Below are 100,949 nucleotides of genomic sequence, written 5' to 3' on the forward strand. Positions count from 1 at the left end.
GCTCCTTCGGCAGTTGGTTTTGTTTGGCGACTTACCATCCTACCGTCAGCGGGGCCATGTCCCTGTCGCGGGACTGGGTCTATTCGGTTCTCAACATTTGCGAAAGAAACTGTACGTCATCCCGGGCGCCGCTACAGGTAGCGCAGGAAGTCCGCGCAGGCCCTGGAGAGGAGCGGCTCGGCGCGGTGGACGACGTAGATCGTGCGGTACTTGCGCTCCGTGAGGTGCTTGGGGACGATGCGGTAGGGGTTGCGCCTGAGGATGAGGGAGGGCAGCACCGCGAGGCCGAGGCCGCTCTCCACCATGGACATGATCACGTAGTCGTCCCAGGTCTCGAAGCGGACATCCGGCGTCAAGCCGGTGCCCTCGAAGACCATGCCCGTCTCGTCGTCCTCGCCGCGCTTGAGCAGGAGGAACGGCTCCGTGCAGAGGTCGGCCACGTCTATCGACGCCTTGCTCGCGAGGGGGTGGTCCTTGGGGACGATGGCGAAGTACTCGTCGCGCTTGAGCGCCTCGTACGAGAGGCTCGCGTCCTTGGGGACGCGCGAGACGAACCCGCAGTCGACCCTCCCCGAGGCGGCCCAGCCCTCGATCTCCGTGTAGTCCCCCATGAGCAGCTCGTAGTCCACGCCGGGATGGGCCTCCTCGTAGCGCTTGATGATGCCCGGAAGCCAGTGCGTCGCCACGCTCGAGAAGGTCCCGATCCGGATCCTGCCCGAGGCGATGCCGCGGATGTCTGCCACCTCGGACTCGAGCCGGTCGTAGTCGGCGCAGACCATCTCCACGAATGGGAGGACGCGCGCGCCGTCGCCCGAGAGGCGCACGCCGCTGCGCCCTCGCTCGAGGAGGGTGATGCCCCAGTCGCGCTCGAGGTCGGCCACCATGCGGCTGATGCCGCTCTGCGAGTAGCTGAGGGTGGCGGCGGCCTTGGTGAAGCTGCCTTGGCGCACGGTCTCGACGAGCGCCCGGTACTTCTGGATATTCGCGTCCGTCTCTGTCGTCACCTGCCCCTATGCGGGGAGCGTGCCCCACTTGCATCTGGTTTCCTCATGATACCCATCTAATATATTCGCTTTTATAATTTGTCGGATGATGGGATATTTACAGAAAGGTTAATTCCATCTCGGAGTGGAGTACCCCATGAGCAACGCCAGGCGTTCTGACCTCGTCAAGTACCTCCTCGCGCTCGTCCTGTGCGGCTCCAACGGGATCGTGGCCGCCTACATCGACCTCCCCTCCGACCAGGTGCCGCTGCTCCGCGCCCTCATCGGGTTCGTGACCCTGGCGGCGGTCCTGCTCGTCAGGAACCGCGGCACCCAGGGCCTCGCCGCGCGGAGCCACCCGCGCGAGGTGCCCTACCTGCTCGCCTCCGGCGCCGCCCTCGGCACCGGCTGGATCCTGCTCTTCCGCTCCTACCAGATGATCGGCGTCGGCGTCACCACGCTCATCTACTACCTCGGCCCGGTGCTGGTCATGGCCCTCTCGCCCGTGCTGTTCGGGAACCGCCTCAACAGGCACAAGGTCCTCGGTTTCGCCGTCGTGGCCGCCGGCGCCTTCCTCATCGGCTCCGACAGCCTCGCCTCCAACCCGTCCGTCCCCGGCCTCCTCCTGGCGTCGCTCACCACGCTGTGCTACGCGCTGATGGTGGTCTGCGCCAAGCGGGTGAGCCACATCCACGGGCTCGAGAACGCGACCATCCAGCTCGGCGGCAGCCTCGCCGCGGTGGCCGTCCTCTTCGTGGCGAGCGGCGACGCCCTCGTGGCCATCCCCGCCTCCTCCGTGGTCCCCGTCCTCGTGATCGGCCTGGTCAACACCGCCGTCGAGCTCTACGCCTACTACACCGCCATCGACGCGCTGCCGGTGCAGAGCGTCGCGGTCCTCGGCTACCTCGAGCCCCTCTCCGCAGTGGTCCTCTCCGCCCTTGTCCTGGGCGAGCCCTTCGGCCTCGCCCGCGTCGTCGGCACCGCATGCATCCTGGGCGGCGCCGTGTGGTGCGAGCTTGTCGGCAACCGCCATGACGCCGCCTCTGCGGGCGAGAAGGACGCGGAGCTCGCGCGCGCCGGCCGCATCCACGCGCGTCGCGCCCGCACCGGCCGCCCCGACGCCCGCAGGCGTCCGGCGGTGTCGGCGACGCAGGTCCGCGGCGCCTAGCCCCTGGGGGCGCAGGCCGCGCACACCGCGCGTCCTTCTCGCCCTGGCGCGCCCCTCTCGCCCTGCGCCCTCCCGGCGAGCCGAAGGGCTACACTTACCCGCGTCCGTAGGGTTCCGCGTAGGGTCCGACCCACGCCCGCACCAGGGAGGGGATATATGTCCAAGCAGCAGACCCGGGGGGACGTACGCCCGTCGCCGGCCCCCGAGGGCTTCTCGCCCGTCGTCACCTGCACCGAGCACGTGCGCTCCAACCTCCTCGTGGGAATCGAGGTCGAGGTCGCAGGCGCCCTGGTTGCCGCCTTCTGCCTCTCGCCCATCTGGGGCCCGGGTTGGGTCCTCGCGCTCGTCCGGATCCTGCTCCTCGCCATCGTCGCCGCAAGCATGGTCATGGGCGTCATCCAGATTCTCGGCTACTTCAACAAGCGGGTCGAGATGGACGAGGGGGGTCTCGTCTACACGAGCAGCACCCGCCGCTCGGAGCACCACCCATGGTCAGACGTCGTCGCCTACGACACGCGCGAGGACATGAACTCCCTCGAGCTCGTATTCTGCGGCCGAAAGCGGCGCACCTTCCACAAGTCGAGCGAGAACTACGAGCAGATGGTCGACTACGTGATCGACCACACCGAGCTGGTCAGCGTCAAGTAGGCCGCGCCGACAGGCGCCGGCAGGGCATGCGAGGCGGCGGGGTGTCCCGCCGCCGGAGCCTTGGGGCGCACGTCCTTCTCGGCTACTCGCCCTCCTTGCGGAACTCGTCGACCTCCTTGAGAAGCCCCAGGCCGCGCTCGCTCAGCATGAGGCCCTTGCTGTGCTCGAGGAACTTGTGGGAGCCGTGCGCCGTGACGAAGGCCATGAACTGCTCGTCGCACGCGAGGCGCGAGACGAACAGCAGCATCTCCTCCCCGTCCCCGAAGGCGTCGTCCAGGAAGTCGAGGACGTGGTCGAGCTCGTCGCCCGTCTGCTCGACCTTGGCCGAAAGGCTGCGCACGTAGTCGTTGAAGCAGCTCGTCGCGCCCTTCCACGCGGCGTCGCCGGCCTCGGTGCCGTGCAGCGCCGCGGCGCTGCGTAGCGCCTCCGCGGCGACCTTCCCGAGGATCGCCTTGTGGCTCGCGGCCGCGTCCAGGCGCGCCTTGGAGGCGCCCGCCCTGGAGAGGCGCCTGAGCTCCTCCTCCGCACCCCTCACCGGCTCGGCGAAGGCGGAGCGCACGCTCGCGCCGTCGAGCTTGGGCTTCAGGGTGGCGAGGTCGTTGTGCACGTCCTTCAGGGCGGCCTCCTCGCTGACGTCGGCGTGCACCTCGCGCAGCAGCGCCTCGAGGGTCAGGTTGAGGAAGGCGAGCCGCTCGTCGAAGCGCGCGGCCTTGAGGCGGGCCTTGCCCTCGGGCGGGACGCCTCCGGCCAGGACGTCCTTGATGTGGTACTTGTCCTGGTACTTCTGGAAGAGCTCGTAGTACAGGGAGAAGTCCTCGGCGATGTCGGGGTCCTGCAGGTACTGGCTCACGAGGGAGAGGCTCACGTCCATCCCCTCGCGCTCGTAGACCTGGACCATGCGCGAGAGGTCCTCCCAGCCGCGGGCGGTGACGATGCGGGTCCCCTTGACGTCGGAGCGCACGTGGAAGAAGTTGTCGGGCTTGGCCTGCAGGTAGGAGGTGATCGCGGAGTGCACCCCGTGCGCAACCGCGTAGTCGAGCCAGACGTCGAGGTCGGGCTCGATGTCGATGCGCTTCATGCGGTCGAGCATGGCCGGGTCGAACTCGCGCGCCGAGCGGTTGTACTCGGGCGGGTTGCCGGCGGTCACGATGACCCAGCCCTCCGGGAGGCGGTGCTGACCGAACTGCTTGAACTGCAGGAACTGAAGCATGGCCGGGGCGAGCGTCTCGCTGACGCAGTTGACCTCGTCGAGGAAGAGGACGCCCTCGTTGACGCCGGTCTCCTCCATGGCGTCGTAGGCGGCGGCGATGATCTCGCTCATGGTGTAGCGGCTCACCTTGTAGGCGTGGCCGCCGAAGGTCGCGTCGTCGATGTAGGGCAGGCCCAGGGCGCTCTGCCTCGTGTGGTGCGTGATGGAGTAGGAGACGAAGTTGATGCCCAGGTGCTGCGCGACCTGGGAGACGACGGCCGTCTTGCCCACGCCCGGCGGGCCCATGAGGATGATCGGGCGCTGCATCTGGGTGGGGATCAGGTAGAGGCCGTTCTCGTCCGTGGCGAGATAGGCCCTGACGGCGCACTCGACCTGCTCGGTCGCCTGCTTGATGTTCATCGTGCAACCTCCTTGAGCTCCCTGGGCGAGAGCACGAACTGCACCGCCCACGGGGGAACGACCTCCTTGCGATAGTTCTCGTCCAAGAAGACGAACGCGCACTTGTAGGACGGGACGCGCGTGGGGTAGACGCCCCAGCCGTCGGTGAAGTAGATGAGCCCGTCGACCCTGGCGAGCTTGCCCTCGGCCACGAGGGAGTCGACGTAGCGGAAGGCCGGTCGGAAGTCCGTGCCCCCGAAGCCCTTGAGCTCGACGCCCGCGGCCCACCTCCTGAGGTCTTCCGCGGAGCCGATGACCACGTCGCTCCTGACGGCGGCGTCGCACTGGACGACGTGAACGTTCGTGCGGCCCCCCGACGAGGCCCCCTGGGCGATCACATCGTAGGCGGCCTCGACGAACTCGCGCACGGCCTCCCCCTCGACCGAGGCCGAAGTGTCGATCACAATCACGAAGTCGTGGACCGCCCTCTCCTCGCGGTACTCCAGGTTCTCGATGAGGGGCATGTTGCCATACAGCTCGAGGCCGTAGGCGTAGAACACGTAGTCGAACTCGTCGGGCGAGACGCGCATCGCCTCCTGGACCCTCGAGAACTGGCGGAGAAACTCGCGTAGGTCGCGCTTGCGCGAACCCGCGACCTCGAGCTCGTGCCTGAGGTCGCCCAGCGACTGTCCGCGCCCGCGCGAGATGGTCTCCAGGTCGAGGCGAACGCTCTTGCCGGCGTGCTTCCAGCGGGCCTCGAGCTCCGCGCGGTCGGGCTCCTGGGAGCCCCCCGGCGCCTCGAAGCTCGCCTCGCTGAAGCCGACGCGCTCCTCGCCCCCGCGCGCGCCCTCGCCCGCGCCCTCCCTGGCGCCGGACGAGGCGCCTCCCCCCTCGTCGCCCGTGCGGCCCCGGGCGTCTGCGGCGGAGGAGACCGGCGAGGAGCCCTCGCCGCCGCCCGCGTGCACCCTCGCCTCGGCGGCGTCGTCCTCGGAGGCCTCGCCCGTGCCGCGGGTGCGGCCGTGCGCCTCGGGGAACCAGCGCTTCGGGTCGTCGACCCTGAAGGCGCCCGCCCACCGCTCGCGCACGCCGGAAAAGCGCCCCTCCTCGAGGGCGTGGTAGACCTTCTCCGTGGTCGGACGCTCGCCGAGCTCGGCCTCGAGCTGGGAGAGGACGATGTCGAGGGCCTGCCCGCGCGCGCCGGGACGCTTGCCGCAGAGCTCGGCGGTCAAGCGCTCCGCGATGACGTCCGAGGCTACCGCCCAGGAGTCCGGGTCGATGGCGGGGGTCGTGAAGGGGTGGAGCAGCAGGCAGTGGACGACCACGTGCGTGAGGTCGTGCACCGGGGGCTGGCGCGTGTCGGCGAACTCCTCGAGCACGCGGTCGGGATCGAAGAGGAGGCGCCTGCCGTCCGTGGCGAAGGCGGCGCCGAGGCCCTCCTGGGCGACCGGCTTCAGGAGCTCGACCGCGGGGGTCAGGAAGTGGTTCTCAGAGAGCATCGTGAAGCGCGCCAGCTCGACCACGCGCTGTGCGAGCTCGGCCTTGCGCCCGGGTGCCGCACCCCCCTGCTCCGGGGCGCCCGGCAGACCGGCGGCCACGTCCCTCGACATCTTGTCCTCCGTCTCGGCCACCCCCTCGAAAGCCCCGACGCGCGCCCCAGGGTGCGTCCCCACGCTCAGAATAGCAGGTCGCTCAGGCTGTCCCGTCCGTCCTCGTCGCCCTCGTCCGCCTGCTCGTGCAGGGAGAGCAGCCAGGTGGAGATCTCGGCGTGCCCGGCCGCCGAGGCGGCGTCTATGCCCCGCTTGAGCACGGCGGGCGTGAAGGCGTCCCTCCAGGCCGGCAGCTCGCCCATCCGCTTGAGGGCGTTGAGCTTGCCCTCCTTGGCGAACAGCTCCACGATGCAGGCGTTCTCCTCCTCGGTCCCCGCGGAGAGGTAGGGCACCATGCGCTCGACGAGGCGCGGGCGGGCCCTGAGCCAGGGATAGGACTCCAGGGCCTCGAGGAAGGTCGACGGCGACTGCTTGCAGACGAACATCATGATGCGAGGGTCCTCGTCCGAGCGGATGAAGTTGCTGAGGATGAGGTCGATGTACTCCGAGCCGAAGCCCTTCTCGTCCTTGAGGCGTCCCATCCTGGACGCGAGGTTGAGGCAGGCCCTCGCCGTGTCGGGGTCGTGCTTGTCGGGGGCCTTGTACGCCTCGTCCGCCTTCACCACCGCGGCACGGAAGAGGTCGTCGAAGACGACGGAGTCGAACCTCCCCTCCTCAGCGAGGGTGCCGACCAGCGACGCGGTTGCCCTCAGGCTGGTCTTTGTGCCGAAGGAGCCGCCCACGAGCTGCTCGCGACCCGTGAAGGGAGCGAAGACCTCCGATCCCACCGTCCGCTCGCCTGGGCTCAGGAAGAGGTTGGGGCTGTTGCGCGTGAGGTCGAAGCGCGACAGCGACGCCTCGTGGGCGGCGATCGCCCGGTAGAACTCGAGCCTCTCCACGTCCTGGAGCAGGTCCACACCGCGGTCGAGCAGGTCGCGCGCGACGTCCTCCCTGGCCACGCGCAGCGCCAGCGCGAGTGCCCATCCCTCGTACGCGAAGGGCGCCAGCACGTCGTACATGAAGTCCACGAGCAGCTTGGGGCCGTAGACGCACGAGCGCTCGAGAAGGTCGACGAGCTCGGCGGCGGTGGCCTGGTCGCGCAGCTCAGAGACGGCCATCGTGAGAGTGACGGCCTCCGTCACCTGCCCGGCGGCGATTGCGTCGCGATCGCGGGCGAGAAGGGCCTGCAGCTGCGCCCTGTCCTTGTCGTCCCTCATGCTCCACCCCAACCTTCCGCCGCGGCGCGCGACGGTCGCGGCCTCGTCCCGACCCGCTCCTCGGGACCCATTCCAAAGGAGTTATTCTAGCGCCCCGCACGGGCTGCGGGGTGACCCCTCCCTCACGAGCGGTGCCCACAACAGACGAGCGGGACGGTCTGGGGGGCAGGCGGGGTGCTCCGGGGGCCGCCCGCCGCCGGCCGGGCGCCTCCCGGGAGCACGGACCACCTCCCCATATAATGGCCCTACCGCACGCCTGCCGCGGGGCCTCCCGAGCGCGCGGGACGAGGGGGCAGAATGGACCGACGACCCGAGCTTCTCGACTTCACCTTCGCTTCCGCCGACGGCGCGAGCACCCTGCACGGGCGCGCCGCGTGGCCGGCCGGCATGGGGCCCGCCGCCGATGCGGGCACGCCCGCCTCGGCGCTGCCGCGGCCGCGGGGCGTGGTGCAGGTCGTCCACGGGATGGCGGAGCACGTCGAGCGCTACGACGAGCTCGCGCTGTGGCTCGCCGAGCGCGGCTGGCTCGTCTGCGCACACGACCAGATCGGTCACGGCCGCTCTGCCGACCCCTCCCGCTGGGGCTCCATCCCCTCGCGCGGGGGCAAGGAGGCCCTGCTCGAAGACGTCGACCGCCTGCGCGCGGCCACCGCCGCCCGCATCGCGCCGAACACCCCCTACTTCCTCCTCGGCCACTCCTTCGGCAGCTTCGTCGTGCGCGCCTACGCGGCGAGGCGGGGCGCGGGGCTCGCCGGCGTCGTCGTCTCGGGCACCGGCTACGTGCCGCCCGTGGCCTCTGCCGCCGGACGCGCGCTCGCCCTCGCCGTCTGCCGTCTGCGTGGAGACGAGTGCCGCAGCGAGCTTCTGCACTCCATGGCCGACGGCGCCTACGCCAAGGCGGTCGAGGGGGCCGAGAGCGGCTTCGAGTGGCTCTCGTACGACAAGGGGAACGTGGCCTCCTACATCGCCGACCCGGCGTGCGGCTTCATGTTCTCCGCCGGCGGCTACGCCACGCTGTGCGACCTCACGCTCGAGACCTGCGGCCAGGCCTGCGCGGACAGGGTCCCCAAGTCGCTGCCGCTGCTGTTCGTCTCGGGCGCGGACGACCCGGTGGGAGGCTGCGGCAAGGGGGTCGCCAAGGCCTGCCAGCTGGCGAGGCGCGCCGGCTCGACGGACGTCTCGCTCAGGCTCTACCCGGGGATGCGCCACGAGATTCTCAAGGAGGACGGCAGGAGGCTCGTCTACCACGAGCTCCTCGACTGGCTGGAGGCACGCTCGTGAACGGCAAGAGGTACGTCATCGCGCTCGACCAGGGGACCACCTCCTCGCGCTCCGTCCTGATAGACCGCACGGGGAGGATGGTGGACTTCGTCCAGAGGCCGTTCCAGCAGATCTTCCCCGAGCCCGGCTGGGTGGAGCACAACCCGCAGGACATCCTCTTCACGCAGCTCGGCTCCCTGACCGAGCTCCTGCACCGCCACAACCTCACCGAGCGGGACATCTGCGCCATCGGCATAGACAACCAGCGCGAGACGACCATCGTGTGGGACCCCACGACCGGCGCTCCGATCGCCAACGCCATCGTCTGGCAGTGCCGGCGCACCACCCCGCTCGTCGAGGAGCTCTGCGGCACCCCCGAGGTGCGCGCCATGGTCCGGGCAAAGACGGGCCTCCTGCCCGACGCGTACTTCTCCGCCAGCAAGATCCGCTGGCTGCTCGACAACGTCGAGGGGGCCAGGGAGCGCGCCGAGGCGGGTGAGCTGCTCTTCGGGACCGTCGACACCTACCTCGTCTGGGTGCTCACGGGCGGCCTTGTGCACGCGACCGACCCCACCAACGCGAGCCGCACGATGCTCTACGACATCCACGAGGGGCGCTGGGACCCCGAGCTCCTCGAGCTGTTCGACATCCCTGCCTGCATGCTGCCCGAGGTCAGGCCGAGCGCGGGGAGCTTCGGCGAGACGAGCTACCCCGGCATCCCGGCGGGCATCCCCATCTGCGGCGTCGCCGGCGACCAGCAGGCTGCGCTCTTCGGCCAGTGCTGCTTCCGGGCGGGCCAGGCCAAGAACACCTACGGCACGGGGTGCTTCCTGCTCATGCACACCGGCGGGACCGCCCCCACCTCCACCCACCAGCTCGTCACGACCATAGCCGCCTCTGCACCGGGCTGCGACCACACCGAGTACGCCCTCGAGGGGTCGGTCTTCGTGGGCGGGGCGCTCCTGCAGTGGCTGAGGGACGAGCTGGGGCTCCTGCGCTCCTCGAGCGAGTCCGAGATGATCGCGGAGCGCGTGAGCGACACGGGGGGCGTCTACGTCGTCCCCGCCTTCACGGGCCTCGGCGCTCCCTGGTGGGCGCCGGAGGCGCGCGGGCTCATCTGCGGCCTCACGCGCGGCACCACCCAGGCGCACGTCGTGAGAGCCGCCCTCGAGTCCATGGCGTACCAGGTCCACGACCTCGCGCGGGCCATGGAGGCCGACGCCGGCCGCAGGATCGAGACGCTCAACGTCGACGGCGGCGCCTCGCAGAACAAGTTCCTCCTGCAGTTCCAGAGCGACGTCCTGCGCTGCCAGATCAGGCGCCCCCTCAACACGGAGACGACCTCCCTCGGGGCCGCCTTCCTCGCGGGCCTCGCCTCCGGCTTCTGGGAGGACCCCTCAGAGCTCGAGGAGCTGCGCCAGAGGGACCTCGTCTTCGAGCCCGAGATGGACGAGGCGCGCGCGGACGCCCTCGTGGCGGGGTGGCGCAAGGCGGTCGAGCGCACGCTGCTGTAGCGTGACCACCGGGGCCGCACGTCACGCGCGCGACCACCGCTGGTAACCGTCCCGTTACCCGCGGCCGGCGAGGGCTTACAATCGGGACGTGCGTCCTATGGTCACCCGTCGGATCGAGAGCAGGCCGAGACGCCCCTCCGGGGCGGCGCGCCCGCGCCTCGTACGCCGGGCCCCAAGGTCAGGAGATGTGCCATGAACGCTATCGACGAGCCCTTACTCTACGCCTGGCTCAGGATGTCGACGACCCTGGAGGACATCCAGCCCTACACCCGGCTCACGAGGAACGAGTCGCTCATCTGCCACGTGCTCTTCCGCCAGGAGAAGACCCACCCGGGCGTACCCCTCACCCCCACCGACATCTCCCGCCGCACGAAGATCAGGAAGTCCCAGGTGAACCGGAGCCTCAACCAGCTCGAGCGAAGGGGCATAATCACACGCGAGCATTCGACCGCCGACCGGCGGAAGGTCTACGTCCACTTCATGACCGAGAACGCGAGCGCCTTCTTCGAGATGTACGCCAAGTCCATCGAGATGACCGACAGGTTCGTGAGCGCGGTCGGTGCCGATGAGGCGGAGCGCCTCATCGCGGTCATGGACAAGGTGACCGAGATCGCCGAGTCGGTCTACCTAGGAGAGGACGAGCAGCGTGGCACAGGGTACCTACAAGTCTAAGCAGATGATCGTCGTCCGTCGGGACCTCAAGATGCGCAAGGGGAAGATCGCAGCGCAGGCCGGGCACGCGTGCGTGGAGGCGACGCTCATGGCGCTCGCGCGCGAGCGGCGCCTGGACGAGGTGCGGCTCTCGGACGACGAGGGCTGGGTGTACCTGGACGACGAGGGCACCGAGCCCACGCCCCTCTCCGAGTGGTTCGACGCGGGGGTGGCGAAGGTCTGCGTGTACGTGGACTGCGAGGAGGACCTTCTCGACCTCGCGCGGCGTGGGCGCGAGCAGGGCTTCCTCGTCGCGCTCGTCCGCGACGCCGGCCTCACGGAGTTCCACGGCGAGCCGACCTTCACCTGCCTCGCATTCGAGCCGCTGGCCGCCGAGCAGATCGACCCGCTGACGGGCGACCTCCCGCTCTTCTAGACAGACCCTCGGTCCCGAGGTACTTCTCGCCCGACCTGGGACCTTAGGGGCCATCGCAGGCGCCGCCAGCGCAACGTCATGACCACCCCCGGACGACGGCTGGATCAGGCTCCCGAGCGTCGGCGAGGATGGGCCCCGGTCGTTGGCTGATTTAACTTTTTGTATCTTCCCATCCCCCGTGCCGAGCTGATGGTAGCTTTATGCGGAGTTGTCAATGAAGCCTCCCTTGGAATGGCAGGCCGCTGGGACAGGGGCCGCAACCGGCTCCACGCCGCGGCTACCCCTCGCGGGGCTTCCCTAGGAGGAGACATGAAGGCAGCAAGGCTCGGCAGCGGGGAGAGGCCACAGCCTCCGCGGCAGGCACGAGGCAGGTCGTGGCGACCGGATCCCCCACGGGGGCGGTCGCTGACGCCACCGTCCATGCGCAGGGCGAGGTTCCCGAGGGCCGCGAGGCGGAGGACGAGGGCCCCAAGGACCCCTCGGAGGACAAGGACGCGGAGCAGCCCGAGCTCCCGCCGATCGCCGACGAGGCCGTCTTCGACATCTCGCCCGAGCTCACCGGATCCTCCAGGAGGGTCGCCACCCAGGGCGACCATGGGACCGAGGGGACCAACGTCGAGAGCGACGCCTCTGCGAACGTACTCGGGCAGTACTGGCGCACGGTGAGCCTCGGCGGCAGCGAGTACCGCTTCGTGAGCCTCAAGGGCGGCGCCCTCGGCTACGACGCCGCGACCGAGAGGGCCAACGTCCGGATCGTCGGCAAGGACAGCGATGACGCGCGCTGGACGCTCGTCAAGAACGACGACGGCTCCTACTCCCTCGCCCCCGCGGCGGACAGGAGCCTGCGGCTCGACGTCTCCGGCGCGGGGAGCGACAACGGCACGAACCTGCAGGTCTGGGATGACAACGGCACCAAGGCGCAGAGGTTCTCGCTCCAGCAGGCGCAGCTCGTGGAGAACGGCACCTACGCCATCGAGTCCGGGCTCTCCTACCCGCTCGTGCTCGACGTATCCTGCGGCTCCTCGGACGACGGCGCCAACGTCCAGCTCTGGTCGACCAACGGGAGCGCCGCGCAGCACTTCCGGGTCACCCTCAACCAGGACGGGACCTACTCCATCGTGAATGCCGCGACGGGCAAGTCGCTCGACATCACCGGCGCGAGCAGACGCAGCGGCGCGAACCTGCAGATGTACGAGGTCAACGGCACCGACGCCCAGAAGTGGACCATCCTGCCCGGCGAGGGCGGCCTCAAGATCCGCTCCATCGCGAGCGGGCTCGACCTCGACGCAGCGGGCGGGGTCGCCGCCAAGGGCACCAACGTGCAGCAGTACTACGGCAACGATACGAAGGCGCAGCTCTGGAGCTTCAAGGACGGCAGCTGGGAATACTTCCGGGGCTTCGGTGCCGTGCGCGAGAGGGTCATCCAGGCGGCACGCGAGCAGGAGGGCGTGCGCTACTGGTCGATGCACAGCGGCCCGAGGGGCTCGGAGGACGAGGGCTTCGGCTGCGCCATGCTCGTCTGCTACGCCTACAACAAGGTCCTCGGCACGGACTGGTACGGGCACTGCTGGTACCTCTGGGGCTCCGCGAACGGCACCGGCGGGTTCGACTACCCTCTCGAGGTCGTGTCCGACCCCGAACCGGGTGACATCGTCATGTACCTCGACTACGACAGCGGCTGGTGCGAGGCGGCGTCGCACGCCGCTCTCTACGTCGGCAACGGTCGCGTCATCGGCGCCAACGGGGAGGGCTCCCCGTACAGGAGGCCCTGGTGGGGCAGGGTCGAGGAGACGAGCGTCGGCGCGCAGGCATACGGCCGCCTCGTCAGCTACATCCGCTACCGCTGGTTCTAGCTCCTCGCCGGCACCGGCTCGTTGCTCATGGCGCGTGTGCCGGAGGGCGCGATTCGCCGACGTTCACCGCCCGTTCACGGATGTGTCAGTGCTATGTAAAGCCATTTTCGCAGTAACCGGGCCACGGGCACCGAGTAAGCTGGAACCAATCACAGGTACCTGTGTTTGTTTTCGCGCGATGCGCGACACAAGAGAGGAATCTCATGGCAGAGGATTTTGAGAACGAGCCCGCAAACGACGAGGAGCTCGCAGCCCAGGCGGAGGAATCCGCGGCTTCCGACGAGAAGAGCAACGACAACGCACACGACACCATCGAGGAGATGCCCCTCGTGGACAAGGTGGGCCGCCTCGGTGGCCTGCTGCACCGGTACACCAAGCACCAGGCCGAGGCCCATGGGCGCTTCGGCGACCCCCTTCGCGGCCAGGGTCGCCTGCTCACGCTGCTGAAGGCAAAGCCCGTCACCACGCAGAAGGAGCTCTCCTTCCTTCTCGACATGCGCCAGCAGTCCCTCTCCGAGCTTCTCTCCAAGCTCGAGGAGAAGGGCTTCATCACCCGTGAGAAGTCCGACGAGGACGCGCGCGTGATGATGATCAAGCTCACCGACGCCGGCAGGCAGGCCGCTCCCGACCTCACCGACATCGACCCCAACGAGGACGTCTTCGACTGCCTCACCGACGAGGAGAAGGACCAGTTCGGCGAGTACATCGTCAAGGTCACCAAGTCCCTCGAGCAGAAGCTCGTCGCCATGGGCGACGACCCCAACGCCCCGCGTCCCAGCCGCGACAGGGATCGCGGCGGCTACCGCGGCGGGCGCGATGACCGTGGCGGGCGCGGCGGCTACCGTGGCGGTCGCGACGACCGTGGCGGGCGCGGCGGCTACCGTGGCGGTCGCGACGACCGTGGCGGACGCGGCGGCTACCGCGACGACCGCGGCGGCTACCGTGGCGGTCGCGACGACCGTGGCGGACGCGGCGGCTACCGCGACGACCGCGGCGGCTACCGTGGCGGGCGCGACGACCGCGGCTTCAGCAAGCCCGGCTTCAACCGCGACGACAGCAGGCGCGGCTACCGCAACTCCGGCAGGTACGAGAGCCGCAACAACCGCGACGGCGAGTAGCTGAGACAAGGACCGACGCCAGACGGAGTCCACAACAGCCTGATAGCGGGAATCCATCGCCCCCGCCCCTCGGACCGGAATGCCCGGCCGAGGGGCGGGGGCTTCTCCTTGCGCACGTATTGGGACTTAGGGGCGGGTCGCACCCCGATCAGAGGCCCCTGGCGAAGAGGGCGAGCACCCGCTCGTCCTCCCAGCGCACCTCGAGGTCGAACGGAACCCTGCACGCGCAGCTGAGACATGCCGTGGGACCCAGCGTCTCCCGCGGCCCTCCCGGCGCCAGGTCCTTCTCCGCCACCGCAGAAGACGTCCGGAGAGAGCCGTCGCCCATGATCACGCGCGTCTCGTGCAACCAGCCATCGAGGAGCTCGGGGTGCCTCCGGAAGTCCGCGGCGAACCCCGTGCCGATTCCCTTGAGCGTCGCCTCGAGCTCGGCCCAGGCGCAGGAGAAGGCAGTTCGCTCCCCCACCGTCGATCCGTCTCCCAGCGCCTTCGCAGCCTCGTCGCCGAACACACGGCGGGCGACGCGCGCGTCGAAGCCGATGCGGGCGAGGTCCACGCCGACCTCTGCGTCCGGGCACAAGGCTAGGGCGACCATTCCCGCGTCGTGCGAGATGCTGATCCGGGGCGTTCCGGACACAGGTGGCCTGGCGGGCGCGGCGTCCATCCCGGGCTCATCGTTCGTGCCGGGCACGATGGCACCCGCGAGCGCGGGCTTTCCTCGCACGCCCCACGAGAGGTCCTCGTCGCACGTCACGCCGGCGCACATCCTGAGCAGCAGTCCCACGCCAAGCTCCTCGAGCGAGCGCTCCGGCGGAACGCGCTCGGCGGCAGACGCGTAGCGAGGCGCGACGAGCGCGCGGCACTCGCCCTCGTGCCCCCTCAGGGTGAGCGTATGCAAGATTGATATGACTACCTTCGTACGGCGTGTCATCGCGCAAGACCATCCCCGCGGAGAGAGCGTCTCCGAGCGAGGGAAGGCCGACGCCCGGCACCTCTAGAACGAAGGCTCGCTATCAAATCCGCATTGGTTCTCACAGTATATAGCAATCCACACTTATGGATTATGCAAATACAATAATCGTTATTATATTTCCACTCCCCTCATTTTTTTCACCAACCACTTGTGAATTGCGTATGTTCATACACGTCGCAAAAGAAATCAGTCGCGCGAGAAAGGAGGGGGACGGAGGAGACCCGGTTCGCAGGCCAGACGTCGCACGAGACCGCTGTCAACAGCATCTTCCACTGGCCTCACGGAAGCTTCTCGGAATCGTCCCAGGCACTGACTGTCGGACATCGATAGGGAGATGGGATAATGGACGAACTCAACGCCATTGTCACGAACGTAAGTGACGTCGTATGGAACGTGCTGCTTCTCTGGCTGCTCGTGGGCACGGGCGTCTACTACTCCTTCAGGACGCACTTCGTGCAGGTGCGCCACTTCGGTCGCGCCATGAAGCGCGTCTTCGGCAACATCAACATGAGCGGCGAGAAGGCCGGCAAGGAGGGCATGAGCTCCTTCCAGGCGCTCGCCACCGCCATCGCCGCGCAGGTCGGCACCGGCAACATCGCCGGCTGCGCCACCGCGCTCATCTCCGGCGGCCCCGGCGCCATCTTCTGGATGTGGCTGGCCGCCTTCTTCGGTATGTCCACGATCTACGGCGAGGCCTGCCTCGCCCAGAAGACCAAGACCCGCGACGAGGACGGCAACGTCATCGGCGGCCCGGTCTACTACATCCAGGAGGCCTTCAAGGGCAAGCTCGGCCGCGGCCTCGCCACCTTCTTCGCGATCGCCATCATCCTGGCCCTCGGCTTCATGGGCATCATGGTCCAGTCCAACTCCATCAGTGACGCCTTCAACTCCGCCCTCGGGACGCCCACGTGGCTGGTCGGCCTCATCGTCGCCCTCGTGGCCGCCTTCATCTTCATCGGCGGCATCAGCCGCATCGCCTCCGTCACCGAGAAGATCGTCCCCGTCATGGCGACGATCTACATCGTGGGCGGCCTAATCGTCCTCGCCATCAACTACCGCAACCTCCCCGCCGCCTTCGCCTCCATCTTCGTCGGCGCCTTCAACCCGAGGGCCCTCGGCGGCGCCGTCGCCGGCAAGACCGTGCAGATGGCAGTCCGCTACGGCGTCGCCCGCGGCCTGTTCTCCAACGAGGCCGGCATGGGCTCCACGCCTCACTCCCACGCAATCGCCAAGGTCGACAAGCCCCAGCAGCAGGGCGAGGTCGCCATGGTCGGCGTCTTCATCGACACCTTCATCGTCCTGACCATGACAGCGCTCGTCATCCTCTCCTCCGGCGTCCTCGACCAGTGCATCACCGACGGCATGACCGGAACGCCCGTCGCCCAGGAGGCCTTCTCCAACGCCTTCGGTGGCTTCGGCCCCATCTACGTCGCCATCTGCCTGATGTTCTTCGCCTTCTCCACGATCGTCGGCTGGTACTTCTTCGCAGCCCAGAACGTGAAGTGGCTGATCGGCAAGAAGGCGCTCAAGGGCTTCGCGATCCTGGTCACGATCTTCGTGTTCCTCGGCTCGCTGCTCAAGGTCGAGCTCGTCTGGAACCTCGCCGACCTCTTCAACGGCCTGATGGTCTTCCCGAACCTCCTCGCTCTCCTCGCGCTCTCCGGTACGGTCGCGAAGATGGCCCACGAGGACGAGGTCGCGGATGAGAGGGCCAAGAAGTAGGCCCCGTCCGACCGACGCGCCCAAAGGCACCACGGACAAGAGCGGAGGGTCCCTCGGGGCCCTCCGCTCTTCTGTGGCCAGACCTTGCGCCGCATCGCTAATCGAGCTCTATTCTCGTCACGTCGTCGACCGCTCAGGATTTAATAACAACCGTTAGTCATAACAAAACTAATGTGCTTCCTATCTCGCATTTTTCAATCGGTGATGTGCGATTTCGGCAACTAGAATATTTCATAGATATTTCGGATGATCCGGCCAGGAGAGACCGCGCGAGCGGCGCCGAAGGGGACGCGAAAACTCTCAGGCAAAAGGACTGGTCGGGGACGAAACCTCGGAGAGGCGAAACGCCACCGAAGAAGCAATCCGGGCCGTTCCTGGCACGGAGAATCTTTCAGGTACACGACGAGGGCAGCCGATGGGCGCGAAGGACGCCCTGTGGCACGACCACGTCGGAAGGTACCTGCATGAGCGCGCAATTCCCTGTGATTCCCAGCTCGCACAAGAAGAAACCAAGGCTCCGTCTCGGCCGCAGACGGTAGCAGAAGGCCACGCGCCCTTGCGCGAAGGCCCCCTCCTCTAGAGACAATTTTCAGTTTTCTGCAAAGTGAGGAACTTGTAACCAACTTGTTCCTCTGGGTTTGCTTAGCTGTAAATTCCATTGTTTTGCATGCATTTAATATAATATGCCAATTCTAGAAAAGTTGGGACTGTATTTTCAATAATCAGTGATACATTTCCGCTCACCTAGTAGTTTTCTAATCGGAAAAGAATTCGGATAGATTCATTAATGGCAAGCGCGGAGGTGCAAGACGCGTCAGAGCCGATCGAAGAAGGAAGGAGGCGCCAGAGGTGAAGTCCGCGGTCATCGTCACCAACAACCCGCTGGTCGTCCGGAAGCTCTCGGACAGGTTCGAAGTCAGCTTCGAGGAGCAGGGCTACCTCGAGCTCCTCGAGAGGGTGCGCGACCTCGTCCACAAGGGCGCGGTCCTTCTCACCCACCCGCAGGCGGGCAGCATCAAGCCGGGAGAGACCCCCTACCGGACGGTCATGGTCCGCATGCCTTCGGCAGGCGCGCAGGTCGACGCCGAGTCGCTGTCCCTCATCGAGTCCGCAATCGCCACGACCCGGAAGTTCCCCGTGAGGATGCGCGAGTTCCGACCGGGCTCGCTGGAGGACTTCCAGCTCGTCGACTACTCGCTCATCAGCAGCGCGGTGGAGTCGGCGACCCAGTGTCATTCCTAAGGCATACAGGCGGGGAGGTGGCAGTCACCGTCCCCGGTTGTAGATAGCACGTGCAAGAGGATCGAGTGTAGGAGGAGGTACCTAGAGTGAAGCTGGAACTCGGAAAGATTTTCATCAAGGACATCCAGTTCGCCCCAGAGTCCAAGATAGAGGATGGCATCCTCTACGTTAACGCCGACGAGCTCACCGCCGTCGCCATGACGGAGGAGAAGCTCAAGAGCGTGAGCTTCGACATCGCCAGGCCCGGCGAGTCTGTCCGTATCACCCCGGTCAAGGACGTCATCGAGCCGCGCGTCAAGGTCGAGGGCCCCGGCGGCGTCTTCCCCGGCGTCATCAACAAGGTCACCACGGTGGGCAGCGGCAAGACCTACGCCCTCAAGGGCATGGCAGTCGTCACCGCCGGCCCGATCGTCGGCTTCCAGGAGGGCGTCATCGACATGTGCGGCCTCGGCGCCGAGTACACGCCCTTCTCCAAGACCATGAACCTCTGCCTCGTGGCCGAGCCCGTCGACGGCGTCGAGAAGCACGAGTACGAGGAGGCCGTCCGCCTCGCCGGCCTGAAGGTCGCCACCAAGATCGGCGAGCTCGCCCGCGACCTCACGCCCGACGAGGTCGAGACCTACGAGACCCCGGACATCGCCGAGGGCATGAAGCTCTACCCCGACCTGCCGCGCGTCGCCTACGTGCAGATGCTCCAGAGCCAGGGCCTGCTCCACGACACCTACGTCTACGGCGTCGACGCCAAGAAGATCCTCCCCACGATCCTCTACCCGACCGAGATCATGGACGGTGCGATCATCTCCGGCAACTGCGTCTCCGCGTGCGACAAGAACCCGACCTACGTCCACGAGAACAACAAGGTGGTCGAGGAGCTCTACAAGCAGCACGGCAAGACCATCAACTTCGTCGGCCAGATCATCACCAACGAGAACGTCTACCTCGCCGACAAGGAGCGCTCCTCCAACCAGACCGCCAAGCTCTGCCGCATGCTCGGCCTCGACGCCGTCATCGTCTCGCAGGAGGGCTTCGGCAACCCCGACACCGACCTCATCATGAACTGCAAGAAGATCGAGGCCGAGGGCGTCAAGACCGTCATCATCACCGACGAGTACGCCGGCCGTGACGGCAAGTCCCAGTCCCTCGCCGACGCCGACCCCGCAGCCGACGCCGTCGTCACCGGTGGCAACGCCAACGAGCTCGTCCACCTGCCCAAGCTCGACCGCGTCATCGGCACCCTCGCCTACGTCAACAAGATCGCCGGCGCCTCCGAGAGCACCCTGCAGCCCGACGGCTCCCTCGAGGTCGAGCTCCAGGTCATCACCGGCGCAACCAACGAGACCGGCTTCGGCACGCTGAGCGCACGCTAAGGAGGTAAGAAGTCATGGCAAAGATTCGCGTCATCCACTACATCAACCAGTTCTTCGCCCAGATCGGCGGCGAGGAGAAGGCCGACTACCCCGTCGAGTTCCGTGACGGCGAGAAGGTCGGCCCCGGTCTCGCCCTCTCCGCGGGCTTCGGCGACGAGGCGGAGATCGTCGGCACCATCATCTGCGGCGACTCCTTCTTCAACGAGCACATCGACGAGGCCTCCGCGCAGATCATCGACATCCTCAAGGAGCACAAGCCCGACCTGTTCGTCGCCGGCCCCGCCTTCAACGCCGGCCGCTACGGCGTCGCCTGCGCCACCATCTGCGCCAAGGTCCAGGAGGAGCTCCACATCCCGGTCCTCACGGCCATGTACGTCGAGAACCCGGGCGTCGACCTCTACAAGAAGGACGTCTACATCGTCCCGACCAAGAACAGCGCCGCCGGCATGAGGGACGCCGTCAAGAAGATGGTCCCGCTCGCGCTCAAGCTCGCCAAGGGCGAGAAGATCGGCGCCTCCTGCGAGGACAACTACATCAACCAGGGCGTCCGCGTCAACTTCTTCGAGGACAAGCCCGGTGCCGCCCGCGCCGTCGACATGCTCCTGAAGAAGATCTCCGGCAAGCCCTACACCACCGAGTACCCGATGCCGTCCTTCGACCGCGTCGACCCCAACCCGCCCGTCACCGACCTCGCCCACGCCAAGGTCGCCCTCGTGACCTCCGGCGGCATCGTCCCCAAGGGCAACCCGGACCACATCGAGAGCTCCAACGCCTCCAAGTTCGGCGAGTACGACATCACGGGCGTCGAGGACCTCACCGCCGACACCTACGAGACCGCCCACGGCGGCTACGACCCCACCTACGCCAACGAGGACGCCGACCGCGTCCTGCCCGTCGACGTGATGCGCGAGTTCGAGAAGGAGGGCCTGATCGGCTCCCTCCACAACAAGTTCTACACGACCGTCGGCAACGGTACCGCCGTCGCCTCCGCCAAGAAGTTCGGCGAGGAGATCGCCAAGCGCCTCAAGGCGGACGGCGTGGACGCCGTCATCCTGACCTCCACTTGAGGCACCTGCACTCGTTGCGGTGCAACGATGGTCAAGGAAATCGAGCGCGCTGGTCTCCCCGTGGTTCACGTCTGCACGGTCACCCCGATCTCTCTCACGGTCGGCGCGAACCGCATCGTCCCGGCGATTGCCATTCCGCACCCGCTGGGCAACCCCTCCCTCCCCGCCGACGAGGAGAAGGAGCTCCGTCGTCGCCTGGTCAAGAAGGCGCTCCACGCCCTCGAGACCCCGGTCGACGGCCAGAAGGTCTTCGAGGACTAGTACCTCCGCACGTCCAGGGCGGCGAGTGCTCGCTCGCCGCCCTTTTCGGGCCCGCGCACGTGGCGCCTTGGCCCGCATAACATTCTGCACGGCTTCCCCAACGTACGACCAGTTCAACCCTGTAAATGACGGGCGCAGCTGCGTTTTTGGGTTCTCATTGTTTGATTAGGCTTACTCATCTTGGCCGCAGACTGTGCCGTGCACCTGAGAATGAATTCGAGAGGACGACATGGACGCAGCTACCATCGTTTCTAACGTATCGAACTTCATCTGGAACTCCATCCTGCTCTGGCTGCTCGTGGGCACGGGCGTCTTCTACTCGATCCGCACCCACTTCGTGCAGGTGCGCCACTTCGGGCGCGCCATGAAGCGCGTCTTCGGCAGCGTCAACCTGAACGGCGAGAAGGCCGGCAAGGAGGGCATGAGCTCGTTCCAGGCGCTCGCCACCGCCATCGCTGCGCAGGTCGGCACCGGCAACATCGCCGGCTGCGCGACCGCGCTCGTCGCGGGCGGCCCCGGCGCCATCTTCTGGACCTGGGTCGCGGCCTTCTTCGGCATGGCCACGATCTACGGCGAGGCCTGCCTCGCGCAGAAGACCAAGACCCGCGACGAGGACGGCAACGTCATCGGTGGCCCGGTCTACTACATCCAGGCCGCATTCAAGGGCAAGCTCGGCCACGGCCTCGCCACCTTCTTCGCTATCGCGATCATCTTCGCCCTCGGCTTCGCGGGCATCATGGTCCAGTCCAACTCCATCGGCCAGGCCATGAACTCGGCCTTCGGCGCTCCCGTCTGGATCGTCGGCCTCATCGTCGCCGTCCTCGCCGGCTTCGTCTTCGTCGGCGGCATCGGCCGCATCGCCTCCGTCACCGAGAAGGTCGTGCCCTTCATGGCCCTCGCCTACCTCGTCGGCGGCATCGTGGTCCTCGTCATCAACGCCCAGAACATCCCCGCCGCCTTCAACGCCATCTTCGTCGGCGCCTTCAACCCGAGGGCCCTCGGCGGAGCGTTCGCCGGCATCAGCGTGAGCCAGGCCATCCGCTTCGGCGTCGCCCGCGGCCTGTTCTCCAACGAGGCCGGCCTCGGCTCCACGCCCCACTCCCACGCCATCGCCAAGGTCAAGCAGCCCCAGGAGGAGGGCGAGGTCGCCATGTTCGGCGTCTTCGTGACCTTCCTGATCGTCACCCTGACCGCCCTGGTCATCCTGACCTCCGGCGTGCTCCCCGGCTGCATCGAGGGCGGCATCACCGGCACGACCGTCGCCCAGGAGGCCTTCCGCCTCGCCTTCGGCAACTTCGGCCCGCAGTACATCGCCATCTGCCTCGCGTTCTTCGCCTTCTCCACAATCGTCGGCTGGTACTTCTTCGCCGAGCAGAACGTGCGCTGGCTGATCGGCAACAAGGCGGTCAAGTTCTTCACCGCGCTCGTCATCGTCATCATGTTCCTCGGCTCGCTGCTCAAGGTCGAGCTCGTCTGGAACCTCGCCGACCTCTTCAACGGCCTGATGGCCTTCCCGAACCTGCTCGCCCTTCTCGCCCTGTCCGGCATCGTCGCCAAGCTCGCCCTGGACAAGGAGACGCCGGACCTCTCTCCGGACGCCGATAAGGCGGAGGAGAAGGAGTAGGCTTCGCCTGCGTTCCCAGGCACCGACCGGCACCCGCTGCCGGGCTTTGCACCCGAGGCGGGGAGGGACTTCCCTCCCCGCCTTTTCTGTGCCTCGCGGGATTGTGCGACAATGGGCGCGCAACTACGTCGAGGGCCCGCACCCGGGGGCGGCCAGCCGCGCCAGCAGGCGCCGGCGGCCGCGCCACCGGTGCGCCCGGGGGGAGGATGAGCATGCAACCGCCTGTCGTCACCATGTTCGGGGGGCACTCGTTCGTCCTCTTCTACAACCCCCGCGAGGACAACGGCTGCCTCAGCAACTGGTACGAGGCCCCCTTCGTCCTCGACGGCCGCGAGTTCGCCAACGTCGAGCAGGCCTTCGTGTACCTCAAGGCGATGCACTTCGGCGACGAGGCGACGGCGAACCGCGTCTTCGCCATGAGCGATCCCCTCTACCTGCAGCGGATCAACAAGCAGGTCACCCCCTACGACCGCAGGGAGTGGCTCGCGGTGCGCGAGTCGGTCATGCGCCGCTGCGTGGGCGAGAAAGTCGCGCAGGTCGAGGGCCTCGCGGACTTCCTGTGCTCCACGGGCGACGCCACCATCGCCGCCTGCTCGCCGCGCGACCGCTACTGGGGCAACGGCTGCGACCCCCTGAGCCTCTCCCGCCTCGTCCCAAGTGAGTGGCCGGGCAAAAACGTCCTGGGCTCCATCCTGGAGGACCTGCGCGCCACTCTGAGCACGGCCGAGAAGGACGCGCAGCCCGCGGTGCAGCCCGCTGCGCAGCCCGAGCCCGATGGCGAGACCGACCTCGATGCGACCGCCGTTGACTCGGAGGCCGTCGCATCGAACGAGGTGGCGGTCCCTGCCGTCGGTGAGGGCTCGGAGGGCTCCCCCGCCGGCTCGCCCGCATCCACGAGTTCCGGCTCCCCGTCCCCCGAGGGCGAGGGACCGACGGCCGCACCCCCGAGCGCCAGGCCCTTGTCGCAGGCGACGGGCGAGGGCGCGCTCCTCAAGAGGCTCGTCGCACGCTACCTCGGCAACCTCACCGCCGACAACCTCGACAGGCTCGTCTCCGGCCTGAGCGCGGCCACCGTCGTCGTCCCCGTGACCCCCGTCGCCGAGGGCACGGACGGGCCGGACGGGACGCCCGACCCCGAGGCGCGCTTCGCCATCGAGCGCGACGGGCGTCGCGTGCGGCCCAACGTCCTGCAGAACGAGCAGGGACAGCGCTGGTTCGCCGTCTTCACGGGCGCAGACGAGGTCCCCGGCGCCGCGTCCGGCGAGCAGGAGACGGTCGAGCTGCCCATGACCGAGTGCGTGGAGATGGCCCGCACCAGGGGCGACGCCCTCGGCATCATCGTCAACGCCTTCTCGGACTGCCTGACGCTCACGCCCGAGACCTGCCTCAGGGTCGCCGAGGTGGCGCGTCGCGGCAGCGAGCGGCCGCTCGAGGCCTGACCGGCGCCAGGTCCTTCTCGCCCGCCCGGACTTTCCCACCGCTCGAAAGCGGGTCGCTGTGCGACGTGCGCCCGCGGGTATCAACCTGGACGAGCCTGGCCGCGCCACGACGAGGCGCGGCCGCATCCGTCCGGGAGGGGGTCCACCATGCGTGAGGTTCGGATCGACGAGAGGGACTTCGCGGACGAGGGCGCGCTCGGCGCCTACCTTGAGGAGGAGCTCGACCTCCCCGCAGGCAGCCTCGTCAGCCTCGCCGCGCTCGAGGGGCGGCTCGACGGGATCTGCGAGCCGACGCACGTCACGATCGTGCGGCCCATCTGGAACCGCGCGACGTGGTTCGACAAGGTGAGCACCGTGTTCGAGCGCGCGTCCGGCGGCAACTTCTACCTCACCGTGGACGTCAACTCCGAGGACCCGGCGGACTCCGTCGAGGCGCACGCGAGCGCCGAGGCCGCCCTCAGGCGCCTGCGCGAGGGCAACGAGCAGTACGTCGGCGCCCACCACGCCAACGGCGACGTCTCCGACGAGCTCATCTCCCGCCTCTTCGAGGAGGGCCAGCACCCCTTCGCCTGCGTCATCTCCTGCTCCGACGCGCGCGTGGTGCCCGAGCACATCTTCATGTGCGGGCTCGGAGAGATCTTCTGCATCCGCACCGCCGGAAACATCGTCGGCCCCTCGGAGCTCGCGAGCGCCGTGTACGCCTGCGCCCACCTGCACACGCCGCTGCTACTCGTGCTGGGCCACACGCACTGCGGCGCCATCGACGCTGCCATGCACGGAGGCTCGCGCGGGCCGGTAGGCTTCATCACCTCGAAGATCTCCGAGACCATCGGCGAGGAGCTCGACCCGCTCAAGGCGGCCGAGAAGAACGTGCGCGCCGGGATGGCGACCCTCTCTGCGGACCGGGACCTCGCGGCCCTCGTGGACGCGGGCGAGCTCGAGATCCGAGGCGCGCTCTACCTCACGCACTCGGGCAGGGTCAGCTTCCTCGAGTAGGACGGACACGCGCCGCGCTACTTCGTGCCGTTCTCGACGCTGTCGGCAGAGAGGGCCGTCGGCCAGACGGCACCCTCGGGCATCTGCGCCGTGCCGGTCGCGATGTCCTCGGGAACGTCCGGGTCGGAGGCGAGCAGCTCGGAGAGGGTGACGAAGCGGTAGCCCTGGTCCTGCCACGCCTTGATCACCTGCGGCAGGGCCTCGAGGTCCTGCTCGCGCGCACCGCCCCCGTCGTGCATGAGGATGATGGAGCCGGGCTCGTAGTAGCTCGTGGCGCCTGCCACGATCTGGCTGACGCCGGGCTGCGCCCAGTCCCTGGTGTCGTGCGACCAGTACGTCGCGATCGAGACCCTGCCGCCGGAGTAGAGCCAGACCCTGGGGTCGATCGAGCCATAGGGGGGCCTCAGCGTGGAGACGGAGAGGCCGGTCGCGTCGGTGATCGCCGAGAGCGAGTCAGAGAGCTCCTGCTGGACCTCGGGCTCGGTGAGGGTCGTGAGCTGCTTGTGGTCCCAGGTGTGCGTGGCGACCTGGTTGCCCTCGGAGATGGCGCGGCGCACGGAGTCGGGGTACTCAGACACCTGCTCGCCGATCAGGAAGAAGGTCGCCTTGGCGCCGTACTGGTCGAGGATGTCGAGGTAGCGCTCGGTGTAGACGGACGGTCCGTCGTCGAAGGTGAGCGCGACGAGCTTCTCGCCGTTCGCGGGCTTCGGCGTGGCGCGCACGACAACCGCGTCCTGCCTCTGCTGGACCTGCACCTCGACCGTCTTGCCGGAGACGGAGCCCGTGCGCTCCTCCGTGATGCCGGGGTAGCCCCACTGGGAGACATAGAACACGATGCCCTGGGTGCCGGTGGTCCTGAGCTCGGGCTGCTCGGTCCGCTGCGCGGTGGCGTACTCCTCTGTCACGTCGTCTCCGTCCGTAAAGGTCAGGCGGTCACCGGCCCTCACGGCGCAGGTCGCCGCCTGCGCGGGGTCGAGCGCCTGGGCGTCCGCTCCGTCGCGCTCGAGCGTCGCCTCGTAGGCGTCCTCGGAGCCGGCGGTGAGGACGCTCCCGTCGACGGCGAGCAGGTCTCCGGCGGAGACCTGCGGGGACGCCTGCCGGAAGACCTCGTCCACGGTCGAGCCGCGCCTCACGCGCACCTCGGAGCCGTTCACCGTCACGCCGAAGGGGAGGTTGGCCGCGACGGCGACGCCCACGACGGCGACGACGGCGAGCGCCGCCACGACGACGAGGGCCACGAGGGCCCGTCGGCGCGGGCGGCGACGGCGTCTCCCCATCTCCCGGTAGGAGTCCGGGTCCCTGAAGTGGGCGGCCGTGTGCTGCTCGTACCCGCGCTTCCTCTTCGCCATCGTCACGCCCTTCTCGCAGGGGCCCATGCCACCGGGGCACGGGGCCGCCTCCTCGTACATTCTGATATGGGAACCATTCTATGCGAGCGACGGCCGCCCTGCCCGCGGATTCGCGCCCCTCTCGTTGCGCTATCCTCGGAACCTGACGACGCGACGGACGGACGCGAGGGGGACACCATGGAGAAGGACGTGCGGCAGGCCGAGGCTACGGGCGCTCCTAAGGCTGCGGCCCCCTCCGCCGCGGCGGGCGCCCCCGACTACCCCCTCCTGGCGAGGAGCCTCGCCTCCCTCGCGGAGGGCGAGCCCCACTGGCTGCCGACGCTCGCGAACGCCTCGGCGCTCCTCTGGGAGAGGCTGCCACGGCTCAACTGGGCAGGGTTCTACCTGATCGACGACAGGGGCGACCTCCTGCTCGGCCCGTTCCAGGGCAGCCTGGCCTGCGTCCGGATCAAGCTCGGCTCCGGCGTCTGCGGCACCGCGGCCGCCGAGGACCGGACGCTCCGCGTGCCCGACGTCCACAGGTTCGCCGGCCACATCGCCTGCGACGCGGCCTCCAACTCAGAGATCGTCGTCCCGCTCCACGACGGCACGGGCGCCGTCGTGGGCGTGCTCGACCTCGACTCGCCTATCCTCGACCGGTTCTCGCCCGAGGACCAGGCGGGACTCGAGCTCTTCTGCCGGACCCTCGAGCGCTGCTGCAGGCTCTCCTCGCTCCCCCGCGCCTAGGGCGCGGACGTGCTGGCGCCCGCCGGCGCGCAAAGCGCGTCTCGGCACCGGCGGACGACGGGGGCGCACTGACGCTGGCAGCCCCTACTGGCAGCACTCCTCGACCCAGGCGATGAGGTTGTCCTGCGCGGTGCCGGTGCGCTCCGCGAGGACGTGGCCCTGGCCCCAGACCGGCGTGAAGGCGACGTCCTTCACGCCGTCGTAGTGGCTGAGCGCGAGCGCGAGGTTCGCCTCCGAGCACAGCGAGGTGTCCGTCTGGAAGAGGCCGGAGTTGATGCGCCAATGTGGCGCGACCGTTGCCTTGCCGTAGCCGTCGTAGGCGCCGCTCAGGTAGAAGAGCGGGTTGAACATCTTCACGCGGGTCGCCATGTCGTTGTCGAGGGAATCCTTGCGCACGAGGTCGCCCGACCAGTCGGTCACGTAGGCGGCGTCCCACCCGCTGCCCGTCGCATAGGTGTCCTGGTTTGCGGCCAGAAGCTCCGAGATCTGCTGGCTATAGTGCAGAGACGACGCGTCGTTGATGCCGAAGAGCTGGTTGGAGTAGCTGGAGCGGTCGGTCGCGTCGAAGGCGCAGACCTTCTTGGTCGGCTTCTTGAGGTGCGTCACGAAGTCGCCGACGCTGGAGATGCGCACGGTGCCCCTGCTCTGGTTGTACGTGAGCCAGCGGGAGTCGCCGTTGAGCGCCGCGACGTACTCCTCCGCCGAGCCGTACACCACGGACTGGACCTTGGTGCCCGGCGTGGCGCCCGCTGCGGTCGCGTTGTTGGAGCTTGCGGCGTCGGGCGCGGAGGCCGCGTCGCCCGAGCTGGCGCTGCCGGAGGCGCCGGCAGCGGCGTCGGCGGCGGCCTCCGCGGTCGCCTGGTCGTCCGTCACGGCGTCGACCTCGGTCGTGCCGGAACCGGTGCTCTGCAGGTTGGGGTCGCCGGGGAACGAGGCCGTGGTCAGGCGCTGCGGCGTGTAGGTATAGGGGAAGGCGGTGCCGGAGAAGAACGCCTTCGCTGCGTCCTCGAGCTCGGTGAGGAGGTAGGAGTAGTACGTGCCGTCCGCGTAGACCTCGCCCGAGGTCTCGTCCAGGGTCAGCGCCTGGTCGTCCGAGTCTCGCAGGTCGCAGCCGTTCACGAAGGAGGCGTAGGCCGCCGCGAGGTCGTTTGAGAGGAGCTTGGTCCAGGTGCCGTCGGCGCGGGTGTCCTCGCTGGCGTACTGCCCCATGTTCCACTCGTAGGCGGCATCGGCCGTGTCGTAGGAGAGGATGGGGCACCACGAGGCCGAGCCGAACGTGGCGTCGGAGAGGTTGTTGCCCTCCGCGTCGTGCGTGGCCGCGCCGATCTTGTCGAGGTAGGTGCCGTACTGCTCCGCGTCGCCCGCGGAGCCCAGGAGCGCCGAGACTCCGCCGCCGGCGCCGAACCCGAAGGTGAAGATACGGTCGGGGGCGAAGGGGAGCTTGGAGGCGTTGTAGCGCAGGTAGCGCACGGCGGCCTTTAGGTCGACCACGGGCCATGGGGCGCCGCCAGGGTAGACGTCCTTGGAGCCGCTCTCGTAGCCGGAGCTCCTCCCCCTGAAGCCGGCGTACACGTAGACGAAGCCCGCCTTGAGGTAGGCGTCGAGGCCGTTGTAGCTGTAGGCCGTCGGGCTCGCCTGGGGCGACAGGTTGCCCGAGTTTATCGGCATGAGGACCGGTGCCGTGGCGGGCGTGAAGCTCCCGACCTTGGCGTCGGGGTTCACGGTGCAGGTGTAGGTGTCGCCCTTGGCCGTCACGCTGAAGTAGGCGCCCGGCACGAAGATCGCGAGCGACTGGTAGGCCGTCGCGACCGGGGTCTTGCAGTACACGAGCCCGAGCTGGTAGTAGACGTCGTTGGTGGAGTCGTACTTCCAGGCGCCCTCGTCGAGCTTGAGCTTCTCGAACTCGTTGAGGTCGACCTGGGGCTGCTGGGGCTGCTCGGCGTCCGACGACTCCGGCTGCTGCTCCCGCAGGTTGGCGCAGGCGCCGAGGCCGAGCGCCGCCGCCATCGCAGACAGCCCAACGAATTCTCTCCTGGTGCAGCCCATGGATCCTCCTACTTCATCCGCCTATGCCCGCAGGGGGGCCTCCCGCCTTGCCCTCCAGGACGAATCTCTCCGAGCCTAACGCACGTTTCGTCACACCATTCTAATCCCTGCCCCGCACGGAGGCGGCATGGGCGCGGGGATGCTCACACATCCGGGACGAGCGTCGGGGCCTCGCCTTCACCCCGGGCTGTTTTGCGCAATGATGGAACCCTGGTGCGACGGGGTGCCCCGCCGGGGCGCCCCGGGACGAGGGAGGAGGTCGCGTCATGCTCTTCAGGTCGGGCCACACGGGCGACAACGATTCCCGCGGAGGCGGCAGCGCGGGCGCGGGACGGGAGAAGGGCCACGCAGGTTCTGGCGACGCCGGACGGGGCGGCGGCGAGGCGCTGCGTCGCCTGCGTCTGAGGTTCACCGGCCAGGTCCAGGGCGTCGGCTTCCGCTGGAACTCGCAGCGGGTGGCGCGCGAGGTCGGGTGCACGGGCTGGGTGAGAAACGAGTGGGACGGCAGCGTCCGCATGGAGCTCCAGGGGACGGACGAGCAGGTCTCCGAATTCTTCGGGCTCTTCTCCAAGGCCTACCGCCAGTACCCCATCGAGTACACGATCCCCGAGAAGGAGGAGGTGCCGCCCGTCGAGGACGAGCCCTCGTTCAGCGTGCGGTACTAGGCGGAGAGGAGGCGTCGTGGCGACATTCGAGACGGGCGACTTCTCGCTCAGAGCGATCGCGGACTCGGGCCAGGTCTTCACGTGGCGCGAGCTCGGCCGCGGCCGGGCGGACGCCCGCTACCTCGTAGCCTCCGGGACGAGGCGCTGCGTCGTCTCTCAGCGCGGGCCGAAGGTGGTGGTCCTCACGCCCTCCGGAGGGCAGCCGAGCCCGTCGTCGCTCTCGTACTGGAGGCGCTACCTCGCCCTCGACGTCGACTACGGGCGCCTGCTCGACTCCCTCCCCCTCACGGACGAGCAACGCGCGGCCAGCGCGGGCATCCGCGTGCTGAGGCAGGACTGGTGGGACGTCTCGGTCGCGTTCACGATCTCGCAGAACTCCAACATCCCGCGCATCCAGCACGCGGTCTTCTCGCTCATGGATACCGGAGGCGGACGCATTCCCGCCCCTCGGCAGCTGAGCCGGCTCCTTCGGGACGAGGGCTTCGCGGCCGGGCTCAGACTGGGGTATCGTCTTCCCTATCTTCGTGCCCTGGCCGGGCGCGCCACCGGCTGGCGGCCCCGCTGCCTCTCGGAGAAGGACGTGCCGCTCGCGGAGCAGATGGCCGAGCTCGAGGAGACGCCGGGGGTCGGCCCCAAGGTGGCAAGCTGCATCTGCCTGTACGGGCTCGGCTACCTCGAGGCGGTCCCGCGGGACACTTGGATCAAGAAGGCGGAGCGCGCCTACGGCATCGAGTGGGACCCCACCTTCGGCGGGGTCCAGCAGCAGTACGTCTTCGCCTGGATTAGGGGCGCGGGCGCAACCCTCGGCTGAGGGTGGCCAGCCCGGTCAGTTTGGAGGAAGCCATGAGCAAGGTCATCTCGCTCTCCGAGGTAGTCGAAGCCAACCAGGAGCTCGAGAGGGCGAACGTCCCGTGCAAGGTGCACCTGAGGGACGCCTGCGGACGACAGACCCTGTGGCTCGAGCCATCGGGCGACAACCTCAATGCGGCCGTCGTCGCGGGCCGGGGCTTCGTTCGGGCGTTCTTCAAGGCAAAGGGCTACGAGCTCGAGTTCGACCCCGTCGAGGGGATCAACTTCTGGGCGAGGTAATGAGGCCGGCTCGCGCGGGACGACCGCACGGGGCCTCACGCGGAGCGTCCGCACAGGCCTTACGTAGAGCGACTCCACAAAGCTCAGAAAAAAGTCCCGAATCCGTTTGACACTCGCTCGAAGTCTGGTATATTAAACGAGCTCGAAGAGAGCACTTCGGCTGGGTAGCTCAGTTGGTAGAGCAGGGGACTGAAAATCCCCGTGTCAGGGGTTCGATTCCCTTCCCCGCCACCACAAAGACGCAGGTCAGAGGCTTGTCCTCTGGCCTGCTTTCTTTTTGCAGACTACCTTGCAGACAAGGAATCAACCTCGGTCGTTGAATCAGGGGGCGTAGTGCCCGTCCTCTCCCCCTAGAAAAAAGCTCAGGACAGATGCTTCGGCCGCCGCCCTTCGTCCGAATGACCTACGGCGCAGCCCAAGCCCCTCGCCCGCATGCCCGGGCCGCGCCGTCGCGACCGCCTTGCGCTCGCCTACTCCACGTCCTCAACAAGAGGGCTCTCGGACTCGCGGACGTCCTTGTCCTCGCCCACGCGCGAGAAGGCCTTGGAGAAGACGAGCCTGCTCACGGGGCCCGCGGCGAAGACGTTCCAGAGCAGCGCCATCGGAAAGTTCTTGATCACCGTACCCACCCAGATCGCAGGGAGCTGCGCCAACGGCATGCCGCCGAGGACGACGTTGAAGAGGATCGACGCGACCATGCTCATGGTCGGGCACATGACCAGCACGGTGCACCCCGAGCGGACGAGGCCGCAGAGGAAGGCGTTGTCGCGAGCGGGGTCTACCAGACCGGCGGACAGGCGCGCGCCTGCACGGGTGCCCCACAGGTTCGAGAACAGGAAGACGAAGAGCCACATGTACGAGGCCTCCACGAGGGCGCCCAAGAACACGTCGTTCGTCATGTTGGAGAAGCCGCCGGGCATGGTCGGGATGCCCGCCTTCCAGGCGACGTTGTACACCTCCATGCCATACGCCATGGTGATCGACATCAAGATCCCGAAGATGGCCCCCTGGGCCTTGTTCCTGGGCATGCGAACTCCCCTTCCGCGGTCCCCCGCATCGGTCGCGCGACTCAGGGTCACGTGACGAAAAAAGCGTGCAGCCCGAGGGCTGCACGCTTTGCCTACTACAAGAGTCCCCGGCCGGGTCGCGTCACGGACGCCGACGGTGGGGGCCTTGCGCTACACGCAAGCCCCACCTTAGCACCCGCCGCGCGGACGTTGGGGGAATCTTCACATTCGAGCGACGCCCCTCCGTAGGGCGCCGCGCACGCGAAAAGGCACCCGCCAGGTGACTCGCCCCCACCAGGGGCTGCGGGCACGACCCAACCTTGGAGGTTCCCCGACGCCATCGCGCGCTAAGACTATAATGCATCCCGTCAATGAGCAGCCACGAGCGTAAGTCCGATTGATCGTGGCCGTGCTCCTGGCGCTTGCGCCTCCGCGACCACATGGGCATCTGTCCGAACCCGGTCGACATGGAGGTAAATCGGCATGCAACCCACCCAGGAGGAGAAGCCCCACGGAGACGAGTGCTCTCGGGCGCAAGCCGCCGTCACGCCTGCGGCAGCAGCCCATGCACCCAGGCTCTGGAACAAGGACCTCGTCCTCATCATCCTCGTGAACCTGTGCGTGTTCACCAACCACATCATGTGCCTCTCCACCTTCCCGTTCTTCGTCCAGAGCCTCGGGGGGACCGAGGCCGTGGCCGGCGCCTGCGCCGCGTTCTTCTCGCTTATAGCTGTCGTTGTGAGGCCCTTCGTGGGCTGGTGGCTGGACAACGGCGTTCGCCGCGCCGCACTCGTCATCGGGCTGCTGCTCATGGGCCTCGCGCCCCTCGGGTACGCCCTCGTCCCCATGCTCTCGGTAGCGATCGTGCTTCGCATGACGCACGGACTCGGCCTGTCCTTCTCCAACTCCACCACGGCGACGGTCGCGTCAGACGTGATCTGCAGGCCACGCTTCGCGGAGGGCATGGGCTACTTCGGCATGGCGACCGCCCTCGCGTCGGCCATCGCCCCCGCCCTCGGCCTCTCGCTCATGGAGAATCTCGGCTTCGCCGTCCTCTACGTCACAGCCGCGCTCATCGCGCTCCTGGGCCTCGCGCTCTTCGCGTTCGTACGCGCGCCGAAGGTCGACGTGCCGCACAAGAAGCTCGACGTCAGGCACGTCATCAACCGCGACTCGCTGCCCGCCACCGTGACGATGCTGGTGTTCATGGCGACGTTCGGCGCGCTTGAGAACTTCGTCGCCATCTTCGCGGCCGAGAAGGGCCTGCCCTCCGGCTCGCTCTACTTCGTGGTGATGTCCGTCATGCTCCTGCTCGTCCGCGTCTTCCTCGGCAGGCTGGTCGACGAGAGGGGCGAGGCCTTCTTCGTCTACAGCTGCAACGCGTCGATGCTCGTCGCCCTGCTCCTCCTGGCGCTGGTCCCCAGCACCCCGACCTTCCTGCTCTCGGCGGCGCTCGCCGGCTACGCCTTCGGCGGACTGGAGCCTTCGCTCCAGTCCATGGCCGTGCACACCTCGACCGACGAGACCCGCGGCTCGGCGAACTCCACCTTCCTGTGCGGCTACGACATCGGCTACGGCATCGGCGGCGGCATCGCCGGCTCGCTCATCACCGGGCTCGGCTACACGGCCATGTGGTCGGCCATCTCCCTCGCCTGCATCGCGTCCGTCCTCCTCTACGTGCTCTGGGCACGTCACAGCGACACCAGCTTCAGCAAGCTGATCGCGGAGCGCAAGACGAGTAGGTAGCGGAGCGGCCCCGAGGTCGCCCAGGCTTCGTCTCGCAGGAGCCGACATCCCGGGGAGTGAGGGGGCCGGTCGAGCGTCCGACCGACCCCCTCTCGTCCGTGCCGCGCTGGGCCCGATGGCGAGCGACCTGGCGCTAGAAGGCGCCGCCACCACCGCCTCCGCCGAAGCCGCCGCCTCCGCCCGACGAGAAGCCGCCGCCCCCGCCGCCGGAGGAGCTGTCGGAGGACTTGGCGAGCGCCGCCATGGACACGCTGTGCGCGCTCTCGCTGACGGCGTTGAAGGCGGAGAGGGGCGCGGGACCAGAGCCCGGGGCGTGGTAGCACCACCAGAAGGAGGGGGCGTAGTCGTCCAGCTCGGACACCATCTCCGGGGCCGCGACCCTGAGCTGCTCGATGACCTTGTCCGAGACGCCGAGCACGACCGCCATCACCAGGAGCCTGTCCCAGAGCACGACGTCGCGGGGCCAGGCCTCCTCGAGGCGCGTGAAGTCCTCGAGCCAGTTACGCAGCGCCTTGAGCTTCGCTCTCAGCTCGATCGCCTCGCGCGACATCGGCCGGAGCCCGAGCGACAGCAGCGCGCAGGCCACGGCGGAAACCACGGGCACCAGCGAGACGAACATGAGGCCGTCCGAGCCGAACCAGAGCCCCAGGAGGAAGGTCACGACGACCAGGACGACGTCCAGGGCGCAGAGGAGCATCAGCGCGACCGAGTGCGTCTTGCCCTCGTCCACGAAGAAGCCGCGGGTCTCGCAGCCGGCGGACACCATGTCCATCCAGTCCTGGTAGGCCTCCCCGTACTTCTCCGGCCTTCTCCTCGAGGCCCGCTCGAAGTCGGAGAAGCGCACCGAGGCGCCCCTCTCCCGGCTGCCTTCGCCGGTCGCCCAGCGAGCGACCTTGTCGAAGACGAAGCCGAGCGTCTTGACGTCGACCTCGTGGGCCACGGACCCGGCGGACCCGAAGGACTCCGGGGAGGCCTCGTCGGGGAACCCCCTGAGCACCAGCCGGTAGTCCTGCTCGGTCCTCTCGCGCAGGAAGCCCTTCCTGCTGACCTTCTCCACGTCGAGGTCGACCGCGTGCATGCTGGTGAGCCGCATGAGGGAGGCCGTGAACTCCTCGCCCCTCGGCTTGCCCGCGTTCAGGAGCGCGCCCAGGACGGCGGGATGGTCCGCCGAGGGGACGTCCCTGAAGTACTTGTCATCGAACTGCGGCCTGTGGCTCCTCCTGTAGAGGACGCGGGCCCAGATCGCGTAGGCGAGCGTGAGGAGGGAGACCACAATGGGCACCACGCCCGCGACGGTGGTGACGACGCGCGCCGTCGCCCGTGCGCGGTTCGCCTCCTCGGCGGCAGCGGCCTCCTCGGAGAGGATTGAGTCGAGCCTCGCCTCTGAGGAGGGCTGTGCGGCGGAGAGCCACTCGGCGGGGAAGATCACCCGGGCCTCGGCGTACTCGTCAGTCCCGACGCCGGGCGCCGTGTACACGACGTCGTTGCCGGAGAACTCCACCGAGCCGTCCAGGGGGCCGTGGCCCCACGCCCTCACGTTGTCCCCGGCGGCGACGGACTGCCCCGCGGGCACGGGGAGGTGAATCGTGCAGGTGACGTTTCTCGACTCGACGTCCCAGCCGTCCGAGACGAACTTCCAGTAGAGCTCGCCCGTGTCCGACCAGCGAGACGCCAGGTCGGTGGCCGTGTAGTCGATGCGGAACGAGGCCGACTCGTCCTCGTGCGCGGAGTAGAGCTTGACCTTGACGTAGGAGGGCTCGTCGGTGACCTCGTAGGTCCCGTCGAGACCGGAGTCCGACTTGGTGAACTCCTGGTACGCGCCGTTCTCCACGATGCCGACGGAGCCTATCTCGACCCCGACCCGCCGGCCCTCGTAGTCGCCCTTCGGGATCTTCCAGTACACGCCGTGGAAGGACCCGTCGAAGTCGAAGGTGCGCGTCTCGGACACGGACACGGACCCGTCGTCGGCAACGGTCGCGTCGATGTCGACCGAGTCTATGGAGTAGTCCTTCGCCCACGCGGCTCGGGTCGGCAAGGCCACAAGGACGCCGAGCAGGACGAGGAGCGCGGCCAGGCGCCGCAGGGAGAGCCGGTGGGAAGCTGGGGTCACCTTCATCGGTACCTCCAATGCCACAGGGAACCTTGGGCAAAGGATATCAGAGTGCCGGGCGGGGACGGGAGCGTGCGGACCTGCGACGCCCGTCCCGGCACCAGCACGTCAGCGGAGCCTCACGAGGGAGACGCGGGCCCCACAGAGCTCGAACCCCTCGCCAGGCAGGAGCCTCGCCACGTCCGTGACCAGCCTTCCCCCGAGCCTCACCGGGTTCGTCGACCCCAGGTCCTGCACGACGGCGCCCGCGTCGGCGGGGACGACCCTCACGTGGCGCCTCGACACGGAGGGCGAGTGCAGGACCACGTCGCACGACTCGCCCCTGCCGACGACGAGGCCGTCCTCCCCGAGGGGGACCACCACGGTCGCGTCTCCGGTCTCGACCCTGAGGCCGAAGCGCGTGGGAGGCCGGCCGGTCGGGGGAGCGGCCGCGCACGACGGCTCGCACGGGCGCCAGCCGTCCTCGTCGAGGGGGGCGGGAGGGAGCCCCGCGTCCCAGGGCTCCTCCGGGGCTGCGTCCCAGGGGCCCTCCAGGGGGTTGTCCGGGGAGTCGCCCCGACCCTCCACGTCCAGACCATCGCCGGGCCCCGCCGGAGATCCGCCGGCGCCCGCGCCCCATCCGGCCGGCTCCTCGCGCGAGGGGCCCATGGCCGCCGCCCCCTCGGACGGGAAGGCCCCCTGCGGGCGCGCGACGGCGCGCGACGGCTGCCCAAGCGCCACCCCTTCCGAGCCCCCGCCGCCCGAGCGCCTCCTGAAGTCGTAGAGGCAGCCGTAGCACACGTCCATGTCCGCGAATAGCCGCTGCCCGCAGCAGGGGCACACCTTCGTGAGGCCCGCCTCCGACGCCCCGTCACCGCCGGGGACCCGCACGTCCTCCCTACCCATCCGTCCCTCTCCCTTCCCTCCCCGCCCGCCGGAAGGCGGACGGCCCGACCCCAGGCGCCGCCGTGGGCGCGGCCCGCGTCACCCGAGGGCGACGAGGACGTCGCCCTCCTCGGGCCACTCGCCTGCGGCGGCCGGCCTCTCCATCGCGTGGCGCGCGCCCCGGCACCCGAGGAGCCTCCCCGGATCGAGCGCCCTCCTCGCGAGCACCACCCGCCCCGCCCCATCCACGAAGGCGACGTCGATGGGGTAGGACATGCCGAAGGTGTGGATCGACGAGCAGCCGACGAGCAGCACGGCGCCCGCCGTCCCGTCCGTCCCCAGCAGACCCACCAGGCGCTCCCGCCAGCTCGTGAGGACGCGGACGTCCAGCGCCCCGGTGCCTCCCCAGCCCACCGACAGGGTCCCGCCCGCGCGCCTCACATGACCACCCCCGGCCTGAACCTGTCCACGACCAGCGACCTCTCGTGCCTCAGGACGACGGGCGAGTCGAAGGGAACGCCCGCGAGCACGAAGGAGCCCGGCCACGGCCGAAACGAGAGCCGGCAGATGAAGCGGGTCAGGAGCGGCGAGATCACGAACTCCCCGTCCGTGGCGTCCGGCGAGACCCCCTCGCAGGAGACGTCCACCTCGCACCTCCCCTGCCGCCCCACGGCCTCCGCGACCGCCTCCCTCACCTGCGCCGCCGCACCCGACTCCGTCTGCTCCCCGGAGGGGGAGACTCCCAGGAGGACGACGGCGTTCTGGGACGCCCTGTCGAACTCCGCGCACGCCACGAGGAAGCTCGCGAGGTTGTAGACGACGAGCGCCACCACCACGACGACGGGGATGAGGGCGGCGAGCTCCACGGCCATCTGGCCGGCCTCCCCCGAGGCCTCCCCGCACCCCTCCGCCCTCGCCCGCCCGCGCGCGCCCATCACCGGCCCCCGAGCCGCGAGAGGTCGACGGTCAGGGGGATCGAGAGCTCGGTCCCAGGCACGGGGAGCTCCGCGACCTCGAATGCGCGGGCCTTGGCCTCGTCGACGAGCCAGAGCCCGAGCGCCCGCGCGACGTCCTCGCCCGACCCAGCGGCCGGCAGGGCGTTGACCAGCTCGCGGGCCTTCGCCGCCCCGTCGACGCCTGCCCTGTCGAAGACCTCCTGGGTCCCCACGAGGACTGGCTTCCTGAGGCGCATGTCCGCAGGCTCGAGCGCGGCCCTCGACACCACGCCCTCTATCCTCCCCTTGATCCAGGCCCCGACGGTCCCGCCGAAGACCCCGTCGACGTCGTCCAGGAAGCCACTGATCGCATCGGAGGCGCTATCGTACGCGGAGCCGTAGGAGACCAGCAGCCGCCCCCAGAGCCCGGTGACGTCGTAGACGAGGTCCCCGAGCGCGAACCCCCGTCCACGCAGGCCGTCGAGCACGTGCGAGAGGAGGTTGCTCCCGTCCGTGGACTCCTCGGGTGCGAGGCACGCCGCCGACATCGCCGCGCCGGGAGGCAGCTCGACGCCCCTCGTGAAGGCGCCCACGAGCTCGGAGGGCGCTCCGGTGCCTCCCCTTCGGAAGACCACCGAGACCGCGCCCCAGGCACCGGGCGGGCAGAGCCTCGGCCTCGGGACGGCGAGCTGGTCCAGGGCCTGCTGGAAGGCCTTGGAGCCCTCGGCGCCGATCTCCCTCATCTCCCGCTCGGCGGCGACCTGCTCGTTGCGGGCGACCTGATACTCTCGGGAGGCCTCCACCACGATCGCCCAGTAGTACTCGTAGCCGTTCGTCGCGCGCGAGGAGATGGCGGCCACCCTTCCGAGGTCCCCCACGCCCATGCGGCAGACGGGGCACTCGAGGAGCGAGCCGGACTCGAGCGACGCGAGCGAGCCGAATCCCACGAGGGGGCCGTCCGCGCCGGGGCAGGCGAGGCTCGAGTGCAGGGTCACCCCCGACGCCTGTGCCGTGCACGGCCAGCTCGCCTCCTCGTACAGGCTCGTCTGCCGCATCTCCGCCGAGTTCTTGGGGAGCTCCGGCAGGGACAGGCTCACCTCGCCCTCCGGCGTCTCGCTGAAGGAGGCCGACCACATCTCGCGCAGGGCGAACGAGTAGAACCTCTGGCGCGCGGCCGAGTCGGTCATCTCCTCCACGCCCGCGCCCTCGGGACCCTCGAGCGCCAGGCGTGCCGCGTAGTAGGAGCGCGACCTCGAGATCGGCACCCCGAAGTTCCAGAGCTCGGGCGCAGCGTAACAGGGGTTCTGCACGGGAGAGAGCCCCGCGAGCGAAGAGGCCCGCTCGTGGAGGCACGACGGGTCGTCCACGCAGTCCGCCCGCCAGCCCCTCTCCCGGGCGGCGTCCGCGCGCGCCTTCGCCTCGTCTCGCCTCCTCGAGGCGTCCCTCAGGCGCTCCGCGTCCTCCTCCATCTCGTCGCTCGTCACCTCGGCGTCCAGGGCGGAGAAGTCCGTCATGGACTCCTGCGGGAACGGGATCGCGCAGCCCGCGAGCTCGGGTCCGCCGTGGCCGCTGTTCGCGCCGACGACGGAGGCCGAGTTGACCACGACGAGGTAGGGCAGCGTCGCCTCGAGCCTCCTCAAGCCGGAGGCGGCGCTCCTGGCGAACCTCCTGCGCGCGTCCATGACGTCGTGGCCGAACCCCATCACGCGGGCGGACACCGCCTGCGCCCCCGGAACGGCGGCCACGATGAGCCCCACGGCGCACACGACGACGCCCACGAGCCCCAGGCTGAGCACGCAGGCGTCCAGCACCTGAGCGACCGTGCAGAAGGCGGCGACAGAGTTCTCCCCCGCGAGCGCCGTCGCGTCGGCCACCTGCTGCACGTCCGCCGAACGGGACCCCACCCACTCGGCGGTGGCAAGGCAGAACACGAGGGAGAGGCTCACGAGCAGGGCGACGGCCACGGCGACCGTCGTGTAGCCGCCGTCGTCGGCGACGAACAGCCCCACGCCCCACGCCTCCTCTGGGCACCTCGCCCAGAGGCGAGCGCGCCTACTCCCACATCGACATCCAGCTACCATAGTCGCCCACCACCCAATCCGGCCGGACCCGCGCCCTCGTCCCTACCCTCAAGACCACGCCCTCGGGATCCCCCTCGCCAAGGGCGCGCACGACGGCACCCGTCAGCGGCAGGGGCCGCGCGTGCCCCGATACGCTCGCCTCCACGCACGCCCCGCCGTCCGTCGCGGACACCACGACCTCCCAGTCCTCCGGGCCGCCGACGTGGAAGAGCGGAACCTCTGGGACGGCCTCGAGCCGCCTGAGCGCGTACTGCCGGCACGCCTCGTCCGACTGGCCCGTCGCCCTCACCCTCGTGAGCTCGGAGGCCGCCTGGGCCATCACCGCCTTCGTGTAGAGCAGGCACACGGGCTGCACCAGAAGCCCCAGGAGAAGGAGGAGCGTCGGGAGGAGCGCCGCCGCCTCCACCGTCGACTGCCCGGCAGAGGCGAAGGGCGAGGTCCCCTCAGTACGCGACGAAGTCCTGCATGAACCCGATCGTAACCCCCTCCCCGAGCCCGTGCGAGGCGGCCCGGACGGCACCCTCCACGAGCGCCCCGTCGCGCGCCGCGTGCCACACCGCCCCCAGCGCGGCGAGCATGGACACGAACGCCACGAGCACGACGAGGTACTCGACGGTGGACTGCCCACCGTCACCCTTCGCGCCAGACATGCCGACCACCCCCTCGGAGCCGCCTCCCCGACACGCGTCGCGGGACCTGCGCCGTACGGGCGCCGCGATGCTCGAAGCCCCTCACTCCACGCTCCCATAGGCCCCCTCCCACTCCTCGAGCGCCAGCCTCACGACCCTGACGCGCGAGCCCCTGTCCCCCTCGGCCCGGCGCACCAGCACCACGTCCACCCAGCCCGGCCCCTCGACGGTGCACGACCAGACGTCGCCGAGCAGGTCGAGGTAGCCGGCCTGCCGGAGCAGGCAGTCCCCCTGGTCTCGGTACGCGCGCACGATCCCGGAGGACTCCTCCTCGAGGCCGAGGTCGGAGGTGCGCTCAGACACGCGTGCGAGCCCGTCTTCCCCCTCGGGGAAGTCGCCGGGGGACGGCTGCGGGGACGCCCCCCGCTCCCTTGCGACGTCGCCGGAACCCCCGCCCTCGCCCTTCCCCGAGGCGTCGGGCCGCCCGCCTCCCGACGTCCCGGCACCGACGACGCCCGGCGCGCCTCCCCCGCCGCCGGACGCGCGCAGGACGCCCACCAGGGCGAGGAGGACGACGCAGCCGACGACCGCCAACGCCCAGGCAGGACCCCTCCACCTCCCGACGCGCCCGCCTCCCGTCCTCATCAGAAGCGCCTCACAGCGAGTTGATCCCGTCGGCGATCGCCTGCCACAGGGACGAGACCCTGTCCCTGAAGGCGATGATCGCCACGATTGCGATCACCACGAGCACGCCGACGAGGATCGCGTACTCGGTCGTTCCCTGGCCGCACTCGTCCGCCAGCCCCCTCCTGACGCGCTCCAGACCAGACCTGAGCCTCTCCGCCGCCATCTCCGACCTCCGTTCTAAGAGCCGATAGTTGCATGACGCCCTCGGGCGCCCAGGCGTCCGCGCCGGCTACGCCGTGCCGAGCGCAGGCGCGACCAGGGGACCGAGGATCGCCAGGAGCATCGCGGGGACGATGAGCGTCCCCAGCGGGATGAGCATCTTCACCGGGACCTTCTCGATCTCCTCCTCCACCTCTGACCTCTGCTCGTCCCTCAGCACTTCCGCCTGCTGCTCGAGGACCCGCGCGAGGGGGCTGCCGAAGGCGAGCGCCTCCGAGACGGCCGCGGCGAACCTCCTGACCGCGGCGACGTCGAGCCTCTCCGCCACGCCCTCCAGCGCCTCCTCCCTGCCCATGACCCCGATCCGCCAGGTGAGGAGCACCTCGCGGAACACGCCGGCGAGCTCCGTGTCGAACCTCGAGCAGTAGAGCTCGAGCGAGGCGTCGAACGAGAGGCCCGCCGACAGCCCCAGCGTCAGGATGTCGAGGAGCCCCGGCATCTGGCGCATCACCTTGAGGCGCCTCACGCGGGCCTCCTCCCGCGCCCTCGCCCGATCCATCGCGGGCAGGGCGAGGGCGAGCCGCTCGAGGAGAAGGGCGGCGCGAGGAGGGGCCACGGGCGCCGCGTCCGGCGCCCGCGCCCGCCCGACCCCCTGGAGGACGAACGCGTCCGCGAAGACGGCCGCCCCCGCCGTCCCGGCAAGCACCGCCCCCAGAGCGTCCATCACAGCACCCCCCTCATGAGCCTCCTGATGATGAGCAGGGCCACCGCGTCGAGGCCGAGCGCGACGACCACGCAGAGCGTCCCGGCCGTCGTCGCGAGGCCGCGCTGGAAGTCCACGGAGATGAGGGAGAGCAGCCCCACCATGAGCAGGGGCAGGAGGCACACGACCCTCACCGAGAGGCGCACCTGCGCGGTCCTCACCGAAAGCGTCCTCTCGAACTCCTGCTGCCTCTCGACGAGCTGCGCGGATCGCTGGAAGAGCCCGCGCAGGGGGCTCCCGGTCCTCTGGGAGATGGTCAGGGCGCAGACCAGCAGTCCCACGCCGGGGGCGTCGAGCTCTCCGGCCATGAGAGCGAGGGCCTCCTCCGCCGACGTCCCGCAGCGCATCCTGAGCGAAGTCCGCGCGAACCCCTCCGCGGCCGGGCCGTGGCCGTGCGACCCGACGTACTCGATGGCCTGGGAGAGCGTCTGGCCCGAGGCCAGGGCGACCGCGAGGGTGCGGAAGACCCCCGGCATCTCCTCGCCGAGCGCCCTGCGCCTCCTGCGCTCGTCGACGCCCCCCAGGGAGAGGAAGCCCGCCAGCGCGGCTGCGAGCAGGCTCGCACCGCCGACGGGCGACCGGGAGGCCGCGGCGCCGACGACGAGCACGAGGGGGCAGGAGAGCAGGGCGCAGGCGGAGGCCTCGGCCTCGTCGGCGACGACGCCCCTCTCCCTTGCCCTGCGCACGACCACCGCGCACGAGCGCCTCCACATGTCGGCGTCCAGCAGGCGGCGCGCGAGCGCGCCCTCGGAGAGCGGGACCACCGCCCGTCGCCAGAGGGACTCCGCGAGCCTCGCGCCCGCCCCCTCGACGTGCCTCGTCTCCTGCCCCAAGAGCGCGAAGGCCATCCCCCACGCCAGGGCGGCGCAGGTCACGACGCAGACCGCCTCCATGCCTCCACCTCCTCCCGGTCGAGCGTCCCGTCCGCGACCGCGCGCGCCACGCAGGGTGGCTCCGACACCAGGTGCCACGTGCGCCGAGAGCGGTCGAACGCCACGCACTCGTCCAGCCGCACCCCTCCGTCCTCGGCCCTCGACACCGCCGACATCGAGGTGATGAAGCGCGCGCCGTCCGCCATGCGGCAGGACATCACGATGAGGTCCAGGGCGCTCGCGACCTGCTCCTCGATGATGTCGGTGGGAAGGTCCATGCCGAAGCGGCTCATCAGGACGATCCTCAGGACCGCCTCCTCCGCGGTACCGGCGTGCAGCGTCGTCAGGGAGCCGTCGTGTCCGGTCGACATGGCCTGGAGGACATCGATCGCCTCCCCGCCCCTGCACTCCCCGACCACGATCCGGTCGGGTCTCATGCGCAGGGCGTTCTTCACGAGGTCGCGGATGGTCACCTCTCCCGACCCCTCGATGGAGGCGTCCCGCGCCTCGAGGCGCACCACGTCCGGATGGGTGTCGAAGCGGAGCTCCGCGGAGTCCTCTATGGTCACGATCCGCTCCGCGGTCCCGATCTCGCAGGAGAGGGCGTTGAGCAGCGTCGTCTTCCCCGACCCCGTGCCCCCGGCCACGGCGATGTCGCTCCTGAGGAGCACCGCCCACCTGAGGAGCTGCGCGTACCAGGAGGGGAGCGAACCCCTCTCCACGAGCTGGTCGAGCGTGCTGATCCTGTTGGAGAACTTCCGGATGGTCACGACGGGGCCGTCGATGGCTATCGGCTGGGCAACGGCGTTCACCCTGTCGCCGTTGGCGAGGCGGGCGTTCACTATGGGCGAGCTCCTGTCGAGGCGCCTCCCGAGCGGGGCGAGGATGCGGTCGATGACCATGAGGATCTGGTCGGCCGACTCGAAGACGCGCTCCGCCGCGTGGATCTCGCCCGCACGCTCGTAGAAGAGGTGCTCGCAGCCGTTGACCATCACCTCGGTGACGGTGTCGTCGTCGAGGAGCGGCTGGAGGGGCCCGAGGCCCACGACCTCGTCGATGACCTGCCGCACGACCTCCGCGCGCTCCTCGTCACCAAGGCCCTCGTACCCCCTCGTGTTGAGGATCGCCTGGCAGGCCACCTCGAGCTCCGCACGGGCCCTCGCGGGGTCTCCCCCGGAGACCATCGACGATATCGCCGAGAGCCCCAGGCGGTCCACCAGGTCCCCCTTGAGGCGGCCGCGCAGCTCGCCAGCCTCCCCGGACGTCCCGGGCAAGCCCTCCCCCATCCGCTCCTGCTCCCTCACGCGCTCAAGCACCGACACCTAGACCGCCTCCCTCCTCCTGCCGAAAACCCACCGGCGCCTCTTCCCGCCGGAGAGCCGAGCCGCCTTGGGCGAGGCGCCCTCCGGCAGGCGCCCGAGCTCGCCGAGGATCTGGGCGATGCAGTCGGACACGCACGCCACGTACTCGCTGCGCCCCTCCGAGAGCCGCCTCGCCTCGCCTGCCCCCATGAACTCGCCGACCTCCTCGCCCCCGTCGACGATGCGGAAGGAGCGCGCCGTCTCGAGCCCGATCTTCCCCCGGTCGATGACCGGGACGTCCCGCCTCCGCGGGTCCGCGCGGTTGACGACCCGGACGATCCTGGTCCTCGCCACCCCCAGGCGCACCGCGAGGGAGGCGAGCCGCGCCTGGGCGACCGCCGAGCCGGGCCCCTCGTCGACCGTGATCAAGAGCCGGTCCGAGCACTGCGCCGCCTGGGCGACCGCGTCGGTGAAGGTGGCGCTGGTATCCACCAGCACCAGGTCGTTGGCGTGGGCGAGGACGTCGAGTACGCCCGCGACGTGGGGCATCACGACCTCGGCCATCTCCGGGCGCCCGCACCCTCCCCAGAGGCGGACCCCCTCAGTCGCCTCCGCGCCGAGCCGCTCCACCAGGTCCGTCTCCATCTCGAGCATCTCGCCCAGGGGCGTGAGGTCTGCGGGGCCCGGCATCCCGAAGCAGGAGTAGAGGCTCCCGAACGCGAGGTCCATGTCGCACAGCGCGACCCTGAGGCCCCAGGAGGCAGCGACGCAGGCGCTGGTCGCGACCAGGGTCGTCTTGCCGACGCCCCCGCGCCCCGAGACGAACGTCAGGACCGGCGCGCGGGCTGCGGTCGCGACGGGGGCCGGGGGAGGCGCATGGCGGGCACGCTCCTTCGACGACCCCGCCAACTGGGGCAGGCCGAGCGCTCGCGAAGGCTGCTCGGACACCAGCGTCGTGGGTACGAGGTCGGCCTCGAGCTCGGGCTCGTCGAGCTCGAGGCCAGGCAGGGAGCCGCGCCCCAGGCTCCCTCCGGGCACCCGCGCCCCTCCCGACCCGGCGGCCTCCCGAGCGCGTGGGTCCGACGGCGGGACGCGGGTACCCGCGGGGAGCCGCGAGAGCTCGACGACCTCGTCTATCCCTGCGATGTTCGCGCGGGACAGGAGCGATCCGGTGGGCGACCTCGTCACGAGGTAGACAGCCCGTGCCGACCCGTCCCTCGCGACGGCGGCGGCGAGGTTGATGTCCGAGACCCCCGGCACCCCGGGGCCGACGACGACCCCCTGCGGCCCCTCCCTCATCGCCCGTGCGCGCAGCTCCCCGGCGGAGCGGACGAAGTCGAGCTCGGCGGTGGGGCAGAGCTTCCGGCACGCGGCCTCCATCTCCTCCCTGTCCCCCTCCGGCGCGTACCCAAGCCATAGGTTCCTCATGTCCGCCCCCGTCTCCGGCCCCCGATGCGGGGAGCCACGACCGAATCCACCCTCCGCCCAGGCGGGCGCCAACCCCACCAGGGCTCTACTCCGTCGCCGGCACTTCGGACGTCGCCGACACCCCACCCGTCGCCGGCACCTCGCCCGACGCCCCGGGGCCTCCCGCAGCGACCTCGCTCGGCGCGGCGACGCCGCCCTCTCCCAGCCCCACGACGTCGTCCGCGGGGACAACGACCCTCAGGGTCCCCGCGGTCGCGGCGACGAGGACGGACGCGACCTCCCCCGGCAAGACCGAGAGGCTGATGGAGCCCCTCGAGAGGGAGCCCGTACCGGAGCCCGCCGTGGAGAGCACCACCGCGTCGGCGGAGACGAGCTCCATGGCCCCCTCCTCGGCGCGGAAGACGGCGACGTGGGAGCCCATGCGGACGCTCGGCGAGAGCCCGAGCTTGTCCGTGACGGGAACGGAGACCGCGACGTGCCCCGAGGGGACCTCGATCGCGTCGCCCTCCTCCCTGAAGTTCAGGCTGGTGAGCGGCATCCCGGCCGCCGCCGGCACCGTGAGCTCGCGCCCGACCACCTCGTCCATCGACACGACCGCCCCCTCGGGTACGAGGTCGACGAGCCAGTCGCGGGTAGCTGTGTTCGCCTTGGTCACGACGTCGCCCGCCTCGAGGGCGTCGCGCGCGACGACGAGGCTCACGACCTCTCCGCCGTAGCGCTGCAGGGCCTCCTGCCTGACGCGCTCGGCGTCGCCCCTCACGTGGTCCGCGAAGACGAGGAAGACGAGGACGACGAGCGCGGCGCACGCCGACGAGAAGACGATCCTGAAGCGCAGCGACATGGCCCCTCCAAGCGTCGAGGGGCGAGGCCCCGCGTGACGGTGAGGAGATTCTGGCCCCGGCAGGGCGCCGCGGACGCCAGGTCCCGGGAAAGGACCCGCCCCGTCCTGCACGAACCTCGCACGGACCTGCCAGGCCGGCGCACGCGCCGAGGGCCACCTCGCACGCGCCGTCGTCCCCCATGGGCCTAGGTTGCATCGTTGATTCTTCCGGCAGACCGGATATGTAGGGGGTGTGGAGACGGGACCCGCCCGCCGGCGGCACCGCGTCGACCCGACGTCCTTGTCCGCCAAGCGGGCGCGCCGTGCGGGCAAGGCACGGGTACACTGTCTCAGCGCGTCGGTCGCGCACCAAGGGAGAAGGCGGAGAAGGAGGCATCGTGAGGCTCAACGCCCTCGAAGGGAAGTACGCCCGCCTCTCGCGGGCGGCACTCGTGGCCTCGGTCGCGCTTGCGGCCGCGCTCGCGGGGGCCTCCGTCGTCCAGGGCGCCCCCTCGCCGCTGGCGATCGGCGCGAGCGCGGCGCTCGTCGCCCTCAACGTGGCCCACGTCCATGCGTACGGACCCACGTTCGGCGTGATTCCCACCGCGGCGCTCTCGCTGCTGCCGGTCCTCGGCTCCGCTGCCGCGGGCGCCCGGGGGCTCCTGCGCGCGGCGCTCTCGGCGCTCCTCGCCATGGGACTTCTCTGCGCGCTGGTCTTCGCGTGCTACGTCGCCGCCTTCGCCGTCGCGGCGTACCTGCCGAAGGACTCCGGGCGAAACCGCGTCTACGCGGTGCTCGGGCACTCCTCGCCGACCGCCAACCCCACAGACGAGCTCGTCTGGAGGCTCGAGCGGGCGCTCAGGGTCCATCGCGCCGACCCCGGGGCGCGCTTCGTCCTCTCCGGGGGCCGCACCTGGGCCTCAGACGTATCCGAGGCCCAGCTCATGGCCGACTACCTGCTGGAGCGCGGCGTGCCCGCGGAGTCCCTCGTGCTGGAGGACGCCTCGACCACCACGCAGGAGAACCTCGAGAACGTCTGCCGGATCATGCGCCAGAGCTTCCCCACGGCGACGCTCCACGTCGTCACGAGCGACTACCACGAGTTCCGCGCAGCCAGCATCGCGCGCGGCCTGGGCGTCGTGGCCTACCCCGAGGCAGCCCCCACGCCGCCTCTGCGCCTGGTGCAGGACTGGCTCAGGGAGGTCCTGCTGGTGCAGTCCATGCAGAGGAGGGCCCTCGCCCGCCGCCTCGCGTCTTCGCGCAGGTAGCGGACGGGGGCAGAGCGGGTCCCCTCCGCGCGCAGCGGCCGGCACGCCGTCGCCCGGGGCTAGAGCGTGATGTCGGGGTCGAGCGAGCCCGCGCTGCGGCGCATCTCCTGCGCGAGGGCTACATAGGCGTCCGCGCGCTCGCGGGGTATCTCGCCCGTGCGCACGCGCGCGCGGACCTCGCAGCCGGGCTCGATCGTATGCGTGCAGTCCCGGAAGCGGCACGCCGACGCCGCCTCGGCGACGTCCGGGAAGACCCGCGCCAACCCGCGCTCGTGCCCCACCAGGGGCAGGCTCCTGAGGCCCGGCTCGTCCACGATGACGCCCGCACCGGGCAGGTCCACCATGCGCCGCGCCACCGTCGTGTGCCGGCCGGCGTCGTCTCGCTCGCGGACCCTCCCCACCTCGAGCGCGTCGTGGCCGAGAAGAGCGTTGAGCAGCGTGGACTTGCCCGCGCCGGACTCCCCCAGCACGATGGCGACGGTGCCGCGGGGAACGAGCCCGAGCACGCCCTCGACCCCCCAGCTGACGCCCTGCCCGCGGCAGGCCTCAGCGAGCGCGCGCAGGTCCTCCGCGGAGGCGCCCCCGCCCGTCCGCGCGCCGGCCGCCGTCACGGCGAGCGGGCAGTCCTCGCCGAGGGTGCGACGGACCAGCCTGAGGTCCCGCTCGAGCAGCTCGACGCCGGCCCGGTCGGCCTTCGTCAGCACGACGGCGGCCCGCGCGTGGCAGTCCTCCGCGATCACGGCCGACCGCACGATGCGGTCCAGGTCGAGCTCGCGTCGGCCGAGAGCCTGGGCCACGAGCACGACGTCCACGTTCGCGGCGAGGGTCTGGCGCTTGCCGCGCGACCCTCCCCGCCAGCGCGCGATGTCGCTCTCGCGCGGCAGGACGAACTCGATGACGGCCATGTCGTGGTCGTGGGGCCTGCGCAGGCACACCCAGTCGCCTACGGCGGCGGAGGGCTCGCGCACCACGCCGAAGCGGAAGGAGAACTCCGCCCGCACGATGCCGGAGGCCGCGACCACCGCGGGGAAGGAGCGGTCGAGCCTCACCACGCAGGCGGGCTCGACCTCCCGCACGTCGATGCCCTCCGCCGCGAGCTCGGCCACGTCGAGCGCGAAGGCCTCGCGCTGGGCCCCGCCCATCGAGAGCTTGTCGAAGGGCGGGACGTCGGAGAGCGAGGAAAGGGCCGGCAGGGCCTCTGCGGCCCCACCGGCTCCCTTGTCGTGCGCACGTCCTTGTCCGCGCCCGCCGCGCCCGGCGCGCCCGGCGCCGGCCGCGGCCGCCCCGCGCGGCGCACGCCCCGGCTTGCCGGCGGCGTGGCCCTGCGGGTGCTTGGAGCGCCTGGCCATCTCTGCTACTCCCTGCCCTTCTCGACCGCGCGCATGATGGCCTTGTAGACCTCCATCATCGGGATGATGGAGAAGGCCAGCAGCATGGCGACGCCGTAGTGGAAGAGGTCGAGCTCGGCGAAGCCGAAGGCGTCGGCGAGCACGGGGACCTCGATCACGAGGAAGGTGAGCAGGAGCGACACCGCGAAGGAACCCCAGAGCCACACGTTCTGGCTGTGGAGGCTGAGCAGCGACTGGCGACGGCTCCTCATGTTGAAGGAGTGGAACATCTCGACCATGGAGAGCGTGAGGAACGCCATGGTCATGCCCTCGAGGCCCATCTCGGGGCTGGCGAGGAGCTCGGGGAGGCCGTCGGTCGGGAACTGGGCCTTGAAGCCGATCCAGAAGCTCGCGAGCGTGAGGATGGAGATCAGGACGCCCTGGACCAGGCAGTCGAGCCCCATGCCGCCGGCGAAGATGCCGTCCTGCGAGCTGCGCGGCTTGCGCCTCATGATGCCCGGCTCCTTCTTCTCGGTCGCCATGGCGAGGGCGGGGAGCGAGTCGGTGATGAGGTTGATCCAGAGCAGGTGGGTGGGCTCCAGGATGGTGAAGCCGACGAGGGAGGCAACGAAGACGGAGATGACCTCGGCGAGGTTGGAGGAGAGCAGGAAGGCGATGCACTTGCGGATGTTGTCGTAGATCCTGCGGCCCTCCTCCACCGCGTTGATGATGGTGGCGAAGTTGTCGTCGGCGAGGATCATGTCGGCGACGTTCTTGGTGACGTCGGTGCCGGTGATGCCCATGCCGATGCCGATGTCGGCCTTCTTGATGGAGGGCGCGTCGTTGACGCCGTCGCCGGTCATGGCCGTGACCATGCCCTTCTTGCGCCACATGTCGACGATGCGGCTCTTATGCTCGGGCTGGACGCGGGCGTAGACGCCGACCTCCTCGATCCTGCGCTCGAACTCCTCGTCGGAGAGCTTGTCGAGGTCGGAGCCGCGCATGGCCTGGGAGCGGTCGGAGATGATGTCGAGGTCCTTGGCGATGGCGACGGCGGTGTCGATGTGGTCGCCGGTGATCATCACGACGCGGATGCCGGCGGAGTGCGCCTCCGCGATGGCGTCCTTGACCTCCGGGCGGACCGGGTCGATCATGCCGGACAGGCCGACGAAGGTGAGGTCGTGCTCGAGCTCGGACGCCTCAAAGGAGCCGGGCTTGGTGGTGCCCCACTCGCGGCGGGCGGAGGCCATGACGCGCAGGGCGTCGTCGGCCATGGCCTTGTTTGCGTCCATGACCTGCTGGCGCAGCTCGTCGGTCATGGGAACGACGGAGCCGTCCTCGCGCAGCATCGTGGTGCAGCGCGCGAGCACCACGTCCGGGCCGCCCTTGGTGTGCTGGACGTACTCGCCGGAGCGGTTCCTCACCACGACCGACATCATCTTGCGGCCGGAGTCGAAGGGCGCCTCGCCCACGCGCGGGTAGGCCTCGGCGAGGTCGGAGGTGGTGTAGCCCATCTTCGCCGCGTCCGCGACGAGGGCGGCCTCGGTCGGCTCGCCCTTCGCCACGCCCTCGACCTCGTCCCACTTGGCGTCGTTGCACAGCGCCATGGTCCTGACGTGAGCCTCGAGGTCCTCGGTCTCGTGGCGGACGACCGTCATCTTGTTCTGCGTGAGGGTGCCCGTCTTGTCCGAGCAGATGACCTGGGTGCAGCCCAGGGTCTCGACGGCGGCGAGCTTGCGGACGATGGCGTTCTTCTGGGACATCTTGGTGACGCCCATGGAGAGCACGATCGTGACGACGGCGACGAGGCCCTCGGGGATGGCCGCCACGGCGAGCGAGACGGCGATCATGAAGGTGTTGAGCACGAGGTTGATGTTGGAGATGAAGCCGGCGCCGTACTTGAGGAAGCCGGTGAGGAAGACGACGACGCTGATGGCGACGACGAGGATGGAGAGCGTCTTGGAGAGCTCGTCGAGCTTCTTCTGGAGCGGGGTCTCCTCGTCCTTGGCCTGGGCGAGGGCTCCGGCGATCTTGCCCATCTCGGTCTGCATGCCCGTGGCGACGACCACGGCGCGGCCGCGGCCGAAGACCACGGTGGAGCCCATGTAGCACATGTTCTTGCGGTCGCCAAGCGGCACGTCGCCCTCGCTGCCCGCGAGGTCGAGGGCCTCTGCCACCTTGGTGACCGGGACGGACTCGCCCGTGAGCGAGGCCTCCTCGATCTTCATCGAGGCGCTCTCGAGGATGCGGCAGTCCGCCGGAACGGCGTCGCCGGCCTCGAGGACCACGACGTCGCCGGGGACGAGCTCGGAGGAGTGGACGGTCAGGTGCTGGCCGCCGCGGATGACCTTGGACTGCGCGGCGGACATCTCCTGGAGGGCGGCGAGGGCCGCGTCCGCCTTGTTCTCCTGCACGACGCCCATGATCGAGTTGAGGATGACGACGAACAGGATGATGACGACGTCCGCGTAGTCGCCCGAGCCGCTGGCGGCGCCGATGGCCGCCGAGATGATGGCCGCGACGATCAGCATGATGACCATCGGGTCGAGCATCTGCTGGAAGAAGCGGACGACGAGGGGGGTCTTCTTGGCTTCCGCGAGCTTGTTGGGCCCTAGCTTCTCGAGCCGCGACGCCGCCTCCTCGGGCGTGATGCCGCGTTCGGCGTCGGAGCCCTCCTCCCTCAGCACGTCCTCGGCTGCTGACAGGTACTCTTTCAAGGTGTTTCCTCCCGGGGATTCAGGCGGGGTCCTCCGCCAAGCTCCGCGCCCGGTAGATTGATGCCCGATCATAATTCCCCAGGAGGGGCAAGGGCTCACCAAGGCTGCCATACCAGACGCCTTACGAACCAACCATTATACAGGGGGCCACCCGCGCCGCCGCCCGCGCCACCCTCTCGACGGCATCTCCAAGTCAGCCGCGCGCCCCCGTCCGGATCGCCGGGGGACGTGGGCCCGGGCGAGGCGCCTCTCAAGTTGAGCACCCATCAGGGGTCAACCCCCACATATATTCCGGTGCGGTTCACGGGCGCCCGGGGGCGCTAAACTACAGGTATCTGGTCAGTAGGTGTGGCGAGGGCTACACGAATGCACGGGGAAGGACGAACATGAAGATTCTCTTCTACGGCACCGCCAGCTACGACAAGGACTCCTTCTCGAGAGAGCTCCCGGACTACCCGGGGATCTCGGTCGACTTCATCGAGACGAACCTGACTCCCATGACCGCCGCCCTCGCCCGTGGCTACGACGCCGTCTGCGCCTTCGTGAACGCTGACGTCCACGCCATGACGCTCGAGATCCTCGCCGGCTTCGGCGTCAAGCTCGTCCTCATGCGCTGCGCCGGCTTCGACGCCGTCGACGTCGACATGGCCAAGGAGCTCGGGCTGAAGGTCACCCGCGTCCCGGCCTACTCCCCCGAGGCGATCGCCGAGCACGCCATGGCGCTCGGCCTGTGCGCCAACCGCCGCATCCACAAGGGCTACATCCGCGTGCGCGAGAACAACTTCGCGCTCGACGGCCTGGTCGGCGAGACCCTTCACGGCAAGACCGCGGGCATCATCGGCACCGGCCGCATCGGCGCCGCCCTCTGCCGCATCTGCAAGGGCTTCGGCATGACCGTCCTCGGCTCCGACCTCTACCCCAACCAGAAGCTCGTGGACGAGGAGCACGTGGTCGACGAGTACGTCACCTACGACGAGCTCTACGCCCGCGCGGACTTCATCAGCCTCCACGCCTTCCTCAACGAGGAGAGCTACCACATGATCAACGACGAGTCCATCGCCAAGATGAAGGACGGCGTCATCTTCGTGAACACCGGCCGCGGCGGCCTCGTCGACACCCAGGCCCTCATCCGCGGCGTCCTCTCCGGCAAGATCGGCGCCGCCGGCCTGGACGTCTACGAGGAGGAGAACGCCAACGTCTACCAGAACCGCGCGGGCGAGGTCATCGACTCCATCACCGCGCGCCTGTGCTCCTTCCCCAACGTCGTGATGACGAGCCACCAGGCCTTCTTCACCAGGGAGGCCCTGAGCGAGATCGCGCGCGTCACGCTCGACAACGCGCAGCACTTCGCCAGGGGCGAGGAGTTCATCCCCCGCTCGCAGGTCTGCTAGGAAGCGCGCCGGGCTTGGGGCGTGCCCGGCGCGCGCCCCAAGCCCGAACCCTGGGCCGTCGCCAAAAGTCAGATGATTGATGTCATAAGATTGGGATAATGTCAATAATTATTTTGTAGACGTCCGTATTTTCTGTTATACGGTATCATCAGTTCGGGCATACACGGGACGAACCCATAAGCGTCTCTGCACCGATAAGCTGCCCGACGGACGTCCGTCGGGCAGCTCCTTGATAGGAGGAACCCAAGTATGGTCAACAAGAGGACCAAGATCGTCTGCACCATGGGCCCGGCCACGGAGGACGACGACGTTCTGCGCAAGCTCATCGAGTCCGGCATGAACGTCGCCCGCTTCAACTTCAGCCACGGCTCCCACGACTACCACCGCAACAACATCGACCGCGTCCGCCGCATCTCCAAGGAGCTCGGCACGTACGTGGCCATCATGCTCGACACCAAGGGCCCCGAGATCCGCACCGGCCTACTCAAGGACCACGAGAAGGTCACCCTCGCCACCGGCCAGGACGTCGTGATCACCACCGACGAGGTCGAGGGCACCTCCGAGCGCTTCTCGCTCGACTACAAGAACCTCCCCAACGAGGTGACCAAGGGCTCCATCATCCTCATCGACGACGGCCTCCTCGGCTTCGAGGTCGACCACGTCGAGGGCAACGACATCCACTGCACCTGCACCAACGGCGGCGAGCTCGGCGAGAGGAAGGGCGTCAACGTCCCCAACGTCGAGGTCGGCCTGCCCTCCGTCACCGAGCAGGACCGCGCCGACATCATGTTCGGCTGCGAGCTGGGCATCGACGCGATCGCCGCGTCCTTCATCCGCAACGGCGCCGCCGTCGACGAGATCCGCCACATCTGCCGCGAGATGGGCGAGAGCAACGTCCTCATCTTCCCCAAGATCGAGAGCGCCATGGGCGTCAGGAACTTCGACGAGATCCTCGAGCACTCCGACGGCATCATGGTCGCCCGCGGCGACCTCGGCGTGGAGATCCCGGCCGAGCAGGTCCCGCACGTCCAGAAGACCATCATCCACAAGTGCAACGACTCCTACAAGCCGGTCATCACCGCCACGCAGATGCTCGACTCGATGATCCGCAACCCGCGCCCGACGCGCGCCGAGGTCAACGACGTCGCCAACGCCATCTACGACGGTACCGACTGCGTGATGCTCTCCGGCGAGTCCGCCGCCGGCAAGTACCCCGTGGAGGCCGTCCGCACGATGGCCGCCATCGCGACCGAGACCGAGCGCTACCTCAAGGAGCGCCACCAGTACCACGACCGCGGCGGCATCAAGAACGTCAACGGCTCCGTGGGCTTCGCCGCCGTCACCATGGCCAACCGCGTGGGCGCCAAGTGCATCCTCGCACCCACCCACTCCGGCCGCACCGCGCGCCTGATCGCCACCTTCCGCCCGAGCCTGCCCGTCTACGCCATGTCCCCCAGCGAGGTCGCGCTGCGTCGCACCTGCTTCTACTGGGGCGTCGAGGGCCTCAAGACGTCCGAGCAGGGCAACCTCTCCGACACCTGCTACAACGCGCTGATGGTCGCCAAGGAGAACGGCGTCGTCGACGCGGGCGACCTCGTGGTCATCACCGCCGGCGACCCGCACACCTCGCCGTCGCAGGGGGACTACACCACGTCCACCAACATGGCGATGATCGCCCAGGTCCAGTAGGGACCGAGGCTGGCAGCCCCGGCAGGAGACGAGCCTCCAGCCGGGCACGCGGGGCCGATAAGGACGCGCGCGTCGCGCGCACGAAACAGGAGGGGCGCTCGGGCTCTGCCCGGGCGCCCCTCCCCTCTCGAGGACCGGTCCTTCTCGCCGCGAGACCGGCGAGGGCCCCGCTAGCGCTCGCAGAGCCAGTAGGCGCACGAGAACGCACCCAGCTCCGAGCCCGCGCCGAAGTCGTGGTCCGAGCCGTCGATGAGGTCGACGGCCCTGCCGCAACCGGCGTCGAAGTGCAGGATGACGGGCTCGGGGGCCGCGTTCACCGCGACGATGACGCGACGGCCCCCCGCGGCGCGCTGGAACACCAGCTGCTGGGGCTGGCAGAGCAGCTCGTGGTAGTCTCCCTCGCAGAGGGCCTCGGCGCCCTCGCTCGCCAGGCGCGCGTCGGCAAGGGCTGAGATCCATTCCGTGAGGTCGTTCCACTCGGGGGCGTCGAGGGCGGGCCTGAGCTCGTGGTCGCCGAAGCGCTGCTCACCCTCGATGCCCCACTCGCTGCCGTAGTAGACGCACGGGACGCCGCACATGCCGAAGAGCAGGCCGTAGAGCGGGCGCAGCTGGCGCTTGTCGGAGAGCTGCGTCGCGATCCTCGGCACGTCGTGGTTGTCCACGAAGTCGAGCAGGTGCCTGCCCGTGTAGAGGTCCCAGGGCTTGTCGCCGCTCTGGCGCTCCAGGGCGTAGGCGATCTCGTGCATGTTGGCGGAGTTCATCGAGCTCCACAGGCCCTTGTAGGCCTCGTAGTTGTAGACGGAGTCGCAGGCGTTGTCGTTCATCCAGCGGTTGTAGTCGCCGAACATGGTCTCCCCGACGAGGACGAACTTCTCCTTGCGCTTGTCCGTCAGCTCGTTGGCGACGCTGCGCAGATAGCCGAGGAAGCCGAGGTCGAGGCAGTAGGCCACGTCGAGGCGCAGGCCGTCCACGTCGAAGTCCGCCTCCCAGCCGCGCACCACGTCGGCGAGGTAGGCGTTGAGCTCGAGGTTTTGGTGGTTGAGCTTCACGAGGTAGGGTACGCCCGCCCAGGTCTCGTAGCCGAAGCCGTCGCCGTACTCGTCGTCGGCGCCCCAATCTATATTGAACCAGCCGGCGTAGCGGCTCTGCTGGCGCTTCTCGAGGACGTCCTGGAAGGCCCAGAAGCCCCTGCCCACGTGGTTGAAGACCGCGTCGAGGATCACGCGGACGCCCGCCTCGTGGAAGGCGCCGACCACGGCGCGCAGGTCTTCGTTGGTGCCCAGGCGCGCGTCCACCTTGGTGTAGTCGCGCGTGTCGTAGCCGTGCGCGTCGCTCTCGAAGACGGGGTTCAGCATCACGCAGTTGGCGCCGAGCCGGCGCACGTGCTCCACCCAGCCGTCGTCTGCGAGCTTGAGCAGGCGGTGCTCGTCGTGGTTGGTGGCGCCCTCGTCGGACCCGTCGTTCCTCCAGGGCGCGCCGGTGAGGCCGAGCGGGTAGATCTGGTACATGAAGCAGCCGTCGTACCAGTTGTCGGCCGTGAGCCAGGGCTGCTCCTGCGGAGCGCGCGGCTTGCGCACCCGCTTGGGGACCCCGCGGGAGAGACCGATCTTGCCCACCTCGCTCCTGCTGGGGTCGACCGCCTCCTCGAGGCGGTGCAGCAGGCCGAACTCGTCGCAGACGTCGAGCACCGTGCCCACGCTCACCGAGGCGTCTCCGCGCTCGACGCGGGAGATGGTGTCGCGCGAGACGCCCACGTCGCCCGCGAGCTCGTCCGCCGTCATGCCCGAGATGGCGCGCCAGGCCTTGAGGCTCCCGCCGATCCGCTGCATGGAGCCGATGGTGTTCTCCTTCGCCATGAGCTTCTCCTTACGTCTGAGATATCCGACGTTCACTTTTTACCACAGGATATGTCAGATGCAAGAAGAATTCCATCGGCGCGCGACGAGGGCCTGTGGCGCCGCCAGGACAGGCCGTAGCTAGGGCGGGGCCTGACGGCGTCCTAGGCTAGAGCACCTTGCTCAGGAAGCTCTTGGTGCGCTCGTTTCGGGGGTGGTGCATGACCTGCTCGGGGTCGCCCTGCTCGACGATCACGCCGCCGTCGATGAAGATGACGCGGTCGGCCACGTCGTGCGCGAAGCCCATCTCGTGGGTCACGATCACCATGGTCATGCCGTCGTCTGCGAGCTCGCGCATGACGTCGAGGACCTCATGGACCATCTCGGGGTCCAGGGCGCTCGTCGGCTCGTCGAACAGCATGATGTCGGGCTGCATGGCGAGGGCGCGCGCGATGGCCACGCGCTGCTGCTGGCCGCCGGAGAGGGAGCGCGGCATGGCGTCGGCCTTGTCGGCCATGCCCACGCGGGCGAGCAGGTCCATGGCGACCTTGTCCGCCTCCGCCTGGCCCATGAGCTTGAGCTGCACGGGGGCGTAGGTGAGGTTCTCGCGCACGCTGTAGTGCGGGAAGAGGTTGAACTGCTGGAACACCATGCCGAGGTGGCGACGGATGCGGTCGACGTCCGCGCCCGGGGCGCAGATGCTCTCGCCGTCGATGACGATGTCGCCGGAGGTGGGCTCCTCGAGGCGGTTGATGCAGCGCAGCATGGTCGACTTGCCGGAGCCGGAGGGGCCGATCACGCAGACGACCTCGCCCGGCTGGACGTCCAGGTCGATGCCGCTCAGCACCTCGTTGTCGCCGAAGCTCTTGCGCAGGCCCGTGATGCGGATCTTGGGCTGGCCCGCCTTGTCGCCCGTCGCAGGCGCGCCCGCCGGCGTGGTGGCGCCCTTCGTGGTCTTGTCGTCCATCTAGGCACGCATCCTTTTCTCGACGGTCCTCGAGACGAGCATGAGGACGCTGGTGATCAGGAGGAAGACGACGGCGACCCAAGTGTAGGTCGCGAACGACTCCATGGTCCTGCCGACGTAGATCCTCGCCTGGTACATGATCTCGCCGAGGCCGATGGCGTAGAGGATCGTCGAGTCCTTGAGCGTGATGATGCACTGGTTCACGAGGGAGGGCAGGCAGATGCGCACCGCCTGGGGCAGGATGATCTTGCGCATCGAGGTGGCGTAGCTCACGCCGAGGCTGCGGGAGGCCTCCATCTGGCCCTTGGGCACGGCCTCGATGGACCCGCGGAATATCTCGGAGATGTAGGCGCCCGCGTTGAGCGTCAGGGTGAGGATCGAGGCGGTGAGAACGCTCACGCGGAACTCGGTCGCGCCGAGGAGCTGGAAGAGCTGCGGGAGGGCGAAGTAGACGTAGAACGCCTGGACGAGCATCGGCGTGCCGCGGATGATCCAGATGTAGAACTTGGCGATGCCCCTCAGGACCTTCAGGTGCGAGAGGTGCATGAGGCAGACGAGGATGCCCAGGACCATCGCTATCACGAGCGACAGGACGGTCACGTACAGGGTGGTGCCGAGGCCGCTGGCGAGCATCGGCCCCACCCCCTGCAGGGTCTGAATCAGGCTTTCGGGGTTCAAACGTCCCTCCCTCCAGAGTCAGGCCGCGAGCGGCCCGCGCCTCGCCCCTAGGCGAGGTACTTGTTCACGATCTTCTCGTAGTCCCCGGAGCTCTTGAGCTCCTTGAGGCCCTTGTCGAACGCCTCGAGGAGGTCCTGGTTCTGGCCCTTCATGACCGCGAAGCCATACGGCGTGGAGTAGTTCTCCTTCTCCTCGGTCACGATCTTGAGCCCGTTGCCCTGCTGGATGCCGTAGGACATGACGGGGTAGTCCTCGAAGCAGGCGACGGAGTTCCCGGTGAGGACGTCCTGGTACATGATCGAGGAGTCGTCGAAGTAGGTCAGCGTGAAGCCGTACTTGGAGGAGAGGTCCTCCGCGCAGGAGGCGCCCTGCGTGCCGGTCTTGGCCGCCACGGTCTTGCCGCCGAGGTCGTCATAGCCGGCGACGGAGCTGCCGTCCTTGACCGCCATGCAGACGTAGGAGTCGTAGTAGGCGTCCGAGAAGTCGTACTTCTTCTTGCGCTCGTCGGTGATCGACATGCCCGCGATGACGGCGTCAGCCTGGCCGCTCTCGAGCGCGGCGACCGCGGCGTCGAAGCCGAGGGACTGCAGGTCGTACTTGAAGCCCTCCTTCTCCGCGCAGGCGGCGAGGATGTCGACGTCGATGCCGACGAACTTGCCGGAGTCGTCCGTGAACTCGAACGGGGCGAACGTGGTGTCGGTGGCGACGACGTAGGAGGCCTTCGAGAAGCCGCCGTTGCCGGAGCCGCCCGAGGCACTGGTGCCGCCGCAGCCGACGAGGCCGAGGCTGGCCACCGCCGTGGCACCGCCGACGAGTCCGAGGAAGTTGCGCCGGGTGATGGAGTTGCTCATGTTGTTTCCCCCTTGCGGTCTCATGCGAGGTTTCCATGGTCGGAGGGCTGGTGCCGCGCGCCGGGAGGCGGCCCGAGGCAAGCGCCCACCCCGCCCGATAGATGGTACATTCCATGATTGCCGCCCAACGTTTCGTACCTGTGATTAACCGTTTACATTTCATTAAGAAATGTGACTTGTATCGGCCTTCACCTGCACAAAGGAAAGGTCCGGCGTACGAGAAGGCAGAGGGCGGCCACAGGTGCCGTCTCTTTATATGCATGTCCATGCATACGTCCACAGCTCCTCCACAAGGGCGCGCCTCGCGTCCCGCCCGGCGGGCGCCAGGCGGGACGCTCCCCCGCGCCGGCGTGCCCCTGAGGGACGCGCTACCATGGGAGGTCTGAAAGGCGGACAAGGACGACGGGCAGAGGGGGCGCACGCGACCGTTAGGCGACGCGCCCGCGTTGGAGGCTTAACGGCATGGCAGAGGGCGCGGCGGCGGGAGGGGGACGGCACGGGGCCTCGGCCTCGCGCCAGATCGACATGACGCGGGGCTCCCTTGCGGACAAGGTCCTGCTCTTCGCCGTCCCCGTCGCCGTGACGGCCATGCTGCAGCAGCTCTACAACGTGGCGGACGTCGCTGTCACGGGCCGGTTCGTGAGCGCCGAGGCCATGGCCGCCGTCGGCTGCAACGCCTCGGTCGTCTCGCTGCTCGTCTCGCTCTTCCAGGGCATCTCCCTCGGGGCCAACGTGACCATCGCCACCGCCATCGGCGCCGAGGAGCCGGACCGCGCGCACCGCGCCGTCCACACGTCCCTCGTCTTCGCCCTCGCCGGCGGCGTCATCCTCGCCGTCCTTGCGGAGCTCCTCTCGGCGCCGACCCTCACGCTGCTCGGCGTACCCGACGACATCTTCGGCATGGCCCTCGCCTACCTCAGGGTCTACGTGGCGGGCCTGCCCGTCGTCTTCCTCTACGACTTCGAGGCGGCCGTCTTCCGCAGCGTGGGCGACACGCTCACGCCGCTTCGGACCCTCGTGGTCTCGAGCGGCGCGAACATCGCGCTCGACCTCCTCGTGGCCCGCGTGCTCGGCTGGGGTCCGGCCGGCGTCGCGCTGACGACCGTGGCCGCGACCGCCGTGGCCGCCGCCATCCTCTTCGCCCGGCTCCTGCGCGCCGGCAAGGCCATCCGCGTCACCGTATCCGACCTGCGCGTGGACCGCTGGGCGCTCAAGGAGATCCTCAGGGTGGGGCTTCCCGCCGGCGTCCAGAGCGCGTTCTTCTCCATCGCGAACGTGGTGATCCAGGGCGCCATCAACAGCCTGGGGCAGACCGTCATCGCGGCGAGCTCGGCCGGCGCGAGCATCGAGTCGCTCACCTACTTCGTCTACAACTCCTTCGGCCAGGCCTGCACCACCTTCGTGGGTCAGAACCACGGGGCGAGAAGGCCCGACCGCTGTCGCAGGGCGCTCGGGGTCTGCCTGCTCGAGTGCCTGGCCACGGGCGGCGTCGTCATCGCGCTGGTGCTCGGCTTCGGCCACCAGCTGATCGCCTTCTTCGACCCCGACCCCGCCGTCGTGCGGGAGGGCTACGTCCGCCTGCAGTTCGTGATCGGCGCCCAGGTCTTCTGCGCCTTCAACGAGAACTTCTCGGGCTACCTGCGCGGGTACGGCATGTCGCTCCTGCCGGCCGCCCTCACCGTCTTCAGCATCGTGATCCTGCGCCTCGCCTACGTCGCGGTCGTGTTCGCGCACGACCCCACCTTCCCCTGCCTGCTCGCGGTCTACCCCGTGAGCCTAGGCGTCAACGCGGCGGGGCTCGTGCTGCTCTACCTCGCGGTGGGTCGCGGCCTCGGCGAGGGCGCGGCGGCCACGCGCTAGGCCCGGGCAGGCGGCGCCGGCCGAGAAAGACGTGGGGCCGCCGGCGCGGGTCTCCCCACGCCGGCGGCCCCGGCCCACATCATGCAAGGCAGGCGCATCTGGGGCGCCCGCCCGTCGCGCTTCCTAGCGGGCGACCTTCACGCGGTCGTCGACGTTCTCCCCGGCCTTGTCGCCCGCGGGCGCCACGATGCCGCCGAAGGGCATCTCGGCGACGAGCGTCCAGCTCTCGGGGACGGAGAAGAGCTCGCGCACCGCGTCGTCGATCACGGGGTTGTAGTGCTGGACGTTGGCGCCGATGCCGAGGTCCCTCAGGCCCGCCCAGACGGAGAACTGCAGCATGCCGTTGGCCTGCTGGGCCCAGACGGGGAAGTTCTGAGCGTAGGCGGCGAACTGCTTCTGCAGCCCGCTCACGACGTCCTCATCCACGAAGTAGAGCACGGTGCCGGCGGCCGCCTTGAAGCCGTCGATCTTCTCGCGCGCGACCTTGCCGCCGAACGCGTCGAAGACGGCGTCCCAGAGCTGGTCCTGCTTCTCGCCGAGGGCGACGACGACGCGCTGGCTGCGCATGTTGAAGGCGTCGGGCACGAGCTCGACGATGCGCTTGACGTCGGCGACGACGCGCTCCTCGGGGACGGGGAGCTCCTTGTTGAGGGCGTAGACGGAGCGCCTCTGCTCCAGGGATTCGATGATTGCCATGGTGGTTCCTCTCTCTTCGCTGCTTCTCGTTGTTCTCCGCCATCCTCGCCGATTGGCCTCGGACGCGTTGCGGGCGCCCCGCGGATGGGTTTGCTATACCCGGACCAAGGCCGTCTCACACGCCGAACGCGTAGCTCGTCATGGAGACGGCGCCGAGGTCGCAGACGTCGTTCAGGACCTCGGGCACCTCGCCCTCGGTCGCGCCGAGCACGTACTCGAGCGGCAGGAAGTGCTCGGGGGTCGGGGCGGCCTTCTTGTAGTCGGGGAGCTCGTCGGCGTGGAGGAGGCGCTCGTCGTCGCGGGCGAGCACGAGGTCGCGGACAGCGCCGTCGAACCCGCGCGCCCAGTCGTAGCCCTCCTCGGGCATGCCCCAGTTCACGCGGTAGAGGTTGTGCACGACGTTGCCGCTCGCGAGCAGCAGGTACCCCTCGTCGCGCAGTGCGGCGAGCCGGCGCCCGGCCTCGTAGGATTCCGCGAGCCCCGCGGCCCTGCTCACGGAGAGCTGCACCACGGGCACGTCCGCCTTGGGGAAGAGGTGGCAGAGCGTGGTCCACGCGCCGTGGTCGATGCCCCAGGAGCGCTCCACGTCCTCCTCGACCGCAAAGCCCTCCCCCGCTAGCCCGAGCACGCGCCGGCCCAGCTCGGGGCTGCCCTTCACGGGGTACTTGAAGTCATAGAGCTCCTGGGGGAAGCCGTACATGTCATAGACCTGCTCGGGCTCCTCCTCGGTCTGGACGAGCCAGCCCGGGGTAAACCAGTGCGCGGAGACCATCAGCGCGGCCTTGGGCCTGCCGTGGCGCTCGACGATCCTCTCTCCCAGGCGCGTGAGCGCCCTCGTCCTGTCGCTGTCCTCCAAGGCGAGCATGGGGCTGCCGTGCCCCATGAACACCGCCGGCATCCTGTCCGCCATCGTGGCCCCCTCTCACGTGCGCCCGCACGAGGTATTGAATCGATACTTAGTACACTTAGAATTGTGACAGGGACCGACTGCGGCGCAAGAGCAATCTTTCGCCATACCTAGTACCCTTGAGGAAACCAAGCGAGAAGGACGGGGGTGCCGCGAGGTGCGCGATGGGAAGGTGGCCGGGTCGTCGGCCGCGGACGTGGGGGAGCCGCAGGGCGAGAGCGACTTCGGCGCGGGGGCGGTCCTGGGGCTCGAGCGCTGCGCGGGCGTGGAGGCAGACCCGTCCGGGGCGCCCTGCCCCTTCGTCACGGCGCAGCAGCTCCTGCAGGGCAAGTGGTCCATCCTCGTGCTGCACCACCTCGCGGACGGCCCGCTGCGCTTCAACCAGCTCCGCAGGCGCCTGCCGCAGCTCACGGCCGCCACGCTGACGAGCCAGCTGCGCTACCTCGAGGGGCACGGCATGGTGCGGCGCCAGATCTTCCCCGAGGTGCCGCCGAGGGTCGAGTACTCCCTCACGGATCTGGGCGAGTCCTTCAAGCCCGTGCTCGACCAGATCCAGGCATGGGGCGCTCGCTACCTCGAGCGGCGCCAGTCCGCGGAAGCCGACGACGGGCGGGGCTAGCACCAGGCCGGCCCTGCGGCGAGCCATCGCGGCCACAGCCAGGCTACGTGCGGCGTAGCCTGGCGAAAGTAGGTGCGCGCCCGCCCCGGAAGGTCCGGGGCGGGCGCGCACCGTCGCCGCCTTCTGCCACAGGCGCAGCTTTGCGCGATGCCGGCTACATCGCCATCGTCGTGGTCGGGACGTAGGTGCGCGCCTGGTACTTGGCGTCCAGGGAGAACAGGCCCTGCGGCGTGGAGCCGAAGATCTTGTAGTCCTGGATCATGTCCTTGGCGTTGGTCTCCTCCTCGCCCTGCTCCTTCACGAACCAGTCGAGCAGCTGCATGGTGCGGAAGTCGTGGATGGCGTAGGCGGCTGCGTAGCAGTCGTTGATGAGGCTCGTCACGTACTGCTCGTGCTCGAGGCCGGCCTCGAGCGGCTCGAGGTCGTTCGTGAAGGTCTTGTCCGGCTTGTCGATGGCCTCCATCGTGGGCTTGAAGTCGTTGTCGAGCAGGTAGCGGCGGAGGATCTTGGCGTGGTCGACCTCCTCCTGGACCTGGATCGTGTACCAGTTGGCGTAGCCCTTGAGGCCGCGGTCGTCGTAGTAGTCGGCGAAGGTCTGGTAGAGGTAGGCGGAGTAGAGCTCCTTGTTAATCTGCGTGTTCAAGATCTCGGAGACCGACTTGTCGAGTGCCATGGAGACACTCCTTTCCGCATCGCGCACGATGCCGTCGCCATTAGATGACGCCACCCATCATAGCAACGCGACGCGCCCTCGGCGGCCGCCCGGACCCCGACGCACCCGGCTCCGCAGACCCGACACGCGCCCACATGCGAGCCCGCGCCCTCCGGCGCCCGGCGCTACCCCTCGCGCACGGTCTCGTTGGAGATGACGCAGCGGTTGGCCGGCAGCCAGACGCTGCCCCACTCGAAGGGCGTGCCGTCGGCGAGGCGCACGAGCTGGTCGAGGTCGAGCACCGGCGCCCCCTCGTCGCACTCGAGCCACTGGCCGCGGCGCTTGCCCGCCGTGCGGGCGCTGTAGACCATCTCGCTCCTGCCGATGGCCTGCCCGCTCGTGCGCTCTGCCGCCGCGAACAGCCCCTCGCGCGAGAAGTCCGCGTCCTCGATGCCTGGGCAGGCGCGCAGGTTGAGGTGGCTCTCGATGAACATCACCGGGTGGTGGTAGGCGTAGCGGACGCGCGCGAGGTAGAGGTAGTCCTCCCCCTCCTCGATCCCCAGGTTCTCCGCGCAGGCGAGGTTGGCCCGCCCCACCCGCTCCTCCACGACGCGGGTCTCGAACTCTATGCCCTGGGCGCTCATGGACTCGGCGAAGGAGAGCAGCCGGTTGGAGCTGGGCCGCGCGATGAGCGGCTGCGTGACGAAGGTGCCGCGACCGCGCTGCTGCACGAGGAGCCCCTCGTCGACCAGCTTGCGGATGCCCTTCTGCACCGTGCCGCGCGAGAGCCCCAGCATGCTCATGAGCTCGTGCTCGGAGGGGATGGGCGCGTCGACCCCCCACTCCTTGGAGTAGATCTTCTCGCGGACGTAGTCGGAGACCTGCACGTAGAGCAGGGACCCGGCCCTCTTCTCGAGCTTGGGCATCATCGTTCCTTCTGGGCGCCGTCGTGGCGCGGTGGAGCGGACAGGGCTTGTGCGGCGCCGCGAGGCGCGACCTCGGGCGCGTGGGCGGCGGACGGGGCGGAGACGGCCCCGAGCGGGGCGGGCACCAGCACGGGCGTGGGCACGACCTCGTCCGCGAAGGGCACCTCGAGGCCGCGCGCCTGCAGCCTGGCGTCGGACTCGGCGCCCCTGCGCTCGGCGTCCGCCACGGCGATGAGGGCCTCCTGCGCGTCGAGCGCGCGGTAGCCCGGAATCGCCCGCCTCATGCCGGGCGCCGTGGAGCCCGAGTGCGCGTGCGCGATCAGCCCGGCCGCGATGGCCTCGTCCACCAGGTCGAAGGTGCGCGAGAAGAACTCGGGCGTGAGGAGGCTGTAGGTGGGCGTGCCCGCGACGTGGCACTCGTCGTTGGCGCGCACGATCCCGCAGGCGACCCGCGCGGCGGCCCTAGCGTCTGCAGCGGCGACCGCGTACTGCGGGAACCCCGCCGCCTGGTCGACCAGCCCCGAGTCCGCCTCGGGCACGCTCGAGATCTCGAGCGTGCGGCCGAACAGGTCGAAGTCCCCCTGCTTGCGGATGCGCGTCTCGTTTCCGGGTCTCACGCCGATCGCGTCGATGAACCTGCGCGTCTCCCGGTTGTAGATGTGGTCCGCCACGAGGTGGGCCCAGGCGCCGAGCGTGACGTCCGAGGCGTCCCTGCCATCCACGTAGATCCCCGCGAAGTAGCTGAAGTGAGGCGTGGGGATGAAGGCGGGGTCGGCGAAGTGGGTCGTGCGGTAGCGGATCTTGTGGCTGACGTCGGGGACCATGTAGCCCACGTAGACGTCGGGCAGGAGGTTGCCGAAGAGGAAGGCGTTGGCGTCGCGGACCCCGAGGGCCTCGGCGCCGTGCTCGTCCAGGAGCCGCTCGACGTGGGCTGTGTGGATGTTCCAGCTCGGCACGGCACGCTCCCTCCGGATCTGAGGACGCGACCCGCTCGGCATCGTCCCTGACGTCACTACGTCCCAGAATCATATCAGTCGAACAAATCGTTCGCTTGTGAGAACAACTCGGGCCGGCCGACCATGAGGGGAGGAGGCCGCCCGAAGGCGACCCCCTCCCCTCGCACGCGCTCCGTCCGGCCCCTCGGGCGCCGGCGACCCTGGCGCCGGGGTCTCCGGCCCCGTCGGAGCCGCTAGCCGCGGACCTCGCCGCCGGTGGACTTCATGACCTTCTGCACCAGCTTGTCGTGGGCCTTCTCGACCTCCTCGGAGGTGAGGGTGTGGTCCGCCGCGCGGTACTCGAGCGAGAAGGCCATCGACTTCTTGCCCTCGCCCACGCGCGCCGGGTCGCGGTAGACGTCGAAGAGGCGGACCGACGAGAGCAGCTTGCCGCCGGCGCTCCTGATGCGCTGCATGACCTGCTCGGCCGTCATCGACTCGTCCACGACGAGCGCCAGGTCTACCGAGACGCCCGGCAGCGTCGGCACGTCCTGGTAGGGCAGCTCGCGCCTGGCCTTGCGCAGCAGCGCGTCGACGGAGAGCTCGAAGGCGACGACGGGCTCGTCGATGTCGAAGGCCTTGAGGGACATGGGGTGGACGTTGCCGACCCAGCCCAGGAGGGCGCCGTTGGCCAGGACCTCGGCCGCCTGGCCGGGCTGCAGCCACGGGTAGGCCTTGGCGTCGGCCACGCGGAAGCGGACCTTGGTCAGGCGCAGGGCCTCGAGCAGGGTCTCCACGACGCCCTTCGCGTCGAAGAAGTCGAGCCTCCCGAACTTGCGGTTCCACTGGTCGTCGTCCCAGGCGCCGCACATGACACCCGCCACGTAGGTGGGCTCGTCCGGCTGGCTCCTGTGCTCGTGGCCGAAGAAGAGGCGGCCGACCTCGTAGAGGTGGACGTTCCCCACGCCGTGGTCGAGGTTGTAGGCGACCGAGCGCAAAAGGCCGGGGAGAAGGTCGCGGCGCATCTCGCCCTGGTCGGCCACGAGCGGGTGCATGATCTTGACGGGGACGCCCCTGCCCTCGTCCGGCACGCCGAGGCGCTCGAGGTCGCGCGGGTCGGCGAAGTTGTAGGTCATCGTCTCGGAGAGGCCGGCGGCGCGCAGGGTGCGGCCGACCAGGCGCAGGCGCTGCTGCTCGACGGTGAGGCCGCCGGCGTGGTTGCGCGCCGCGGGCAGCGTCGGCTCCACGTCGCCCTCGCCCCACAGGCGCAGGACCTCCTCGACGAGGTCGCACTCGCGCGTGAGGTCGGGACGGGAGGTGGGGGCCACGACCTCGAGGGCGGCGTGCTCGTCCGCGCCCTCCGCGACCTCGCAGCCGAGGCGACGCAGGCGCCCGACCATGAACGAGGTCTCGATCGGGGCGCCCGAGAGGGCGCGCACGCGGTCGGGGCGCAGGGAGACCCTGGCGGGCACGGCCGGCACGGGGTACTCGTCGACCATGCCCTCGCACACCGTGGCGCCGCAGCACTGCTCGAAGAGGGCGGCCGCCACGTCGGAGACGGTGGCGCAGCCGGCGGCGTCGACCTGACGCTCGTAGCGGATCGAGGCCTCGCTCATGAGGTCGAGGTTGCGGCTCGTGCGGCTGATGTGGCCCGGCTCGAAGACGGCGCTCTCGAGGAGGACGTCGACGGTGCCCTCGTCGATCTCGGAGTCGAGGCCGCCCATCACGCCCGCGAGCGCCACGGGCGCGCCGCCGTCGTCGGTGATGACGACCATGTCGGGCGTGAGCGTGCGGTCCTTGCCGTCCAGCGTGGTCACGTGCTCGCCCTCGTGCGCAGCCCTCACCACGACGTGGCGCCTCCCGTCGCGCTCGGAGAGCTTGCGCAGGTCGAAGGCGTGCAGAGGCTGGCCGGTGAGGTACATCACGTAGTTGGTCACGTCGACGACGTTGTTGATGGGGCGGCTGCCCGCGGCGATGACGCGGCGCGCGAGCCACTCGGGGCTGGGGCCGATCTTCACGCCGCGCACTACGCGCGCCGTGTAGCGCTGGCAGAGCGAGGCGTCGTCGATGGTGACGTCGACGAGGTCCGCCGTGCGCACGGAGGGGTCCTCGTGGGCGATCCGCGGCAGCTCGACGTGGGCGTCCTCGTCGAGTACGGCCGCGACCTCGGTGGCCATGCCCACCATGGACAGGCAGTCCGGGCGGTTGGGGGTGATCTCGCAGTCGATCACGGTGTCGGAGCTGCCGAGGTAGTCCGTGTAGTCCATGCCCACCGGGGCGTCCTTGGGCAGAATGATGATGCCGTCGTGGTCGTTGCCCATGCCGAGCTCGCGCTCCGAGCAGTTCATGCCGAACGACTCGACGCCGCGCAGCTTCGACTTCTTGATCTTCACGCCGCCGGGCAGCACCGCCCCCACGAGCGCGGTGACGATGTGGTCGCCGGCCTCGAAGTTCTGGGCGCCGCAGACGATCTGCAGCGGCTCGGGGACGCCGTCGGCGCCGAGGTTGCGCTCGCCCACGTCGACCTTGCACAGCCACATGTGGTCGGAGTCGGGGTGGCGCTCCTTGGAGACCACCCGGGCGGTGACCACGTTGGCGAGGTCCGCCCCCACCCTCTCGACGGACTCGACCTCGGTGCCGGTGCGCACGAACTCCGCGACCAGGTCCTTGGGGTCGTCGGGCACGTCGACCATCGTCTTGAGCCACTCGTATGAAACGCGCATGTCCACATCTGCCTTTCTCGCGCGCCGCGCGCGCGGGTCATCTGTCTCGCCCGGGCTAGAACTGCTTCAGGAAGCGCATGTCGCCGGTCATGAGCATGCGCAGGTCGGGCAGGTCGTAGCGCAGCGCCGCGACGCGCTCCAGGCCGATGCCGAACGCGAAGCCGGAGTACTTCTCGGGGTCGATGCCCACGTACCCGAAGACGTTGGGGTCGACCATGCCGCAGCCCAGGATCTCGAGCCAGCCCGTGCCCTTGCAGAAGCGGCAGCCCTTGCCGTGGCAGACGCCGCAGGAGACGTCGACCTCGCAGCTGGGCTCCGTGAAGGGGAAGAAGTGCGGGCGGTAGCGCGTGGCGCGGTCCTTGCCGAACATCTCGCGGGTGAAGTAGTCGAGCGTGCCCTTGAGGTCGCCGAAGGTGATGCCCTCGTCGACCACGAGGCCCTCCATCTGCGTGAACTGCGGCAGGTGGTTGGCGTCGGGGGTGTCGGGGCGGAAGACCGTGCCCGGACAGACCATGTAGATGGGCGGCTTCTTCTCCTCCATCACGTGCACCTGCACGCCGGAGGTCTGGGTGCGGAGAAGGACGTCGGACTCGCCCAGGACGTGGGCCTCCTTGCCCTCGGGCGCGTTGTCCACCACGTAGAAGGTGTCCTTGGCCGAGCGGCTGGGATGGTCCTCGGGGGCGTTGAGCGCGGTGAAGTTGTAGTAGGTCGTCTCCACGAAGGGGCCGTCCTCGACGGTGTAGCCCAGGCCGCAGAAGATGTCCTCGGCCTCCTCGCGGATCTGGTTGATGAGGTGCTGGGTACCCGGCGAGAGGCGCCGCCCCGGCAGCGTGACGTCGACGGCCTCGCTGGCGATGCGCCTCTCGAGCGCCTCCTTGGCCAGCTGGACCTTGCGCTCCTTGATGGCCGCGTCCACGTTGGCCCTCACCGCGTTGGCGAGCTTGCCCATGGCGGGGCGCTCCTCGGGCGGCACCTTACCCATCATGTGCATGAGGGCCGTGACGGAGCCCTTCTTGCCCAGCGCCGCGACGCGGATCCGCTCCAGGTCCGCGAGGGAGGTGGCGGAGCCGAGCCCCTCCTGCACCCGCTCCTCGATCGCCTTGAGGTCATCGGACATCGACATGTGAAACCCCTTTCGAGCATTCGTCGGGGCCGGCGCGCCGGCCCCCAGAAGACCGCCCAGGCACAAAAAAACGTCCCTGGACCGAGCCCAAGGACGGAAGAATCCGCGGTACCACCTTGATTGACGCCACGCGCTATGTGTTTGCGAGCGCCCACTCGTTGAGCCCCGTTCCGTGGGGCGGACGGCTTCCCTACTCGCCCCGAAGGGGCTTTGAGGTCGCAGCTGGTGAAGTGAACGTCCCCCGTCGACCCTGGCGGGAGCCTCTCAGCCGGCGAGCCCCCTCTCTGTGCCCTGGCCACGCGACGCGAAACCCTCTTCGTCGTTGCCTTCGAGCATCCTAGCACAAGTCACGCCGCTCGCGGGGAGGAGTCGCCCCCTGGCAGAGAAGGACCACTCGCCCGCCGACGGCCTCGGCGTGCCGCGCGGCCGGCCGGAGACCCGGCCGGCGCTCGGACGGAGCCCTCACGCGAGCGCGAGCCGCGCGAGGGCCGTGGCCACCCCGTCGTCGGTGACGGAGCCGCACACGACGTCCGCCCGCTTCTTCACCGCGGGCGTGGCGTTGCCCATGGCCACGCGCACGTCCACGGACGAGAAGAGCGGCAGGTCGTTCTCGGAGTCCCCGAAGGCGAAGGTCTCCCCCACCCGCTCCCCCAGCCGCCCGAGCACCGCGGCCACCCCCTCGCGCTTCGTGTTGCCCGCGAGTCCCACCTCGGAGTTGCCGAGCTCGAGCGCCGAGGCCGCGAGCTCGGGCCCCAACGCGGGGTCGGCGAGCAGCAGGTCCGCTGCCGCCGTAGGCAGCACGAGCTTGTAGACCTCGTTGCCGCCCGCCTGCGCGAGCGCCTCGTCGAGCCCGAGGGCGCCCCCGGCCGCCGCGGGGCCGAGCGCGCCGCCGCGGACCTCGGCCTTGCCCCCCACGCACTCGAGCACCATGCCGAAGCCGGCGCGCGCGAGGGCGCGGTCGGCCGCGCGCACGAGCGGGCCCGGCATGGGGCGGTCGCGCAGCACCTCGCCCCCGAGGGTGACATAGGCCCCGGAGAGGGCGACCATGCCGGAGAAGGGAAGCTCCCTGAGGGCGGGGTGGACGTCGTGGGGCGAGCGGCCGGTGCAGAGGAAGGCCAGGTTGCCGCGGGCGACGAGCGAGCGGATCGCGCGCGCGACGGCGGGGCTCGGCCCCGGGCTCAGCCCGCGCTCCCACTCGGGGAGGGCCTCCGGACACGCGGGGTCGTTCCAGCCCAGCGTGCCGTCGATGTCGAAGAACACCGTCGCGCGTCCCGTCCTGCCCGCCATGTCCGCCTCCCCGTCGACAACCTGCCCCACCAAGCCCGGCGCCGCCACCGGGGGCGCCGTCACCTGCCGAGAAGCCCCTCGAGCCTCTCGCCCACCTGGGCGACCGAGAGGCCGACGACCACCTGCACGGCGTCGCCCCTCTTGACGGCGCCCATCGCGCCGGCCTCCCTGAACGCCGCGTCGTCCGCCACCAGCGCGGGGTCCCGCACGGTGACGCGCAGGCGGGTGACGCAGCTGAGGACGTCCACGACGTTGTCCCTGCCGCCCAGGAGCTCGAGGATGCGCCTCGCCTGCTCCGTCCTGGCGTCGGCACCCTCCCCGTCCGAGGCCGCCGTCGCGCCCGAGCCCACGACGCCCGCCTCGCCTGGGGCCGCCGTCGCACCCGTGCCGCCGAGGGACGCGTGCGCCCGCGCCGCCGCGCGGGCGGCGCGGTACTGCGCCTTGGAGTAGAGGGTCGTCTCGCCCGCAGCCTCCCGTCCCGGGGTCTTGAAGTCGAAGCGCAGGATCAGGAAGCGGAACACTACGAAGTAGATCGCGGTGAAGGCCAGGCCGACCGGGATCGCGCGCAGGTACTCGAGGCCGTGGGAGCCTGCGAGCGGGACGAGGTCGAAGGAGGCCATCTCGATCAGGCCGCCCGAGAAGACGCCGACCACGCCCACGAGGTTCATGCAGGTCGCGAGCAGGGCCGCGAGCGCCGCGTGCACGAGGAAGAGCGGCGGGGCCACGAAGAGGAAGGTGAACTCGATGGGCTCGGTCACGCCGCAGAGCACCGAGGTCAGGGTCACAGGCACGAGCAGCGAGAGCAGGCGCTTGCGGCGCGCCGGCGCGGCCGTGACGTAGAAGGCTGCAGCGACGCCAGGGATGCCGAAGACCTTGGACCAGCCGGTCGCCGTGAGCGCCGCCCAGGGCGCCGCCTCCTTGAGCGGGGCGGACGTGGCCGCGAGCTGGGGCAGCGCCCGGGCCCAGGCGGAGTAGATGCCGCCCGCGACCACGGCGTTGTCGTAGTAGAAGGGCGCGTAGAGCAGGTGGTGCAGGCCGAAGGGGATGAGGGCACGCTCCAGGAACACGAAGGCCGTGACGCCGAGGGTGCCCGCGCCGGCGATCACCCCCTGCAGGGCGAGCATGGCCACCTGGACCCTGGGCCACACGACGGCCGCCAGCGCGGCGCACGGCAGCATCGCCGCGAACGAGACCATGTAGACGAAGGTGGAGCCGGAGAAGACCCCGAGCCACTCGGGCAGCTCCGTGTCGAAGAGGCGGTTGTGGAGCCAGACCACCACGGCAGAGATCGCCAGCGCCCCCACCATGCCCATGTCGAGCGTCTTGATCCCGCCGACCAGGGCGAGGCCCGAGGCGTTGCCCACCTCGGCGGAGAGGTCCACGCCGAGGGCGGGGCCCCACGCGGAGAGGATGGCGTTCACGAAGTAGTTGAAGGTCAGGTAGGAGACGAGCGCCTCCATGCAGCAGCGCCCCTGCTGCTTGCGGGCCAGCCCGATCGGAAGGGCGACCGCGAACAGGAGCGGCAGCTGGTTGAAGACGGTCCAGCCGCCGGAGAGGACCACGCTCCAGGCGTCGTGCCAGGCGGTGCCCTCGGCGGCGACGGGGCCCATGACCGCCTCGGTCGTGAAGAGCGTCCCCAGCCCCACGACCACGCCGGCGAACGCGAACAGCATCGCGGGCGCGTACAGGGCGCCACCGAGCCTCTGGACCTGCCGCATCATGGAGCGACCCCTCCCCGGCGCCCCGCGCGGCCCGCGGGCGCGACGGCCCGCCGGACGACGCGCCACGAGGCGCCACCCAGGCGATACACTTGTCTAGACAAGATAAGGATACCGCGTGCGGGAGGCGCTGGGTAGTCGTATAACATATGATGCTCGCCCGCGCGGGCTGCGGGCGAGGGCGACTGACGGCGATTCCACGTTTGGGGGGCGGCCATGCCGAAGGCGATGTTCGAGGGCATCTACCTCGACCTCAAGGAGAAGATCCAGCAGGGCGTCTACGCCTACCAGTCGTTCCTCCCCTCCGAGAACGAGCTCGTCGGCGTCTACTCCTGCTCGCGCAACACCGTCCGTCGGGCACTCCAGATGCTGGCGGACGAGGGCCTGGTACAGCCGCTCCACGGCAAGGGCGTGCGCGTGATCTGGCGCGCGACCTCCCGCGACGTCATCGGCTCGCTTGACGGGCTGCAGTCCTTCAGCGAGTACGCCGCGCAGAACGGCCTGGCCCCGAGCACGACCGTGCGGGAGTTCGAGCACCTGACCTGCGGCAGGGGGCTCGCCGAGTACACCGGCTTCGAGGAGGGCGCCGAGCTCGTGCGCATCGTGCGCGTGCGCAGCCTCGACGGCTTCGCCTGCCAGATCGACCGGGACTACCTGCTCGCGAGCGCCGTCCCCGGCATCACGCCCGCCATCGCAGAGGACTCGATCTACCGCTACCTCGAGCAAGTCCTCAAGATGAGGATCCTGACCTCCAAGCGCCAGATCACGGTCGAGCTCGCGAGCGACTCCGACAGGGAGTGCCTGCGCCTCGACCCCTACAACTGCGTCGCCGTGATCGAGAGCCAGTCGTTCAACTCAGACGGCATCATGTTCGAGTTCACGCAGGTCAGAAGCCATCCCGACACCTTCCGCTACAGCGCCGTCTCCAGGCGCTGACGCGCCCGGGCGCCGCGCCCCAAGCCCGCTTGCGGGGCCGACCGCGCACGAAGGGTGCGCCCCCTCCCCTCAGGCGAGGGGAGGGGGCGCCGCGAAAGGGGGGCAATGGGGACGCCCGACGTGCCAGGGCAGCCGCTCCCGGCTACTCCTCGTCGGGAACGAGGTGCCAGATGTCGTCGTTGTACTGCCTGATCGTGCGGTCCGAGGAGAAGGCGCCGGCCGCCGCGACGTTGGCGAGGGACTTGCGCATCCAGGCCCCGCGGTCCTCGTAGTCGGCGTAGACGACCTCCTTCACCCGGATGAACTCCTCGAGGTCGAGCAGGGCCATGAACCAGTCCTTCCAGGCGATGTCGTCGTGCAGGCGGCGCAGCCTGTCGGGGCAGCCCGTCGCCATGAACTGGGGGTTGGTGATGAAGTCGACCAGGAGCTTGGTCGCGGGCCTGAGGTAGAGGGCGTGCGCGTCGTAGGAGCCCTCCGCGTAGAGGCGCTCCACCTCCTCGCTGGAGGCCCCGAAGGTGTAGATGTTCTCCGGCCCCACGAGCCGGGCGATCTCCACGTTGGCGCCGTCGAGGGTGCACAGCGTGACCGCCCCGTTGAGCATGAACTTCATGTTGGACGTGCCCGAGGCCTCCTTGGAGGCGAGCGAGATCTGCTCGGAGACGTCCGCCGCCGGGATCAGGTGCTCGGCCGCCGTCACGTCGTAGTTCTCGACCATCACGACCTGCAGGTAGGGGGCGACGGCGGGGTCGTTGGCGATCCAGGCGCCCAGGGTCACGATCAGGTGGATGACGTCCTGGGCGATGGTGTAGGCAGGCGCCGCCTTGCCGCCGAAGACGATCGTGATCGGGCGCGCGGGGCGGTTGCCGTTCTTGATGTCGAGGTACTTCCAGATTATGTAGAGCGCGAGCATCTGCTGGCGCTTGTACTCATGGAAGCGCTTGACCTGCACGTCGACGATGGCGTCCTCGGGCACGCGCACGCCCTGGCGCCGCCAGAGGAAGTCGCGCATCCGCGCCTTGGCGCCCTCCTTGGCGAGCGCGAGCCCCTCGAGCACGCCGGAGTCATCCGCGTGGGCGGCGAGCGGCGAGAGGTCGGCCGTTCGGTGCCAGCCCGTCCCGATCGTGCGGTCGATCAGGTCGGTCAGGTCGGGGTTGGCCGCCATCAGCCAGCGGCGGAAGGTGATGCCGTTGGTCTTGTTGGAGAACCGTTCGGGGTAGAGCTCGAAGAACGGATGGAGCTCGGTCTGCTCGAGGATCCGCGTGTGCAGCTCCGCCACGCCGTTCACGCTGAAGCCGTAGTGGATGGCAAGGCGGGCCATGTGGACCACGCCGTCGACGATTATGGCCACCTCCGGGTCGCTGCAGCGCTCCTTGGCGAGCTCGTCGAGCCTCACGATGATCTGGGCAACGCGCGGCGCCACGCGCTCGAGGTAGGCGAGCGGCCACTTCTCGAGGGCCTCCGCGAGGATGGTGTGGTTGGTGTAGGCCACCATGCGGCGCACGACCGCCACCGCGTCGTCGAAGGCGACGCCGTGCTCGTCCACGAGGATGCGGACGAGCTCGGGGATGACCATCGTGGGGTGCGTGTCATTGATCTGGACGACCGCGTACTCGTCCAGGTCGGTGAGGCGGCTCCCGCGCTCGAGGGCCTCGGCGACGATGAGCTGCGCCGCGTTGCTCACCATGAAGTACTGCTGGTAGACGCGAAGGAGCCTGCCGTCCTCGTCCGAGTCATCCGGGTAGAGGAAGAGCGTGAGGTTGCGCGAGACCTGGGTCTTGTCGAAGTCGATGGAGTCGGCGGGCACGAGCGAGTCGTCCGCACCCTCCAGGTCGAAGAGACGCAGGCGGTCCTTGGCGCCGCGCCCGTAGCCCAGGACGTCGATGGAGTAGAGGTGGGAGGTGACGGAGAAGCCGCCGAACCTCACCGTGAAGCCCGTGCCCTCGTCGTTCAGGACGTCCTGGCAGCCGAGCCACTCGTCGGGCACCGCCGTCTGCTGCTTGTACGAGAAGCGCTGGCGGAAGAGGCCGTAGTGGTAGTTGAGGCCCACGCCGTCGCCGGGCAGCCCCAGCGTGGCGATCGAGTCGAGGAAGCAGGCGGCGAGCCTGCCGAGGCCGCCGTTGCCGAGCGCCGGCTCCACCTCGCTCTCCTCTACGCGGGCGAGGTCGTGGCCGGCCGCCGCGAGCTGGGACCTGACCTCGTCGTAGATCCCGAGGTTGATGAGGTTGCAGGTCAGAAGCTTGCCGATCAGGAACTCAGCGGAGACGTAGTAGAGCCGCCGCTTGCCGCGCACCACGGGCAGCTCCCGCGCCCGCTCCCTCACCAGGTCCTGCAGCAGCCGGCAGACCTCGTCGTCGCCGAGCTCCGCCAGCCCCCTGCCGAACGCCTCCCGGGCGCTCCCTTCAAGGTCGATCATGGAAGTCCCTCCTCGTCGAAGTCGATGCGGACGCCCGGCACCCCTACTGGGGCAGCTCCGGCGTCGGGGCGCCGGGCACCCTGAAGTAGGTCTCCGTCAGCCGCGCCAACCCCTCCTCCACCTCACGCGTGACGGCGCCCGGAAGCAGGCGCCAGCGCCAGTTGCCGCCCACCGTCGCGGGGACGTTGATCCGCGCCTCGTCGCCCAGGTCGAGAAGGTCCTGCATGCAGTAGACGCACGTGTCGCTCGGGCTGGCCGCTATCCCGCGCACGAAGGCCGCCGAGGCGGGCTCGCCCGGCGCGCGGTGGAGGTAGCGGTCAGCCTGCTCGCGCTGGAGCGGCGTCGCCGTCGTCTCGTACCAGCCGCGCGCCGTCTGGTTGTCGTGCGTCCCCACGTAGGCCACGGTGTTGGGGGCGTAGTGGTGCGGCAGGTAGTAGGAGTCGTGGCGCCCGTCGAAGGCGAACTGGAGGACCTTCATGCCCGGGAAGCCCGTCTCCCCCACCATCCGCACGACCTCCGGCGTCAGGAACCCGAGGTCCTCGGCGATGACGGGAAGCTCGCCCAGCTCGGCGGAGAGCCGCTCGAACAGGCGCGTCCCCGGGCCCTTGGACCAGCTGCCGGAGGCGGAGGTCGCAGAGCCGAAGGGCACCTCCCAGAACGACTCGAAGCCGCGGAAGTGGTCGATCCTCACCACGTCGTAGAGCGCAAGCGCCGCGCGCATCCGCCCGACCCACCAGGAGAAGCCGTCGGCCTCCATGGCCCGCCAGTCGTAGATGGGGTTGCCCCAGTACTGGCCCGTGCTGGAGAACTGGTCGGGCGGCGTTCCGGCCACGCTCGTGGGGTCGCCCGCGGCGTCGGTCAGGAAGAGCTCCGGGGAGGACCACATCTCGACCGAGTCGCGCGACACGTAGATCGGGATGTCGCCGATCACGAGCACGCCGTTGTCGTTCGCGTGGCGCTTGAGGCGCCGCCACTGCGAGAAGAACAGGTACTGGGTCATCCGGTGGTAGCGCACGGCCTCCGGCCTGCCCGCGGCCACCCGCGCGGACGCCGCGCCGCGCCTCCTCAGCGCGGGCGGCCACTCGTAGTAGGCCTTGAGGCCGAACGCCTCCTTTACCGCCATGAACTCGCAGTAGGGGTCGAGCCAGGAGGCGTTGTCCGCGAGGAAGGCGTTGAGGTCAGCGGGAGGGTCGGCGAAGAAGCGCGGCACCGCGCGCTCGAGCACCCGCCGGCGCTCCGTGAAGATGCGCCCGTAGTCCACGAGCCCGGGGTCGGCGCCGAAGTCGGCGTCGGCGAGGTCCGCCTCGGTGAGCAGGCCCCGCTCGAGAAGGTCGTCGAAGTCGATGAAGTTGGGGTTGCCGGCGAAGGCCGAGAAGGACTGGTAGGGCGAGTCGCCGAAGCCCGTCGTGGTGAGGGGCAGGATCTGCCAGTAGCGCTGCCTCGTCCGCACCAGGAAGTCGACGAAGTCGTAGGCCTCCCGGCCGAAGGACCCGATGCCGTAGGGGCCGGGAAGGGCGCTCACGGGCATCAGCACTCCGCTTGCACGCACTCGAATCACTCTCCCTTGTCTGGTCGTCCCCGCCCGGCCGCCTGGGGCACGCCGCCGGGTCGGGCGGATGGACGCCCCCGCCGTCGCCGACCTTGGGGTGGGGCCCCGGGGAGGGTCCCCGGGGCCCCGGCACGAGGGGGGACTGGCTTGCGCGACTCTGGGCGCGGCTTGCCACGCGCCTAGATCAGGTTCTTCTCGGTCGCGCGGTCGAAGAGGTGGACGGCGTTTGGCTCGAAGGTGAACCAGATCTCGTCGCCGTCAGCATACGCCCTGCCGTCCTCGCGGCTGAGCTCTGCCGTGGGCACGACGAAGACGAAGTCGTTGGCGCCGACGCGAGCGTGGACGTGGACGGTCGAGCCCATGAGCTCGGAGACGTCGATGACGGCGTGCAGGGCGCCTTCGACCTGGGTCGCGTGGACCTGGATCTGCTCGGGGCGCACGCCCGCCGTGACCTCGGCCTCGCCCGCGCCCGCCTGGGCGAGCGCGCGGGAGGTGCGCTCCGACAGGGGCACGCAGCCGAAGTCCGTGGCGAGCTCGTAGCCGCCTTGGGCCTTGCGGAGCGCGGCGGGGAAGAAGTTCATCTGCGGCATGCCGATGAAGCCCGCCACGAAGAGGTTCGCGGGGTGGTCGAAGACCTCCTGCGGGGTGCCGACCTGCTGGACGTAGCCGTCGCGCATGACCACGATGCGGTCGCCCAGGGTCATGGCCTCGGTCTGGTCGTGGGTCACGTAGACGAAGGTGCCGTCGACCTTGTGGCGCAGCTTGATGAGCTCGGCGCGCATCTGGTTGCGCAGCTTCGCGTCGAGGTTGGAGAGCGGCTCGTCCATCAGGAAGACCTTGGGGTTGCGCACGATGGCGCGGCCGATGGCGACGCGCTGGCGCTGCCCGCCGGAGAGCGCCCTGGGCTTGCGGTCAAGGTACTCCGTGATGCCGAGGGTCTTGGCGGCCGCGTGGACCTTCTCGTCCACCTCGGCGTCGGGGACCTTCTTGAGGCGCAGCGTGAAGGCCATGTTCTCGTACACCGTCATGTTGGGGTACAGGGCGTAGCTCTGGAAGACCATGGCGATGTCGCGGTCCTTGGGCGCCACGTCGTTGACGCGCTTCCCGTCGATCAGGAGGTCGCCCGAGGTGATGTCCTCGAGGCCGGCGATCATGCGCAGCGTGGTGGACTTGCCACAGCCCGACGGCCCGACCAGGACGACGAACTCCTTGTCGTGGACCGTGAGGTCGAAGTCCTGCACCGCCACGACGCCCTCGTCGGTGACCTCGAGGTTGGACTTGCGCTGGGACGCCCTCCTCTTGCCGATGCCGTGCCTTGCGCCACGCTCGTGCGGATACACCTTGCGCAGGCTCTTGAGCTGCACCTCGGCCATGGTTGGTTCCTCCTCGTGTCTCGCCGGCACCGCCGGCGCCAAGCGTTCCTTGAATGCCCCCGGCCCTCCCCCGAAGGGCCGGACGCCCCTAGCCCTTGACCGCGCCCGCGACGACGCCGTCGATGATGTACTTCTGGCAGAGCAGGTAGACCACGACGATCGGGATGATGACCATCATGATGCAGGCCATCATGGGACCGAGCTCCACGTGGCCGTAGCCGCCGCGGAAGTACTGGATCAAGATCGGGATCGTGCGGTACTTCGTGGAGTCGAGCACCAGGTAGGGCAGGAGGTAGTCGTTCCAGACCCACATGGTCTCGAGGATGCCGACGGAGATGTAGGTGGGCTTCATGATGGGCAGCACCACGTGGAAGAAGGTCTGCACGGGGTTGCAGCCGTCGATCATGGCCGCCTCCTCGATCTCCGTGGGGATGGTCTTCACGAAGCCGGCGAACATGAACACCGCCAGCCCCGCACCGAAGCCGAGGTAGATGAAGCAGATGTTGTACGGGGTGTTGAGCCCGAGGTTGTCCGCCAGGGTCGAGAGCGTGAACATGAGCATCTGGAACGGGACGACCATGGAGAACACGAACAGGTAGTACAGGGCCTTGCAGAAGCGGTCGTTCACGCGCACTACGTACCAGGCGCACATGGAGCAGCACACCAGGATCAGCACGACCGAGGTGACCGTGATCAGCAGCGAGTAGCCGAAGGCGGAGGCGAAGCCCTGGCGCGTGAGCGCGTTGACGTAGTTGGCGATGCCGTCGAAGTTGCCGGCGTTGAGCAGCTCGAACACGCTCGTGGTGTTGATCGCGTTCTCCTGCTTGAAGGAGTTCACGAAGATCATGAACATCGGGTAGACCCACGCGAGGCTCAGGATCGTGAAGACGACGGAGAGCACGCGGTTGACCCTTCTCTCGCGCACCATTACTGCTGCACCTCCTTGGACTTCGTGATCTTGAGCTGGACGAGGGCGATGGCGATGACGAGGACGCAGAAGATCACGGCCTTGGCCTGGCCGATGCCCATCCACTTGGCGCCCACCCGCGAGTAGAACGTGTTGTAGATGTTCAGTGCGAGGAGCTCGCTCATGTGGTTGGGGTCGCCGCCGGTGAGCGCGAGGTTCTGGTCGAAGAGCTTGAAGCCGTTGGTGATGGTCAGGAACAGGCAGATCGTGATCGTGGGCATGAGGTTGGGGATCTTGACCTTCCACAGCGTCTGCCAGGCGGTGGCGCCGTCGACCTTGGCGGCCTCGAGGTAGTCCGAGGGGATCGACTGCAGGCCCGCGATGTAGATGATCATCATGTAGCCGACCTGCTGCCAAAGGGTGAGGATCACGAGGCCCCAGAAGCCCGCCGTGGTGTTGAGCGCGAGGAGCTGCTGGCCGGCGACGGAGAGCACGGCGTTGATCAGGATGTTCCAGATGTAGCCGAGCACGATGCCGCCGATCAGGTTGGGCATGAAGAACACGGTGCGGAAGACGTTGGTACCCCCGAGACGGCTGCGCGTGAGCGCGAGCGCGATCGCGAGGGCGATCGCGTTGACGAGGACCGTCACCGCGAGGGCGAAGAGCGCCGTGAGCCAGAAGGCGTGCACGAACTGCTCGTCCTGGAAGGCGGCGACATAGTTGGACAGGCCGACGAACTTGGCCTTGTTGATGACCTTGAACTCGCAGAACGACAGGTAGGCGCCCTGCACGAACGGGATGATGAAGCCGAACGTGAAGGAGAGCGCACACGGCAGCACGAACAGCGGCCACCATCTCCTGAGTACCTTTCCCATGGCTACCCCCTCAGCCGAGGGGCGGGACGCCGCGCCGGCGCCCCGCCCCCACCCAAGCGCAAGCTACTTGTTGGACGCCTTCTCGGTCGCCCAGTTGTCGACGAAGGCCGTCTTGACCTCGTCCCACGAGCCACCGGAGGCGTAGGAGGTGAGGGCGCTCGCCAGGTCGTCGCGGTACTCCTGGTTGGGCTGGACGGAGAAGGCCCAGCCGACCGGGGACTTGCCGGAGGCGGTGATCTCCTTGGCCTGGGCGTAGATCGGGTTGGAGGGCTCCTTCGCGCTCTTGAACGGGCAGTTGAAGCCCATGTCGTCGGCGAGCGCAGCGGTGCCCTCGTCGGAGGTCACGACCCACTTCAGGAAGTCGAGGGTGGCCTTCTGGTCCTCCTCGGCGGCGTCGGCGTTGACGGCCCAGTAGTTCTCGGTGCCCGCGCAGATTCCCTGCTTGCCCTCGTCGCCCACGCCGATGTAGATCGGGAGCAGTCCGAGGTTGTCGTCGCCGAGGGCCTTGATGTTCTTGTAGTCCCAGGAGCCGGTCTGGTAGAACACGGCCTCGCCGCCCACGAACTCCGCGACCGCGTCGTCGGAGGTCTTGGCGGAGAGCTGGGACTTGTCGACCGTCGAGTCGGTCGTGTACAGGTCGAAGATGTCCTTGTAGTTGGGCAGGTAGGTGCCCTTGATGGTGTCGGGGTTGGTGACGTTGTCGTCCTGGAACTCGAACCACAGCGGCATGTTGGCGAGGTGGTTGGTGAAGCGCCAGCTGGAGCTGGAGTCGAGGCCGGAGCTCACGAAGGCGCCCTTGACGCCGAGCTCGTCCTTGCGCGCCTGGATGTCGTCGGCAACCTTCTTGAGCGCGGCGAAGCTCGTGATGTCGGAGGCGGAGTAGCCGGCCTTGGTCAGGAGCGCCTTGTTGTAGACGATGCCGTAGTCCTCCTCGACGAAGCCGATCGCGTCGATCTTGCCCTCGTCCTTGAGCACGAGGTCGAGGTTGGTGAGCTCGCCGTAGACATCGGAGCCGGAGAGGTCAGCGCAATACTCCTTCCAGTTCTCCAGGCCCACGTAGCCGCTCACCTGGAAGAGCGTCGGCGCGGAGCTCTTGGCCATCTCGCTCTTGAGCTTCTCCTCGTAGGTGCCGGAGGCGGCCGTCACGACCTTGACCTCGACGCCCGTCTCGTCGGTGTACTTCTTGGCGAGGTCCTGCCAGGCCTGGTCGGCCTCGGGCTTGAAGTTGAGGTAGTAGACCGAGCCCGAGGCCCCGGACGCGGCCGAGGAGTCGGAGGAGCCGGAGCCCGAGCCGGAGCAGCCGGCGAGGCCCAGCCCTGCGAGGGCGAAGGCGCTGCCCGCGAGGAAGTTGCGACGAGAGATGTTGGTGTTCATGGATACTCCCCCTCATGCCCTGGGACGGGACCATCCCGTCCGCCTCGATCCGAGCCGGGGAGGGCGACCTCGCCCGCCCCGCGGCTGCTCCCAGGAGGACGGCCCGGATGGGTGCGTGACGCGTCCTCTTGTTTGAACAACCGACTCGCTGATAAGAGGGTACGGTCGCCTGAGCATTTGTTCAAACAAGTTCGGGCGGACGGTTGTTATCTTTGGCTGTGCGGAGAAAGGCCTGGTTGAGGGAGGTGCCCGAACGGGCGGGCGCGACCATCCGACTGGGGGCGGGGCGCGGACCCGATGAAACGCGGCGGACGAAACGAGAAACTAGGCCGGGACGCACCGTCTGCCAGGTTGGGGGGGAACGTCGCCTCGCTGGCGGACGGTGCCTTCGCTACCGGGCGCCGCCGCCCATCAGCGCACGAAAGGCCACTCGCCGCGGGCGAGCGCAAGGACCGCGTCCGCGACGGCGTCGTCCGCGCAGGCGCCGATGTGCCAGCGCGCTGCCGCGGCGGCCTCGGGCGTGGCGTTGGCGACCGCGACGGAGTCCGGCACGTGCGAGAGCATCGAGAGGTCGTTGCCCGCGTCGCCGAAGACCACGACGTCCGCCAGCGAGCAGCCGATCTTCTCGCACAGGAGGTCTATGCCCGTCGCCTTGTTGATGCCGGCCGGCATCACGTTGGAGAAGGTCGGCAGCGCGTTGTCGAGGTCGAGCCCCTCCACCTCGCGGTTGAGGCGGGCGACGAGCGCACGGGTCGTGGCCTCGTCGGTCGCCGAGAACACGTTGGCCTTGTTGATCGGCGCGCGAGGCACCTCGCCCGCCTCGACGCAGGCCTCGCCGTAGCGCGGGAAGGCGGCGAGGAGGTCGGCGCGCTCGCCGCAGACCAGGTAGGGGGTGTAGCCCTCGAAGCAGATGACGCCTGCGTGCGGCGTGCCCTCGACGGCGCGCACGAGCTCGACCAGGGGCTCGCACTCGAAGCCCACCTTGCGCACCATGGCCCCGTCGAGGGAGACCTCCAAGCCGTTGGTCGTGACGCCGGTCGCGAAGAGCGCCTCGTCGCCGCAGAAGATCGGCGCGACCCAGTCCCTGCCGCGGCCGCTGCACGGCCCCACGCGGATGCCCGCGTCGAGCGCCGCGTGGAAGGCCGCGCGGACGCGCTCCCCCACCTGGTCACACCCCTTGGGCATGATCGTGTTGTCTATGTCGGCAAGGATCAGCTTCACCATGCGCGTCCACTCCCATCGTCGCCGACGGGCGCGGACGCCCGCCGGAAAGCCTCTTCGATTGCACGGACGTCAAGGTTACAGCACGGCGAGCAGGTCGAGCCCGGAGGTCACGAACGCGGGCAGCGGCACGGCGGCGAGGTAGACGACGAGGCCCAGCACGGCCGCGACCAGGACCGGATTGGTCACGACGGCCCGCGGCCCCACCTTGCGGGCGTCGCCCGTGAGCAGCCACGCGCCGCCGTCCTGCCACGGCATCGATGCGGTAACGTCTCTGTCATACTATCGCAGGTGACGAGAGGCGGGCGAGGCGCTCCGGTCCACGTGCGGGCGCGGCTCCTGGGGAGGACGGAAGATGGACGAGAAGGACGAGGCCGGTCGCGACATGGCCGGCAAGGGCCCGGCAGAGCGCGACGTAGCCGCAAGGAGCCGGGACGAGCGTCCCTTCGGGGTGCTCGACCTGCACTGCGACACCCTCGACGCCCTGGCGCTCGCGCAGGAGGGGGCAGGCGAGAGGCTCGGCCTCTCCTGGAGCGGGGTCGAGGGCGACCTCGCCCACAACAACCTGGCGCTCGCCGCCGACCGCATGGCCCAGATGCGCTGGTGCCAGTGCTACGCGGTCTTCCTCCCGGACGAGCTGCCCGCCGGCGTGGCGCCGCTCGAGTTCTACCGCACCGTCGTCGCCTACTTCAGGGAGCAGACCTCGTCCGAGGACGGCGCCGTGAGGCAGGTGCGGGACGCCCGCGACCTCGACGCCACCCTCGACGCGGGCCAGGTCGCCGCCCTGCTCACGGTCGAGAACGGCTCCGTGCTTGACTCGGGCCTCGAGGTGGTCGACGAGCTTTCCGGCGACGGCGTCAAGATGCTCACGCTGACCTGGAACGGGCGCAACGCGATCGGCAGCGGCAACGACGGGACCTCCGGGCTCACCGCCTACGGCAGGCAGGCCGTGGCCGCTCTCGAGGAGGGCGGCATCGTGGTCGACGTCTCCCACCTCAACGAGGCGGGCTTCTGGGACGTGGCCCGCGTCGCGCGCCGGCCGTTCGCGGCCTCCCACTCCAACGCGCGCGCCGTCTGCGACCACGCGCGCAACCTCACGGACGACCAGTTCCGCGCCATCGTCGACGCCGGCGGCATCGTGGGCCTCAACTACTACCGCAGCTTCGTGACCCGCCGCCACGGCGCCCACGGAGACGTTGCCGAGTCCGGCGAGGTCACCTTCGAGGAGCTCATGGCTCACGTCGAGCACTGGCTCGACCTCGGCGGGGAGGCGGCGGTCGCCCTCGGCAGCGACTACGACGGCTCCAAGGTCCCCGCCTGGCTCGACGGCTGCGAGCGCGTGCCCGCCTTCCACGAGCGCGTCGTCCGCGAGCTCGGCGCAGGCCTCGCCGAGCGGCTGTTCTTCTCCAACGCGCGCGACTTCTTCGTGCGCCACGAGAAGGCGCGGGCGTAGCGGCGGGGCCTGCGGGACGACGCGCCCGATGGAGCCTTGGCCGCGGCAGGATGGGGTCGCGGCAGGCTAGAGCCGCGGCAGGTCCGTCTGGCGGAAGCTCCCCCGGCGGGCGCGGCGCTCCTCCACGGCCCTGTCGAAGAGCCTCAGGGAGAACTGCTGGGCCTCGCGGCCGTCCGAGCCCTCGCCCAGAAGGCCCGTGCCGCGCAGGCGCGAGCGGTACATGTGGAAGTCCACGTCCCCGCCCGCGGCGCGCAGGCGCTCGACGAGGTCGATCGTCTGGTCGCGCGCGGGGTCCCGCATGCCGGTGAGCACGGCCGCCGCCGGCATGCCCGAGAGGCCCACGCCGCGGGTGTAGGCCGGCAGCGTCGCCTCCCAGCCGGCGCCGAGCGTAGGGTAGAGCGCCATCAGGTAGGCGACGGGCGCCTGGCCCTCGTCGCGCTCGTAGAGGGCCAGCTCGACGGCGAGGTCCGCGCCCAGCGCCTGCCCGCCGACGAACACCTGGTCGGCGGCGATGCCGTAGCGCCTGGCGTTGTCCTGGAGCCACACGAGGGCGGCGTGGCACTCCTCGACCCCGGCCGGGTGGTCGAGAGCGAGGACAACGCACGGGCGGTGGCCGAAGAGCAGGCGCGGCATGACCTGGAAGGCCTCCGCGTCGCGGCCCGGCACGGAGTCGCCGTAGAGCCACAGGACGCCGGGCACGCCCGAGACGGGCAGCTCGCCCGCGAGCAGGCGCCCCTCGGCCTCGCCGCCCCCGGCGAGGCCGAGGGCGACGGGGACGCCGAGCGGCTCGGACGCGGGAGGCGCTGCCGGCGCGTCCGAGACGGGCCCGGCGCCTGCGGGCGCGGGCGCGCCGGCGCGACCCCTCGGCCCCGCGTCCTTCTCGCCCCGCCCCGCCCCCTTGCCGAGGACGCGCGAGAGGAGGCCCATCACTCCCCCTCGGGCAGGACGGGCTCGCCTGCGAGGTAGGTCTCCGCGACGGTGAGGTCCGCGTTGAGCACGACGAGGTCGGCGTCGCGCCCGGGCAGGATGGAGCCGCAGCGGTCCGCGATGTCGTTGGCGCGGGCAGGCACCTCGGTCGCCATGCGGATGGCCTGCTCGGCCGTCACCAGGCCCCAGTCCACGACGTTCTTGACCGCGTGCGCCATGGTGAGGACGGAGCCGGCGAGGTTGCCGCCCTCCCTGAGGTGGGCGGCGCCGCCGGAGAGCACGATGGGGAGCTCGCCCAGGAAGTAGTCGCCGTCGGGCATGCCGCCGCAGCGCAGGCAGTCGGTGATGAGGAAGACGTGCTCCCAGCCCTTGGCGCGGATGAGGGCGTCGGCGGCGACGGGGTTGACGTGCTGGCCGTCGCAGATGAGCTCGGCGAAGGTGTCCTGGCTCGTCATCGCGCAGCCCACGGCGCCGGGGTCGCGGTGGTGCAGCCCGCTCATGGCGTTGTAGGTGTGGACGAAGACCTTGGCGCCGGCGAGCACCGCGGCGGCGGCCTCGGCGTAGGTGGCCGAGGTGTGGCCGATGGCGGCCACGCAGCCGTCGGCCGTCACGTGGTGGATGTACTCGGCGGTGTGGTCGCGCTCGGGCGCGAGCGCGGACTTCTTGATGAGGTGGCCGCACGCCGCCTGCCAGGCGTCGTAGGCCTCGATGGAGGGGTCCATGAGGTACTTGGGGTTCTGGGCGCCCTTGTGCTCCTCGGTGAAGAACGGCCCCTCGAGGAAGATGCCCTGGACGCGCGCGCCGACGAAGCCGGGCTCGCGGCGGGCGTGCGCCTCGAGGACGCTCCTGCAGGCGCGCGCCGTGTCCTCGACGCTCGCCGTCAGGGTCGTGGGGAGCCACGAGGTGGTGCCGTGGCGGACGAGGCCCTCGGCGATGGCCTCGATGCCGGCCGGGTCGCAGTCCATCACGTCGTGGTCCATGAAGCCGTGGACGTGGGTGTCGACGTAGCCGGGAGCAACCCAGTAGCCCATGCGGTCGACGACCTCGACGCCGGGCGCCGGGTCGTCGACCTGCACGCCGAGGATCTTCCCGTCCCGCACGAGGACGTACCCGAAGCCGTCGATGCCGCCGGGCAGGATGACGTGGTCTGACTTCAACGCGAACGTGGACATGGCAGCCCCCTCGAGCTCGCAGCTATTGGATGCCCGGGGACCTGCCCCGGGAGGCGCTTCTCCGCCTGACCCAAGAGGATACCCCGCGGGACGCCCGCGCGCACCCTGGCCCGGGCGGACGCGGGCACCGCGGCGGCGCCCCCCGTCGGCGCCGGGGCTAGGAGCGCGCCAGGAGCGCCTGGTAGGCGCAGCCGTACATGGCGGCGGCGTTGCCGAGGCTCGCCTGCACGATCCGCGTACCCGCCGAGGTCGCCAGGCAGTAGTGGCGAAAGGCGCTGCGCAGCCTCTCGCCGAAGAAGCCGAAGCCCTTGCCCACGCCGCCGCCGATCAGGTACACCTCGGGGTCGATGACGCAGGAGACCTGCGCGAGCGCGTAGCCGAGGTAGTCGGCCATGGAGAAGATCGCGTCCGCCGCGACCTCGTTGCCATGCTCGGCGGCGCGGAAGACGGAGAGCGTGTCGGTGGGGCCGGTGAGGGGCACCGGGGTCGCGCCGGCGGCCTCGCACCTCTCGCGGTACATCCTCACGACGCCGGTCGCGGAAGCGTACTGCTCGAGGCAGCCGCAGCGGCCGCAGCCGCACACGCGCGTCTCGGACCGGTTGACCGTGAGGTGGCCGATCTCGCCGGCGGCACCGAAGGCGCCCGCCACGACCCTGCCGTCCACGATCACGCCGGCGCCCACGCCGGTGCCGAGGGCGACAAGGACCGCGCTGCCCACGCCGCGTGCGGCGCCCTGCCACAGCTCGCCGAGCGCCGCCGCGTTGGCGTCGTTCACGAAGGCGAGCCGCGCCGCGCCGAAGGAGTCCTGGATCGCCGCCCTGAGGCCCTTGTCGTCCAGCTGAATGTTGGGGAGCATGCCGACCCTGCCCTCGGCGTCGACGGGCCCGGGGATGTCCAGGCCGATCGCGCAGACCTCCTCGGGGGCCGCGCCGTTCTGCTCGAGCACGCGCCCGAGCGCGCCGGTGACCTTGGCGAAGTCGTCCTCCGTGAGGAGGGCGCCCGTTGGCACCTCCTCGGTCGCGACGAGCTCCCCGCCCTCCTCGAAGAGGCCGATCTTGATGCTCGTCCCGCCGACGTCGATCCCGAAGACCCTGTTCATGAGGACTCCCTCCGCTGCTCCGGGCGCCGCGGCGCCCCTGCCGAGAAAAACCGTGGCCCCAGTATCGCACGGGCGCGGCGCGCCGGCGCCGTCCGCGCGCGGTCCCGCTCGGCGTCGGCGGCCGTCCGGGTGCGCCGGCGCGCGGGCGCGCTACACTCGACTCCTGAACCAGAACCGACACCCAGGAGGTACCATGCCTGACACCAACGCGACCGAGCCCGTCCCCGAGCGCGGGCCCCTCCCCTCCGACCTCGCCCCGTACCTGGAGACGCTCCGCGAGGTCGAGCGCCACCTCTACGCCCACCGATACGCGAAGAAGACCCTCGACGTCCTCGGCCCCACGATCGACCCGGCGGCCGTCACCGCGGACCGCGGCGAGGCCCTCGCCGTCCTCGAGGAGGAGGACCACGACCTCGTCTGCTCCCCCGAGCTCAAGGGCGCCCTCGACCACCTCTCCGAGCACGACGCCGAGCTCGACGAGACCACCCGCGCGCAGGTCAGGGTCCTGCGCCGCACCCAGGAGGAGATGACGCTCGTCCCGGCCGCGGACCAGGCCGAGCTGACGCGCCTCACCTGCGAGGCAAACGACGTCTGGGCGCGCGCCAAGCGCGCCGACGACTGGGCGAGCTTCGAGCCCTACGTGGATAGGCTCGTCGCCCTCATGAGGCGCATGGCCCACGAGCGCGACCCCAGGCGCGACGCCTACGACGTCTGGCTCGACCACTTCGAGCAGGGGACGAGCCGCGCCTTCTACGACGACTTCTTCGCCCGGGTCAAGGACACGGTCGTGCCGCTGCTCATGGACATCCGCTCCAAGGGCTACCAGCCGAGCCGCGACTGCGTCGAGGGCCGCTTCGACGCCGCCCGCCAGTGGCAGCTCGCCCGCGACGTCGCCGAGCTCGAGGGGGTCAACCTCGACGCCTGGTGGCTCACCGAGACCGAGCACCCCTTCTCCGAAGCCATGACCACCAACTACGCCGTGACCGCCGCGCACGTCTACGAGGACGACGTGACCCGCAACCTCTACAGCATGCTGCACGAGGGCGGCCACAACTCCTACGAGCAGGGGGTGGACCCCTCGTTCAACTACACGTCCCTCTCGGGCGGCACCTCCGCGGGCATGCACGAGGGCCAGTCGCGCTTCTTCGAGAACTACGTCGGCCGCGACCGCGCGTTCGCGCCGCACCTGCTCGAGCTGCTGAAGCGCCACTTCCCCGGCCAGATGATGCGCGTGACGCCGCAGCAGTTCTGGCTCGCCACCAACCGCGTCGAGCCGCAGCCCATCCGCACCGAGGCCGACGAGCTCACCTACCCGCTGCACGTTATCATCCGCTACGAGATCGAGCAGCTGCTCTTCTCGGGCGAGGCGAAGGCGGCCGACGTGCCCGGCCTCTGGAAGGAGCGCTACAAGGGCTACCTCGGCGTCCGCGTGCCCAACGACCGCGACGGCGCGCTGCAGGACTCGCACTGGTCGACCGGCTACTTTGGCTACTTCCCCACCTACGCGCTCGGCGGCGCCTACGGCGCGCAGCTCAAGGACCAGATGCTGGCGGACGGCGTGGCCTGGGAGGACGACCTCTCGCGCGGCGACCTCACCGAGGTCCGCGAGTGGCTGCGCCAGCACATCTGGCGCTACGGGCGCTCCAAGGACCCCGACGAGCTCATCCGGATGGCGTGCCACACGGGCTTCGACCCCTCGCACTACACGCGCTACCTGGACGAGAAGTACCGCGGCATCTACGGGCTCTAGCGGCAGCGCGGCGGTACTGCCCGCGGCCGGCGCGGCGCTGCGGCCGACGCGGCGGAGCAGGCGCACGAGCGAGGAAGGAGGCGCGCCCATGAGGGCCTTGCTTCAGAGGGTCGAGGAGGCGCACGTCGAGGTCGGCGGCCAGGAGGTGGGCAGCTGCGGTCGCGGCTTCCTCGTCCTTCTCGGCGTTAGCCCCGACGACACCGCAGAAGTGGCGGACGCGCTCTGGGAAAAGATCTATCATCTGAGGGTATTCGGGGACGAGGCCGGCAAGACGAACCTCTCTCTCGCTGACATCTCGGGGGAGGTGCTGGTGGTCAGCCAGTTCACGCTCTTCGCGGACTGCCGCAAGGGCCGCAGGCCCTCCTTCAACGGCGCCGCGGAACCGGGGCTGGCGGACGAGCTCTACCGGCACTTCTGCGACGTGGCCGCCCGCGACGTGCACGTGGAGCACGGCACGTTCGGCGCCGAGATGCGCGTCTCGCTCGTGAACGACGGCCCGTTCACGATCTGGCTCGACACGGACGAGCTCGCCCGTCCGCGGCACACCCACCGTTAGCGGCGGCGCGCCCGCCAAGGCAAGGCGGCGCGGCCGTCAAGGTCAGGCGGCGCGGCCGCCCGAGAGAAAGGATTCGCATGTCCGGCTTCTTCAAGGAGTTCAGGGAGTTCATCTCCCGCGGCAACGTGATGGACATGGCAATCGGCGTCATCATCGGCGGCGCCTTCACGGGGATCGTGACCTCGCTCACGAGCGACGTCCTCCAGCCGTTCATCCACATCGTCACCGGCGGCGGCACCGAGGTCTCCGGGCTCGACGTCACCGTGGGCGACACGACGATCGGCTTCTCCAACTTCATCAGCGCGATCATCAACTTCCTGATCATCGCCCTCATCGTCTTCTGCATGGTCAAGGGCATGAACAAGCTCGAGAAGACCGTGCAGGAGAGCGCCAACAAGCTGCTCAACAAGCAGAAGGAGGAAGAGGCGGCCACGACCCCCGTCTGCCCGCACTGCCTCGAGGAGGTCAAGGCCGGCGCGACCCGCTGCCCGCACTGCGGCGGCGAGATCCCCGGCGGCGCGCACGTCTAGGCGCCCCGGCTCCAACGCACGTCTAGGCGCCGGGGGCTCCGGCGCACGTCCCGGCCCCGGCGCCCCCGCCTCGGGACCGGCTCGCAGCAAAGCCACCGGCCCGGGCGTCACCCTCTTCCGCGAGCGGAAACGCTGACGTCGCACGCGGGCCCCGCGCAGCCAGGCCCCGAGGGGCCGGGTCCCGCGGGGCCCGCGTGCAGCCATTCTGTCGACTCGTGCATTTCGGCGACTTAGGGACGGGTCGAGGCGGCGCCGAGAGGGCCTCGCGAGCGGAAGACGGCCCCCGGCGGCGGAGGACTCGCGGAATCCTGGGCAGACGTGGCGTCCCGCCATCGCGGCGGGCGGCGGAAGCGTCGCGAGCCCCCTCCGACCCGTCCATAACCTGTCGAAATGCACAATCCCGCGCTGATAGTTGCATCGGCTCGCGCGCGGCCCCGGGCCGGCCGCGGCCCCGGGCCGGATGCTGCCCCGGGGCCGGAACCCTCGCGCCCGAGCGCCGCCCACCCCGCCGACCTGCGGCCGCGCCCCGGGGCTACGCCTCCTTGGGGACCCAGCTCGCGATGATGGTCATGTCGCCCGTAAAGGTGAGGTCGCCCGAGCGCGCAGGCGCCACGAAGTGCGCGCCCTTCTCGAGCTCGTGTCGGCCGGCCGGCGTCTCCACCGCGCCAGCGCCCTCGACCACGGAGACGCAGACGAACGGGTGGTCCTGCCTCAGCGTCACGGACGTCCCCTCGGTCGGGCGCAGGCGCACGACGTCGAAGTTGGGGCAGCTCATGAGGCTCGTGATGCCGTCCACCTCGGGAGCCGTGACCTCGCCCGACGCCGGCGGCACGAGCGAGAAGTCCACCACGTCGAGCGTCTGCGGGATGTGCAGCTCGCGCCGCGTGCCGTCGGCCTGCACGCGGTCGTAGTCGTAGACGCGGTAGGTGACGTCGGAGGACTGCTGCGTCTCGAGGATCAGCGTGCCGCCCTCGATGGCATGGATCGTGCCAGGCTCGATGCGGAAGAAGTCGCCCGCCTTGATGGGCACCTCGTAGAGCAGCTCGGACCAGCGGCCCTCCTCGACCATGCGCGCGAACTCGGCCCTGTCGTGGGCGCGCTGCCCCACGACGATCTTGGTCCCGGGCTCGGCGGAGAGCACGTACCAGCACTCGCGCTTGCCGAGCGAGCCGTTCTCGTGCGCGGCGGCGTAGGCGTCGTCGGGGTGCACCTGCACGGAGAGGTTCTCGCGCGCGTCGAGGATCTTGATCAGCAGCGGAAAGCGGTCGCCCGAGGCGCCCGCGAAGAGCCCGCGCTCGCTCTCCCACAGGTCCGACAGGTACCTGCCGTCGTAGGCGCCTCCGGCGACCGTGCAGTCGCCCGCGGGGTGCGCGCTGATGGCCCAGCACTCCCCGATGCTGCCGTCCGGGATCTTGTAGCCGAACTCCGTCTCGAGCCTGCGGCCTCCCCAGATCTTCTCGTGGAACACTGGGTTGGTAAAGATCAGGTCATCGAAGTCGTCGCTCACGCCTGCCTCCTAGCGCCGGAAACCGTCACGTCCTCGGGAACTGACACGGCACAAGCATAGCAAGGCGCGCACACGGCGGCGGACAAGGACGCGCAGTCCGAGGCCTGGCGCGGCCGGCTACGCGTCGACCACGACCTCGTCGCCCTCGTCGTGGCAGCGGACCACCTCGCGGGCGACCTCGCGCGCGAGGGCGAACTCGTCGCGGCGGAACATGGCGAGCACGATGCGATCGAAGCGCACCGCGTAGGGGACGAGGGCGTCGAGCGCGACCGGCAGCGCGCGCTCGAGCGGAAAGCCGTAGACCCCGCACGAGATGGCGGGGAACGCGATTGAGGCGTCGCCCGCGGCGAGCGCGAGGTCGCACGAGCGCTCGTAGCACGACGCCAGGAGCCGCGCGCCCTCCTCGAACGAGTGCTCCGAGAAGACCGGGCCGACCGTGTGCACCACGTGGCGCGCCCAGGAGATGCCGTAGGCGCCCGTCAGCCTGGCGTCGCCCGTGGGGCAGCCGCCCTCGTCGTGCAGGCGGCGGCACTCCTCGTCCAGGCCGGGGCCGGCAGCGCGGTGGATGGCGCCGTCGACGCCTCCCCCGCCCATGAGGCCGCCGTTGGCCGCGTTCACGATGGCGTCGACGCGCTGGTCGACGACGGAGCCGTGTACGATTCGGATCATGGCAGCCTCCCGGAGCGGACGCAGGGCGCCCGGCCGACAACGGCAACGGCTCCTGCGCCGTCGGCGCCTACGGCGACGCCGACGGCGTGCGGAAGCCTACGCGCACGGAAAAAGAGGCGAGGCCGTGGGAGCGGATGCGCCAAGGGGAGTGCGCATCCCGGACGGGGAGAGGAGAGGGACCCTTGTCCGCCCACGGGCGTCGTCTCTTATTCCTACCAATCCACTAGGGATATGTGCATCTTAGGGCTGGCCGAGAAACTCGTCAAGCCCCGGGCGAAAGTTCGGGGCGGCAAGCCCGGGGCGACTCCCCCCCACCTCCCCGTCCGCAGGCGCATCGCACCCGTGGGGGCACGGGTTCCTCCCCCTCCGCAAGGGGGTGCGCTACATTAATGCAAGGCTGTCCAGGGGCCACGGGCACGCGGGGGCCGCGGGCACGCGGGCGCCGCGCGCCGACGGACGCCGGGGGGGCCGCCGGCGCCAGCACGGCGCCAGGCCACGAACGCCGGCCTCGCGGCTCGAAACGGGCACCACGCACGGGAACGCACGGGACGCAGGGGGCATGCGATGCGCACGTACGACTTCTACACGGGAAGCGAGTTCTTCGCCCAGGACTACCTCGGGGCCCACCTCGTCGACGGGGGCGTCGTCTTCAGGACCTTTGCCCCGGCAGCCGAGGCGATCGAGGTCGTCGTCGAGGGCGTGCCCCACCCCATGCACAAGGTCGAGGACGGCAACTTCTGGGAGCTCCTGTGCCCCGGCGCCCGCGAGGGCTGCGCCTACGAGTACCGCATCCACCACGCAGGCAGGAGCGTCGACCACGCGGACCCCTACGCCTTCGGCTCCGAGCTGAGGCCGCACCATCGCTCCGTCGTGCGCGACCTGACCTACGAGTGGGGCGACGCCGAGTGGATGGCCCACCGCTCACGGGGCGATGACCGCCCCATGAACGTCTACGAGCTCAACCTCGGGAGCTGGCGCAAGCGCTCGGGCGACGAGCCCTCCGACGACCCGGCCGACTGGCTCGGCTACGAGGAGGTGGCGGCCCCCCTCGTCTCCTACCTCACCGAGAGCGGCTACACCTTCGTCGAGTTCATGCCCCTGACCGAGTACCCCTTCGACGGCTCGTGGGGCTACCAGCCCACCGGGTTCTTCTCGCCCACCAGCCGCTTCGGCGAGCCCCGCCAGCTCATGGCCCTCGTCGACAGCCTGCACCAGGCGGGCATCGGCTGCATCCTGGACGTCGTGCCGGTCCACTTCGCGACCGACCCCTGGGGGCTCGCGGACTACGACGGCACCCCGCTGTTCGAGTACCCCAACGACGCCGTGGGCGTCTCCGAGTGGGGCAGCCACAACTTCATGTACTCGCGCGGCGAGAGCCGCAGCTTCATGCAGTCGAGCGCCAACTTCTGGCTCGGCGCCTACCACTTCGACGGGCTGCGCATGGACGCGATCAGCCGCATCATCTACTGGCAGGGCGACGAGGCACGCGGCGTCAACGCGGACGCGGTGAGGTTCGTGCGCACCATGAACGCGGGCGTCAAGTCGCTCAACCCCGGCACCTTCCTGGTGGCCGAGGACTCGACGGACTTCAAGGGCTGCACGGCCGACGCGAGCGAGGGCGGCCTCGGGTTCGACTACAAGTGGGACATGGGCTGGATGCACGACACGCTGAGCCTCTTCCAGACCGACCCCTACTTCCGCGCGGGCAACTACCACAAGCTGAGCTTCTCGATGATGTACTTCGGCAACGAGCGCTACCTGCTGCCGCTCAGCCACGACGAGAACGTGCACGGCAAGGCGACCGTGGCGCAGAAGATGTGGGGCGACCTCGACCTCAAGTTCCCGCAGGCGCGCGCCCTCTACCTCTACATGATGGCCCACCCCGGAAAGAAGCTCAACTTCATGGGCTCCGAGGTGGCCCAGCTGCGCGAGTGGGACGAGCGGCGCGAGCAGGACTGGTTCCTGCGCGCCTACCCCACGCACGACGCCTTCTACCGCTACGTCTGCGAGCTGAACCACCTCTACCTCGCTCACCCCGCGCTCTGGGAGCTCGACTACGAGCAGGCGGGCTTCCAGTGGCGCCAGGTCGACGACGAGACGCACGTCGTCTACGCCTTCGAGCGCCGGGACCGCTCGGGCGAGCGGCTCCTGTGCGTCCTCAACCTCGCCAACTGCCCCCACGAGGGCTACGAGCTCGAGCTGCCCGAGACCGGCTCCGTCGAGGTCCTCCTCGACACCGACTGGCAGCGCTTCGGCGGCGCCACGCCCGACGGGCGCACGGGCGCACGGATGGACGCGGGCGCGGGCACCCTCGCGCTCGACCTGGCGCCGCTCTCCGGCCTGCTGCTCGCGCTTTTTCCCACCAGGGGGGAGGGCGCCGGCGAGGACTCCGCCACGGGGGCGAGAAGGACCTCGGCTCGGTGCGCCGGCGCGCCCGACACCGCAGGGCGCTAGCGTCCGCCGACCCCGCAGGGCCTCGGGCTGCCGAGGGCCCAGCCCGCCCGGCGCAACGCTCAGGCGGACAGCCGCGAATCGAGGAGAGATGGAAGAGAAGCTCTGGGACGAGTTCGTCACCTACGTCAACCTCTACTACGCCATCCAGCAGGCCTGCATGACGCAGGAGCGGCGCCCCGAGGGGGCGCCGGCGGGCCTGGAGGAGTTGTGCTCCGAGGCGAACCCCTTCCTCTGGGACGCGGCGAGCTCCGCCGATCCCGAGCTCTACCAGGACTTCTCCCGCCGCTTCGAGGAGCGCTTCGACGGCGGCTACTCGACCTCCGCGGACGGCCTCGACTTCTGCCGCGACTGGCTCCGCTCCCTCGAGGGCGGCCGCTACGGCAGCGGGCTCGTCTCCTCCTTCGACTCCGTCGTCACCGACCCCTCCGTGTGGGACGAGTCCTACCCGCCGATCTCCGAGCAGGTGAACAACCGCATGGTGATGAACGAGCTCTCGCCGCAGGACGTCCCGGGCGAGTTCGCGTACGGCGCGGGCCCGGTGTCCGCGCCGACGGCAGCCGGCCGTCCCGCGAAGGGCCCGGCGCCGAGGCCCGCAAGCGCGACCGGCCCCGCCTCCGGTCCCTCCGCCTGCGCGATGCCCTCCGCCGACGCGGACGCCTCGTTTGCCGACCCCAGCTTCGAGGAGTTCGCCTCCCGCCAGGCGACCCTGGCGGACGTGCCGGCCGTGGCCGCGATGCTCGCCGGCACCCAGGGGCTCCACAGGAGCGACCTCGAGCGCTACCTCACGCGCAACATGCAGCAGGGTGCGCTCGCTCAGCAGGTCGCCGAGGTGGACGGGCGCGTCGTCTCCACGGCGGGCGTCCTCTTCGTGGAGGTCATCCCCTCGGCCGAGAACCCCTCGGGCATGGTCGGCCTCGTCGTGGGCGTGAGCTCGCTTCCGGGCTACGAGGCGACCCTCCCCACGCTGCTCGAGGACATCGAGCTCAAGGCGAGCGGCAGGGGCGTCTCGCGGCTCTTCCTCTACGACCAGGGCGAGCGCGCCACGGACGCCTGCCTCGACTACGGCTTCGAGAGCGAGGGAGACCTGCTCTCCCTCCTCGTCTAGCGGGCGCGCCGTGGGCTCCCTTGGCCCCCGGACGCGCCTCGCGGCCGGCCTCCGCCCGCCCGGTCGCACGCGGGCCGACTGCGCGGACGACGCGCGCGTCGACAGTCGCGAGAGGGTCCTCGCGCGCGTGCGCGGCCGCTTCGGCACGACCGAGGTCGTCGAGGGCACCTGGGACGACGGCCGCCCGGTCAGGCTCCTCACCGTGGACGGCACGCTGCAGTCCGCCACCTACGTCGACGAGGGCTGGTGCGACCCCGTCTTCGACTACTACGTCCTCTTCGACCTCGCCTTCGAGGCCTGCCCGCGGGCGCACGACCTCCTCATGCTCGGGGGCGGCGGCCTCGGCTACCCCAAGTACCTGCTGGCCGAGCGTCCCGAGGTCGCCCTCGACGTGGTGGAGGCAGACCCGGCCGTCATCCGCCTCGCCAGGCGCCACTTCTTCCTCGGCCGGCTGCTGCGCGAGCGGAGAAGGGCCCACCTCCCCGGACCGCGCGTCGTCTGCACCGACGCCCTCGACTTCCTCGAGGGGACCGGGCGGACCTACGACGCGATCCTCTGCGACTGCTTCGCCGCGGGCGAGGCGCCGTCCGAGCTGGCGGGCCCGAAGGCGGCCCGCCTCTACCTCGAGCGGCTCGCGCCCCAAGGCGCCTTCCTCGCCAACGTGGTCTCTGCGGCGGAGGGGCCGCGGGCGCGTCCGCTGCGCGAGCTCGCGGCCACGCTCGCCGCGGCCGGCTTCTCCCGCGTGTTCGCCGCCGGCGTCCAGCCCGGGCGGGAGGCGGAGGAGGACAACGTGATGCTGCTGGCCACCCGGGCAGCGCTCGACCTCCCCTGGGCGCGCCGCCTCGCGTGACCGACGGGCGCCCCCCGGCGAGCGAGGCCGCGAGCCCCGCCCCGAGCCGGGGGCGCCCCCGCCTGCTATACTCCCCTGTCTTGGACGGAGGAAGGGGAGCGCATGCGGGCAGGGGCACGGACGGAGCCGAAGGACGGCCGCGAGGGGGGCTTCCTCGCGAGCACGGCGGGGGTCGTGACCCTCGCCCTCGTCGCGACCTTCCTGTGGGGCAGCGCCTTCCCCTGCATCAAGATCGGCTACCGGCTCTTCTCCATCCCCGCGGACGACACCGCCTCGCAGATGCTCTTCGCCGGCGCGCGCTTCGTCCTCGCCGGACTGGGCGTGATCGGCGCCATGAGCCTCGTGCGGCGGCGCCCCCTCGTGGCGCGCCGGGAGGACGCGAGGTGCGTCCTCGTTCTGAGCCTCTTCCAGACGACTCTGCAGTACGCCCTCTTCTACCTGGGGCTCGGCCATGCCTCGGGGGTCACGAGCTCGATCATCGAGGCGACGAACACCTTCTTCTGCATCCTGATCGCCGCGCTCGTCTTCAGGCTCGAGCGGCTTACGGCGCGCAAGCTCGCGGGCTGCGCCGTCGGCTTCGCCGGGGTGGCGCTGGTCACGCTCTCCCAGGGCTCGGGCGGCCTCTCCTTCTCGCTGGCGGGCGAGGGCGCGGTGCTCGCCTCGACCCTCGCCGCGGCGACGTCGTCGAGCCTCATCCAGATCTTCTCGCACGAGGGGCACGACCCGGTGACGCTGTCCGGCTGGCAGTTCCTGGTCGGCGGGCTCACGCTCTCGGCCATCGGGCTCGCCGGCGGCGGCTCCCTCTCCCCGAGCGGCCCCGCCTCCGTCGCGCTCCTCCTCTACCTCGCCTTCATCTCCGCGGCGGCCTACTCGCTCTGGTCGCTCCTGCTCGCGAACAACCCCGTGAGCCGCGTGAGCGTCTTCGGCTTCTGCAACCCCGTCTTCGGCGCCATCCTCTCGACCCTGCTGCTCGACGAGGGAGGGATCGTCAGCCCCGCGGTCCTGCTCTGCTCCCTCGCCCTGGCGAGCGCGGGCATCGTGATCGTGAACACGCGGCGCCCCGCCAGGCGCACGCGCGCCGCCCGCTGAGCCCCGGGGGCGCGCCGCCCCCCCGGCCGCACGTCCGCGCCGCACGTCCGCGCCGCACGTCCGTGCCGCCCCTCCCCCGACCGCTCGCCCTGGGCATTCTGCCGCTCGCGGCGCCTCCGCGGCCTTTGTGAACATAAACGACGCAAAGGGCTTCTCTAAACCTGGCCGAAACCTTGCTCTGATAGCGTCTCTCTCCGTGAAGGCAGGCTTCAGCACGACCGCACGACGGCCGACTAGTTGGGAGCGACGCATGAGACGCGAGCAGTTCACGACCCACAGCACATACCTCGGCAGGGACATGCATGCCATCGCCTACGGCGAGGCGGGCGCCTACCCCATCGTCGCCGTCCCCACGCAGGACGCCATGGCCGACGAGTGGGAGGGCTTCGGGATGGTGGACGTGCTGGCCCCCCTCATAGACGAGGGGCGGATCCAGCTCTTCTGCGTCGACACCGTCGACCACGACAGCTGGACCGACGGCTCCGGCGACGACGAGCGGCGCGCGGCAACGCAGGAGGCCTACTACGACTACCTCGTGGAGGAGCTCCTCGCCGAGGTCCACGAGCGCAACGCCTCCAAGCTGCGCCCGCTCGCGGTCGGCTGCGACCTGGGCGCCACGCAGGCAGCCCTCCTCGCGCTGAGGCGCCCGGACCTCTTCCAGGGCTGCATAGCCCTCTCGGGGATCTACCACACGAGCCGCTTCTTCGGCGACTGGATGAACGACACCCTCTACGACAACGACGCCTGCGCCTTCCTCAGCAACATGGAGCCCACCCACCCCTACGTGAGGCTCTACAACGAGCGCCAGCTCGTGTTCTGCGTCGGCCAGGGCGCCTGGGAGGACAGCATCGACGACCTGCGCGTCATCTCCGAGGAGCTCGACCGGCTGGGCGTGGGCGCGTGGTGCGACTTCTGGGGCTTCGACGTGAGCCACGACTGGCCGTGGTGGAAGCGCCAGATCGCCTACTTCCTGCCCATCGTGCTCGACCAGATCGCCGATGGGGCGGAGCCGGGCGAGAAGGACGCGGGGCCCGCGGGCGGCGCCGGCGCGGGCGCGCCCGAGGCCGAGGCGGCGGGGGGCGCCCGCGAGTCGGAGAGGCCGCGCCTGGTCACTGAGAAGGGCGCGCGGCGCTTCGCCCCCGCCAAGGGCTCCGACGACATGGTGGGCGCCTGCAGCATGGTGCCCGAGCGCCGTAAGGGGGCGGCCCCCCTCAACTGGCTCGCGGAGGGGTAGGCCATGCGCTACAGCGTCGGGATCGGCGACAGGTGCGAGGAGTTCGAGCTCGACGAGGCCGACGTCATCGAGGTCATGCACGCCAACGAGGTCGAGGTCGGCGAGGTGGGCCCCGCGCTCGTGCGCGCGGCGCTCGAGCGGCCCCGCGCCACGCCCCGGCTGCGCGAGCTCGTCTCGTGCGGCCAGCGCGTCTGCGTCATCACCTCCGACGTCACCCGACCCCTGCCCACGGCCGAGATCCTGCCCGAGGTGATGGACGAGCTGCACGCGGGGGGCGTCTCGGACGACGACGTCCTTCTCGCCATAGCGCTCGGCAGCCACCGCCCCCAGACCCAAGACGAGCTCCGCCGCATCATGGGCCCCTACTTCGGCAGGCTCGCCGTCCTGAACGGGGACTCGCGCGGGCTCGTGCACTTCGGCAGGACGCGCCACGGGACCCCGGTCGACATCCTCGCCGAGGTCGCCGAGGCCGACGTGCGCGTCTCGCTCGGCAACGTGGAGTACCACTACTTCGCCGGCTACTCCGGCGGAGCCAAGGCGATTATGCCGGGCGTCTCGACCTTCGAGGCGATCCAGGCCAACCACGCGCTCATGTGCGACCCCGCCGCCCGCTCGGGCAACATGGAGAGCCCCGTGAGGCTCGACCTCGAGGAGGCCTGCCGCATGGTCGGCCTCGACTTCATCGTGAACGTCGTGCTCGACGAGGAGCGCCGCATCGTCTACTGCGCCTGCGGCGACTTCGTCGAGGCCCAGCGCGACGCCTGCCGCGAGCTCGACCGCCTCTACGGCTGCCCCCTCGCGGAGAAGGCCGACGTGGTGGTGGTCAGCCAGGGCGGCGCGCCCAAGGACCTCAACCTCTACCAGCTGCAGAAGGCGCTCGACAACGCCAAGCACCCCGTCCGCGACGGCGGTGCGATCGTCCTCGTGGGCTCGTGCGCCGAGGGCCTCGGGCAGCCGACCTTCGAGCGGTGGATGCGCGAGGCGTCCTCGCCCGCCGAGGTCGTCGACCACCTGCGCCGCGAGTTCAGGCTCGGCGGCCACAAGGCGGCCGCCATCGCCCAGATCGAGGAGCGGGCGGACGTCCTCCTCGTGAGTGACCTGCCCGACGAGACGGCGCGCGCCTGCTTCATGCGGCCCTTCCGCCACGTGCAGGAGGCGCTCGATGCCGCCCTCGCCGAGCAGCGCGCGAGGCTCGGGCGCGAGCCGCGGGTGCTCATCATGCCGCACGGCGGCTCGACGCTGCCGCTCATGCGCTAGCGCGCGAGGTCCCAGAGGCGCACGCGGGCGCCGGGGGCGTCCACGGCGACGCGGTAGCGCTCGGGGTAGTAGCGCGTGGAGAGGCAGAGCTCGCCGTCGTTGGCGAAGACCTCCACCGAGGAGGCGTCGCCCACGACGCGCAGGCTCGTGAGCGAGGCAAGCGGCTCGAAGCGCAGGGTGCGCCCGGCGCCGACCGACTCCTTGGAGGGGTCGGAGAAGCGCATCGAGAGCGTGCCGTCCTTCCAGGCGACGCCGAGCTCGTCGGCGACCGTGACGCGCACGGGGCCTGGCCCCGCCGCGTCGACCACGAGGTCGAAGCAACACCCCGCCAGGGGCGCCTCGAGGGCGCCCGTCGCCTCCCGGAGGGGTTCCGTCAAGTATCTTTCGCAAATGTCTTCTGACCCCCTATGTCGGCAGGACTTGCTTGCGGCTTCCTAGTCCGTGCTAACGCTCCTCTCGTCCCAGTGGTCCAGCAACGACATGTCGAGG

General features: G+C 69.8%; 87 protein-coding genes, 1 tRNA gene and 2 riboswitches. Of the genes, 37 read left to right on the plus strand and 51 right to left on the minus strand.

Going from position 1 to position 100,949, the window contains the following annotated elements; genetic code table 11:
• Positions 1-131 precede the first annotated feature (131 nt).
• Positions 132-1,004, minus strand: a complete 873-nt coding sequence (locus VXJ25_RS06675; protein WP_330958431.1) for a LysR family transcriptional regulator — start codon at positions 1,002-1,004, stop codon at positions 132-134.
• A 136-nt stretch (positions 1,005-1,140) separates the two neighbouring features.
• On the opposite strand from VXJ25_RS06675, the gene VXJ25_RS06680 reads away from it, so the two are divergent.
• Together VXJ25_RS06680 and VXJ25_RS06685 are read left to right on the plus strand one after the other, a co-directional pair.
• Entirely contained in the window at positions 1,141-2,151 is a 1,011-nt protein-coding gene (locus tag VXJ25_RS06680) for a DMT family transporter (protein ID WP_330958432.1), read from the plus strand.
• A 156-nt stretch (positions 2,152-2,307) separates the two neighbouring features.
• Positions 2,308-2,799 carry a hypothetical protein gene (locus VXJ25_RS06685; RefSeq protein WP_330958433.1) on the plus strand — a complete coding sequence of 164 codons (492 nt, stop codon included), beginning with the start codon at positions 2,308-2,310 and terminating at the stop codon, positions 2,797-2,799.
• Between the two features lie 82 nt (positions 2,800-2,881).
• Here the strand turns inward: VXJ25_RS06685 and VXJ25_RS06690 are convergent, their stop codons facing one another.
• The 3 genes from VXJ25_RS06690 to VXJ25_RS06700 form a co-directional block, all read right to left on the minus strand.
• Entirely contained in the window at positions 2,882-4,408 is a 1,527-nt protein-coding gene (locus VXJ25_RS06690; RefSeq protein ID WP_330958434.1) for an ATP-binding protein, read from the minus strand.
• Positions 4,405-5,994: a DUF2201 family putative metallopeptidase gene (locus tag VXJ25_RS06695; protein WP_330958435.1), complete on the minus strand. Its 1,590-nt coding sequence runs from the start codon at positions 5,992-5,994 to the stop codon at positions 4,405-4,407. The genes VXJ25_RS06690 and VXJ25_RS06695 overlap by 4 nt, the downstream gene beginning before the upstream one ends.
• A 65-nt stretch (positions 5,995-6,059) precedes the next feature.
• Entirely contained in the window at positions 6,060-7,190 is a 1,131-nt protein-coding gene (locus VXJ25_RS06700; protein ID WP_330958436.1) for a hypothetical protein, read from the minus strand.
• A gap of 297 nt (positions 7,191-7,487) precedes the next feature.
• Here VXJ25_RS06700 and VXJ25_RS06705 point away from each other — a divergent pair, with 297 nt between their 5' ends.
• The 6 genes from VXJ25_RS06705 (at position 7,488) to VXJ25_RS06730 (ending at position 14,022) form a co-directional block, all read left to right on the plus strand.
• Positions 7,488-8,471, plus strand: coding sequence for an alpha/beta fold hydrolase (locus VXJ25_RS06705; protein ID WP_330958437.1), 984 nt, complete (start codon positions 7,488-7,490; stop codon positions 8,469-8,471).
• Complete coding sequence (gene glpK / locus VXJ25_RS06710; protein ID WP_330958438.1) at positions 8,468-9,964, plus strand: glycerol kinase GlpK; 1,497 nt, start codon at positions 8,468-8,470, stop codon at positions 9,962-9,964. Before VXJ25_RS06705 ends, glpK begins: the two co-directional genes overlap by 4 nt.
• A gap of 192 nt (positions 9,965-10,156) precedes the next feature.
• Positions 10,157-10,636 carry a MarR family winged helix-turn-helix transcriptional regulator gene (locus VXJ25_RS06715; RefSeq protein ID WP_330958439.1) on the plus strand — a complete coding sequence of 160 codons (480 nt, stop codon included), beginning with the start codon at positions 10,157-10,159 and terminating at the stop codon, positions 10,634-10,636.
• Entirely contained in the window at positions 10,611-11,051 is a 441-nt protein-coding gene (gene pth2, locus VXJ25_RS06720) for an aminoacyl-tRNA hydrolase (protein ID WP_330958440.1), read from the plus strand. Before VXJ25_RS06715 ends, pth2 begins: the two co-directional genes overlap by 26 nt.
• A 374-nt stretch (positions 11,052-11,425) precedes the next feature.
• Complete coding sequence (locus VXJ25_RS06725) at positions 11,426-12,904, plus strand: RICIN domain-containing protein (RefSeq protein ID WP_330958441.1); 1,479 nt, start codon at positions 11,426-11,428, stop codon at positions 12,902-12,904.
• A 203-nt stretch (positions 12,905-13,107) separates the two neighbouring features.
• Complete coding sequence (locus tag VXJ25_RS06730; protein WP_330958442.1) at positions 13,108-14,022, plus strand: MarR family winged helix-turn-helix transcriptional regulator; 915 nt, start codon at positions 13,108-13,110, stop codon at positions 14,020-14,022.
• A 148-nt stretch (positions 14,023-14,170) separates the two neighbouring features.
• Here the strand turns inward: VXJ25_RS06730 and VXJ25_RS06735 are convergent, their stop codons facing one another.
• Complete coding sequence (locus VXJ25_RS06735; RefSeq protein WP_330958443.1) at positions 14,171-14,920, minus strand: 4'-phosphopantetheinyl transferase family protein; 750 nt, start codon at positions 14,918-14,920, stop codon at positions 14,171-14,173.
• A 417-nt stretch (positions 14,921-15,337) separates the two neighbouring features.
• Here VXJ25_RS06735 and VXJ25_RS06740 point away from each other — a divergent pair, with 417 nt between their 5' ends.
• From VXJ25_RS06740 to VXJ25_RS06770, 7 genes are all read left to right on the plus strand, one after another.
• On the plus strand, positions 15,338-16,717 hold the full coding sequence (locus VXJ25_RS06740; RefSeq protein ID WP_330958444.1) for an alanine/glycine:cation symporter family protein: 1,380 nt from the start codon (positions 15,338-15,340) through the stop codon (positions 16,715-16,717).
• Between the two features lie 246 nt (positions 16,718-16,963).
• Positions 16,964-17,043, plus strand: a riboswitch (glycine riboswitch).
• Between the two features lie 3 nt (positions 17,044-17,046).
• A riboswitch (glycine riboswitch) is annotated at positions 17,047-17,125 on the plus strand.
• Positions 17,126-17,566: 441 nt separating this feature from the next.
• Positions 17,567-17,959, plus strand: coding sequence for a GrdX family protein (locus tag VXJ25_RS06745; protein WP_330958445.1), 393 nt, complete (start codon positions 17,567-17,569; stop codon positions 17,957-17,959).
• Positions 17,960-18,045: 86 nt separating this feature from the next.
• On the plus strand, positions 18,046-19,326 hold the full coding sequence (locus VXJ25_RS06750) for a glycine/sarcosine/betaine reductase component B subunit (RefSeq protein ID WP_330958446.1): 1,281 nt from the start codon (positions 18,046-18,048) through the stop codon (positions 19,324-19,326).
• Positions 19,327-19,340: 14 nt separating this feature from the next.
• Entirely contained in the window at positions 19,341-20,654 is a 1,314-nt protein-coding gene (grdB, locus tag VXJ25_RS06755) for a glycine reductase complex selenoprotein B (protein ID WP_330958447.1), read from the plus strand.
• A gap of 229 nt (positions 20,655-20,883) precedes the next feature.
• Positions 20,884-22,278: an alanine/glycine:cation symporter family protein gene (locus VXJ25_RS06760; RefSeq protein WP_330958448.1), complete on the plus strand. Its 1,395-nt coding sequence runs from the start codon at positions 20,884-20,886 to the stop codon at positions 22,276-22,278.
• A gap of 212 nt (positions 22,279-22,490) precedes the next feature.
• The gene (locus VXJ25_RS06765; RefSeq protein WP_330958449.1) at positions 22,491-23,717 is read left to right on the plus strand and encodes an NADAR domain-containing protein; all 1,227 of its coding nucleotides are present in this window, start codon (positions 22,491-22,493) and stop codon (positions 23,715-23,717) included.
• 147 nt (positions 23,718-23,864) lie between these two features.
• Positions 23,865-24,713 (plus strand): carbonic anhydrase, encoded by an 849-nt coding sequence (locus tag VXJ25_RS06770; protein ID WP_330958450.1) that lies wholly within the window; start codon positions 23,865-23,867, stop codon positions 24,711-24,713.
• Between the two features lie 17 nt (positions 24,714-24,730).
• Here VXJ25_RS06770 and VXJ25_RS06775 read toward each other — a convergent pair whose 3' ends face one another.
• Positions 24,731-26,062: a polysaccharide deacetylase family protein gene (locus VXJ25_RS06775; protein WP_330958451.1), complete on the minus strand. Its 1,332-nt coding sequence runs from the start codon at positions 26,060-26,062 to the stop codon at positions 24,731-24,733.
• Between the two features lie 177 nt (positions 26,063-26,239).
• Between VXJ25_RS06775 and VXJ25_RS06780 the strand changes: the two genes are divergently transcribed.
• Positions 26,240-26,788, plus strand: a complete 549-nt coding sequence (locus VXJ25_RS06780; RefSeq protein ID WP_330958452.1) for a GAF domain-containing protein — start codon at positions 26,240-26,242, stop codon at positions 26,786-26,788.
• Positions 26,789-26,872: 84 nt separating this feature from the next.
• Here VXJ25_RS06780 and VXJ25_RS06785 read toward each other — a convergent pair whose 3' ends face one another.
• A complete protein-coding gene (locus tag VXJ25_RS06785) occupies positions 26,873-28,834 on the minus strand; it encodes a subtype A tannase (RefSeq protein WP_330958453.1) in 1,962 nt (653 codons plus the stop codon).
• 266 nt (positions 28,835-29,100) lie between these two features.
• Here VXJ25_RS06785 and VXJ25_RS06790 point away from each other — a divergent pair, with 266 nt between their 5' ends.
• The 4 genes from VXJ25_RS06790 to VXJ25_RS06805 all read left to right on the plus strand — a co-directional run bounded on the left by VXJ25_RS06790 (position 29,101) and on the right by VXJ25_RS06805 (position 30,822).
• Entirely contained in the window at positions 29,101-29,499 is a 399-nt protein-coding gene (locus VXJ25_RS06790) for an acylphosphatase (RefSeq protein WP_330958454.1), read from the plus strand.
• Positions 29,500-29,515: 16 nt separating this feature from the next.
• Positions 29,516-30,310, plus strand: a complete 795-nt coding sequence (locus tag VXJ25_RS06795; RefSeq protein ID WP_330958455.1) for a DNA glycosylase — start codon at positions 29,516-29,518, stop codon at positions 30,308-30,310.
• A gap of 32 nt (positions 30,311-30,342) precedes the next feature.
• Positions 30,343-30,588, plus strand: coding sequence for an RDAC family protein (locus tag VXJ25_RS06800; protein ID WP_330958456.1), 246 nt, complete (start codon positions 30,343-30,345; stop codon positions 30,586-30,588).
• A 158-nt stretch (positions 30,589-30,746) separates the two neighbouring features.
• Positions 30,747-30,822: transfer RNA gene (locus VXJ25_RS06805), tRNA-Phe, on the plus strand.
• 236 nt (positions 30,823-31,058) lie between these two features.
• On the opposite strand, the gene VXJ25_RS06810 is transcribed toward VXJ25_RS06805, so the two are convergent.
• Entirely contained in the window at positions 31,059-31,616 is a 558-nt protein-coding gene (locus VXJ25_RS06810) for a hypothetical protein (RefSeq protein ID WP_330958457.1), read from the minus strand.
• A 462-nt stretch (positions 31,617-32,078) separates the two neighbouring features.
• Between VXJ25_RS06810 and VXJ25_RS06815 the strand changes: the two genes are divergently transcribed.
• Positions 32,079-33,341: an MFS transporter gene (locus VXJ25_RS06815; protein WP_330958458.1), complete on the plus strand. Its 1,263-nt coding sequence runs from the start codon at positions 32,079-32,081 to the stop codon at positions 33,339-33,341.
• 133 nt (positions 33,342-33,474) lie between these two features.
• On the opposite strand, the gene VXJ25_RS06820 is transcribed toward VXJ25_RS06815, so the two are convergent.
• The 14 genes from VXJ25_RS06820 to VXJ25_RS06885 form a co-directional block, all read right to left on the minus strand.
• Positions 33,475-35,475: a DUF2207 domain-containing protein gene (locus VXJ25_RS06820; protein WP_330958459.1), complete on the minus strand. Its 2,001-nt coding sequence runs from the start codon at positions 35,473-35,475 to the stop codon at positions 33,475-33,477.
• An 84-nt stretch (positions 35,476-35,559) separates the two neighbouring features.
• Positions 35,560-36,336 (minus strand): FHA domain-containing protein, encoded by a 777-nt coding sequence (locus VXJ25_RS06825; RefSeq protein WP_330958460.1) that lies wholly within the window; start codon positions 36,334-36,336, stop codon positions 35,560-35,562.
• Positions 36,337-36,414: 78 nt separating this feature from the next.
• The gene (locus tag VXJ25_RS06830) at positions 36,415-36,756 is read right to left on the minus strand and encodes a DUF192 domain-containing protein (RefSeq protein ID WP_330958461.1); all 342 of its coding nucleotides are present in this window, start codon (positions 36,754-36,756) and stop codon (positions 36,415-36,417) included.
• Positions 36,753-37,250: a hypothetical protein gene (locus VXJ25_RS06835; RefSeq protein ID WP_330958462.1), complete on the minus strand. Its 498-nt coding sequence runs from the start codon at positions 37,248-37,250 to the stop codon at positions 36,753-36,755. Before VXJ25_RS06835 ends, VXJ25_RS06830 begins: the two co-directional genes overlap by 4 nt.
• Complete coding sequence (locus VXJ25_RS06840; RefSeq protein ID WP_330958463.1) at positions 37,250-39,259, minus strand: hypothetical protein; 2,010 nt, start codon at positions 39,257-39,259, stop codon at positions 37,250-37,252. Before VXJ25_RS06840 ends, VXJ25_RS06835 begins: the two co-directional genes overlap by 1 nt.
• A 43-nt stretch (positions 39,260-39,302) precedes the next feature.
• Positions 39,303-39,737 (minus strand): pilus assembly protein, encoded by a 435-nt coding sequence (locus VXJ25_RS06845; RefSeq protein WP_330958464.1) that lies wholly within the window; start codon positions 39,735-39,737, stop codon positions 39,303-39,305.
• Positions 39,738-39,774: 37 nt separating this feature from the next.
• The gene (locus VXJ25_RS06850) at positions 39,775-39,981 is read right to left on the minus strand and encodes a hypothetical protein (protein WP_330958465.1); all 207 of its coding nucleotides are present in this window, start codon (positions 39,979-39,981) and stop codon (positions 39,775-39,777) included.
• 81 nt (positions 39,982-40,062) lie between these two features.
• Positions 40,063-40,605: a hypothetical protein gene (locus VXJ25_RS06855; RefSeq protein WP_330958466.1), complete on the minus strand. Its 543-nt coding sequence runs from the start codon at positions 40,603-40,605 to the stop codon at positions 40,063-40,065.
• A 10-nt stretch (positions 40,606-40,615) separates the two neighbouring features.
• Positions 40,616-40,810, minus strand: a complete 195-nt coding sequence (locus tag VXJ25_RS06860) for a Flp family type IVb pilin (RefSeq protein ID WP_330958467.1) — start codon at positions 40,808-40,810, stop codon at positions 40,616-40,618.
• Positions 40,811-40,876: 66 nt separating this feature from the next.
• A complete protein-coding gene (locus VXJ25_RS06865) occupies positions 40,877-41,530 on the minus strand; it encodes a type II secretion system F family protein (RefSeq protein WP_330958468.1) in 654 nt (217 codons plus the stop codon).
• On the minus strand, positions 41,530-42,462 hold the full coding sequence (locus tag VXJ25_RS06870; protein ID WP_330958469.1) for a type II secretion system F family protein: 933 nt from the start codon (positions 42,460-42,462) through the stop codon (positions 41,530-41,532). Before VXJ25_RS06870 ends, VXJ25_RS06865 begins: the two co-directional genes overlap by 1 nt.
• Positions 42,441-43,763, minus strand: a complete 1,323-nt coding sequence (locus tag VXJ25_RS06875) for a CpaF family protein (RefSeq protein WP_407941922.1) — start codon at positions 43,761-43,763, stop codon at positions 42,441-42,443. Before VXJ25_RS06875 ends, VXJ25_RS06870 begins: the two co-directional genes overlap by 22 nt.
• Positions 43,764-45,170 (minus strand): AAA family ATPase, encoded by a 1,407-nt coding sequence (locus VXJ25_RS06880; protein ID WP_330958470.1) that lies wholly within the window; start codon positions 45,168-45,170, stop codon positions 43,764-43,766.
• Between the two features lie 85 nt (positions 45,171-45,255).
• Positions 45,256-46,011 (minus strand): SAF domain-containing protein, encoded by a 756-nt coding sequence (locus VXJ25_RS06885; protein WP_330958471.1) that lies wholly within the window; start codon positions 46,009-46,011, stop codon positions 45,256-45,258.
• 377 nt (positions 46,012-46,388) lie between these two features.
• Here VXJ25_RS06885 and VXJ25_RS06890 point away from each other — a divergent pair, with 377 nt between their 5' ends.
• Positions 46,389-47,258 carry a YdcF family protein gene (locus VXJ25_RS06890; protein WP_330958472.1) on the plus strand — a complete coding sequence of 290 codons (870 nt, stop codon included), beginning with the start codon at positions 46,389-46,391 and terminating at the stop codon, positions 47,256-47,258.
• Between the two features lie 59 nt (positions 47,259-47,317).
• On the opposite strand, the gene rsgA is transcribed toward VXJ25_RS06890, so the two are convergent.
• Both rsgA and VXJ25_RS06900 read right to left on the minus strand, forming a co-directional pair.
• Positions 47,318-48,607 (minus strand): ribosome small subunit-dependent GTPase A, encoded by a 1,290-nt coding sequence (gene rsgA, locus VXJ25_RS06895; protein ID WP_330958473.1) that lies wholly within the window; start codon positions 48,605-48,607, stop codon positions 47,318-47,320.
• A gap of 5 nt (positions 48,608-48,612) precedes the next feature.
• Positions 48,613-51,303: a cation-translocating P-type ATPase gene (locus VXJ25_RS06900; RefSeq protein WP_330958474.1), complete on the minus strand. Its 2,691-nt coding sequence runs from the start codon at positions 51,301-51,303 to the stop codon at positions 48,613-48,615.
• Positions 51,304-51,689: 386 nt separating this feature from the next.
• Between VXJ25_RS06900 and VXJ25_RS06905 the strand changes: the two genes are divergently transcribed.
• Entirely contained in the window at positions 51,690-52,694 is a 1,005-nt protein-coding gene (locus VXJ25_RS06905) for a 2-hydroxyacid dehydrogenase (RefSeq protein ID WP_330958475.1), read from the plus strand.
• A gap of 249 nt (positions 52,695-52,943) precedes the next feature.
• Entirely contained in the window at positions 52,944-54,383 is a 1,440-nt protein-coding gene (gene pyk / locus VXJ25_RS06910; RefSeq protein WP_330958476.1) for a pyruvate kinase, read from the plus strand.
• Positions 54,384-54,553: 170 nt separating this feature from the next.
• On the opposite strand, the gene VXJ25_RS06915 is transcribed toward pyk, so the two are convergent.
• The 4 genes from VXJ25_RS06915 to VXJ25_RS06930 form a co-directional block, all read right to left on the minus strand.
• Positions 54,554-56,239: an alpha-amylase family glycosyl hydrolase gene (locus VXJ25_RS06915; RefSeq protein ID WP_330958477.1), complete on the minus strand. Its 1,686-nt coding sequence runs from the start codon at positions 56,237-56,239 to the stop codon at positions 54,554-54,556.
• Positions 56,240-56,387: 148 nt separating this feature from the next.
• Positions 56,388-57,185, minus strand: coding sequence for an amino acid ABC transporter ATP-binding protein (locus VXJ25_RS06920; RefSeq protein ID WP_330958478.1), 798 nt, complete (start codon positions 57,183-57,185; stop codon positions 56,388-56,390).
• The gene (locus VXJ25_RS06925) at positions 57,186-57,863 is read right to left on the minus strand and encodes an amino acid ABC transporter permease (RefSeq protein ID WP_330958479.1); all 678 of its coding nucleotides are present in this window, start codon (positions 57,861-57,863) and stop codon (positions 57,186-57,188) included. It lies immediately after the preceding gene.
• 47 nt (positions 57,864-57,910) lie between these two features.
• Entirely contained in the window at positions 57,911-58,714 is an 804-nt protein-coding gene (locus tag VXJ25_RS06930; protein WP_330958480.1) for a transporter substrate-binding domain-containing protein, read from the minus strand.
• 462 nt (positions 58,715-59,176) lie between these two features.
• Between VXJ25_RS06930 and VXJ25_RS06935 the strand changes: the two genes are divergently transcribed.
• Positions 59,177-60,574 carry an MATE family efflux transporter gene (locus tag VXJ25_RS06935; RefSeq protein ID WP_330958481.1) on the plus strand — a complete coding sequence of 466 codons (1,398 nt, stop codon included), beginning with the start codon at positions 59,177-59,179 and terminating at the stop codon, positions 60,572-60,574.
• Positions 60,575-60,697: 123 nt separating this feature from the next.
• Here the strand turns inward: VXJ25_RS06935 and VXJ25_RS06940 are convergent, their stop codons facing one another.
• Both VXJ25_RS06940 and ygiD read right to left on the minus strand, forming a co-directional pair.
• Positions 60,698-61,270: a nitroreductase family protein gene (locus VXJ25_RS06940; RefSeq protein WP_330958482.1), complete on the minus strand. Its 573-nt coding sequence runs from the start codon at positions 61,268-61,270 to the stop codon at positions 60,698-60,700.
• A gap of 115 nt (positions 61,271-61,385) precedes the next feature.
• Positions 61,386-62,180 carry a 4,5-DOPA-extradiol-dioxygenase gene (ygiD, locus tag VXJ25_RS06945; protein WP_330958483.1) on the minus strand — a complete coding sequence of 265 codons (795 nt, stop codon included), beginning with the start codon at positions 62,178-62,180 and terminating at the stop codon, positions 61,386-61,388.
• A 154-nt stretch (positions 62,181-62,334) separates the two neighbouring features.
• On the opposite strand from ygiD, the gene VXJ25_RS06950 reads away from it, so the two are divergent.
• Positions 62,335-62,796, plus strand: a complete 462-nt coding sequence (locus VXJ25_RS06950) for a winged helix-turn-helix transcriptional regulator (protein ID WP_330958484.1) — start codon at positions 62,335-62,337, stop codon at positions 62,794-62,796.
• A gap of 154 nt (positions 62,797-62,950) precedes the next feature.
• Here VXJ25_RS06950 and VXJ25_RS06955 read toward each other — a convergent pair whose 3' ends face one another.
• The 7 genes from VXJ25_RS06955 to VXJ25_RS06985 form a co-directional block, all read right to left on the minus strand.
• On the minus strand, positions 62,951-63,469 hold the full coding sequence (locus VXJ25_RS06955) for a ferritin (protein ID WP_330958485.1): 519 nt from the start codon (positions 63,467-63,469) through the stop codon (positions 62,951-62,953).
• A gap of 164 nt (positions 63,470-63,633) precedes the next feature.
• Positions 63,634-64,374, minus strand: a complete 741-nt coding sequence (locus VXJ25_RS06960; protein ID WP_330958486.1) for a GntR family transcriptional regulator — start codon at positions 64,372-64,374, stop codon at positions 63,634-63,636.
• Entirely contained in the window at positions 64,374-65,330 is a 957-nt protein-coding gene (locus tag VXJ25_RS06965) for a hypothetical protein (protein WP_330958487.1), read from the minus strand. Before VXJ25_RS06965 ends, VXJ25_RS06960 begins: the two co-directional genes overlap by 1 nt.
• A gap of 233 nt (positions 65,331-65,563) precedes the next feature.
• Positions 65,564-68,032, minus strand: a complete 2,469-nt coding sequence (pheT, locus tag VXJ25_RS06970; protein ID WP_330958488.1) for a phenylalanine--tRNA ligase subunit beta — start codon at positions 68,030-68,032, stop codon at positions 65,564-65,566.
• Between the two features lie 55 nt (positions 68,033-68,087).
• Entirely contained in the window at positions 68,088-69,155 is a 1,068-nt protein-coding gene (gene pheS, locus VXJ25_RS06975) for a phenylalanine--tRNA ligase subunit alpha (RefSeq protein ID WP_330958489.1), read from the minus strand.
• Between the two features lie 462 nt (positions 69,156-69,617).
• Positions 69,618-70,442: an HAD hydrolase family protein gene (locus tag VXJ25_RS06980; protein WP_330958490.1), complete on the minus strand. Its 825-nt coding sequence runs from the start codon at positions 70,440-70,442 to the stop codon at positions 69,618-69,620.
• 59 nt (positions 70,443-70,501) lie between these two features.
• Positions 70,502-72,163, minus strand: a complete 1,662-nt coding sequence (locus VXJ25_RS06985) for a PTS transporter subunit EIIC (protein ID WP_330958491.1) — start codon at positions 72,161-72,163, stop codon at positions 70,502-70,504.
• Between the two features lie 213 nt (positions 72,164-72,376).
• On the opposite strand from VXJ25_RS06985, the gene VXJ25_RS06990 reads away from it, so the two are divergent.
• Positions 72,377-73,096: a UTRA domain-containing protein gene (locus tag VXJ25_RS06990; RefSeq protein ID WP_330958492.1), complete on the plus strand. Its 720-nt coding sequence runs from the start codon at positions 72,377-72,379 to the stop codon at positions 73,094-73,096.
• A 142-nt stretch (positions 73,097-73,238) separates the two neighbouring features.
• On the opposite strand, the gene VXJ25_RS06995 is transcribed toward VXJ25_RS06990, so the two are convergent.
• From VXJ25_RS06995 to VXJ25_RS07030, 8 genes are all read right to left on the minus strand, one after another.
• Positions 73,239-75,509, minus strand: coding sequence for a glycogen/starch/alpha-glucan phosphorylase (locus VXJ25_RS06995; protein WP_330958493.1), 2,271 nt, complete (start codon positions 75,507-75,509; stop codon positions 73,239-73,241).
• Positions 75,510-75,552: 43 nt separating this feature from the next.
• On the minus strand, positions 75,553-77,058 hold the full coding sequence (gene malQ, locus VXJ25_RS07000; protein ID WP_330958494.1) for a 4-alpha-glucanotransferase: 1,506 nt from the start codon (positions 77,056-77,058) through the stop codon (positions 75,553-75,555).
• Between the two features lie 179 nt (positions 77,059-77,237).
• Positions 77,238-78,431, minus strand: coding sequence for an ABC transporter ATP-binding protein (locus VXJ25_RS07005; protein ID WP_330958495.1), 1,194 nt, complete (start codon positions 78,429-78,431; stop codon positions 77,238-77,240).
• An 88-nt stretch (positions 78,432-78,519) separates the two neighbouring features.
• A complete protein-coding gene (locus VXJ25_RS07010) occupies positions 78,520-79,359 on the minus strand; it encodes a carbohydrate ABC transporter permease (RefSeq protein WP_330958496.1) in 840 nt (279 codons plus the stop codon).
• Positions 79,359-80,213: a carbohydrate ABC transporter permease gene (locus VXJ25_RS07015; RefSeq protein WP_330958497.1), complete on the minus strand. Its 855-nt coding sequence runs from the start codon at positions 80,211-80,213 to the stop codon at positions 79,359-79,361. Before VXJ25_RS07015 ends, VXJ25_RS07010 begins: the two co-directional genes overlap by 1 nt.
• Before the next feature lie 63 nt (positions 80,214-80,276).
• Positions 80,277-81,587 carry an ABC transporter substrate-binding protein gene (locus tag VXJ25_RS07020; RefSeq protein WP_330958498.1) on the minus strand — a complete coding sequence of 437 codons (1,311 nt, stop codon included), beginning with the start codon at positions 81,585-81,587 and terminating at the stop codon, positions 80,277-80,279.
• A 411-nt stretch (positions 81,588-81,998) separates the two neighbouring features.
• Positions 81,999-82,811, minus strand: coding sequence for an HAD family hydrolase (locus tag VXJ25_RS07025; RefSeq protein ID WP_330958499.1), 813 nt, complete (start codon positions 82,809-82,811; stop codon positions 81,999-82,001).
• A 75-nt stretch (positions 82,812-82,886) separates the two neighbouring features.
• Positions 82,887-83,066, minus strand: a complete 180-nt coding sequence (locus VXJ25_RS07030) for a hypothetical protein (RefSeq protein ID WP_330958500.1) — start codon at positions 83,064-83,066, stop codon at positions 82,887-82,889.
• Between the two features lie 97 nt (positions 83,067-83,163).
• Here VXJ25_RS07030 and VXJ25_RS07035 point away from each other — a divergent pair, with 97 nt between their 5' ends.
• Positions 83,164-84,261 (plus strand): dipeptidase, encoded by a 1,098-nt coding sequence (locus tag VXJ25_RS07035; protein ID WP_330958501.1) that lies wholly within the window; start codon positions 83,164-83,166, stop codon positions 84,259-84,261.
• Positions 84,262-84,327: 66 nt separating this feature from the next.
• Here the strand turns inward: VXJ25_RS07035 and VXJ25_RS07040 are convergent, their stop codons facing one another.
• The 3 genes from VXJ25_RS07040 to VXJ25_RS07050 form a co-directional block, all read right to left on the minus strand.
• Positions 84,328-85,188, minus strand: coding sequence for an alpha/beta hydrolase (locus VXJ25_RS07040; RefSeq protein ID WP_330958502.1), 861 nt, complete (start codon positions 85,186-85,188; stop codon positions 84,328-84,330).
• Positions 85,188-86,360, minus strand: coding sequence for an N-acetylglucosamine-6-phosphate deacetylase (nagA, locus tag VXJ25_RS07045; protein WP_330958503.1), 1,173 nt, complete (start codon positions 86,358-86,360; stop codon positions 85,188-85,190). The genes VXJ25_RS07040 and nagA overlap by 1 nt, the downstream gene beginning before the upstream one ends.
• A gap of 157 nt (positions 86,361-86,517) precedes the next feature.
• A complete protein-coding gene (locus tag VXJ25_RS07050; protein ID WP_330958504.1) occupies positions 86,518-87,459 on the minus strand; it encodes an ROK family protein in 942 nt (313 codons plus the stop codon).
• A gap of 193 nt (positions 87,460-87,652) precedes the next feature.
• Between VXJ25_RS07050 and VXJ25_RS07055 the strand changes: the two genes are divergently transcribed.
• From VXJ25_RS07055 to mscL, 3 genes are all read left to right on the plus strand, one after another.
• A complete protein-coding gene (locus VXJ25_RS07055) occupies positions 87,653-89,209 on the plus strand; it encodes a carboxypeptidase M32 (RefSeq protein ID WP_330958505.1) in 1,557 nt (518 codons plus the stop codon).
• Positions 89,210-89,297: 88 nt separating this feature from the next.
• Entirely contained in the window at positions 89,298-89,765 is a 468-nt protein-coding gene (gene dtd, locus VXJ25_RS07060; RefSeq protein ID WP_330958506.1) for a D-aminoacyl-tRNA deacylase, read from the plus strand.
• Between the two features lie 77 nt (positions 89,766-89,842).
• On the plus strand, positions 89,843-90,295 hold the full coding sequence (gene mscL / locus VXJ25_RS07065; RefSeq protein WP_330958507.1) for a large conductance mechanosensitive channel protein MscL: 453 nt from the start codon (positions 89,843-89,845) through the stop codon (positions 90,293-90,295).
• Between the two features lie 532 nt (positions 90,296-90,827).
• On the opposite strand, the gene VXJ25_RS07070 is transcribed toward mscL, so the two are convergent.
• Together VXJ25_RS07070 and VXJ25_RS07075 are read right to left on the minus strand one after the other, a co-directional pair.
• A complete protein-coding gene (locus tag VXJ25_RS07070; RefSeq protein WP_330958508.1) occupies positions 90,828-91,802 on the minus strand; it encodes a type I phosphomannose isomerase catalytic subunit in 975 nt (324 codons plus the stop codon).
• Between the two features lie 117 nt (positions 91,803-91,919).
• Positions 91,920-92,471 (minus strand): macro domain-containing protein, encoded by a 552-nt coding sequence (locus tag VXJ25_RS07075; RefSeq protein ID WP_330958509.1) that lies wholly within the window; start codon positions 92,469-92,471, stop codon positions 91,920-91,922.
• 564 nt (positions 92,472-93,035) lie between these two features.
• Between VXJ25_RS07075 and glgB the strand changes: the two genes are divergently transcribed.
• The 6 genes from glgB to VXJ25_RS07105 all read left to right on the plus strand — a co-directional run bounded on the left by glgB (position 93,036) and on the right by VXJ25_RS07105 (position 100,460).
• Positions 93,036-94,925 (plus strand): 1,4-alpha-glucan branching protein GlgB, encoded by a 1,890-nt coding sequence (glgB, locus tag VXJ25_RS07080; RefSeq protein ID WP_330958510.1) that lies wholly within the window; start codon positions 93,036-93,038, stop codon positions 94,923-94,925.
• 88 nt (positions 94,926-95,013) lie between these two features.
• A complete protein-coding gene (locus tag VXJ25_RS07085) occupies positions 95,014-96,030 on the plus strand; it encodes a GNAT family N-acetyltransferase (protein WP_330958511.1) in 1,017 nt (338 codons plus the stop codon).
• A 10-nt stretch (positions 96,031-96,040) separates the two neighbouring features.
• Complete coding sequence (locus tag VXJ25_RS07090; RefSeq protein ID WP_330958512.1) at positions 96,041-96,880, plus strand: spermidine synthase; 840 nt, start codon at positions 96,041-96,043, stop codon at positions 96,878-96,880.
• Positions 96,881-96,982: 102 nt separating this feature from the next.
• Positions 96,983-97,969: a DMT family transporter gene (locus VXJ25_RS07095; RefSeq protein WP_330958513.1), complete on the plus strand. Its 987-nt coding sequence runs from the start codon at positions 96,983-96,985 to the stop codon at positions 97,967-97,969.
• A gap of 250 nt (positions 97,970-98,219) precedes the next feature.
• Complete coding sequence (locus VXJ25_RS07100; protein WP_330958514.1) at positions 98,220-99,203, plus strand: esterase family protein; 984 nt, start codon at positions 98,220-98,222, stop codon at positions 99,201-99,203.
• Between the two features lie 3 nt (positions 99,204-99,206).
• On the plus strand, positions 99,207-100,460 hold the full coding sequence (locus VXJ25_RS07105; RefSeq protein WP_330958515.1) for a nickel-dependent lactate racemase family protein: 1,254 nt from the start codon (positions 99,207-99,209) through the stop codon (positions 100,458-100,460).
• Here VXJ25_RS07105 and VXJ25_RS07110 read toward each other — a convergent pair.
• On the minus strand, positions 100,457-100,837 hold the full coding sequence (locus VXJ25_RS07110) for a GH32 C-terminal domain-containing protein (RefSeq protein WP_330958516.1): 381 nt from the start codon (positions 100,835-100,837) through the stop codon (positions 100,457-100,459). The genes VXJ25_RS07105 and VXJ25_RS07110 overlap by 4 nt on opposite strands.
• Positions 100,838-100,949: the final 112 nt, after the last annotated feature.

The organism is Olsenella absiana, assembly GCF_036408855.1.
GTDB classification, from domain to species: domain Bacteria; phylum Actinomycetota; class Coriobacteriia; order Coriobacteriales; family Atopobiaceae; genus Olsenella_K; species Olsenella_K absiana.

What these genes read in the sequence shown, in the direction of transcription:
- VXJ25_RS06680 (WP_330958432.1), top strand. Translation starts at nt 1,141, where the DNA reads ATGAGCAACGCCAGGCGTTCTGACCTCGTCAAGTACCTCCTCGCGCTC.
- VXJ25_RS06685 (WP_330958433.1), top strand. Translation starts at nt 2,308, where the DNA reads ATGTCCAAGCAGCAGACCCGGGGGGACGTACGCCCGTCGCCGGCCCCC.
- VXJ25_RS06690 (WP_330958434.1), bottom strand. Translation starts at nt 4,408, where the DNA reads ATGAACATCAAGCAGGCGACCGAGCAGGTCGAGTGCGCCGTCAGGGCC.
- VXJ25_RS06695 (WP_330958435.1), bottom strand. Translation starts at nt 5,994, where the DNA reads ATGTCGAGGGACGTGGCCGCCGGTCTGCCGGGCGCCCCGGAGCAGGGG.
- VXJ25_RS06700 (WP_330958436.1), bottom strand. Translation starts at nt 7,190, where the DNA reads ATGAGGGACGACAAGGACAGGGCGCAGCTGCAGGCCCTTCTCGCCCGC.
- VXJ25_RS06705 (WP_330958437.1), top strand. Translation starts at nt 7,488, where the DNA reads ATGGACCGACGACCCGAGCTTCTCGACTTCACCTTCGCTTCCGCCGAC.
- VXJ25_RS06715 (WP_330958439.1), top strand. Translation starts at nt 10,157, where the DNA reads ATGAACGCTATCGACGAGCCCTTACTCTACGCCTGGCTCAGGATGTCG.
- VXJ25_RS06730 (WP_330958442.1), top strand. Translation starts at nt 13,108, where the DNA reads ATGGCAGAGGATTTTGAGAACGAGCCCGCAAACGACGAGGAGCTCGCA.
- VXJ25_RS06740 (WP_330958444.1), top strand. Translation starts at nt 15,338, where the DNA reads ATGGACGAACTCAACGCCATTGTCACGAACGTAAGTGACGTCGTATGG.
- VXJ25_RS06760 (WP_330958448.1), top strand. Translation starts at nt 20,884, where the DNA reads ATGGACGCAGCTACCATCGTTTCTAACGTATCGAACTTCATCTGGAAC.
- VXJ25_RS06765 (WP_330958449.1), top strand. Translation starts at nt 22,491, where the DNA reads ATGCAACCGCCTGTCGTCACCATGTTCGGGGGGCACTCGTTCGTCCTC.
- VXJ25_RS06770 (WP_330958450.1), top strand. Translation starts at nt 23,865, where the DNA reads ATGCGTGAGGTTCGGATCGACGAGAGGGACTTCGCGGACGAGGGCGCG.
- VXJ25_RS06775 (WP_330958451.1), bottom strand. Translation starts at nt 26,062, where the DNA reads ATGGCGAAGAGGAAGCGCGGGTACGAGCAGCACACGGCCGCCCACTTC.
- VXJ25_RS06780 (WP_330958452.1), top strand. Translation starts at nt 26,240, where the DNA reads ATGGAGAAGGACGTGCGGCAGGCCGAGGCTACGGGCGCTCCTAAGGCT.
- VXJ25_RS06785 (WP_330958453.1), bottom strand. Translation starts at nt 28,834, where the DNA reads ATGGGCTGCACCAGGAGAGAATTCGTTGGGCTGTCTGCGATGGCGGCG.
- VXJ25_RS06790 (WP_330958454.1), top strand. Translation starts at nt 29,101, where the DNA reads ATGCTCTTCAGGTCGGGCCACACGGGCGACAACGATTCCCGCGGAGGC.
- VXJ25_RS06800 (WP_330958456.1), top strand. Translation starts at nt 30,343, where the DNA reads ATGAGCAAGGTCATCTCGCTCTCCGAGGTAGTCGAAGCCAACCAGGAG.
- VXJ25_RS06810 (WP_330958457.1), bottom strand. Translation starts at nt 31,616, where the DNA reads ATGCCCAGGAACAAGGCCCAGGGGGCCATCTTCGGGATCTTGATGTCG.
- VXJ25_RS06815 (WP_330958458.1), top strand. Translation starts at nt 32,079, where the DNA reads ATGCAACCCACCCAGGAGGAGAAGCCCCACGGAGACGAGTGCTCTCGG.
- VXJ25_RS06825 (WP_330958460.1), bottom strand. Translation starts at nt 36,336, where the DNA reads ATGGGTAGGGAGGACGTGCGGGTCCCCGGCGGTGACGGGGCGTCGGAG.
- VXJ25_RS06835 (WP_330958462.1), bottom strand. Translation starts at nt 37,250, where the DNA reads ATGGGCGCGCGCGGGCGGGCGAGGGCGGAGGGGTGCGGGGAGGCCTCG.
- VXJ25_RS06850 (WP_330958465.1), bottom strand. Translation starts at nt 39,981, where the DNA reads ATGTCTGGCGCGAAGGGTGACGGTGGGCAGTCCACCGTCGAGTACCTC.
- VXJ25_RS06855 (WP_330958466.1), bottom strand. Translation starts at nt 40,605, where the DNA reads ATGAGGACGGGAGGCGGGCGCGTCGGGAGGTGGAGGGGTCCTGCCTGG.
- VXJ25_RS06860 (WP_330958467.1), bottom strand. Translation starts at nt 40,810, where the DNA reads ATGGCGGCGGAGAGGCTCAGGTCTGGTCTGGAGCGCGTCAGGAGGGGG.
- VXJ25_RS06865 (WP_330958468.1), bottom strand. Translation starts at nt 41,530, where the DNA reads ATGGACGCTCTGGGGGCGGTGCTTGCCGGGACGGCGGGGGCGGCCGTC.
- VXJ25_RS06870 (WP_330958469.1), bottom strand. Translation starts at nt 42,462, where the DNA reads ATGGAGGCGGTCTGCGTCGTGACCTGCGCCGCCCTGGCGTGGGGGATG.
- VXJ25_RS06880 (WP_330958470.1), bottom strand. Translation starts at nt 45,170, where the DNA reads ATGAGGAACCTATGGCTTGGGTACGCGCCGGAGGGGGACAGGGAGGAG.
- VXJ25_RS06885 (WP_330958471.1), bottom strand. Translation starts at nt 46,011, where the DNA reads ATGTCGCTGCGCTTCAGGATCGTCTTCTCGTCGGCGTGCGCCGCGCTC.
- rsgA (WP_330958473.1), bottom strand. Translation starts at nt 48,607, where the DNA reads ATGGCCAGGCGCTCCAAGCACCCGCAGGGCCACGCCGCCGGCAAGCCG.
- VXJ25_RS06905 (WP_330958475.1), top strand. Translation starts at nt 51,690, where the DNA reads ATGAAGATTCTCTTCTACGGCACCGCCAGCTACGACAAGGACTCCTTC.
- pyk (WP_330958476.1), top strand. Translation starts at nt 52,944, where the DNA reads ATGGTCAACAAGAGGACCAAGATCGTCTGCACCATGGGCCCGGCCACG.
- VXJ25_RS06915 (WP_330958477.1), bottom strand. Translation starts at nt 56,239, where the DNA reads ATGGCGAAGGAGAACACCATCGGCTCCATGCAGCGGATCGGCGGGAGC.
- VXJ25_RS06920 (WP_330958478.1), bottom strand. Translation starts at nt 57,185, where the DNA reads ATGGACGACAAGACCACGAAGGGCGCCACCACGCCGGCGGGCGCGCCT.
- VXJ25_RS06930 (WP_330958480.1), bottom strand. Translation starts at nt 58,714, where the DNA reads ATGAGCAACTCCATCACCCGGCGCAACTTCCTCGGACTCGTCGGCGGT.
- VXJ25_RS06935 (WP_330958481.1), top strand. Translation starts at nt 59,177, where the DNA reads ATGGCAGAGGGCGCGGCGGCGGGAGGGGGACGGCACGGGGCCTCGGCC.
- VXJ25_RS06940 (WP_330958482.1), bottom strand. Translation starts at nt 61,270, where the DNA reads ATGGCAATCATCGAATCCCTGGAGCAGAGGCGCTCCGTCTACGCCCTC.
- ygiD (WP_330958483.1), bottom strand. Translation starts at nt 62,180, where the DNA reads ATGGCGGACAGGATGCCGGCGGTGTTCATGGGGCACGGCAGCCCCATG.
- VXJ25_RS06955 (WP_330958485.1), bottom strand. Translation starts at nt 63,469, where the DNA reads ATGGCACTCGACAAGTCGGTCTCCGAGATCTTGAACACGCAGATTAAC.
- VXJ25_RS06960 (WP_330958486.1), bottom strand. Translation starts at nt 64,374, where the DNA reads ATGCCCAAGCTCGAGAAGAGGGCCGGGTCCCTGCTCTACGTGCAGGTC.
- pheT (WP_330958488.1), bottom strand. Translation starts at nt 68,032, where the DNA reads ATGCGCGTTTCATACGAGTGGCTCAAGACGATGGTCGACGTGCCCGAC.
- pheS (WP_330958489.1), bottom strand. Translation starts at nt 69,155, where the DNA reads ATGTCGATGTCCGATGACCTCAAGGCGATCGAGGAGCGGGTGCAGGAG.
- VXJ25_RS06980 (WP_330958490.1), bottom strand. Translation starts at nt 70,442, where the DNA reads ATGGCGGGCAGGACGGGACGCGCGACGGTGTTCTTCGACATCGACGGC.
- VXJ25_RS06985 (WP_330958491.1), bottom strand. Translation starts at nt 72,163, where the DNA reads ATGATGCGGCAGGTCCAGAGGCTCGGTGGCGCCCTGTACGCGCCCGCG.
- VXJ25_RS06990 (WP_330958492.1), top strand. Translation starts at nt 72,377, where the DNA reads ATGCCGAAGGCGATGTTCGAGGGCATCTACCTCGACCTCAAGGAGAAG.
- VXJ25_RS06995 (WP_330958493.1), bottom strand. Translation starts at nt 75,509, where the DNA reads ATGATCGACCTTGAAGGGAGCGCCCGGGAGGCGTTCGGCAGGGGGCTG.
- VXJ25_RS07005 (WP_330958495.1), bottom strand. Translation starts at nt 78,431, where the DNA reads ATGGCCGAGGTGCAGCTCAAGAGCCTGCGCAAGGTGTATCCGCACGAG.
- VXJ25_RS07010 (WP_330958496.1), bottom strand. Translation starts at nt 79,359, where the DNA reads ATGGTGCGCGAGAGAAGGGTCAACCGCGTGCTCTCCGTCGTCTTCACG.
- VXJ25_RS07015 (WP_330958497.1), bottom strand. Translation starts at nt 80,213, where the DNA reads ATGGGAAAGGTACTCAGGAGATGGTGGCCGCTGTTCGTGCTGCCGTGT.
- VXJ25_RS07020 (WP_330958498.1), bottom strand. Translation starts at nt 81,587, where the DNA reads ATGAACACCAACATCTCTCGTCGCAACTTCCTCGCGGGCAGCGCCTTC.
- VXJ25_RS07025 (WP_330958499.1), bottom strand. Translation starts at nt 82,811, where the DNA reads ATGGTGAAGCTGATCCTTGCCGACATAGACAACACGATCATGCCCAAG.
- VXJ25_RS07030 (WP_330958500.1), bottom strand. Translation starts at nt 83,066, where the DNA reads ATGCCGTGGCAGGACGGCGGCGCGTGGCTGCTCACGGGCGACGCCCGC.
- VXJ25_RS07035 (WP_330958501.1), top strand. Translation starts at nt 83,164, where the DNA reads ATGGACGAGAAGGACGAGGCCGGTCGCGACATGGCCGGCAAGGGCCCG.
- VXJ25_RS07040 (WP_330958502.1), bottom strand. Translation starts at nt 85,188, where the DNA reads ATGGGCCTCCTCTCGCGCGTCCTCGGCAAGGGGGCGGGGCGGGGCGAG.
- nagA (WP_330958503.1), bottom strand. Translation starts at nt 86,360, where the DNA reads ATGTCCACGTTCGCGTTGAAGTCAGACCACGTCATCCTGCCCGGCGGC.
- VXJ25_RS07050 (WP_330958504.1), bottom strand. Translation starts at nt 87,459, where the DNA reads ATGAACAGGGTCTTCGGGATCGACGTCGGCGGGACGAGCATCAAGATC.
- VXJ25_RS07055 (WP_330958505.1), top strand. Translation starts at nt 87,653, where the DNA reads ATGCCTGACACCAACGCGACCGAGCCCGTCCCCGAGCGCGGGCCCCTC.
- dtd (WP_330958506.1), top strand. Translation starts at nt 89,298, where the DNA reads ATGAGGGCCTTGCTTCAGAGGGTCGAGGAGGCGCACGTCGAGGTCGGC.
- mscL (WP_330958507.1), top strand. Translation starts at nt 89,843, where the DNA reads ATGTCCGGCTTCTTCAAGGAGTTCAGGGAGTTCATCTCCCGCGGCAAC.
- VXJ25_RS07075 (WP_330958509.1), bottom strand. Translation starts at nt 92,471, where the DNA reads ATGATCCGAATCGTACACGGCTCCGTCGTCGACCAGCGCGTCGACGCC.
- glgB (WP_330958510.1), top strand. Translation starts at nt 93,036, where the DNA reads ATGCGCACGTACGACTTCTACACGGGAAGCGAGTTCTTCGCCCAGGAC.
- VXJ25_RS07085 (WP_330958511.1), top strand. Translation starts at nt 95,014, where the DNA reads ATGGAAGAGAAGCTCTGGGACGAGTTCGTCACCTACGTCAACCTCTAC.
- VXJ25_RS07095 (WP_330958513.1), top strand. Translation starts at nt 96,983, where the DNA reads ATGCGGGCAGGGGCACGGACGGAGCCGAAGGACGGCCGCGAGGGGGGC.
- VXJ25_RS07100 (WP_330958514.1), top strand. Translation starts at nt 98,220, where the DNA reads ATGAGACGCGAGCAGTTCACGACCCACAGCACATACCTCGGCAGGGAC.
- VXJ25_RS07105 (WP_330958515.1), top strand. Translation starts at nt 99,207, where the DNA reads ATGCGCTACAGCGTCGGGATCGGCGACAGGTGCGAGGAGTTCGAGCTC.